Here is an 87,650-nt window from a genome sequence, read left to right on the forward strand (position 1 = left end):
CTCGAAACCAGGCGCTGCTACACGGCGGCGCTGACACCGGCCGAGATCAGGCTGTTCGATCAGGCCTGTTTCAACAGCCAGCTGAAGTCGCTGATCTCGGTCTACAACCTCGTCGACGGCACCACCCTCACGGTCAAGGCCGGTGACAACGGGCCGGCCGTCGTCGATGCGGTCGCCGCCAACGCGGCCGGCCATCGCGAAGTCAACCCGGTCAAGGCGTCGCTGGTGGTGTTCAACGGCGACACCAGGCTCGCCGCCGCAAAGCCGGTGACGCTGGAGCGCGGCAAGGTCTACAGCCTGTTCGTGACGGGCACGACGGCATCGCCGGTGCTGACATGGGTCGTCAACTGAACGCCGTCGCGCGCTGCCTGCGTGCGCCGCTGCTGGTCGCGGCGCTGGTCGCCGCGCTCGGGATCGCGACCCCGCGGCCGGCAGCCGCGGACGACGGCGATGCGCCCAGATACGACATCCAGTTGTGCTGCCAGCTATGTCCGAAGGCGGCCGATCCCGCCGCCTACGACGGCTCGTCCTATCTCGAGGATTTTCGCGTGCTGGAACAGGGACGGGACGACTGGCTGTTCCGCTCCGGCATCGATCTGACGACCGACATCGAGATCAGCGATGCCAGCATTGCGCAGCTGCATCGCCTGGCGGCGGCGCTGCGCGCGCGCGGCAGCGAGCTGGTGATCGTGCTGCAGCCGCCACGCGGCCTGATGGACGTCGACAAGCTGACCGACGCCGAGCGCAAGCACTATGACTTCGCCGCGGCGAAGAAAAGCTACGCACACGCGCTGCAGCGCATCCGCTCGGCCGGCGTCGCGGTTGCGCCGATCGATCGGCTGGTCGACGAGCACAAGGGCTATGAATATTTCTTCCGTCGCGATCACCACTGGACGCCGGACGGCGCCCGTCACACGGCGGCCGTCGTCGCCGACACGGTACGCGCGCTGCCGGCATTCGAGGACGTGCCGCGCAAGACTTTCGTGACGCACACGGCGAGCCTGATCGGCAAGCCCGGTACCCTGCAGAAAGTCGCAACGCAGATCTGCGGCGGTTCGTACTCGATGCAATATGTCAGCGGCGATATCACCGAGCCGGCCGACGGCGGTGACGCCAATGCGCTGCTCGGCGATGCCGGCGCCGCGGCCGGCGACGATGCCAGCGGCGGCGGCCTGCTCGATGTCGCCGATCGACACGACGATGGCGGTGGCCTGCTCGGCGATGCGGGCGATGACGGCGAGGTGCCGCAGATCGTGCTGATCGGCACCAGCAACAGCGACACCAAGGGTGGGTACAACTTCAACGGTTATCTCGAACAGGACCTCGGCGCCGACATACTCGACACGGCCTTGTCCGGCGGATCGTTCGATGGCTCGCTGCTGCATTACCTGCCGAGCGCGCTCTACCAGAAGCACCCGCCGAAGATCATCGTCTGGGAAATTCCCTGGCAGAACTGGCCGGGCGCAAGCAAGAACCCGTACAAGACCTACCGCCAAGCCGTGCCGCTGGTCCACGACGGCTGCGAAGGCCGGCCGGCAGTGCTGTCGAACACCATCGATCTGAAGGCCGGCAGCAACGAACTGCTGTTCAACGGCGGTGGTGCGGCGCAGCCGCTGGTCGGTGCGCGTTACTGGCTGGACCTGCAGTTCGACGATCCGACCGTCAAGGACCTGCACGCCGTCATCTGGTACTTCAGCGGTCAGAAGGAATCGCTGAAGATGCATTTCAACCAGTACGTCGACAACGGCGGCCGCTTCGTCACCGAGTTGCGCAACAACCGCCCGGACTACGCGAAGGCGACCTTCATGGGCGCAACCGTGGAAATGGACCAGCCGCCCGCCAAACCGCTGCACCTGACCGCCAGGATCTGCGAGGCCGAGGGCGCGCCGGGACAACAGACCGCGGCATTGGAGCAGGACGATGGCCATGACTGATGCAATGCGCCGCCTGGCGCTGGGCAGCGCGGTGATCGTCGGTTGCGCGATCGGGCCGGCGCTCGCCGATCGGCTGGTGCCGCCGCCGGGCTACGATGCGCCGGTGTCGCACAGCGGCAAGAGCGAGCCCTGTCCCGCAGCGCCGCCGCCGTTCGCCGGCACGCTGGATTTTCCGAGCAAGTACGAAGGCTCGGACAGTGCGCGCGACACCCTCAACGAAGATGCAGACCGTCGCTACAAGATGCTCACGGCGCCGATCACGACCATGGAAAAAGGCGCGACCAGGCTGGTCGATGCGTACATGGACAGCGGCTCGCCGCAGACCCTGGATTGCGTGCTGGGCTGGTACGGCAGCTGGGCCGACGCCGACGCGCTGCTCGGTCCGGCGGCAAATCACACCGGCAAGTCGATGCGCAAATGGGCATTGGCGAGCCTGTCCGGCGCCTGGCTGCGCCTGCAGTTCTCGAGTTCGCAGCCACTCGCCGCACAGGCGCAGCGTGCCGCGACGATCGAGGCCTGGCTGGGCCGCATCGCGACCCAGGTGCGCAGCGAGTGGAGCGAGGACGATCCGCTGAGCAAGATCAACAACCACTACTACTGGGCGGCATGGGCCGTGATGGCGACCAGCGTCGTCACCGATCGTCGTGACCTGTTCGACTGGGCCAGCGGCATGTACGCGATCTTCGCCCGGCAGGTGGATGCCGACGGCTATCTGCCGAACGAGATCAAGCGCCAGACGCGTGCCGCCGGGTATCAGGTCTACGCGGTGACGCCGGTGGCGATGCTGGCCGCGTTCGGCAAGGCCAATCACGTCGATCTCGCCAGCGAAGGCCACGACGCCTTGCAGCGTGCCGCCGAGCGTGCGGTCGGTGCCTACGACGATCCGCGTGCCTACGAAGCCAGGACCGGCAAGCGTCAGGTGCTCGAAGGTGCGGACGAGCAGCGCTCGAAGCTCGCGTGGCTCGAAGCCTATTGCTGGACGGTGCCGTGCACGGGCGCGCCGGCCGAAAAGCTGGCCAGCCTGCGGCCGCTGAAGAACACGCGGCTCGGAGGCGACCAGACCGCGATCTACCGATAGTCCGCCGTGCGAGGCTGCCAGCGGCCGTCGCCGCGAGGGCGCCATCCAGTCGCGCAATCGGAAAGGCCAGCGGTGCACCGGCCTTGCGCCGCGATTGCCGAGTGCTCTGCGGCGCGGCGTTATCATGCCGCCCGTCGCGATGTGCGGCGTCAGCGAAGGGCAGGGGATGCGCAGTCTGAGTCTGGTCGTCGCGATGGACGAGAACCGCCTGATCGGTCGTGCCAACGGCTTGCCCTGGCGCCTGCCCGACGACATGAAGCAGTTCAAGCGCGTCACGCTCGGGCACACCGTGCTGATGGGGCGCAAGACCTGGGATTCGCTCGGCCGCGCGCTGCCGGAACGTGACAACTGGGTGCTGACGCGCGATCGCGGCTTTGTCGCCGACGGCGCGCGCGTGTTCCACGATCTCGATGCGGCGCTCGCGGCACATGACGAGGGCGAGCTGATGGTGATCGGCGGCGCCGAACTCTACCGGCAGGCGCTGCCGCAGGCGCAGCGCATCCATCTGACCGAGGTGCAGGCACGGATTGCCGACGGCGACGCGTGGTTCCCGGATTTCGACCGTGCGCAGTTTCGCGAAACGTACAGCGAGCCGCATGCCGCGGACGCGCGTCATGCCCATCCGTTTCGCTTCGTCACGCTGGAGCGGCTGGCGGCGCAGCCATAGCCGCCCGGCCGTCGCCGGCGCTATGCTGACTTTCTGACAAGCTCACGGGAGGAGAGAAAACGATGGCAGACCTGAAAGCGGATTTCGCCAAGGCGCAGAAAGACGTCAAGACCCTGACACAGCGTCCGGACAACAACGACATGCTGTTCCTCTACGCGCATTTCAAGCAGGCCAGCGAAGGCGACGTCAGCGGCAAACGGCCGGGCATGCTCGACATGGTCGGCCGTGCCAAGTACGACGCCTGGGCCAAGCTGTCCGGCAGCAAGCCGGATGCGGCGATGAAGGCCTACATCGACAAGGTCGCCGCGCTGCTCAAGTCGCACAAATAGGGCTTTCCGTCGCTGCAGGAAAAAGGGGCCGTGAGGCCCCTTTTTCGTTGCGGTGCGCAGTGCCCGGATCGGGCACCGGCGCGGGCCGCTGCGCCGAGTGTCTAGCCGCGCGCCCAGTGACCCGGCACGTAATGCCAGTGCGGGCCGCGCTGCTCCCAGTGGTCGTTGACCCAGTGGCGGCCGTGGCGCGCCGCGATCCAGCGGCCATCGACCCAGACATGGGCGTGGCCATCCCAGCGCCAGTAGCCCGGCGCGTAGACATAGCCGGGACGCGGCGGCGGTGCGACGATCACGCGCGCCGGCGGCGGGCCGACATCGATGTCGACATCGACGTGCGCCTGTGCGGCGAGCGGTGCCAGCGCCGAACCGGCGAGCAGGGCGACGACGAAAGCGTTTCGAACGGAAAATTTCTTGGACATGGCAGCCTCCTGGAGACCTCGCAAGACATGCACGCTTGCCGTCTTTGCGTGCCGCCATGTTCGGATCGACAGACCGAACGCCAACTGAAAACGCCGTAAAGAAATGTAACCGCCGCCGTCCAGCCGCGGTTCAGGGCAACACGCGGGTGGCCGCGCCTGCGGCATCGCCGCAGGCGCGGCACGGTGCTCGACTACTCGGCGATGGTCACGCCCGAACCGCCCATCTCCGCCGGAACGTCCTTCATCTTCGGCAGGCCGTCACGGATCGGCAAACGGGTTTCCTGGTAGTGCACGTGCACGCCAGGCTGGTACGGGAAGTACGGAATGACGGCGGCATAGACGTCGGTCAGGCCCATGCCGGGATGTTCGGTGAACAGGTGGCCGCCACAGACCTTGCACCACTTGCGATAACTGTTCGGCGTCTTGTTGTAGCTGCCGATCTGGTCGGCGCCGCGCGTGACCTTGACGGCCTCGGGATGCCACAGCGTGAACGCGTTGACCGGCCCGGCCGACCAGCTGCGGCAGGATTCGCAGTGGCAGTAGCCCATGCCGGCCGGTTCGCCGCTGACCGTGAGTTGCACCGCGCCGCAAAAGCAGCTGCCCTGGTAAGTCTTGTTGCCGTCAGCGTTCATGTCGATCCCCTTTTCGTTGGTGTCGCCGGCCGTGTTCGCGAATACCGCGAACGACGGCGAATGCGCGATCAAGCGGCAAATTGCCCGGCATCGCGGCCGGCGCTAGTATCCGCCAGCCCTCGGCGCCCGCCTTGGCCGACGCTCCGCGGTTCTTGCCCGAGACCCCTCATGGACGCACTGTCGGATGTTCTCAATTCGATACGGCTGGAGGGCGCGTTCTATCTCAATGCCGAGTTCACCGCGCCGTGGTGCATCCGCGGCGAGTGCGCTGTTGCCAGCGTGCGGCAACACCTCGCCGGCGCCGAGCACGTGGTGTTTTTCCATTTCCTCGTCGAAGGGCGCTGCAAGGTGCGGCTCGACGATCACGGCGGCATGCTCGAAGCGAAGGCTGGCGACCTGATCCTGATCGCCCGCGACGATCGCCATCTGCTGGGCAGCGATCTGCAGATGATGCCGCTCGATGCCGGCAAGCTGGTCGTCGCCGAGGCCGCGAGCGACGACAACTTCGTGCACCTGCGTCACGGCGGTGGCGGCGAGACCACGCGTTTCGTCTGCGGTTATCTGGCGTGCAGCCGCAGCGTCTGCCGGCCGCTGCTGGACGCGCTGCCGCGCCTGTTGTGCATTTCGATCGGCGAGGGCCCGGCGTCGACGCTGCTGCGCGAGCTGCTGCGTGTGGGGGTACGCGAGTCCTCGGCAGCGCGACCGGGCGCCGAATCGATGCTCGCCAAATTGTCGGAGCTGCTGTTCGTCGAGGCGATGCGTCACCACGTCGCGAATGTGCCGCCGGACGCGCAGGGCTGGCTCGCCGGTGTGCGCGATCCGCACGTCGGTCGTGCGCTGGCCTTGCTGCATGCGGCGCCTGCCAGGGCCTGGACAGTCGACGAACTCGCCCGCGAAGTGGCGCTGTCGCGCTCGGCACTGGCCGAACGTTTCACGACGCTGATCGGCGAGCCCCCCATGCAATATCTGACGCGCTGGCGGCTGGCGCTCGCCGCCCAGGCGCTGCGATCCGGGCGCGACAGCGTCGCGCGGGTCGCCGAGCGCAGCGGCTACGAATCGGAGGCCGCGTTCTGTCGCGCGTTCAAGCGCGAGTTCGGCACGCCGCCGGCCGCCTGGCGTCGCGCAGGGCAGCACGCGGGCGCCGTGGCCAGCTGAGTCACGGGCCGGCCTGCGCCGTTGGTCGCGCGGGTCGCGGTGCGGTTCCGCACAGACCGCACAAGCCGTGATGGTTCATCGTCTGTCCGCAGGGCTTGGGCCGGGCCTGTGACCGGCATCGAAGCGGAGTGGGCAATGAACATCGTCGTCTGGATCTTGGTGGGCGGGATTTGCGGCTGGCTTGTCAGCTTGCTGGTGGCCACCGATGCCCGACAGGGGTGGATGGAGAATGTCGCGATCGGCATCGTCGGTGCCTTTGTCGGCGGATACCTGGTCGGTCCGTTGGCGAGTGGCGGTGCCATCGATCAGTTGAAGCTGAGCCCTTCGTCGCTGACCGTGGCCTTGATCGGTGCGGTCACGGTGCTGTCGATCGCCAGACTGCTGCGACATGTCACCGCGCAGGATTGAAATCCTGTCGTGCCGCCCGGTGTGGCGATCGGCACGATCGAACGTCAGCGTCACAGCACGCGGTGCTGTCGGAGAGTCCGGAACGAAGCATCAAGACCCAGAAAGCCGAGGACACAGACCGACAACAGGATCAGGATCAGCAGCGGCAGCAGGGAGACCTGTGGCAGGGGCGGGGGGCCAGCCATGGTCCCGTCGGAGCCGCCGAGGCTGATCGAGAGGGCGTTATCCGCCTGCGTCGCCCGATAGCCGTCAAGGGAATCCGGCCTGTGAAAGCGCGCCGCTTCGCTGCTGCTGGCGCTGATGGCAAATTGATGCATGCGGGCTTCCCCTCGTCTCCGGTCGGTCCGGACGCTTTTCGCTATCGCTGCGTGAGTACCTGGCAGCAATTTCAGGATAGGCCTCGCCGCCGCTCGTGACTGTGCGGAACCGTACCAACAGGACGACTGCAGCGCTGCCGGCCGGCGACGCTGACTGCAAGTGCATCGATTCCCGGCGTCTGTGCGCTGGCAGACGGACGTGGCCGCGGCATCGGCGCATAGAGTGGATCGCCGCAGACGGAACGCGGCACGGCGCGGCATTTCTGCCGGTCGTCCAGAGACAGGACATCACGATGGACATCGACATCAACCACACGGCCGCAGCCGCCGACGCCGTGCCCGCGGTACGCCCGCTGCCGACGAAGCTGACCAAGAGTCAGACCCGCGCTGCGGTCCTGGCCGATGCGCTTGCGATCAAACGCAAGTGGAAGACGCTGATCGCGCTTGCCGGCGCCACGTGGAACAAATTGCATACCGAGGAACTGGTCCGCGTCGATGGCAACTTCCACAGACTCGCGGGTCTCGTGCAGCTGCGCTACGCGGTCAGTCGCGAGGAAGCGGATCGTCAGACGAAGGCATTCTTCGCGCTGCACGACCTCGCGCTGTGATCGCCGGGTAGCCGACGGAGGGCGCCCAGGCGCTTCCGATTTCTCTAGTGCATCAGCTCGCCGTAGGCCAGACGATCGCTGGCGTAGCAGCTGCAGGCGCTTGCTTCCAGTCCCTTGCGATCGAGCACGGTGAGTTCGCCGCGCCGATAGCTGATCAACCTGCCGTGTTGCAGGGCGCCGGCCGCGACGGTGATGCCGACCCGGCGCACGCCGAGCATGCGGGCCAGCAATTCGTGCGTGACGTGAAAGCGCTGCGCATGCGCACGATCCTGGATCATCAGCAGCCAACGCGCGAGCCGCGCCTGGATGAGATGAAAGTGCACGCAGACCGCCGATGTCGCCAGCTGTGCGTTCGACAGGTACAGGTAGCGTTTCAGGATGCGTTGCAGGGGCGCGCTGCTGGCCAGTTCGCGACGGAACACGGGGATGTGGATTCGCGATGCCGCACCCGCACGCAGCACCCTTGCGTCGAGGGGAGCGCTCGCGACACCCAGCACCAGCTCGGCGCCCAGCATGCCTTCGCAACCGACCATCGCGAGTTCCAGTGTGGCCCTGCCGTCGACCGCCTTGCCGAGCGAAACAATGCTGTCGACCGGAAAATAGACGTGCCGGATGGCCATGCCCCTCTCGCACAGCACGTCCTGGAGTGACAGCCGCACCGGCTCGCAGATCGCAAGGACGCGCAGACGCTGCCTGCGCGGCAGCAAGGCGATCAGGTGATTCTCGGCGATGGCCATGCTGACGCTCTCCGGGTTCTTGCTTCACGCCTGCAGGTGCAGGACTCGGTTCCAGGGGGCGCAGCTGCCGAATCAGCTGTATGTCGAACATGACGGCATCGCTGACATGCGTCTGTCTGCCAGCCCGCATAGGGTCCCGCCGCGCAGCTCAGCGCGCGGGCGTGCTCGGCAGCAGCCGCCGATATTCCTCGCGCACGACCTCGTAGCATTCGCAGCTGCGTTGTTCCAGACCCTCCCGGTCGAGAATCTTGATGTGGCCGCGCGCGTAACGGATCAGCCCGGCTCTCTGCAGGTTCAACGCACTTTCGGTGACACCCTCGCGGCGCACGCCGAGCATGTTGGCGATCAACTCCTGCGTCATGTTCAGCTCGTCGCCCTGCAGGCGGTCGAGACTGAGCAGCAGCCAGCGGCAGAGTTGCTGGTCGAGCGAGTGATGGCGATTGCAGACTGCGGTCTGCGACATCTGCGTGATCAGCGCCTGCGTGTAGCGCAGCAGCAGATGCAGCACCGGGCCGGCGCGGTCGAACTCGTCCTTCATCACTTTCGCCTTCAGACGAAAGCCCTGGCCGGCGCTCTGCACGACCGTGCGACTCGTCGTCGATTCGCCGCCCATGAACAGTGAAATCCCGACGATGCCTTCGTTGCCGACCACGGCGATTTCCGCCGAGGCCCCGTTTTCCATCACGTACAGCAGCGAGACGATCGCGGTGGTCGGGAAGTAGACATGGCTCAGGGTGCGTCCGGATTCACAGAGCACCTGGCCCAGCGGCATGTCGACGGCCTCGATCTGCGACTGCCAGCGCAACCACTCGGCGTCCGGCAGCGCTGCGAGCAGCAGGTTCGTTCGTGGATCGTGGCTTTCGTCGATCATCGGAAAAGCTCCGCTGAGAGGCTGAGTCGGAATGGACCGCGGCGGCGGTTGCGCGGCGTCCGTCGACGAGCGTCAGGCCACCAGCGTAGCCGATACGTGCGTCAGCGCACAGACGCGGCAGCTTTGCGCGTGCAGCCTCAATGTCGCGCGGGTGCGCCTGCGCTTCTTACTGCGTCTTCGGACACCCTGCCAGGAATTGCATGGAATGGTTCTCGCTGGAACACGGCAGAACGGCCTACCGCGCCGACTTCGTACTGTACGCAGGGCTCGTCATCACGCTGGTCATCGTGCTGATCGTCAACGGGCCCCGCCTGCGGCTGCCGGAATTCGGCGCGCTGGCACTGACGGGACTGGTCGGCTGGAGCCTGATCGAATATCTGCTGCATCGCTTCGTGCTGCATGGCCTGCCGCCGTTTCGCGGCTGGCATGCCGAGCACCATCGGCGGCCTCAGGCTCTGCTCGGCGTGCCGACCGTGCTCAGCGCACCGCTGATCGCCGCATTTGTCTACCTGCCTGCGCTGTTGCTGAGCGATGCCTGGTCCGCCGGCGCGCTGTCGCTGGGCGTACTGGCCGGCTATCTGGCCTATTCGGTCACGCATCATGCGACGCATCACTGGCACGGCGGCAACGCCTGGCTGAAACGGCGCAAACGCTGGCATGCCTTGCATCATCATGCCGGCTCGGCCGGCCGATATGGGGTGAGCACGGTGTTCTGGGATCACGTGTTCCACAGCGACGAGTCGAAGCCCCCGCCGGTGCCGGATGCTGGCGCTTAGCCGCAGGCGGCGCCGCGCCGCCGCGCCCGATCAGCAGACGGCGTCGGCAGCGCGCACTCTCGTGACCGCTGCCGACGTGGCGCCCGCTCTGCGGCTGCCGGATCAGCGTTTGATTCTGGAAACCTTGCTGCCTTCGATGCTGACGCCGGCCATCAGGCCCTGCTGATTGAAGATGAACGCATAGGCGTCATCCTTGAGCGTCGAACTCGAAAGATTCTTCGCGACGCCCTCGTCGACGACCACGACCGTCGGTCCGACGCCGATTTCCCAGCCTTCCGAACGATGGAGGTAGTCGACCGCTTTCTGGTTCATCAGGAACACGACATAGCCGTAGGACTGTGCGCCGGCCTGCAGACCCCAGGAGCCGGTCACCGAGTTGTAGTAGCTGTCCACCTTGCCGTCCTGCTTCAGCACACCTTCGCCGTAAGCGCCGCCGAAGACCAGTCCCGCCTTGATGATGTTGGGGAAGACCAGTACGGCCCGCGCCTTGTGCGAGATCGCTTCGGCGGCGGGATCGGTCTTGTACAGCTTCTGCAGCGCCTGGTCGGCGTCGCGATCGAGATCCTCGGCGGTGGCGGCGTATGCAACGCCGAAGGTGGCCAGCGACACGACGCTGGAGATGGCGACCACGGTCGCCAGGAAAATGCTGCGAATGTTCATGGGTACCTCTTCGTTCTGGTGGTACAGCTCGTCGCACGGTAGGCAGGACAGCGTGTACAGGCCATGAACGACGACGGCGCCGTCATCTTCATGGCGGCTGTCGGGGCCGGTCTCAATGTCCGGTGCGGGCGACCGGCCGCACCGGCAGCGGCACGTTGCAGACATCGATGTGCCCCGCGGGCGCGACGTACCAGGCATCGCGACGATTGCGCCGTGATGCGACCAGAGCCGCGAAGCTCGGCGTGTCGGTGCGCAGCACTTCCAGATGTTCGCGCTCGCGATCCGGCAGGTCGGCGGCAATGCGGATGCGCGTGATCGGCGGCTTGCTCTCCGCGTCCGTGTAGAAGCCCATGGCCGCGCTGCCACGCGGCAGCGACGCCAGCAGTTCCATGCCCTGCACGACACGGCCGACCAGCGCGATATTGCGATCGAGCTGGCGCGGTGCCTGGCCGATCACGACATACAGCTCCTTGCCGGACCCGGACTGCGGGTCATTGTCGCGGCCGGCGCCGACCATGCCGTAGCAGTGCGTCAGCCAGGCCTCGCCGAGCCGGCTGTCGCGCGCGGCCGGCAGGCTGTCGACGAAGCCGGTCTGGGCCGCGTACGCATCGCGATCCGGCAGCGCGGTGAACGCCAGCCCGGAACTGCGGCGCGTGAACTCGGGCGGCAGCGTGGGGCTTGCGTCGCCGAGGCTGCGCGCGTCGGCTTCGCCCGCGTGCGGATCGCCCCATTGCGTCACGAAATTGTCCTGCACGCGCGTGATCGCCAGCCCGTCGAAATAGTGCGCGCGCACCAGTGTCTTGATGTTGGCGACATGCGCCGGCGCGAACTGCGGCGCCAGTTCGATGACGACGCGCCCGCCCGGCAGGTCCATCAACAGCGTGTTGTCGTCATCGAGCGCACGCCAGTCGGAGGCCCGGGTGGCCGCCAGGATCTCCTGCATGGTCGCGGCATGTGGCGTCGCCGCGAGCGCGAAGCCGGACATCATCGACAGGCCGGCGAGCAGCGCGACACCACTACGCATGGCGCCCCGCCCAGTCGCGTGCGAACTGGCGTGCGACGCGGCCCGATCGCGAGGCACGATTCAGTGCCCAGCGCAGCGAGAGCTTTTCGGTTTCCTCGTCCCAGTGTTCGTGACCGAGCTTGCGCAGGTGCAGGCGGACCGCGTCCAGATACTGGTCCTGCGTGAACGGCAGGAAGCTCAGCCACAACCCGAAACGCTCGGACAGCGAGATCTTTTCCTCGGTCGATTCACCCGGATGCAGCTCGTCGTCGAGCCAGTGATATTCGCCGTTGTCCTTCTTCATCTCCGGCATCAGATGACGACGGTTGGACGTGGCGTAGACCAGCACGTTCTCCGGTGGCTCCTCGATGCCGCCATCGAGTGCGGTCTTCAGCGCGGTCAGCGCCGGATCGTTGGCCGACACCGAGAAGTCGTCGACATAGAGAATGAAGCGTTCCGGCTGCGCGCGCAGCGGTGCGACGACGTCCGGCAGGTCGATCAGGTCGTGCGCCGCGAGTTCGACCAGACGCAGACCCTGCGCCGCGAACGGTCCGAGCAGAGCCTTGACGATCGACGACTTGCCGGTGCCGCGCGAGCCGGTCAGCAGTACGTGATTGGCCGGTTTGCCGGCGACGAACTGGCGCGTGTTCTGGATCAGTGCGGCTTTCTGGCGGTCGATGCCGAGCAGATCGTCGAGCTGCACGGTCTGCACGAATTCGATCGGCCGCAGCTTCTGCTGGTGCCAGCGATAGGCGAGGTGGGTACTCATGTCGGGGCCGGAAAGGATCGCGGCGCACATCGTAAGCCGGCCGCTGCGTTCCGTCCTGCTCGAAGCCGACAAGGGCTTGCGGGTTTCGGACAGCGCGCGCGGCATCTTGCGGTCGCCCGCCCGGCCGGCACGCAGACGATGGCCATGCGTGCGCTGCCGGCGACCGCGCATCGGGCAGACGATCGCCGTTTCGACTTGCGTTGGTTCACGTTTGCCCGACGCTGCGGCATCCTGCGTGGCGTTGCCGGGGCTATGCTTCTGCTGTCGGCCGCAAGCCGATCGCCTGGGCAGGGAAGTGATCGTCGTGGTGCGCGACCGAGCGCGAGCGACGGAGGCGCAATACGTTCGGGGGAACAACATGGACCGTAAGGGGATTTGCGTTCTGGCGGCAGCGCTGCTGCTCGGGGCCTGCAGCTCGCAGCCGGTCAGGAACGAGCCACCGCCCGCGCCACCGCCGCCGTCGCCGGACATCGGCGTCAGCGACACCGACAGCGACGGCGTGGCCGATCGCGACGATCATTGTCCGGACAGCGAGGCCGGCGTGGCGGTCGACGCCGAGGGCTGCCCGATGGCGTCAACCACGGCGACGCCGCCCACCGGCAGCGGCGAAACGGCGGCGCGTCCGTCGCACCAGCATCACGGTCAGGGAAGCGGCAGCGCACATGCCGCCGGTGGTGACCAGGTGTCGGCGCGACCGCCGACGGCAGGCCGGCCGGCGCCTGCATCGCTGAATTTCGCCTGGTTGTTCTCGGCAAAAGACGCCAGGCCGGCCGATGCCGTGCGGCAGCTGATTTCGGCTGGTGAGGTCGCCCATCTCTGGGTAGCGGCATCGCTGTCGCGATCGATCGACGATCTGAAGGCACTGCTCGACGCCCAGTACCGACAGTCGATCGGCCCGGCTTCGCCGGCGCAGACGGCGGCCGGCGGCCAGTTGCTCGACATCGAAGGCGCGGGGCCGTTTCTCGCGGCCGATGTCGATTGTCAGGAACTCGATTGCAAGCAAACTCCGGGCGCCGCCGCGGCGCCTGCGCTCAGGACCATCGATCTGCGCCAGCGTCCGGTCGCGTACTGGGATTGGCCCGTGAAGGCGCCGACCAAGAGCACGCGTCCGGGTGGCAGCGTCGGTGTCGATCTCTATGACGCGCCCGATGCCGTCAGCGCGCCCGCAAAATTCCGCAACGCGATGACGCTGAGTGTCGGCTTCCCGTTCGCGGCAGCAGCGCAGGACGCGCACGAGCAGGCCGACCCAGCGACACCGACACCGGTGCACGGCTGTCACCTGTTCAGCGGCGGCAATTTCGTCGACAACGCAGTGACCTGCATCGACGCAACGGGCCCCATCACCCGCTTGCTGCTGGCGCTCGGCGGCCTGTTCACCGTCGTCACCGCCACCGCGAGCAAGGGTCAGGCGATGATCGATACCGTGCGCAAGCTGTTCGGCTCGGTGCGGCCTTCGGCCTGAAGGCCGCACCGACACTCCATAGGCGACTCAGGCCAGCTTCTTGTGCCGCGAACGGCGGTTGACACCCGGCTCGCTGCCGGTGCGGCGACGGAAGTCGTCTTCGTACTCGCGGTAGTTGCCTTCGTGCCAGACCACTTCGCCCGAGTCCTCGAACGCGAGGATGTGGGTGGCGACGCGATCGAGGAACCAGCGGTCATGCGAGATGACCATGGCGTTGCCCGGGAAGTCGAGAATCGCCTCCTCGAGCGCGCGCAGGGTTTCGACGTCGAGGTCGTTGGTCGGTTCGTCGAGCAGCAGCACGTTGCCGCCCTGCAGCAGCATCTTCGCCAGATGCACGCGATTGCGTTCGCCGCCGGACAGTTCCTTGAGGCGTTTCTGCTGCGATTCACCCTTGAAGTTGAAGCGGCCGATGTAGGCGCGTGACGGCATCTCGAAGTTGCCGACCTTGAGCATGTCCTTGCCTTCGGCGACTTCCTGGAACACGGTCTTGTCCCCGTCGAGCGCATCGCGGCTCTGGTCGACGTACGCGAACTTCACGGTCTCGCCGACCTTGATGTCGCCGCTGTAGTCCTTGTCCTGGCCGGTCAGCATCTTGAACAGCGTGGTCTTGCCCATGCCGTTGGCGCCGATGATGCCGACGATGGCGCCGCGCGGCACCGAGAAGCTGACGCCCTGATACAGCGTGCGGTCACCGAACTTCTTGGCGAGGTTGTTGACCTCGATCACCACGTCGCCGAGACGCTGACCCGGCGGGATGTACAGTTCCTTGGTCTCGCTGCGCTTCTGGTATTCCTGCGAGGCGAGTTCCTCGAAGGCCTTGATGCGCGCCTTGCTCTTGGCCTGACGGCCCTTGGGATTCTTGCGCACCCATTCCAGCTCTTCCTTCATCGCCTTGGCGCGCGCGTCTTCCTGCTTCTGCTCGGTCTCGTGGCGCTTGTCCTTCTGCTCCAGCCAGCTCGAGTAGTTGCCCTGCCAGGGAATGCCGTGGCCGCGGTCGAGTTCGAGAATCCAGCCGGCGACGTTGTCTAGGAAGTAGCGGTCATGCGTGACGGCGATGATGGTACCCGGGAAGTCCTTGAGGAACTTCTCCAGCCAGGCCACCGACTCGGCGTCGAGATGGTTGGTCGGCTCGTCGAGCAGGATCATGTCCGGCTTGCTCAGCAGCAGGCGGCACAGCGCCACGCGACGGCGTTCGCCGCCGGACAGCCTGGTGACGTCGGCATCCCAGGGCGGCAGGTTCAGGGCTTCGGCGGCCTTGTCGAGAATGACGTCGATGTTCTCGGCGTCGGCTGCGGCAATCTTCGCTTCGAGGTCGGCCTGTTTGGCGGCGAGCTTGTCGAAGTCGGCGTTCTCGTCGGCGTAGGCCGCGTAGACCGCGTCAAGTTCTTCCTTGAGCTTGAGGATGTCGCCGAGCGCTTCCTCGACATTGCCGCGCACGGTCTTTTCCGGATCGAGCTTCGGTTCCTGCGGCAGGTAGCCGACCTTCAGGCCCGGCATCGGCCGCGCCTCGCCGACGATGTCCTTGTCGATGCCGGCCATGATCTTCAGCAGCGTCGACTTGCCGGCGCCGTTGTAGCCGAGCACGCCGATCTTGGCGCCCGGGAAAAACGACAGCGAGATGTCGCGGAGGATTTCTTTCTTCGGCGGCACGATCTTGCCGACGCGATTCATCGTGTAAACGTACTGGGACATGGGGCTTTCGGGAGTTGACGACGGTCGCCGCAGCGCAAAGGGCGCGGCAGGGGGCCGAATTATCCGGTCCGGCGCCGCCTTTGTCATGTGCCGCCGGTCACGCACCGGACGTATCGATGCGCGGGATAATCGGCCGGTCGAGGTCTGCCCGGAGGAATCCTCATGAGCGAAACCCTGATCGGCGCCGAGGCGCTACTGTCGCATCTGCATGATCCGCGCTGGCGGCTGATGGACTGCCGCTTCACTCTTGCCGAGCCGGCGCAGGGCCGCACCCTGTATGCGCGCGGCCACCTGCCGGAGGCGCTCTACGCGCATCTCGATGACGATCTGTCCGGACCGGTGACCGCCGCCAGTGGCCGCCATCCGCTGCCGGACCCGGCCGCGTTCGCGCAGCGGCTCGCGGCCTGGGCGATCGGCGACGACACGCAGGTCGTCGCCTACGATCAGGGCAACGGCCTGTACGCGTCGCGCCTGTGGTGGCTGTTGCGTGCCGTCGGACATCGGCGTGTTGCCGTGCTCGACGGCGGCTTTGCCGCCTGGACCGCGCGCGGCTTGCCGCTGAGCGAGGTGCCGACGGCAGTGCCGGCGCTGCGCGACGTGCCGGTGCGGCCGTTCGCGGGCTGGCTGGCGTCCGACGAGGTCGAGCAGGCCCTGGCCAGCGACGCGATCCTGCTGGTCGATGCCCGTGCCGCCGATCGCTTTGCCGGCCGCAACGAAACCATGGACCCGGTCGCCGGCCACGTACCGGGTGCAATCAATCATCCGCTGGCCGACAACCTCGACGGCGACGGCCGCTTCCTGCCGGCCGACGAACTGCGTCGCCGCTGGCAGCCGCAGCTCGGCGAACGTTCGCCGCGGGAACTGGTATCGATGTGCGGCTCCGGTGTCACCGCCTGCCACAACCTGCTGGCGCTGGAGATCGCCGGTCTGCCCGGCGGACGCCTGTATCCGGGTTCCTGGAGCGAATGGATACGCGATCCGGCGCGGCCGGTCGCGCGGTGACGGCCATGCGCATCCCGAGATCAGTAAACGCCCTCAGGCGCGATGGTCGCCAGCGGCCGATAATCCGCCGCATGTCGAATGTCGCTGCCGCCAGTTGTCTGCCCGTCGTCGTCGCGGCCACGGTGCTGTGGTCGACCGCCGCCAACGCGGAGATCTACCACTGCGTGGTCGATGGTGTCCCGAAATTCAGCGACAAGCCCTGCCATGCCGGCGATGCGCCGGTTTCGGTTCCCGACGTTACCGTGGTGCCGGCGCAGAAGAGCGAGCCGCTCGCCCGGCAGCATGACGCGCGCGTGCAGGCGTATCAGAAGGCACGTGCCGAGGAAGACGCCGCCTGGGGTGACGAATATGCCGCTCGGGTGGCCGACGAAGCCAGGATTCGCAATGCCCGCGTTCGGGGCGAGGTCGTCACCGGCATGAGCGATGACGACGTGCGCAAACTGCTTGGCGATCCGCAGCGGGTCGCGACGCGCACCAATGCCCGGGGCCGGATCCAGAGCTGGAGCTACAACGACAGCGAACACGGGCGCGTCACCGTGACCTTGCAGGACGACATCGTCGTCGACGTGCGCAGCAGCAAAACCCGGAGTCATTGATGAACGCTGCAGAGTTGCCGGTATCGTTTCCCGATGTCCGCCGTGCCGCGCAGGTCATCGACGGGCAGGTCGTGCGTACGCCCTGCACGCGATCGCGTGTGCTGTCGAAGATCACCGGCGCGGAGGTATGGCTGAAGTTCGAGAACTTCCAGTTCACCGCCTCGTTCAAGGAGCGCGGCGCGCTCAACAAGCTGATGAGCCTGAGCGACGCCGAACGTGCTGCCGGGGTCGCCGCCATGTCGGCCGGCAATCACGCGCAGGGCGTTGCCTACCACGCGACGCGGCTGGGCATCAAAAGCATCATCGTCATGCCCGCGAACACGCCGTTCACCAAGGTCCGCAACACGCGCGAACTGGGCGGCGAGGTCATCCTGCACGGCGAGACCCTGGCCGATGCGCAGACCTTCCTCGAAAGCGAGCTGATCGAAAAGCGCGGCATGACGCTGGTGCATCCCTACGACGATCCGTACATCATCGCCGGGCAGGGCACGGTCGGCCTCGAGATGCTCGAGCAGGCGCCCGACCTCGATACCCTGATCGTGCCGGTCGGCGGCGGCGGCCTGATCGCCGGCATCGCCATCGCCGCGCACGCCATCAACCCGCAGATCCAGGTCGTCGGCGTCGAGTCGGCCGCATTTCCGTCGGCCTATGCCGCTTTGCAGAACGATCCTTCGCTGGTCAAGGGCGGACAGACGATTGCCGAAGGCATCGCCGTCAAGAACATCGGCCGGCTGACGATCGCGATCATCCGCGAACACGTCGCCGAACTGATGCGCGTCGACGAAGCGTCGATCGAACGCGCCGTCGGCCTGCTCGCGTCGATCGAGAAAGTGATCGTCGAGGGTGCCGGCGCGGTCGGCCTCGCCGCACTGCTCAGCGATTCGGCGCGCTTCGCCGGTCGCAAGGTCGGTCTCGTCGTCTCCGGCGGCAATGTCGACACGCGCCTGCTGGCCTCGGTGCTGCTGCGCCAGCTCGTCAACGAATCGCGGCTGATCTCGCTGTCGATTGACATCGAAGACCGCCCGGGCTTTCTCGCCCGTGTCGCCGGCCGCATCGGCGAATCCGGCGGCAACATCATCCAGGTCCACCACGAGCGCCTGCATCGCGGCCACGCCAAGAACGCCACGCTCGAAGTGATGGTCGAGGCCCAGGACGAAGCCCACGCGCGCCAGATCTTCGACGACCTCGCCGCCGTCGGCTACAGCGTCCGCAAGGGCAGTGGCGGCATGGAATTCGATTGAGTCCGGACATCGCCGGATTCTTCGCCGATTTTGCTGCCTGCCTTTGCAGGCGGAAAGCCCGCCACAATCACGCCGTAAAGCTCATAGCCGATGGTCCCGAAGGCTGGGGCGTTGCGGCGGAAACAATCGGAGCTCTCCCCGCATGCATAAGCCCATGTCCTCGCAGAGCATGAAGTGGGTAAATGGCGGCATCTTCGTCGCCTGTGTGGCTACGTACTTCGCTTTCGGACCGATAGCGTTCTACCGGGCGGTGGGAATCTCGGTTGTTATCGACGGAGCGGCCGCAGCTTGGCTAAAAGAAATTCCGATGGGTATTCGCGGGCGCCCGCCTGCTTTCTATCTGCGAGGTTCAACCGCGGTCGCGGTCGGCTTACTACTAGCTGCGCTGGGCATGCTGTTAGCTTGGTGGGCGCCGGAGATCGCATGTCACCTCTCAGAGGGAAAGCTATGTCAGTAAAGCGCCGAGCCTTTAATAGCGCCGGAACTACGACGACCGTGTCGTGATGAATCACATCTACTTCACGACCCAGCAGAAGGGCGCCGGCCTGGCCGCGGAGATCGCGAAGGGCGAGGGACGGTCGCGCGTCTATGTCGTCGCGCCGACCGGCACCTTCGAGGATGATCCGAATGTCACGAACAGGAAATTCCCGGGCAATCCCACGCGCTCGTACCGAAGCGCACGGCCTTTGAGAATCGTCGGCGAGCTTGAAAGCTGGGAATCCCTCGATCCCGCGTTCATCGAAGAGCTGAGACGTCGGGTCGACGCGGGCATGGGCGAAATCATCAACTAGCGACCAGTTCGATCCGCGTGCTCAGCAGCTGCGAACGATCGGCATTCGGTCCGACCAGAATCTCCAAGTCTCCCGTCTCGAACACCAGTGACAGATCGGCGCCGAGGAAGCGCAGGTCGGAGGCTGCCATCGACATCGTCACGGTGCCGGTCTCGCCGGGTCGCAGCGTGATCTTGCCGTAGCCGCGCAGTTCGAGCAGCGGCCGCGTGACGCTGGCGACCGGATCGCGGGTGAACAGGAACGCGGTTTCCTCCGCGGTATGCGGACCGACATTGGTCACGTCGACGCTGACGTCGATGCGCGCGTGCTCGTCGGCGCGCTGAGGACTTGCACGCAGGTTCGTGTAGGTGAACGCGCCGTAGCCGAGGCCGTGGCCGAACGGATAGAGCGGCTCGTTCGGCACGTCGTGATACTTGCTTGTGAAGTAGTCGTCCGGATTCGCCGGCCGGCCGGTCGGGCGCTGGCCGAAGAAGAGCGGGGCCTGGCCGACGGTGCGTGGCCAGCTCATTGGCGTACGGCCGCTCGGCGAGACCTTGCCGACCAGCACATCGAAAAGGGCGTTGCCGGCTTCGGTGCCGAGGAACCACGCGGCGAGAATCGCATCGGCCTTTTCGGCGAGCCACGGGATCGTCAGCGGCCGGCCGGAGAACAGGATGGCGATCACCGGAATGCCGTTTGCGCACGCACGTTCGATCGCGGCTTCCGCCAGCGTACGTTGGCGGCCGGGCAGGTCGGGATAAGCGCGGCTGGCCGCTTCGCCGCTCATCGTCGAACGTTCGCCGAGGCACAGGATCACGGCATCGACGTTCTCGCACAGGGCCACGGCGGCGGCGATGCCGCTGTCGTCCGGGTCGTCGATCATCGTGCCGGCGGCGTGGCGGATTTCCGTGTTCGGCAGATTGCTGCGCAAAGCGGAGAGAACATCAACGTGCGGTCCGAATTCGCCGGCGCCCCACCAGGGGCCGCGCATTTCGATGGCGGCATCGGCGAGCGGGCCGATGACCGCAAGCCGCGGGATTGTCGTCGCCAGCGGCAGCGTGTTCTTTTCATTGCGCAGCATGACGATGGAGCGGGCGCTGACATCGCGCGCCAGCCGGCGGCGTTCGGCGAGCGTCGCGGCGCTTTCGCTCGTGCTGCCGCGGCGGTAGGGGTCGTCGAACAGGCCGAGCTGTTCTTTCAGCCGCAGCACGCGACGCACGGAAGTCTCGATTTCGGCCATCGTCACGCGGCCCTGCTTCAGGGCGATCGGCAGGCCCTTGCGATAGGCGTCCGCCATCATGTCGATGTCGACGCCGGCCTTCAGCGCCAGCACGGCGGCATCGACCGCGTCGGCGGCGACGCCATGCTTGATCAGCTCGCCGATCGCGTTGTAGTCGCTGACCAGCACGCCGTCGAAGCCGAGCTCGCCGCGCAGGTAATCCTGCAGCAGCGGCTTGTGCGCGCTCATCGGAATGCCGTTGAGGTCGGTGAACGCCGGCATGATGGTCGCGACACCGGCCTTCACCGCCGCGACGAAAGCCGGCAGATGCACCTCGCGCAGCGTGCGCTCGGAAATGTCGACCGACGCGTATTCGCGGCCGGCGTTGACCGGGCCGTAGGCGCAGAAATGCTTGGCGCAGGCGGCGAGCGCCGCGGGGTCCGCGAGATCGTCGCCCTGGAAGCCGCGAACCTTGGCTTTTGCCACCTGCGAGGCCAGCCACGGATCTTCGCCGGCGCCTTCGGCGGTGCGGCCCCAGCGCAGGTCGCGGGACACGTCGAGCATCGGCGCGAAGGTCATCGCCAGGCCATCGGCGGCGGCTTCGCGCGCCGCTTCGCGCGCGGTCGCTTCCCAGGCCTGCGGATCGAAGCAGGCGGTTTCGCCGAGCGGAATCGGGAACAGCGTGCGATGGCCGTGAATGATGTCGAGGCCGATCAGCAGTGGGATGCCGAGCCGTGATTCCTCGACGGCGATGCGCTGCATCTCGTGCGTCGGTCCGGCGCCGACCATGTTGAGCAGATTGCCGATCGTGCCGTCGCGAATCGAGTCGGTGGAGTCGCCGGCGATGATCGGTCCGGTCACCGCGTAGCTCGAAGCGGTCATCGTCATCTGGCCGATCTTCTCGGCAAGCGTCATCTCGCGCAGCAGGTTTTCGATGCGGCTCACGGCGGCGGCGTCTCCCGGCAATGTCCGGTTCATGATAGTCAGATCAAGCTGAACTGCTACCGCGGTGCCCGTGATGCCGGCGTCGCCGCGCTGCCCGTTCGACATGCCGGGCGGCGCGAAGCAGGGCACACTGCACACACACACGCAGATCGCCGTTCGAGGAGACGAACCGGTGCACGACAAACCACTCGCCGCAATGCCGGAAAGGGTCCGCCGATGACGCCCGCAGCGCTGGCGAAACTCGACGACGAGGCGCTGATCGACGCCGTGCAGCGGCAGACCTTCCGTTTCTTCTGGGACGGCGCGCACCCGCGCAGCGGCCTGGCGCCGGACCGGCGGACGACGCGCGACGAGCCGGTCGACGATCTGGTCGCGATCGGCGGCTCCGGCTTCGGCGTGATGGCGCTGATCGTCGCCGCCGAACGCGGCTGGCAGCCGCGCGACGCCGTCGTCGCACGCTTGAACAGCATGCTCGACGTGCTGTGTCGCGCGACCTGCTACCACGGCGCCTATCCGCACTTCATGAACGGCGAGACCGGCGCGACGATTCCGTTCGGCCGCAAGGACGACGGCGGCGATCTGGTTGAAACCGCGCTGCTGTTCCAGGGCCTGCTGTGTGCCCGGCAATACTTCGATCGCGACACGCCGGCCGAGGCATCGATCCGTGATCGCATCACCTGGCTGTGGCGCGATGTCGAATGGGACTGGTACACGCGGGGTGGCCGCAAGCTGCTGTACTGGCACTGGAGCCCGAACAACGGCTGGGCGCTCGATCACGAGATCCACGGCTGGAACGAGTGCCTGATCACCTATGTGCTCGCGGCCGGTTCGCCGACCTGTGCCATCGATCCGCTGGTCTATCACCGCGGCTATGCGGCCGGCCGCGATTTCCTCAACGGCAAGTCCTATCACGGTATCGAACTGCCGCTCGGCATGCCGTACGGTGGCCCGCTGTTCTTCGCGCACTACTCGTTCTGCGGCCTCGATCCGCACGGTCTCAAGGACCGCTACGCCGACTACTGGGAGCTGAACTGCCGGCACGTGAGGATCAACCGCGCGCACTGCATCGCCAATCCCGGCGGCTACAAGGGCTACGGCGAAGCCTGCTGGGGCCTGACGGCGAGCGATGACTACGCCGGTTACAGCGCGCACGCGCCGGACAACGACAACGGCACGATCTCGCCGACCGCGGCTCTGGCCAGCCTGCCGTATGCGCCGGCCGAGGTGATGTCGGTGCTGCGGCATTTCCTCACCGCGCACGGCGAGCGGATATGGGGCCGCTACGGTTTCGTCGATGCGTTCTGCGAACAGCGGGACTGGGCCGCCGACACCTTCCTGGCGATCGACCAGGGGCCGATCATCGTGATGATGGAGAATCATCGCAGCGGCCTGCTGTGGAAGCTGTTCATGAGCGTGCCGGAGGTGCAGGACGGCCTGCGCCGGCTCGGCTTCTCCAGTCCGCATCTGGACATCAAGGCCGGTCATTGAGCGCCGAACTGCAAGGCTGGATCGACGCCGAATATCGCTATGCGGCGACGGCGATGCTGCGCAGCGTGTCGGCGACCGGCCTCGTCAAGCAGCGGGCCGGCTTCGCGCAGACGGTCAGGCCGGTGCGTGGTTCGATCATCGCCTCGCCGGTGCCCGGCGCCTACGATCCGGACCCGGACTATTTCTTTCACTGGTATCGCGATTCTGCCGTGGTGCTCGAAGCGCTGCGCCTGCTGTTCGAGGATCACACGCTCGGCGACGAAGCCCACACGCATTTCGCCGACTTCGTGCGCTTCAATCGCGCGCTGCAGCAGCTCGATGGTCGCGTGCTGACGGCGAACCCGGACCGGCGTGCCGGCATGGCCGCCGACTTCCTGAAGTTTGTCCGTGACGACGACGAACTGTCGCAGGTGCACGGCGCAGCCGTCGTCGCCGAGACCCGCGTCAATCCGGATGGCAGTCTCGACATCTCGAAGTGGGCACGCCCGCAGCACGACGGTCCGCCCTTGCGGGCGCTGGCGCTGCTGCGCTGGCTGGCGCGCATCGCGCCGCCGGCCGCGATCGCCGACGAGGCGGCGGCGCTGATTCGCGACGATCTCGCGTTCACCGCCGCGCACTGGCAGCAGCCGTCCTACGACATCTGGGAAGAAGAGCAGGGCCTGCACTACTACACGCTGCGCGTCAGCGCAGCGGCGCTCGACGAGGGTGCGGACTGGTTGCGGGCCGGCGGCGAGCGCGATCTGGCGCAAGGCTTTCGTCGCGATGCGGCTGCCATCCTGCAAGCTCTGGACGGTTTCTGGGATGACGCGCTCGGCCACTACCGTTCGCGCCAGCTGGCCGGCGGCGCGCGTTCGGCCAAGGCGCTCGATATCGCGGTCGTGCTCGCCGCGATCCACGCCGCGCCCGAGGCGCGCGCGGGCCAGGCACACAGCGCCGCCGACGCGAAGATGCAGGCAAGCTTCGCGCGACTCGAAGCGCTGTTCGATGCCGCGTATGCGATCAATCGCCAACGACCGGCCGGCCGCGGTGTGGCATTCGGCCGCTATCCGGGCGATGTCTACTACTCCGGCGGCGCGTACTACTTCTCGACGCTCGGTGCCGCCGAGTTCTGCTTTCGCGCTGCCGCGCTCGGCAGCGAGCCGCAGGTCTGGCGGGCACGCGGCGACAGCCTGCTGGAGATGGTGCGCGCGTACACACCGGCCAGCGGCGAGTTGTCCGAGCAGTTCGACCAGAACGACGGTCATCAGAGTTCGGCGCGGCATCTGGCCTGGAGTTACGCCGCGTTCATCTCCTGCGTGACGGCGCGCCGGCAGCTGCCGGCGTCGGCGGGATGAGTCTGCAATCCGAGGCGCGTGCCACGGCTGCCGCGTTCGCGGTGCGACCGGGCTTCGTGCGCCAGCTCCGCCTGATGGTCGCGGCGTGGCGCGCATCCGGTTCCGGCAAGGCGCTGATTCGCCGGATGCTGACCGTCGTCGTCGTCATTGCGGCAACGGTCTACGGGCAGATCCGTCTCAACCAGTGGAACAAGCCGTTCTTCGACGCGCTGTCACGCCGCGACATCAACGACTTCCTCGTCCAGCTCGGCGTGTTCGCCGTCATCATCGGCACGCTGCTGGTGCTCAATGTCACCCAGCGCTGGACGGTGGAGAACCTGAAGATCGAGCTGCGGCGTGGATTGGTGCGCGATCTGGTCGGGCACTGGATGATGCCGCGGCGCGCGTACTGGCTGTCGCATTCCGGGCCGATGGGCGTCAATCCCGATCAGCGCATGCACGAGGACGCACTGAAGTTCTGCGATCTGACCGCCGATCTCGGCGTCGGTCTGTTCCAGGCGACGATCCTGTTCGGCAGCTTCGCCGGCATCCTGTGGTCGCTCTCCAGCGATTTCAGCGTGCGTTTCGCCGGCGCGGACTACGTCGTGCCCGGCTACATGCTGTGGGCGGCGCTGCTCTACGCCGGTCTCGGTTCGTTGCTCAGCTATGGCGTCGGCCGCAACCTCATCCATCGCAACGCCGAGCGCTACGCCAGTGAAGCGGTGCTGCGTTTTTCGCTGGTGCGCGTCAACGAACACCTGGATGCGATCTCGCTCGCCGAAGGCGAGGACGACGAGCGCCTGCGCATCGAGCGCTATCTGGCCGACGTGCTGGCAGCCGTGCGCCGGCTGGCGCTGGGTCTCACCAATCTGGAGTGGGTCAAGGCCGGCTTCGGCTGGATCACCACGGTGGCGCCGATCCTTGCCGCCGCGCCGCTGTATTTCAGCGGCAAGGTCTCGTTCGGCGGCCTGATGATGGCGGCGGCGGCGTTCACGCAGGTGGAATCGGCGCTGCGCTGGTTCGTCGACAACTTCAGCATCATCGCCGACTGGCGCGCCGCGCTGCTGCGCGTCGCGAGCTTCCGGCAGGCGGTGATCGCGCACGACGAGCGGCCTGCGTTCGACAGCCACATCGAATACGCCGACGGCGACGCCGGCATGCTGGTGATCGACGGCCTCGAGATCGGGTCGCCGGCCGGCCACGACGGCCTCGAACCGGGGCGGCTGGTGGTGAAGGCCGGCGATCACCTGCAGATCGAGGCCGCGCAGGGCACCAGCAAGACGCGGCTGTTCCGTGCGCTGACCGGCCTGTGGCCGTGGGGCAAGGGCCGCATCACGCTGCCGGGCGGCGAGCGCATCGTCTACGTGCCGCGCGGCACGCCGTATCTGCCGCGCGGCAGCCTGCGGGAAATCCTGGCCTATCCGGGCGCGCTCGAAGGCCACGGCGATGCGGCGTTCACGCACGCGCTCGAGCGGGTCGGCCTCGGCCGGCTGGTCGCGCTGCTCGACGCGACCGAACGCTGGGAGCACGAGCTCAGCCAGGACGAACAGCTGAGCATCGTGTTTGCCCGTATCCTCCTGCAGGCGCCGCCGTGGGTGCTGATCGACGATGCGTTCACGGCACTCGATGCCGACATGCAGGAGCGGGTCGCCGACATTTTCGGCAACGCCCTGCCGCAGACCGCGGTGATCCACATCGGCCGCGCCGGGCCGGTGCTCGATGCCCTGTTCACGCATGTCGCCCGGCTGGTCAAGGTTTCGGGAATGGCGACGGTCGACGATGATGCGCCCGCGCCGGGCTCGACGCCGGCATCGCCCTCCGACTCGCCATGAAAATGTCGCCGATCAAATGGCTGTGCCTGTGCGTGCTGATGCTCCTGGCGATGCCGGCGTCGGCGCAGGATCGCCAGGTGTTCGGCTTCAAGGCGCCGGCCGGCATCGATGCGCCGGAGGTGCCGGCGGTGATGCGCGATCTCGCCGAACGCGTGCTGCCGGTCTACCAGGACCCGGACCCCGATCGCTATCTCGCCACTCTGTCCGCATTGCAGTGGGCCGACAGCAACTACAAGGCGGCCGAAGAGACGCGCGAGACCCTGCGCGAGCGCGAATCCGCCACCGACGCGACCGGGCCCGGCGCCGGTCAGGCGTTGCTGTTCGACGTCTATGCGCGCGCCAAGACCATCGAGGCGACTGGCAGCGCGGGTTTCGCGCAGGCCTTCACGCAGTCGTTCCACGATGTCGTCGGCAAGCTCGACGACCTGGCGGCGTCGGCGGTCACCAATGCGCTGCAGGCGTCGCCGCCGCCGTTTCGCGAGGCCTGGCAGCAGGCTCTCGATCGCGCACGCGGCAAGGACAGCATCGAACTGCCGGAAGCGACCGCGCTGATTCGCGCGTACTTCGCCTACGAGGCGAATCGCGAACTGGCGCCGCTGGCCGCCGCGCTCGGCGCCGACGAAGACCGTCGGCGCTATGCCGTCGACGACGACGTGCTGATCGCGACACCGGCCGGCGTGCCGATTCACGCGCGCGTGGTGCGGCCGAAGCGCGGCGCCGCGAAGCTGCCGACGCTGCTCGAATTCACCCTGCAACTGTCGCCGGCCGACGCGCGCACCAGTGCTGCGCATGGTTATGTCGGTGTCGTCGCCTACACGCGCGGCAAGCTCGGTGGCCCGAAAGCGTCGCTGGTGCCGTTCCGCTATGACGGCGTCGATGCGCGCGCGGTGATCCGCTGGATCGCCCGGCAGCCGTGGAGCGATGGTCGTGTCGGCATGTACGGCAGCGACTACGCCGGCTTCGCAGCCTGGGCGGCGACCAAGAATGTGCCGCGCGAGCTGAAGACCATCGTCACCGCCGATGCGATCGCCCCGGGCATCAGTTTCCCGATGGAAGGGCACATTTTCCGCAACGAGGCCCTGCGCTGGGCGACGGATCACGCGGTGCCGGGTGCCGTGATCGATGACGATCGCGACGACGCGCGCTGGCAGGCGCTCGATCGCCGCTGGTATGCGAGCGGCAAGCCGTATCGCGATCTTGCGGTGCTCGCCGATCTGCCGCGCAGCGTGTTCCGCGACTGGCTGCATCACCCCAGCTACGATCACTACTGGGAACGCACCAGTCCGTTCCGGAAGCAGTTCGCGCACATCGGCATTCCGGTGCTGTCGATCGGCGGCTACTACGCGCAGGGCGCGGTCGGCACGCTGTACTACTATCGCCAGCATCTGCAATACCGGCCGGACGCCGATCACGTTCTGCTGCTCGGCCCCTATGACGACCGCGCGCTGCGCGACGGTCCGGCGCCGAGTCTGCGTGGCACGGCGGTGTCGCCCGCAGCGCAGATCGATCTGCTGGCGCTGCGCTACCAGTGGTTCGATCACATCTTCAAGGGCGCGGCCAGGCCGGCGCTGCTGCCGCAGCGCGTCAACTATCAGCTGATGGGCACCGACGAATGGCGCCACGTGCCGTCGCTGCAGGCGATGGCCAACGGCGTGCTGAAGATCTATCCCGCCGGCGCCGCGGCTTCGTCGACCGCCGGTGCCCCGGTTCATACGCAGACCGTCGATTTCGCCGATCGCAGCGACACCGCGATACCGGTGCCGCCGCCGCTCATGCCGATCTCGCTGCCGGCCGATCCGGGTCTTCTTTTCGAAAGCGAAGCCCTCAAGCAGACCACCGATGTCAGCGGCATCGTCAGCGGCGAGCTCGATTTCGTCATCAATAAATACGACTTCGATCTGCGTCTGACGCTGTACGCGCAGAGCGTTGACGGGCACTACCTGCAGCTGGCCGACCCCTACGAGTTCCGTGCCAGCTATGCGCGCGACGACGTCGATCGCCACCTGCTGAAAGCCGGCATCCGCCAGAAGCTCAAATTCACGAGCGGGCAGATCGGCGCCATGAGACTGCCGGCCGGCAGCCGCGTGATCGGCGTGCTCGCGGTCAGCAAGCGACCGGACCGGCAGCTCAACTACGGTGCGGCCGACGACGTCAGCGTCGAATCGATCGCCGCCGCCAGGGTGCCGATGGAGATTCGCTGGTATGGTGACAGCCACCTCGACGTGCCGGTCCGGCGCTGAGCGTCGGGTCTGTCACGCTGGCTGCATCACAAACGGAACGACGACGATGGCGAAGCGTGATCTCAACCTGTTCGAGTCGGCCACCAGCCGCGCACGAGTGATCCGCCAGGGCGAGATCGTGCAGGTGGTGATCGACGGCGGCGGTGCGTTCGTGACCTTCATGCAGGAGTTCAATCAGGCCAAGAAGTGGGCGACGCCGAAGACCGCGAGCGGCAACATGATTACCGACCGCGGCCGCTTCTTCGAACAGATCGGCACGCTGGTGTCGCGACCGGGCAGCATGGTCGGCACGCGCGGCAGCGGCAAATACGTCGAGAACCTGGTGCGCGCGATGAACCAGGCCGGCTACGACATCGGCGAATGGATGTTGCCGCCCGAACTCAAGGATCTCGCGACTGCACACCTGAAGACCATGCCGAAGCGCGGCGCGCTGGCCGCCGCCGAAGCGGCCGCGGCCGAAGTACGCGACCGGGCGCAGGCCGACGATCCGGACGCAGCCGGCGACGACGGAAAGCGCTGAACGATCAGCGCCGCGTCGCGGCGATCGCCGCCGCGTGATGGCGAAACGCGCGCTGCCCGAGCAGGACCGACGAGACGCCGGCGAAGGCGATCAGCGCGACGACGCCGGACCAGCCGAAGTGCGTCCATAGCGGTGCCGGCAATACACCGCCGACCGTGCCGCCGATGTAATAGCAGGTGACGTAGAGTCCGACCGCCGCGCCGCGCGCATGCGGCACGGCCTCGCCGACGAAGGTGGTCGCCGCGGTCTGCGCGCAGAACAGGCCTGCCGAAAACAGCGTCAGACCGACGATCACGCTCGGCAGCGACGGCACGATCGTGATCAGCAGGCCGGCGATCGCGACGCTCCAGGCAAACGCCAGCACCTGCGAATGGCCGTGACGGTTGAGCAGGCGACCGGACAGCGGCGTCGTCACCACGCTGACCAGATAGACGACGAAGATTGCCGACAGTCCGCCGGGGCCGAGATTGAACGGCGCTTCGGCGAGGCGTAGCGAGACGTAGGTGAAGCCGGCGACCAGTGCGAACAGCAGCGCGAAGCCGGCTGCATAGACCGCGCGCAGCGCCGGATTGCCGAGCAGCGCCGCGAACTTCACGCGCGGACCCTGCGCGGTGCGCGGCAGCGGCTGGTCCGGCGTCAGCCAGGCGCGGATCAGGACGGCCAGCACGATCTGCAGCAGTGCCAGCGCCGCGAAGCTCCAGCGCCAGCCGCAGAACTCGGCGACGACGCCGGACAGCAGGCGGCCGCAGAAGCCGCCGGCGATGGTGCCGGCCATGTACAGCGCGGTGACGGCGCGTGCTTCGCCGGGCGGCCACTGGTCTGCGGTATAGGCGACGGTGACCGCGAAAATGCCGGGCAGTGCCAGGCCTTCAAGCAGCCGGGCGATCACCAGCAGCGCGGGGGTCGGTGCGAGCGCCGACAGCAGGCTCGGAATGGCGGCGATGAACGCGGCCAGCACGATCACACGGCGACGGCCGAGGCGGTCGGCGAGTCGGCCGACCAGCGGCGCGGCGACGGCAACACCGGCGGTGCCGGCAGAGACCACGGCGCCGGCCATCGCGGCGCTCTGGCCGACGAATTCGCGCAGCAGCGGCAGCAGTGACTGCGGCGCGTACAGCGGCACGAAGGCGGCAGCACCGCAGAGGCAGACAGCGACGCGACGGCGATCCATCGGGGTTCCGGTTCGAAGGCGCGCGCACGGTACGCCTCGCGCCTGACGCTGTCCAACGGCACCAGGGCCTGTTAACGCGATGGACGATCGCTGCGTTGCTGCCAGCAATCACGCCAGGCAAGGCACGAGCCGCAGGGCTTGGTGACGCCAGGCGCAAGGCTCGTAACGCCGCATGGCGAGATTTCTGGCGCAACCCGAATGGGGCGGGGCCGTTTTGGCGCAGGGCGGCGTTGCCAGCCGCTTGCCTGGCGCCACCAGGCGGCGCGGCTGGCGCCTTGCCCTGCGCCAAAACGACCTCCGCCGCAGCGATTGCCATCGCGTTAACAGGCCCTAGGCGGATGTCTTCAGTACGGTCTGCGCAAACGGGACGGTGAGACGGCGCTTTTCGCGCAGCGACGCCGCATCGAGTGCGGCCAATGCCTCGACCAGCGCGCCCGGCGTACGGGACTGGGTTTTCAGCAGCCAGCGCGTGACATCGTCCGGCAGCGCGATGCCGCGGGCCTGCGCGCGATCCCGTAGTAGTGCCGCGCGGTCGTCGTCGTCGAGCGGGTCGAGGCCGAGCACGACGCAGGCGGCGAGCCGCGTGCGCAGATCGGGCAGGGCGGCCGCCAGATGGTCCGGTGGCGCAAGTGCCGCAAGCACGAACGCTTGCCCGGCGGCTCGCCGCCGATCGATCAGACGCAGCAGGGCCAGCGCCCAGTCGCGGATGTCGATCACCGCGTCGAGGTCGTCGAGCGCGAGCAGGGCCTGCGCGTCGAAACCGTCCAGCGCGTCCGGACCATAGCCGGCCAGCTCGCGCAGCGGCAGATAGGCGCCGCCGCGTTCGCGGCACACGGCCTGCAGCAGATGCGTGCGGCCGGACTGTGGCGGACCGTAGAGCAGCGTCGGGTGATCGAGCGCGCGCAGCGCGGCGACGACATCGGCGTTGCGGCCGGGCCAATAGCTGGCGAAGCTCGCCGTGTCGCGCAGTTGCACGGCGAGCGCAAGCTGCCGACCCTTCATGTCGCGGTCGGCGGCTCTTCGCCGTTCGGCGCGGCCGGTTCTTCGTGCGGCGCGGCGCCGCCACGATACAGCGCGCTGCGCAGCCACTGATCCTTGGCGTGGCGCAGCGCCACGGCGATCACGGCCGACACCGGCAGCGCGACCAGCACGCCGATGAAGCCGAACAGCTGGCCGCCGGCCATGACCGCGAAGATCACCGCAACCGGATGCATGCCGATCTTGTCGCCGACCAGGATCGGCGTCAGCACCGCGCTTTCCATGATCTGGCCGATGCCGAACACCAGGCAGATCCACAGCAGCGGCAGCCATTCGTGCGTCTGCACCAGCATCGCGATCAGCGCCGAACCGAAGCCGACGACGAAGCCGAGATACGGCACGAAGCTGAGCAGCCCGGCGATCACGCCGATGATCAGGCCGAGCTTGAGGCCGGTCAGCGTCAGGCCGATCGAATAGATCGCCGCGAGCGCCGCCATCACCAGCAGCTGACCGCGGATGAACGATCCCAGGACCTCGTCGGCCTCGCGCGCAAAGCGCTGCGAGCGCGGCAGCGCGCGCGGCGGAATCAGGCTCGCGATCCATGCGACCAGACGATCCCAGTCGCGCATCAGGTAGAAGCTGACGATCGGGATCATCAGCAGATTGGCGACCATCGTTGCGAAGGCCTTGCCGGATTCCGAGACCTGCAGCCACAGCGTCTTGACCACGCCACCGGCCTGCGACCAGTGCTCGCTGACGATCTGTTGCAGGCCTTCGGCATCGAGGTGCGTGCCGGCTGGCAGGTGGATGCCGAGCTTCGGCAGGCCGTTGTCGAGAATCCAGTTGACCCAGGCCGGGATGTTGTGGATCAGCGCCACGCTCTGCTCATACAGCATCGGCGCGAGCAGGATCAGCAACAGCAGCATGACGATGACGATGCCGCTGAACACGATCGCGACCGACGCCGTGCGTGACAGGCCGACCCGTTCGAGACGGTCTGCGGTCGGGTCCCCGAGATAGGCGATGCCGGCGCCGATCACGAACGGGGCCAGGATCGGCGTCAGGAACCACAGCAGGATCAGGGCCGCCAGTGCGCCGGCGTACCAGGGCCAGTGCTGTTTGACGGAGGTGCCGACGTCGTCGATTTCGTTCATCGCACGAGGCGCAGGCCCAGCGTGCCCGGGGCCGCGTTCGGGTCGCGCACGAACTGCGGGCCGTTGCCGAGTGCGCCGACCAGACGCGCGGCGCCGCCTTCGGCGTCGACCGCCAGCGACAGGTGATCGGCGTCGGCGCCGAGCACGGCAACCCGGCGCACCCCGGGCACCGCGCGCAGCGCGCTCAGGGTGCGCGCGTAGTCGGCACTGCCGCGCAGACCGCTGACGACGAGATCGGTGTTCTGCGCCGGTGCCGAGCTGATGCCCCAGACCGGCAGGCCGGCGGCGCGCAGCTGGCGATCGACCGCGGTCTTGTCGAAGCTGGCGACCAGCTGCAGGCCGCCATTGCCGTTGTCGTAAGCGTAGCGCTGCACCAGCTGCGGCGCGCCGGCAATGATAGCGGCGGCATTGGCGCTGCTGCCGGGGCCGCTGACGCGTTCGATGACCTCGGCCAGCGCGTTGCGCAGGCCGCTGTCGCGCGCCACGTCGCTCTGGTCGGCGACCGGTGCGCGGCCTTCGTAGGGGCTGGCGGCCAGGTCCGTCTGTGCCGCGGCGGGCAGGGCGGTCAGGACCAGGCTGGCGAAAAGTACGGCAATCGGGAGGCGCATGGACAAATTATCGGGTGCGTCCCGCTAAAATGACAGGCAATCCGTCGGTCCGCGATCCGGTGCCGGCATTTCCACGATTTTTCGAATATCCAGGGCAGACGAATGAAGAAGAGCACCGGGCTGAGCTATCGCGACGCCGGCGTCGATATCGACGCGGGCGATGCGCTGGTCGACGACATCAAGAAGATCGTCAAGTCGACGCGCCGCCCAGAAGTACTGGCCGGTGTCGGCGGTTTCGGCGCGCTGGTGGGTCTGCCGAAGAAGTACAAGAAGCCGGTGCTGGTGTCGGGCACCGACGGGGTCGGTACCAAGCTGCGACTTGGCATCGACACCGGTCGGGTGCAGGGCCTGGGCCAGGATCTGGTCGCGATGTGCGTCAACGATGTCCTCGTGTCCGGCGCCGAACCGCTGTTCTTTCTCGACTACTACGCCACCGGCAAGCTCGATCAGAAGATCGCTGCGCAGGTCATCAAGGGTGTCGCGCAGGGGTGCAAGCTGGCCGGCTGTGCGCTGGTTGGTGGCGAGACCGCGGAAATGCCGGGCATGTACCAGCCGGGCGATTTCGATCTGGCCGGCTTTTGCGTTGCCGTTGCCGAGCAGTCGAAGATCATCGATGGCAGCAAGATCAAGGTCGGCGACGTGCTGATCGGCCTGCCGTCGTCCGGCCCGCATTCGAACGGCTATTCGCTGGTGCGCAAGATTCTCGAAGTCGCCAGGGCCGATCTGAAGACGCCGATCGGCAAGGGCACGCTCGCCGATGCGCTGATGGCGCCGACCACGATCTACGTCAAGCCGGTGTTGAAGCTGCTCGAGCAGGGCATCAAGGTGCGCGGCATGTCGCACATCACCGGCGGCGGCATCACCGGCAATCTGCCGCGCGCATTCGCCAGGGGCATCGCCGCGGTCGTCGATACCCAGGGCTGGAAGCGCCCGGAGATCTTCGATTGGCTGCAGGATCGGGGCGGTGTCGCGCAGGACGAGATGTGGCGCGTCTTCAACTGCGGCGTCGGCTTCGTGCTGATCGTGCCGCGCCTGCAGGCCGACGCGGCGATGGCGAGCCTCAGGAAGTCCGGCAGCAAGCCGTTTCTGATGGGCGAGATCGTGCGCGGCAAGCAGGATGTCCGCTACGCGTGAATCATCGTTCAGGCTACTACGCTTGGTATCTCGCGCGTCGGCGGTGCTCGCAATGCTCACGTACTGAAGTACGCTGCGCTTGCTGTGCTCCGGCGTCGCGCGACCTGCCGTCGCTCGCGACGCCTGCATGACGATTCACTCAGTGGATTGCTGATTTGATGAGTGCTCGTATCGCGGTTCTCATTTCCGGTGAAGGCCGCAATCTGCAGGCCTTGATCGACGCCTGCGCGGATCGGCGCATCGACGGCGAGATCGTCTGCGTGCTGAGCAATCGCGCCGATGCCGGCGGTCTGCTGCGGGCGCAGCGGGCCGGTATCGCAAGCGAGGTCTTGTCGCACCGCGACTACGTGAGTCGCGAGGCATTCGACGCGACGATGATCGCGCGTCTGCGCGCGCATGCGCCGGACATCGTCGTGCTGGCCGGATTCATGCGAATCCTGACGCCGTCATTCATTGCCGCCTTTGCCGGCCGCATGCTCAACATCCATCCGTCGCTGCTGCCGCGGCATGCGGGCCTGCATACGCACGAGGCCGCACTGGCGGCCGGTGACGCCCGCCACGGTGCCACCGTGCATTTCGTCAACGAGCAGCTCGACGGCGGGCCGCTGGTCATTCAGGGCGAATTAAGCGTGCGGCCCGACGATGGTCCGGAATCACTCGCGGCCCGCGTGATGGGGGAGATCGAACTGAAGATCTATCCGCAGGCGGTGGCCTGGATGGCCCGCGGCGAGCTGGCGCTGACCGGATCGCAGGTCCGGTTGCGGGGAAGGATCCTCAACGCACCACTGGGGCTGGACGCACTCGAGGAGAGTTTTCGATGAGGCAGTTGTACAAGACCGCTGCGTGGGCGGGCATCGTCGTCGCCGTGCTGACGGCAAGGGCGCTGCCGGCACGGGCTGCGGCCGGCAGCAGCGCCGGCGCGACGGCGGCGGCTTCCACGGCGGCGGCGAACGCGAATGCCGACGTTGCCGAGCCGGCAAAGCTGGACGCCGATTTCTGGGCGCCGAGGGCCGACCGCTACAGCGTCGAATGGGGCAGTGTCTCGCTTGGCGAGGGCACGATCTCGCTGAAGCCGACCGACGACGACTGCTTCGAATACCACTCGGAAACCGATCCGATCGCGATCGTGCGCTGGACCTACGGTTCGCCCAGCGAATTCAGCACGTTCTGCGTGCACGACGGCCAGGTCTTTCCGACGCACTTCCAGTACAGCAACGACCATCGCACGGACGACAACTTCACGCTCGACTTCGATCCGAAGGCGCAGCGTGTGAAGATGATCCAGGGTGGTGACATCACCGAGATTCACGTACCCGATCCGGTCTATGACCGCTTCTCGATCCAGGAAGCGGTGCGCCTGTGGGCGGCCCGCAATGCCGGGCGCATCGGCCTCGAGCGCGACTTTGCGTTTCTGGACGAGGACAAGCTGAGGACCTACCGCTTCCGCATCCAGCCGCACGAGACCGTGAAGACGCCGGCCGGAAGTTTCGACACGGTGCTGGTCGAACGCATCGACAACCCGAAGAAGTCGTATCGCTACTGGCTGGCGCCGTCGCGCGAATACATCCCGGTCAGGATCGAGCACATCAACAAGGGCAAGACCGAACTGCGCATGGCGCTGCTGAAGTAGCCGCCGCTCCGCTGCCGGTCTATCGGCCGGTTTCGAGCACGCCTTCGGCGCGCAGCTTGTCGAGGTGGCTTTCGATGTTGAGGCGCGCGAGCGGGAGCAGGCGCGGATCGACATCGCTGTAGATCGTCTTCAGCATGGTGTCGAGATCCTGACCCTCGTGCCACAGCGCCAGCACCTGCTGCTCGCGCTGGCGGCGATGCTTCAGGGTTTCCTCCAGCCGGTAGACGGTGCCGAGCGCGATGCCGTGCGACGGGATGATCACGCGCGGCGCCAGTGCGATCAGTCGTTCCAGCGTCGCGAAGTACTTGCGCATGTCGCCTTCCGGCTTGGCGATGACGACGGTGCCGATGCCCTGGATCAGATCGCCGACGATGCACCAGCTGCGGTCTTCCGGCATCAATGCCAGATGGCCTTCGTCGTGGCCCGGGACTTCGTGGACGTGCACCGCGCGGCCCAGCCAGCGGCAGATCACGTCGCCTTCGCGGTAGTGATGCACGGCAAGCTCGTGAAAGTAGTCCATGCCCTTCTTCGCCAGCAGGCGTTGCTGGGTGTCTTCGGACATGCCGATCGGCACGCCGAGACGCCGCGCGATATCCGGCGCGCGTTCGTGATGGTCCGGATGATGGTGGGTGAGGAAGACCTCGTGGATACCGTAGCGGTCGACCAGTCCGCACAGTTTGTCCATTTCCTCGTCGCTGGCCGGCGACGGGTCGACCAGAATGCGATGTGACTGCGAGTCGCCGAGCAGAAAGCAGTTGGTGTGTTCGGCGGGCGGCAAGGTATGCGAACGCACGAGGATGTTGCGGACGCCGTAGGGCACTTCGATGACCGGCAGTTCGAAGTCGACGCGCCTGCGGAAATCCAGACCCGGTACGTCGTCGAGCGTGATGTCGCCGGCCAGCGCCTCGATGACCGCCAGCGTCGGCGGCGCGGCCAGCAGCTGGCCGTCGCGGTAGCGCGCCAGCCAGGCGGACGGTGTCGCCCACTCCGCCGAATGAATCTCGTGCAGGTCGACCGTCACGGCCGGCTTGTCTGCGAGTTCGATGATGAAGAAATGAGTGTTGAAGCGGCGCGCCTGATTCGGCGGCGTCAGCGCGATGCCGATCGGCCGGACGCGAATGCCGGCAGCGGGCACCGTCGTCAGGTCGACCGACAGTTCCTCGCGGATCTCGCGCAGCAGGCTGCGCAGCAGACGTCCCTCGAAGCCGTCGCAGAACGATGGCAACGCATCGCCGTCGCTGTCTTCCGGATCGATCTTGCCACCGGGAAACGCGTGATAGCCGGGAAACGCCTTCAGGAATGGCTGGCGCCGCACCATCAGCATTTCATTGCCGCTGACGATGACGGCGGTGACGGCGTCGACGATCTTGCTCATTTCAGTTCCGGGCCGGACGAGCGGCCATTATCGCGCGCGGGGCCGGATCGCGTCGCGACGGTCGCGGCGGGCAGGTCGTAGAATGCGGCGCGCTCCCACTGTCGGGACGCCGCAATGGCCAAGGACAGACACGACATGACGGCACAGCCGATCGAACAGGCAGCGCTCGACGCTGCGCTGGAAACGCCGGAGGTGGCAAAGCCGGCGGCGCGCCGCCGCCTCAGCGCCTTGCGCAGTCTGGGCCCTTATCTGCGCCGCTACCGGCTGCGGCTGTTGCTGGCGCTGCTGATGCTGTGCACCAGTTCGGCGGCATTTCTGGCCGTGCCGCTGGCGTTCCGCGGACTGATCGATCACGGCTTTGTCGCCGGCGGCCAGATGCAGGGGCATTTCCTCGGCCTGTTCGGGATCGCCGTGCTCTGGGGTTGCGCCAGCGCCGCGCGCTTCTATCAGGTCAGCTGGATCGGCGAACGCATCACCGCCGATCTGCGCAGCGCGGTCTATCACCGCATGCTCGATCAGTCGCCCGAGTACTTCGAAACCACGCGTACCGGCGAGGTGCTGTCGCGTCTGACCGGCGATACGACCCTGGTGCAGACCGTGGTCGGCTCGTCGATGTCGATGGGCCTGCGCAGTTTCTTCCAGTTCACCGGCGGCCTGCTGATGCTGGCCGTGACCAGCCCCAAACTGTTCTTCGTGACCCTGCTGCTGCTGCTGTTCGTGGTTGTGCCGCTGGTGATGACCGGCCGCCGTCTGCGCAAGCTGTCGCGCGAATCGCAGGATCGCATTGCCGACAGTTCGGCCGTTGCCGGCGAGGTCCTCAACGCCATTCCCACGGTACAGGCCTTCACCAACGAGGCCTACGAAACCGGCCGTTTCGACGATGCGGTGGAGCGCAGCTTCACGACCGCGATCCGCCGCACGCTGATGCGCGCGCTGCTGACCGGCGGCATGATCGTCGGCGTGTTCGGTGCGATCGTGTTCGTGCTCTGGCTCGGCGCGCAGTCGGTCGCCAGCGGTGCGATGACGGCCGGCGAGCTGACCTCGTTCATCATGTACGCAGCGATCACCGCCGGCGGCGTCGGCGTGCTCGCCGAGGTCTGGGGCGACGTGATGCGTGCTGCCGGCGCCACCGAGCGCCTGATGGAGCTGATGCGCGCGGAGCCGACGATCGCGGCGCCGGCGCAGCCGCGCCGGCTGCCGGAAACGCGTCAGGCACGGCTGCAGTTCGATCGCGTCAGCTTCCGCTATCCGTCGCGGCCGCTGACCGCGGCACTGGACGGCCTCGACCTCGACATTCGCGAAGGCGAGACGGTCGCGCTGGTCGGCCCGAGCGGCGCCGGCAAGACCACCGTCTTCCAGCTGCTGCAGCGCTTCTACGATGTCGGCGCCGGCGCGATCCGCCTCAATGGCGTGGACATCCGCGAGCTGCATCCGAACAGCTTGCGTGCGCACATCGGCCTGGTGCCGCAGGAGCCGGTGGTGTTCTCGACCGATGCGCTCGAGAACATCCGCTATGGCCGGCGCGACGCCAGCGATGCCGAGGTCATTGCCGCGGCGCGCACGGCGCTCGCCGACGAGTTCATCGTGCGGCTGCCGGACGGTTACCAGACCTTTCTCGGCGAGCGCGGCACGCGCCTGTCGGGCGGACAGAGACAGCGCATCGCGATCGCGCGCGCCATTCTCAAGAATCCGCCGCTGCTGTTGCTCGACGAGGCGACCAGTGCGCTCGACGCCGAAAGCGAGGCGCTGGTGCAGCGCGGCCTGGAAGCGGCGATGGCGGGGCGTACGACGCTGATCATCGCGCACCGTCTGGCGACCGTGCAGCAGGCCGATCGCATCGTCGTGCTCGAAAACGGCCGCGTGATCGAGGTCGGCACGCCGGCGGAGCTGGCGCGCAGCGGTGGTCTCTACGCGCGGCTGGCGAGCCTGCAGCTGGTGTCCTAGATCGTGGGACGAACGGCCGCCCGCAGCGCCGCCACGGGATGCAGCGGTGCCTGGTTCACGACAGCTTCAGATGTTCCGATAATGATGTCGCTGCCCGCGGTTCCGACCGCCTCTGTCCGCCGTGAGACTTCATGAACCGTTTGCAAGCCGTGCATGCGCTGGGCCAGTCCATCTGGGTCGATTTCATCAGCCGCGAGTTGCTGGCGTCCGGCGGCCTGCGACGGCTGATCGAGGACGACGCCGTCACCGGCCTGACCTCGAACCCGGCGATCTTCGAAAAGGCGATCGGTGCCGGCGGTGACTACGACGCCGCACTGCGCACGCTGGTCGCGGCTGGCACCCGCGAACCGGCCACCTTGTTCGAGCATCTTGCGATCGACGATATCCGCGCCGCGGCCGATGAATTCCGCAAGGTCTATGACCAGACCCGCGCCGCCGACGGTTACGTCAGTCTCGAAGTCTCGCCGCGGCTGGCCAACGACGCGGCCGGCACGATCGCGCAGGCGCGCCGCCTGTGGGCGGAAGTGCGACGCGACAATCTGATGATCAAGGTGCCCGGCACCGCCGCCGGCGTCGAGGCGGTGCGCACGCTGATCGGCGAGGGTATCAACGTCAATGTCACCCTGCTGTTTTCGCGCGAGGCCTACCGCGCCGTTGCCGAAGCCTACGTCGATGGCGTCGAAACCTGGACGCAGCGCAACGGCAGTGCCGCGAACATCGCCAGCGTCGCCAGCTTCTTCGTCAGCCGCATCGATGCAGCGATGGATGCCGAGCTGCAAGGTCGCATCGACGCCGGCGATCCGGCTTCGGCGCGCTTGCAGAAGTTGCTGGGCAGCGTCGCAATCGCCAATGCGCGGCTTGCCTATCAGGACAGCAAGGCCATCTTCACGACACCGCGTTGGCAGCAGCTGGCGCAGCAGTCGCGCGCGCGTCCGCAGCGTCTGCTGTGGGCGAGCACCGGCACCAAGAATCCGGCATTCCGTGACACGCTGTACGTCGAGGAACTGATCGGTCCCGACACCGTCAACACGGTGCCGCCGGCGACGCTCGATGCGTTTCGCGATCACGGCGAAGCCCGTTCGCGGCTGCAGCAGGCGATCGGCGAGGCGCAGGCGGTATTCGACGAGATCGACGCACTGCAGCTGCCGTTCGCGTCGATCGTCGAGCGTCTGGTCGTCGATGGCGTGCAGCTGTTCGTCGATGCCGACGACAAGCTGCTCGCAGCAGTGACCCGCAAGCGGGACGCCGCCGGCGTCTAAGGCCTGTCGACGCTCATGGCGCCATCCCGAGACGGGGCTGGCACGCTTCGCCACATCGCTGCGTCTCCCGTCGCGCATGTACCCCACACGTACACTTCACTCCTCGTTCCTGCGCTGCGGCAGAACGAACTCGGTCACGGCGATGTCATCAGCGTTGACAGGCCCCGGCGCACCGGCGCTGTCGCTGAGCCGGCGATGAACTTCGAAGTCAGCTTCAATTCAGAGCGATAAGGCAGCATGGTGGCCGTCCGGAAATGATCCGGTACCCACCCGGTCCGCAACAGGATGTCGCGGATCGCAGTGACAAGGAGAGTCGAAATGAAGATGAAAGCCCTGCTTGTAGCAACGATGCTCACCGTGGGCGCAGCTCCGCTGCTGGCGCAGGCCGACACCGCGCCGGCCCACAAGACCGAGGCTGGCCAGTACGTCGCAGATTCGGCGATCACCGCCAAGGTGAAGGCCGCGTTGCTGGCCGAGAAGGGTCTGAAGTCGACCGACATCAGCGTCGAGACCCAGAATGGCAGCGTGCAGCTGTCCGGCTACGTGGTGTCCTCGGCGCAGATCGACCAGGCGGTCGATGTGACCAAGCACGTGAATGGCGTGAAGGACGTGAACAACGACCTTCGCCTGAAGACCGCCACCGAGTAGCGGTGCAGGTCTTCGACCCCGTCACGACTCCGGTCGTGGCGGGATTTTTTTGCACGCTGTTCCGCGCTCGCGCCGAACCTCAACACCTAGAGACTGCGCTTGAACCGATCGAGGTCGCGGCGTTCCTTTTTGCTCGGCCGGTGATCGCTGATGGTCTGCCCGGCGGCACGCAGTTGCAGACGCAGCTGCTCTCGCCGCTGGGCGCCTTCCGCCGTTTCCTCGTAGAGCTGCCGGGCGTCCGGCGCGCCGCCGCGCTTGATCGACAGCCCGGTGACGACGATCTCGAACGCATCGTTGCCGCGCCGAACGTCCAGTTTCATGCCGAGGCGCACGTCCTTGGCGACCTTGCAGCGCTCGCCCTGACATCGGACATGGCCGGCTTCGATCGCCTCCCTGGCCAGCGTGCGCGTACGGAAGAAGCGCGCCGCCCACAGCCATTGATCGAGCCGGACGGCTTCGCTCACGTCTGCCGCAACCTCAGCGATGCAGACCGCACTCGGTCTTCGGCTTGCCGATCCAGCGCCCGCTGCGGCCTTCGCCGGGGACCGTGCAATGCACGCAGCCGATCGAATGAAAGCCCTTGGCCACCAGCGGGTGGAACGGCAGGTCGTGCTCGCGGATATAGGCATCGCGCTGCGCGTGCGTGACATCGAGCATGGGATTGAATTTCAGGATGCCGCCGCGCGCTTCGAAGATGTCGAGTTGCGCACGGTGCTCGGTGTCGGCCCGCATCAGGCTCGACACCCAGACATCGTAGTTCGGCTTGATCGCGTCCAGCGGTTCGACCTTGTTGATCGCGCAGCAGAAGTCCGGGTCGCGTTCGTAGGTCTTGTCGTCGACGCTGAACTGATGCTTCCAGCCCTCGGCGTGCACACTGAATACGTCCAGACCGAAACGCTCGATCAGGTAGTCGCGATAGGCCAGGGTTTCGGGAAAGTGGTAGCCGGTGTCGATGAACGCGAATTTCTGCCGCGGTTCGAGTTTCGAGATCAGGTGCAGGAAATAGGCGGACGTGGCGGCGAACGACGAGGTCACGAGCACCTTGTCGACATCGAATTCGCGATACATCTGCTCGATGCGATGGTCGAAGTCCATCGGTGCATAGCGCGCATTGAGCTCCGCAATCTGGTCCGCGTTGCGGACGGGGCTGCGGGTATCCGGTACTGCAGTGGCCACGTCCACGGATTCGTCCTGCTGGGGGCAACGGGATGCGGATTTTAAGGGATTGTGCGCCTGCTCGTGGCCGTCGTCGCAAAAAAGGAATATGCAAAGAGCATCGAGGCCTGCAGTAAAATTGCGCAATGCGTGGATCGACGGCCCCGGGATGGATGCTGGCAGCGGCGCTGGCGCTGGCGCTCGTGTCGGTGGCGCCGGCACGTGCCGATCCACCGGCAGTCGGCGATATCCCGCCCGATCGACTGGGCGTCGGCGCCGACGGTCGGCCGCTGCGGGTCAGCGACTACCGCGGACGGGTGCTGATCACCACGTTCTGGGCCTCATGGTGCGGACCCTGCGTGCGCGAACTGTCGCTGCTGGAACGCCTGCAGCGTGCGGCGGGTCGCGAGCGCGTTGCCGTGGTCGGCGTCGACTGGAACGAAAGCGCGGCGCAGTACCAGCGCATTGCCCGCAATCTGCAAAGCCTGCAGCTGAGCCTCAGCCTCGATGCCGACGGCCGGGTCGGCGAGGCCTACGCGGTGCGGGCGATACCGCGCATGTTCATCGTCGACCAGGACGGCCGCCTCGCGTATTCGCACACCGGCTACGACCCGGAGTCGTCGATCGCGACGATCGTCAACGAGGTCGACGAATTGCTGCAGCATCCGCCGGCGTCGCTGATGCCCGGCTCGTGACGACGGAGCACCGATGACAGCAAGTTTCTATGAGCGTCTGGGTAGCGATGAAACGGTGATCCGCGGCATCGTCGACGCGTTCTACGACCGGATGGACCGTGAACCGGCGGTGGCCGGGCTGCGCGCGCTGCATCCGGCCGATCTGTCCGGTTCGCGCGACAAGCTGTTCTGGTTTCTCTGTGGCTGGACCGGCGGCGAGACGCACTACGTGAGCCGCTTCGGACATCCTCGCCTGCGCGCCCGGCACCTGCCGTTCGCGATCGCCAGCAGCGAGCGCGACCAGTGGCTTGCGTGCATGGCCCATGCCCTGTGCGAGCGCGGCATCGAGGATGGTCTGCGCGACGAGCTGCTCGCCGCGCTGGTGCCGGTTGCCGACTGGATGCGCAACCGCGAGGGCTGAGCGCGCCGGCGGTGCCAAACGCCGGCGCAGGCTCTAGACTGGCACGATCGAGGACAGGGAGGTCGCGGCGCTTGCCGAAGCCGATTCATGCAGGCCAGCAAGTTCATCGTCTGTGAGCACTGTGATGTCGTCTATCAGCGCGCCGATCTGGCCCGCAAGCAGACGGCCTTGTGCGTGCGCTGCGGAGCCGAGTTGTACCGCGGCCCGACGATGCAGCTGCAGACCATGCTCGCGCTGGTGGTGACCAGTCTGGTGGTGTTCGTGATCGCCAATGTCTATCCGCTGGTGGCGATGGACATGCACGGCGTCGAGAACCACAGCACCCTGCTCGGTGCGATCGGCGCGGCATGGAATACCGGTGTCGGTTCGATCGCCGTGCTGGCCGCGCTGACCGTATTCCTGTTTCCGCTGACGCAGATTCTCCTGCTCGGCTATCTGCTCGGCTCGCTGCTGATCCTGCATCGCAAGCCGTTCGGCTTCATCGACATCATGCATGCCCTGCGCCTGATGCGGCCGTGGAGCATGGTCGAGGTGTTCCTGATCGGCGCGCTGGTTGCGGTCGTCAAGATCGCCGGCATGGCCGAGGTTCACGCCGAACCCGGCCTGTACGCGCTCGGCGTTCTGACCTTTCTGCTGACCGTGGTCAATGCCTTCGACCTGCGCCTGCTGTGGGACGCCCGCGAGCGCCTGCCCGAATGACGTTCCGCACTGCCAGCGACATGGGCCTGCTGCCCTGCGAAGCCTGCGGCCTGGTGTGCCGCGACGAAGCGTCGGTGAGCGCGCCCTGTTGTCCGCGCTGCGAGGCGCCGCTGCATCGTCGCAAGCACGACAGCGTGCGCCGCAGCTGGGCGTTCCTGATCGCGGCGGCGCTGCTGTACATCCCGGCCAACGCCCTGCCGATCATGCACACGCAGACCCTGCTCTATAACCAGCAGAACACCATCCTCGGCGGCATTCGCGTGCTCTGGCAGGAGGGCTCCTGGGACCTGGCGTTGATCGTGTTCATCGCCAGCATCTGCGTGCCGATCCTGAAGATCGTTGCCCTGACCGTGCTGCTGATCAGTTCGCGCCGCCAGTCGCGGTGGGCCCGGCGCGGCCGTGCGCGCCTGTATCGCCTGCTCGAATTCGTCGGCCAGTGGTCGATGCTGGACATCTTCGTCGTCGCCCTGCTGGTGTCGCTGGTCGATTTCCACACGGTGGCGGAAGTGCACGCCGGCCCCGGCGCGGTGGCATTCGGTGCCGTCGTCGTGCTGACGATGCTGGCCTCCATGAGTTTTGATCCCCGCCTGATCTGGGACGAATCTCCGACAGTGAGTACGTCATGAGCGATCGCGAACCGATGTCCGAACCGGGCACGCCCCTGCCGAAGCCCGCGGTGCATACCGGCCGGCGCTGGAGCCTGTCGCTGATCTGGCTGGTACCGGCGGTCGCGGCGCTCGCGGGCTTTGTGCTCGTGCTGCGCGCCTGGCTGGCATCCGGACCGGCGATCACCATTCACTTCGACAGCGCCGAAGGCCTGGAAGCCGGGACCACGGAGGTGCGCTACAAGGATGTCGTGGTCGGCAAGGTCAAGCGCATCCGTCTCAGCAAGGATCACGAGCAGGTGCTGGTCAAGGTCGAACTGAGCCACGATGCCGCCGATCTGGCGGTCGAGGACACCAAGTTCTGGATCGTCCGGCCGCGGATCGGTCTCGGCGGCGTGTCCGGCCTCAACACCCTGCTGTCCGGTGCCTACATCGGCGTCGATCTCGGCCGCTCCAAGGAGGATCGCTCCGACTTCGATGGCCTGGAAGTCCCGCCGGCGGTGACCACCGACCAGAAAGGACGCCGCTACATGCTCGAGGCGGCGGACCTCGGTTCGCTGGACATCGGTTCGCCGCTGTATTTCCGCCGCGAACCGGTCGGTCGGGTGGTTGCGCACAAGCTGCGCGACGACGGTCGCGGCGTGACCCTGGAGATATTCGTCAACAGCCCCTACGACCGTTTCGTCACGAACAACGCACGTTTCTGGAACGCCAGCGGCGTCGACGTCAGCGCCAGTGCGTCCGGCTTCAAGCTCAACACCGAATCGCTGGCGGCAGTGGTTGCCGGCGGGGTCGCGTTCCAGGCGCCGTCGCCGGACAGCGCCGGCGAGGTGGCGGCGGAGAACGCGCATTTCACGCTGTTCGACAATCGCGACGCAGCGATGGCGCCGCCCGACGGCGTGGCGATGAACGTGCGCATGCGCTTCAACCAGTCGATGCGTGGCCTGGTGGTCGGCGCGCCGGTCGATTTTCGCGGCGTCGTGCTCGGCAACGTCACGGCCACGGCGCTCGACTACGACACCGACGCGCGCAAGCTGTTTGCGGTCGTCGACGCACGCATCTATCCCGAACGTCTCGGCGAGCTGTTCGAGCGTCAGATCAGGAAATCGGGTGACGAGAAACGGGCGACGGTCGATTTCTTCACGCGCATGATCGGCTATGGCCTGCGCGCGCAAATGCGCCCCGGCAATCTGCTGACCGGTCAGCTGTATGTGTCGCTGGACTTCGATCGCAAGGCCGGCAAGGTGAGCGTCGATCGCAAGGCGCAGCCGTTCGAACTGCCGACGGTCACCGGCGGACTCGAGGAAATCCAGCAGCAGATCGCCGACATCGTCAACAAGATCGACCAGATTCCGTTCGACGAGATCGGCAACAACCTGAACGGCACGCTGAAGAGCGCCGACAGCCTGCTCAAGCAGCTCGACGGACAGGTGGCGCCGGAAGCGCGCCAGCTGATCCACGAGGCGCGCGATGCCGTCGATGCCGCCAACCAGAACATGCTGTCGTCCGGGTCGCCGCTGCAGCGCAATACGCAGGACACGCTGGCATCGGTCGATCGCATGGCGCGCTCGCTGCGCGAGCTGGCCGACTACCTCAAGCGGCACCCCGAGTCGCTGGTGTTCGGCAAGCAGGACGGCAAGGAACCGAGCGCCGACGGCAAACCGGAGAAACAGCCATGAGTCCTCATCCGAAACGCGGGCGTCGTCTGTGGCCGGCCGTGACCGCGCTGCTGATGGTGGCCGCCTGCAGCGACGATCACACGCATTTCTACACACTGTTGAAACCGGACACGGCCGCCCCGGCGGTCGCAGGCGAGGCCGCGTTCGTGATCGATGTGCAGCCGGTGCATGTGCCGGCGCAGGTCGATCAACCGGAGCTGGTCGTTCGCCAGGGCAGCGGCGAACTGGCGCTGGTCGAGACCCGACAGTGGATCGCGCCGCTCAAGGACGAGGTTCGCGGTGCGCTGTCCGCGGCGCTGTCGCAGCGCCTGCACACGCAGGATGTCGCCGGTGTCGCGGCACCGGCCGGCCTGCCGGTCTATCAGGTGATGCTCGACGTGCAGCGGTTCGACGGCTGGCTTGGGCACAGTGTCGACATCGGCGCGGTGTGGACGGTGCGCGCGAGCGGCGGCGGCATCGCGCCCGGTGCGGCGAACTCGTGGACCTGCGCGAGCCGCACGAACACCAAGGTTGGCGGCGGTTACGAGCCGCTGGTGATCGGTGCGCAGCAGGCGATGGCGCAGATCGCCGACCGGATCGCCACGCTGATTGTCGCTACCCGGCAGAACGCCGATCCCGCCGGCATACGCTGTCCGTCGGCGAGTTGATTCGCCGATTTGCGGACCGGAACGCGGAGTACGTCGTCGCGCGTTCGCGTCTGCCGATTCCGCTGGCGGCGCCGGCTCAGGGCTGCGCCTGGTAGTAGCCGCGCTTCCAGTCGCGGTGCCGGCGATTGGCGCGGCGCAGCAGCGGCAGGAAGCGGGCGATACCGAGAAACGCGCGATTCAGCAGATGCCAGGGCTGGCGCAGCGGTCGCGCGAAATCGATGAACAGCACCACGCGCCAGCCGTCGGTGTCGTTCCAGACCTCGTGATTGAAGCTGTCGTCGAAGATCAGGGTACGGCCTTCCTGCCAGTGACAGATGTGATTGCCGACGCGAATCGCGACGTGCTGCGCCGGTTCCGGCACGATCATCGCCAGATGACAGCGCAGGATGCCGTTGTAGGCCCCGCGGTGCGGGGGAATCTTCTTGCCGGGCGCGAGAATCGAGAAGAACGCGGTCGAGGCGCCCGGTATCGCGCGCAGCAGCCGCGTCGTTTCCGGGCAGCGCGCCTGGTTCTCCCGGCAATCCATGCCGGCGCTCAGCAGCCAGTAGGTCTTCCACTGATCGTCGGTCGTGATCGTGCGCACTTCGTCCAGGATCTGCTGGAAGGCCGGCAGGCGCTCGCGTGCCAGCATCACCTGATCGAGTTCGGCGCGGATCAGGCGCCACTGCGATTCGAGATACTGTGTCCACGGGAACATCGCACTGTCGTAGACCGGCGTGTCCGGCAGCTGCGAAACGCGCGCGACCAGCCGTTCGAGCATGGTCTGCAGATGGATGCCGATTCGCGCCGCCAGCGATCGCGAGCTGCCCAGCGTGTGGGTCCGATGGTCGAGATCCGCCGCTTGCCGATCGAAAGCCACTTGCGCGCTGTCGTTCATCGCCTGCCTTGTCCGCTTGTGTTGTGCCAGTCGGGGCCGGCAGCGCGTGCGACGTCGCAGGCCGGATTTCCGACAAGACGCTAGCGGCAGCGAGTGAACCGGTCCTGAACTTTGCGCAGGGCGCTCAGACGCCGCGACCCGCCATTCGGGCGAACGACGGACGCCGCGCCGTGGCGAGGCGTGGCGCCAGCAGGTAGTGCCAGCCGGCCAACGCCAGGCTGATGCAGGCAACGGCGCGCGTCGCATCCTGCGCATCGACGTAGGCGGGTGTTCGCACGAGATCGGCGAACGCGCAGGCGGCAAGGATCGCGGCCTGCACGTAGTGCGCTGCCGGGTGCAGCCCCCAGCGACAGCGCCGCATCAGGCAGATGCCGAGCCAGACCGACAGCAGGCCGACGGCAGCGCCGGCCAGCACGTCGGCCGGCCAGTGCGCGCCGACGGCGATGCGGCTGAAGCCGACGCTGGCCGCCAGCGCCAATATCAGCAGGCGCGCGCTGCGGCTGCAGCGGCCGCAGCCGAGCACGGCACCGGCCGCGACGAACGCGGTGACCGTGTGACCCGATGGAAAACTGTCGCGATGCCAGAGCGGGCCGACCTGACGGAAGCTCCGGACATCGAGCACCGCCGGCGGCCGCAGCTGATCGGCGATCGCCTTCATGCCGTGCGAGAGCAGGGTCGCAATCAGGGCCGACAGGATCGCCAGCCAGATCGCCTGCGGGTAGCGCCAGGCCAGCAGCAGGAACAGGCTGAGCATGGTCAGCGAATCGCCGCTCTGCGTGAGCATCGCCAGCTGCCGATCGTCGAACGCCCGACCCCAGCCATTGATCGTCGCGAAGCCGGCGTGATAGCCGCCGGCCACGATCAGCAGGGCGCAGGCCAGCGCCAGGAAGCCGGCGACGACGAGCAGCCAGCGTTGTTCGTCTGCGTGCGGAAGTGCGTGCCGGAGCCGGCGCGCGAGGATGGGGTGCATGAGCGGCTGTCGTCAGGATCGGCGAAGCAGCAAGACTATTCCGCCCATCTTAAATTCTGTTGACAGTTCGGCTGCAGGCAGCGCGTGCTGCAGTTCGTCCAGACGATCGGCACGCACGAACACGAGTTCGCCCGGCTGCGGCGTGCCCTGCGGCGTCGGCGCGCCGCGATAGACGCTGAAACTCGGCAGGTAGGTGTGAAACATCACGGTCGGCAGGCCGAGCGCCCGCGCGCGCAAGGCGGCGTCGCGCGTCGGCACCTGGTAGGCGCCGGCGAAGGCCGGCGCCGCAAAGCCCCAGAGCATGGCCGCCTGCGTTCCGGCGAGCAGCAACAGCGCCAGCGGCCAGCGCCGCGGCGCGATCAGCATCGCCGCCAGGCTCAATGCCAGCGCGGCCGCCGCGGCGACGAAGTAGAGCGCATGGAACTGGGCCATCGCGAGTTCGACGATGCCGTGCTCGTAGGCGCGGTGGGTATGCAGCGCGACGACCGGCAGCAGCCATGGCAGGGCCGCGAGTGCCAGGAGCAGCAGCACGCCCGGCAGCAGCGCGAGGCGCCGCCAGCGCACGGCCTGGTGGTGACGGCCGATCATCAGGAACAGCGGCGTGCAGCCATACAGCAGATAATGCGGAAGCTGCGTGGCCGACAGTGAAAACAGCAGCAGCACGAGCGCGAACCAGATCAGGCAGTAGCGATCGAGCGCGTCGCCGCCGACCAGCGCGCGGCCGAACGCCGCGCGCAACACGCCCGTGAACGGCAGCACGATCAGCGGCAGGGCCGCCAGATAGAACCACCAGTGGCCGCCGTGGTGTTCCATGGTTCTGGAATAGCGGCCGACGTTCTGGTCGAGCAGGAAATGACCGAGGAAAATGCCGCCGTCCTGGCGAATCGACGCATAGACCCAGGGTGCGACGACGATCGTCAGCAGCAGCCAGCCGAGTGGATCGAGCACCGCCCGCCACCACAGCCGCAGACGGCCCTGGGTCGCGAAGAACAGCAGCGATACGGCGCCGGGAATGGCGAGCGCGACCGGTCCCTTGGCCAGCAGGCCGAGTCCGATCGCGAGGTAGACGCGCAGCAGCGTGCTGCGACGCGGCTGTTCGTACCAGCGGAAGATGTCGAGCCCGGCCGATGCCAGCAGCAGATTGAGCAGGCCGTCGGCCGTCGCCGCGTGGCCGATGACGCTGCTCATCAGCCCCAGGCTCAGGGCCGCGGCGGCGACCAGCGCCTCGCCCGGCGTTCGCTCGCGCGCACGCGCGAAGGCATGGACCAGCCACATCCACAGCGTCGCGCAGAGTATCGACGGCAGGCGGAACGCAAGCTCGCTGCGCCCCAGCGCGCGTACCGCGGCGGCCTGCAGCCAGTAGGTCAGCATCGGCTTGTCGTAGCGCGGTTCGCCGTTCAGCGTGGTGCTGACGTAGTTGCCGCTGTCCAGCATTTCGATCGTCGCCTCGCTGAACGCACCTTCGTCGAGATCGAACAGCGGCACGCTGCGTGCGCCGAGCACGAAGCCGAGCACGGCAAACAGCAGCAGCCAGCCACGCTCAGACATCGGCCTGGTGCCAGGGCCGCTCATCGGCGCGCTCCGGGAGTGTCACGGCCACGCCGGACTGACGCAGACGGACGAGCATTTCGGCAAGGATGCCGGTGGTGATGAACTGCGCGGCGAACATCAGCAGCAGCAGGGCGATCAGCAGCAGCGGCCGATGGCCGATGTCTTCACCGAGCGCGAACTTGACGAAGGCCAGATGCGCCATCGCCACGCTGCCGAGTGCGCCGACGACCAGACCGATCGAGCCGAAGAAGTGCCCGGGGCGTGCCTGGAAGCGCAGGAAGAAGAAGGCGGTCAGCAGGTCGAGCAGCACCCGGAAGGTTCGCGAAAGGCCGTACTTGGATTCGCCATGCAGGCGCGGGTGGTGCCGGACCGGTGTTTCCGCGATTCGCGTCGGCGAGGTGACGGTGGCGACCCACAGCGGGATCAGGCGATGCATTTCGCCGTACAGGCGCACGTCGCGTATGACCTGGCGACGCATCAGCTTGAGACTGCAGCCGTAGTCGTGCAATCGCACGCCGCTGACGCGCGCGATCAATCCATTCGCGATCTTCGACGGCAGCTTGCGCGACAGCCAGTGATCCTTGCGATCCAGGCGCAGACCGCAGAGCAGGTCGAGATCCCGGTCCAGCAGCTCGTCGACCATGCGCGGGATATCGCCGGGATCGTTCTGCAGGTCGCCGTCGAGCGTTGCGATCAGTTCGCCTCTTGCCATGTCGATGCCGGCCTGCATCGCGGCAGTCTGTCCGCTGTTGCGGGCAAGGCGGACGTGTTGCACATGGGCGCCGTGCCGCGCGATCGCCTCGTCGATGCGTGCGCCGCTGCGATCGCGACTGCCGTCGTCGACCAGCAGCAACTCCCATGGTCCGCGATAGCCGCTCAGGCTGTCATGAACGCGCGTTGCCAGCGGCAGGATGTTGTCCTGCTCGTTGTACAGCGGCACGACCAGCGACAGCGTCGGCGCGCGTCGCGGTCCGGTATCAGCAAGGGGCTGGCTCATCGTCGGGCTTGTGGCGGACAGGCAGTTCCGGGAACGACAGCAGGGCGCCGATCAGCGCGGTGCCGAGCAGCAGCAGATGCAGGGTCACGGCGGCGCCGAGGCCGGCCACGCCGTGGCCGAGGCCCAGCAGCACGCCGGCCTCGAAGCTGCCGGCGCCGGCCGGCGCGTGCAGCGGCAGCAGCGTGCTGGCGTCGCCGCCGATCGCGCCGAGCAGGGCCGATGCCGGTGATACGGCGGCGAGGGTCTGCAGGACCAGCGCGAAGGCGGCGAGCTTCGCCAGCCATGCCAGCCAGGTCAGCAACAGTTCCCGGCCCAGTCTTGTCGCGTCGTCCGGAATCGCACGCAGCATGTCGGCGACGCGCGGTCGTGCCGCCAGCGGCGCAAACTGCAGCAGCCGGCGATGCGCGACGCACAGCACGATCGGGAGCAGGGCGAGAACGCTCGCGAAGAGCGTTGCCGCGATGGCCCAGCTGCGGTCGAGATGCAGGCCGATCGCCAGGGTGGCGAGCGCGGCGACACAATGCAGGTCGAGCAGGCGCAGCCACAACAGCAGACCGCCGCCGCGAGGCCAGGAGATGCCGAAGCGGCGCTGCAGCAGCCAGGGCAGCGTGAACTCGCCGAGGCGGGCCGGCAGCAGCAGATTCGCGGCATTGTGCAGCCACAGCAGGCGCAGGGTCGCGATGTAGTGCGCCCGCGGAATCTCGTCGGCACTGCGACAAAGACGCCAGGCGCGCAGCGCATAGCTCAGCAGCATCGCCGCGACAAAACCCGGAATCAGCCAGGCCGGAAGTTGTGTCCAGACCGCAAGCAACTCCCGCCAGCCACACAGCCATTGCACCAGCGCTGCGTAAAGCAGCGCCGCGACCAGCACCAGGATCGTCGGGCGCAACGGGCGGAAAGCGGATCGGGTCACGGCGCTGCAATCTAGTTCGGACCGGTGACATTTTAGCGACGAACTCCCCGGAGCCCGGCGCGGCTCTGGGGGCAATCCTTCTTGTGCGGCCCTCATGCACATGAAAATATCCCCGCTGTCACCAAACCGCCACGGTTCGAAGGCGGCCGCTTTCCCGCTACGGAGATTCCATGAACGCCCCGATCACACTGGCGCTTGCCGCTGGCATGCTGCTCAGCGCCGGCAGTGCCCTTGCCGCCGACCCGACCCCCGACATGCGCGATAACCCGTTTGCCACCGCGAGCACGCTGCCGTACCAGCTGCCGCCCTTCGACAAGATTCACGACAGCGACTTCGCGCCGGCCTTTGCGGCCGGCATGGCCGCGCAGCGGGCCGAGATCGACGCAATCGCCAACAATCCGGAGCGGCCCAGCTTCGACAACACGATCGTGGCGATGGAGAAATCGGGCGCGATGCTGGCCCGCGTGTCGTCGGTGTTCTTCAACCTGACCTCGTCGAACACCAACGAGACCCTCGAAAAGCTGCAGGCCGATGTCGCGCCCAGGCTCGCCGCGCACAGCGACGCGATCTATCTCGATGCGCGCCTCTACGCACGCGTGCGTGCCCTGTACAACACGCGGCGCCTGCTGGATCTCGATCCGCAGTCGGAACGCCTGCTGGAGCGCTACCACACGCGCTTTGTCCGCGCCGGCGCGGACCTCGACGATGCGCAGAAGGAAAAGCTGCGCCACTTCAACGAGCAGCTTTCGCAGCTGAGCACGCAGTTCGAGCAGAACCTGCTGAAGGGTACTGCCGCTGCGGCGGTCGTCGTCGATACGCGCGCCGAGCTGGATGGCATGTCGGACGCCGAAATCAGCACCGCAGCCGAAGCGGCGAAGTCGCGCGGCCTTGACGGCAAATACGTCATCACCCTGCAGAACACTACCGGCCAGCCGGCGCTGGCGCATCTCAAGAGCCGCGCCCTGCGCGAGAAGATCTATCAGGCCTCGGTGACGCGCTGCAGTCATGGCAGCGCCTTCGACAATACCGGCGTGATCAAACAGATCGTGCTGCTGTCGGCGCAGCGCGCGGCGCTGCTCGGATATCCGAGCCATGCGGCTTACGTGCTCGAAGACGAAACCGCGAAGACGCCGGAGGCGGTCAACAAGATGCTCGCGCAGCTGGTGCCGGCGGCCGTTGCCAACGTCCACCGCGACCTGGCCGAGATGCAGAAGCTGGCGGACGCCGAACACGCCGGCTACAAGCTGGCAGCCTGGGACTGGGCCTATTACGCCGAGAAGCTGCGCAAGGCCAAGTACGACTTCGACGAGTCGCAGATGAAGCCGTATCTGGAACTCGACGACGTGCTGCAGAACGGTCTGTTCTACGAGGCGCACGAGCTGTACGGTCTGACGTTCAAGGAGCGCACCGATCTGCCGGTCTACCATCCGGACGTGCGCGTGTTCGAGGTCTTCGACAAGGACGGTTCCAGACTCGCCCTGTTCCTGACCGACTATTACAAGCGCGACTCGAAGAACGGCGGCGCCTGGATGAACGAGTACGTGTCGCAGTCCGATCTGCTCGGCACCCGACCGGTGGTCGTCAACAACCTCAACATCCCGAAGCCGGCCGCCGGTCAGCCGACCCTGCTGACGTTCGACGAGGTGACGACGATGTTCCACGAGTTCGGCCATGCGCTGCATGGCATGTTCTCTGACGTCAAATATCCGTACTTCGCGGGCACCGCCGTGCCGCGCGATTTCGTCGAGTATCCGTCGCAGTTCAACGAAATGTGGGCCACCGATCCCGACGTGCTGAAGCACTACGCGAAGCACTACAAGACCGGCGCGCCGATGCCCAGGGCGCTGCTCGACAAGGTGATGGCGACCCAGAAGTACGGTCAGGGCTTCACCACCACCGAGTACCTGGAAGCGTCGATCATCGACCAGAGCTGGTACCAGCTGCCGGTCGCCGATGCACAGGTCGCCGACGTCAGTGCCTTCGAAAGCAAGGTGCTGCACGATGCCGGCATCGATGTGCCGGAAGTGCCGCCGCGCTACCACAGCCCGTACTTCGCGCACGCATTTTCGCTGGGCTACGACGCCGGCTACTACGCCTACATCTGGAGCGCGGTGCTCGATACCGACACGGCACAGTGGTTCCGCCAGCACGGCGGCCTGAAGCGCGAGAGCGGCGAACGTTTCCGCGCCATGCTGCTGTCGAAGGGCGGCAGCGTCGATGCGTCGACCCTGTTCCACGACTTCATCGGCCACGATCCGGACATCCAGCCGCTGCTCGATCAGCGCGGCCTGGTGCTGCCGAAAGCGGCCGCGAAGCCGAACTGATAGCCCGCGGGCAAGAAGGCCGCCCCCGGGGCGGCCTTTTTCTTGCCCGCGGGCTTTTGCTGCACAATCGCGCCCGGAAAATTTTCAGGAAGTGCCGAGATGCAGTTTTCAGAACTCATGGCGTCGGTCAGCGGCGCCGGCAGCGAGTGGCGGGTTGCGGTCACGCCCGACTGGCAACAGGGGCGCACCTTGTTCGGCGGCCTGCAGGCGGCGCTCGCAGTGCAGGCGATGCGTGGCCTGATCGGCAACGCTGCCCCCTTGCGTACCCTGCAGACCACGTTCATCGCGCCGATTCCCGCCGGCGACATCCGGATCGCGACGCGCGTGCTGCGCAGCGGCAGATCGGCGACGCAGGTCGAGGCGCAACTGTTCGACGGCGAACAGCTTGCCTGCGCGGTGCTCGGCATCTTCGGCCTGTCACGCGAATCGGTGCTGGCGATCGCGCCCCCGTGGCCGGGCCTGACGGTGGAGCCGCCGGAGGCGCGCGAGCTGCGCTATGTCGAGGGCGTCACGCCGGCGTTCACGCAGTATCTGAATTTCCGCTGGGCCAGCGGCGGTTTCCCGTTCCGCGGTGCGGCGGAACCGAAGACGCAGATCTACGTACGGCTGCGCGAAGACCGGCCAGTCGGTGAATTGCAACTGATCGCGCTCGCCGATTCGATTCCCAGCCCGGGCCTGTCGGTGTTGAACACCCGCGCGCAGGCGAGCTCGATGACCTGGATGCTCGAGTTGCTGCGGCCGGATTACGACCCGGCCGGCGACGCGTGGTGGTTGATGGACGCCGAGGTCAACGCAGCGCAGAGCGGCTATCTGAGTCAGGCGGCGACGCTCTGGAGTCCGGACCGCAAGGCCGTCGCGCTCAGCCGTCAGAGCGTGGTCGCGTTCGCCTGAGGCGAACGCGACGCCGGGCGATGACCCGCGCGGCGTTGCCGCTCTCAGGCCGCCGGCGACGTGGCGACGCGCGGCACGACCGGCGCACGGAGCAGGTTCAGCGCCTCGCCCAGCGGCACGCCACGAGAGAAGTGATAGCCCTGTCCGTAGTGCACGCCGTAGCGCGCGCAGGCCGCGCTTTGCGCTTCGGTCTCGATGCCTTCGGCGACCGTGTACATGCCGAGGTCGGCGGCCAGTCCGGTGATGGCACGCACGATCGCGGCGGCGCCACGGCTCTCGCCGAGATCGTCGATGAAGCTGCGGTCGAGCTTGATCGCATCGATCGGCAGGCGGTGCAGGTACGACAGCGAGCTGTAGCCGGTACCGAAATCGTCGACCAGCAGCGCACAGCCCAGCGCCCGGCACTGATCGAGCAGCCGGCGCACGGCATCGGGGTCGCCGAAGGCGGCCGACTCGGTGATTTCCAGGCGCAGGCGCCGCGGATCGAGCGCGTGTCGCAACAAGGCGTCGCGAATGCTCGGGAACAGCTGCGGATCATCGAACTGCCACGGTGAAAGATTGATTGAACAGAACGGCGGTGCGTCGCTGCGCACCTTGCCCATCTGCGCCAGGGCTGCGGTCGCGGTATCGATGATCCAGTGGCCGATCTCGACGATCAGTCCCGAATCCTCGGCGATGCTGATGAACGAGCTCGGCGGAATCGGCCGGCCAGCCGGGTCGTACCAGCGGATCAGGGCTTCGAAACCGGCGATCGTGCCGCTCGCCAGATCGACGATCGGCTGATAGTGCAATTGCAGGCCATCGTCGCGCAGCGCCTCGCGCAGTGCCTGCTCGGTGCGCAGGCGCTGCACGGCCAGCTCGCGATCGACATGCTCACTGCCCGAGTAGCGCGCGCTGGGCGTGGCGTCCACGGTGCTGGACTGCTGCAGCCGGTGCAGGAGATCGCGGCTGCGGGCGAGCGTCACGCGCAGCAGGTGGCGCAACACGGGTGTTGCGCGCGCCATCTGCTCGTTCAGCAGTTCGTGAGTCACGACCAGCAGCTCGGTGTCGGCCACGGCCCGTGCACAGGCGGTGCGCGTGTGATTGCCGGCCAGCGCCATTTCGCCGAACAGGTCGCCGGACTGCAGCGTCGCGATCGATTCGGCGCCGTCTTCGTGCTCGAGATAGATCTCGACGGAACCCGACTCGATCAGGAAGGCGATATCACCGGATTCCCCGGTGCGGAACAGCACCTCGTCCGCAGACAATCGACGACGATCGTGCACAGGCGACTCCTCGGACGGGGTATCGCGCATCCTGACAAGCGCCGCGCCGGCGCGGCACGACCGGATGCCGGTCGGCAGAGAACGGCCGACCGGCGGAAGCGGGTTTCAGAGCCCCTTGGACGCCGGCTGCAGCTGGCTGAAATCGTTGACCGCGTCCTTGCAGCCACGCACGAAGTCCGGCCCGTAGGCCTTGTTGTCGCATGGCGACGGATCGACCAGCGCCGCGTCCATCGCCCACTGGTAACCCTCGCTATGCGTCGTGCAGGAATCCTTGCACGGCGCCGGGTGCACGACGCCATCGGTGGCGCAGGCGCTCAGCAGGATCAAAGTGAAAGCGGACAGGAAAACGCGCAGACGATTCATGGAGGCGTTGGCGACGGCGGCAATGGACATGCCCAAGAGTATCGCCAATCGACCCCGGCGATGCGAGTTCAGTACGAATTCATCGCGCCCGGGCACGGTGGAACGGCGCGGGTTGTTCATCGGACACCGCCGAACAAGGAGGTTCACCATGCTCTACTACACGATCGTGTTTTTCGTCATCGCCCTGATCGCCGCGTTCTTCGGCTTTTCGGGTATTGCCGCCGGCGCGGTTTCGATCGCCAAGATCCTGTTCTTCGTGTTTCTCGTCATGGCGGTGATTTCGCTGCTGCTGGGACGGCGTGCGCCGACACCCTGAGGCCGACGCGAGATTCGCGGAAGCCGGCGCAAGCCGGCTTTTCTATGGCTGCTTGCCGAACGGCATCTGCAGCGAGACGCCGGCGAGGTAGGAACCGCTGCGCTGCTGGTCGAGATCCTCGCGCGGAAAGCTGTAGCCGAGCACCCATTCGCCGTACAGCTTGCCGCCGAAAATCGGGTGGCGGAACGTGGTCTGCAAGCCGTATTCGTGCAGCGGCACGTCGTCACCGGTTTCGCCACGCACGAACAGCTCGTAGGCCAGGCCGCAGCGGATGCTCAGCAGGGCCTGGTAGACCGTCAGCGTCGAACGCCAGTCCAGACCCTGCGTGCTCTGCGACCAGGTCCCGACATTGCCGAAGCGGATCAGCATGGTCTGGTCGAGGACGTGGCTGTAGTCGGCGCCGAGCGTGACGCCCAGGCGGTCGGCCGTCGTGTAGAACGGCGTTGCCCGCAGGTTCACCAGGTCGTTGTCGTCGGCATAGGCGTTGTAGCGCAGACGGCTCTGCACGAAGGCCTCGGGGCGTGCGAGTCCGCGCACACCGGCGCGGAAACTGGTCGAGAAGCGGTCGCTGCCCGGCAATTCGTAGCCGAGGCCGGCGAACAGCTTTTCGTGATCGTCGACTTTCGGGAAGTTGTTGCGCAGTGTCGAGTTGTCGAAGCGATCGTGAACGAAGTCTTCCTCGTTGTCGCGGCCGATGAACGCCGAGAGGTGGCGGTTGAGATTGGGCAGCGGTACCTGAGCGTCGAAGCGCAGGCGGATGGTGTTGCCGTAGAACTGCGAATAGTTGTCGCTGAGTTCGACCGTACCGTTCACCTTGCGCGATTCGCTGATGTAGTAGCGATCGCCGAACAGGCCGTCGAACCACATCGAGGCCGTGCAGACCATTTCCTCGACGCGCCGCTTGGTCTGCGCGATCGTCTGCTCGTCGCCCGGCGCCAGCTGGGTGCAAAGATGGACCGGGTCCAGCGGCTCGTCGTCCGCGCTTTTCGTGCCGATGACGACGGCTTCGCCCGGCACGGTTTCGCCGCGCACGTCGGTTTCGAAGACCTGCGGCGGCGTGGCGTCGGTATCGCTGGCGGTCGGCGGGGTCGGAACGTGCGCGGCTTCCGGCGCCGGTGTGGCCGGATGGTCGGCCGGAGTCGCCGCGTCGGTGGCGGCAGCAGTCCGGGTCACCGGCGGCTCGTGGCCGCTGGCCGCCACTGGCGCCCGTGCCTTCGCGGCGTCGCGGTCGGCAAGCATCGATGAGGACAGCGAGGACAGATGCGACGTCAGCCGCAGATGCAGCGGCCGTGGCGCGGCGCTTGCGGTCTCCGTGTCGGCGGCGGGGCGGCTCGGGCTGCTGCTGCAGGCCGACAACGCGCAGGCGGCCGCCATGATCGGCAGCAGGCACGCCGCGGGTGTTCGGCTGCACGCCTCCGGATTTCGCTCCCTGCGATCTTGCATTGCGGCTTCCGCTGAGTCCCTGAAGTGACAATGGCGCAAAGCGATTTACTCGGCCTGAATCGACGGATGCGCGGACCCGGTGGGCAGATGCGCGGACGCACGGCATCATAAGCCGGACATGCCGCAGCACGCTCCGCGCAAGATCATTCACGTCGACATGGACGCGTTCTACGCGTCGGTCGAGCAGCGCGATGACCCGGCCCTGCGCGGCCGGCCGGTGGTCGTCGCCTGGCGCGGCACACGCTCGGTGGTCTGCGCAGCTTCCTACGAGGCGCGCGTGTTCGGCGTGCGTTCAGCGATGCCGGCCGTGCGTGCCGAACGCCTGTGCCCCGAAGCGGTGTTCGTGCCGCCGGACTTCACGCGTTATCGCGCCGTGTCGCGCGCGGTGCGCGAAATCTTCCTCTCGCATACCGATCTGGTCGAACCGCTGTCGCTGGACGAAGCCTATCTCGACGTCAGCGAGAACAAGCAGGCGCTGGCCTCGGCGACCGAAGTGGCGCAGCGCATCCGCAGCCAGATACGCGAGCAACTGCAGTTGACCGCATCGGCCGGCGTCGCACCCAACAAGTTTCTCGCCAAGATCGCATCGGACTGGAACAAGCCCGACGGCCTGTTCGTGATCCGCCCCAGAGACGTGCTCGCGTTTCTGGCGCCGCTGCCGGTCGGGCGGCTGCCGGGGGTCGGCAAGGTGATGGGCGAGCGTCTCGCCGGGCTCGGCATCGACACGGTCGGCCAATTGCGGGCATTTTCGGTGCTGGAGCTGGAGACGCGCTTCGGCCGCTACGGGCGCCGTCTCGCCGAACTGGCGCAGGGTATCGACGAGCATCGCGTGCAGGCGGATCGGCCGACGCAATCGGTGTCGGCCGAGGACACGTTCGCCGACGATCTGCCGTTGTCGGCGCTGGCCCCTCACATCGAGCGGCTGGCCGCCAAGACCTGGGCCGCGTCGCGCCGGACGGAACGCGTGCCGCGCACCGTCGTGCTGAAGTTGAAGACGCGCGACTTCCGCATCCTGACGCGCAGCCTGACGCCGGCACAGCCGCCGGCCTCCGAGGCGGAACTGGCCGCGATGGCGATCTCGCTGTGCGCGCGCGTGGAGGATGAGCACGAGGCCGGCGCACCGCCGACGCTGTATCGCCTGGTCGGCGTCGGACTCGCGAATTTCCACGAGGCCGATGATCCGCGTCTGCAGCCGGATCTGTTCGCGGGCCTGACGGCATGACTCGTGCGGGTCTGTTCGGGCGCCAGCAAGCTGCGCCTGCTATTTTTCCTGCCGCATGAAACCTGAACACAAACCGCCGGTCGTCGGCCTGGCCCTGGGCAGCGGCTCGGCGCGCGGCTGGTCGCACATCGGCATCATTCTCGAACTCGAAGCACTCGGCGTGCGACCGCAGGTGATCGCCGGCACCTCGGTCGGTGCTCTGGTCGGCGGTGTCTATGTCGCCGGCCAGCTGCGGGAATTCGCCGACTGGGTCTGCAAGCTGACCGTGCGCGACGTCTTCGGCCTCATGGATCTCACCCTGACCGGCGGCTTCGTCAAGGGCGAGCGCCTGTTCGGGTTCTTCAACGAGCACCATCGCAACCCCAACATCGAGGAGCTTGAACAGCGCTTCGTGTCGGTGGCCACCGAAATGCAGAGCGGCCGCGAAATCTGGATCACGAGCGGCCCGGTCTGGGCGGCGGCGCGCGCCTCCTGCGCGATGCCCGGCCTGTTCACGCCGGTCAAGCACGAGGACCGCTGGATGCTCGACGGCGGACTCGTCAATCCGGTGCCGGTGTCGGCCTGTCGCGCGCTCGGTGCCGATGTCGTGATCGCCGTCAATCTCAATGCGCAGCTGGTCGGCAGCCACATGTCGAGCGCCAGCCGCGCCGAGGCGCAACGTGAAGCCGACGCCGAGGAAAAGCAGGGTGGCGACGGCAAGAACCGCAGCTTCTGGAACAAGGTCGTCAACTACCTGCAGAGCAGCAACAGCGACACGCCGAGCTTCTTCGATTCGGTGGCGTCAAGCGTCAACATCATGCAGGACCGTCTGACGCGCTCGCGCATGGCCGGCGATCCCCCGGAGATCACGCTGATTCCGCGGCTCGACGATTTCGCGCTGATGGACTTCCATCGCGCCGGCGAGGCGATCGAGGAAGGACGGCGGCTGGTGCGCGCGCACGAAAGCGAGATTCGCGCCTGGACCGGCGTGCCGGCCGGAACCGATGCGCGGACCGTGCAGGAGCGGCAACTCGAAGTGCTCGCCGCGGAAGGCGACGAGCCGGACGCCTGAGCGGGGCGATCAGCGCGCCTCGCCCATCAACGACAGCATGTCGAACAGCGAGATGATGCGATAGCCCGGCGGATCGTCGAAATTCGCGACCGGTAACGCGGCATGCGAGATCGACTGCAGCTGTCCGCTGCCGGCGTAGGCCTGTCCGCCGTAGCTGCCGGCGTAGCGGATCGGCAGGCCGGGCACTTCAGCCACGCGCAGCCAGGGCCCGCCGGTGTCGCGCAACAGGCCGAGTGCGGTCTGCAGCGTGCGCGTGTCGCCGGGCGCCAGTTTCAGATCGCCGTACGCGGCCGCACAGACTTCGCGACGGTCGCCGGTATCCGATTGCTGCCGGTAGATCGTGCACGGATAACCGGCGACCTGGTCATGCCGATCGGTCGCCGCGTAGGGAATCACCTCGTCGCGTTGCGACTGGCGCAGCAGCGATTCGGCCTGCGTGCGTTGCGCGTCCGGCAGGTTTTCGAGCGCGAGCTGCAGCAGCGGCTGGCTCGCCGGATCGGCGGCCTGCGTGATGCTGCGCACCAGGGTCTGCACCTGTTCGATGCTGCTGCTGCTCGTCGCGCGCGCGGCCGGATCGATCTGTGTCAGCGTCCGCGTGCGCAGGTCGAGCACGACGTAGGAACCGCCGACCGCGCCAGCGGCATCGACGCGCAGGCGATCGCCGGCCACGCTGATCCGTGACTGCCAGGCACCGCTGGCCGGGTCGACGAAGTTCAGGCTCGCATCCGCCTGCACAGCGCCGCTGAGCGCCGCGAGCACCAGCGCCGTCAGGGTTTTCTTGATCATCGGCGCAGTCTGCGGCTGCGGCCCGCACCGCCGCTGAACGAGCGTGCTCAACCCTGCGCTTTGGCCCCGCTGCGGTACAGCAGCCAGGCGACGACGGCGAGCACGATCAGGCCGACGAACTGGCCGAACTGGAAGGTGTCGGGCAGGGCGAGCACGTCGGCACGTCCGGAGACGACGATCGGAATCGCGATGATGATACCGGTCAGCGCCTCGCCGGTGATCAGGCCGGCCGAGAACAGCGTGCCCGGCTGGTGGATGCGGTCGCGAGCCTCTTCGCTCACTGCATCCGGATGCTTGCGCGCGACCAGATGATTGAGCAGGCCGCCGAGGAAGATCGGCACCATCAGTTCCAGCGGCAGGTAGATGCCGATCGCCGCGCCGAGCACCGGCACGCGAAAACTCGATCCGCGTTTCTTCAGCCACTCGTCGAGCGCGATCGTCAGCGCGCCGATCACCGCGCCGAGTTCGATCATCGTCCACGGCAGATGGCCGCCGAACATGCCCTTGGCGACCGAGGCCATCAGATTGGCCTGCGGTGCGGCCAGCGCATTCGGATGTTCCGGCGTCGGTGCGCCGATGCCGTAGGCGGCGGCCAGCAGGTTGAGCACCGGCGCCATCACCAGCGCGCAGGAAAATGCGCCGATGCACAGCATCAGCTGCTGCTTCCACGGCGTGGCGCCGACCAGATAACCGGCCTTGAGATCCTGCAGGTTGTCGCCGCCGACCGCCGCCGCGCAGCAGACCACGGCGCCGATCATGATCGCGGCGACCGCACCGATCGGCGAATCGCGACCGAGCAGCACGATTAGCACCATCGACGCGAACAGGATGGTCGCGATCGTGATGCCGGACACCGGATTGTTCGACGAGCCGACCAGGCCGGCCAGGTAGCCGGACACCGACACGAACAGGAAGCCGGCGACGATCATGATCAGCGTCATCGGAATGCTGACCAGCCAGTTGGCGACGATCGCCTGGTACAGCAGGGCGAGCGGGATCGTGAACACCACCAGCGCGATCAGCATCCACTTCATCGGCAGGTCGCGATCGACTTCCGCGATCGCGGCAGCGCCGACGTTCTTGCGTGCGGCGGCGAGACCGCTCTTGATGCCGGACGCCAGCGACTTGCGCAGCGAGAACAGCGTCCAGATGCCGCCGATCAGCATTGCGCCGACGCCGAGATAGCGGATCTTGGCGTTCCAGATCGCATAGCCGATGTCGGCAGCGCCGGCGCCGGCGATCTTCGCCGCCAGTTCCGGATCGGAATTCAGGAAGTACGCGTGGTAGATCGGGATCGCGATGTTCCACGACAGGATGCTGCCGGCGACAACGACGATGCCGACGTTGAGGCCGACGATGTAACCGACGCCGAGCAGGGCCGGCGACAGGTTGGTGCCCATGAACGCGAAGTAGCGGCCGAAGAAGGTCGAGCCGATCGCCGCGTCCGGGATCAGCTTCAGGCCGCTGGCCGCTGCCAGCTTGATCAGCGAGCCGACCACGCCGGCGAACGCGAGGGTCTTGACGCCGCCTCCGGGATTTTCGCCGGCCTTGAGCACTTCGGCGGCGGCCTTGCCTTCCGGAAATGCCAGCGGGTCCTCGACGATCATCGTGCGCCGCAACGGCACCGAGAACAGCACGCCGAGCAGGCCGCCGAGGCCGGCGATCGCGAGCACCCAGGAATACTTGAAGTCGTGCCAGTAGCCGAGAATGATCAGTGCCGGGATCGTGAAGATCACGCCGGCGGCGATCGACGAGCCGGCCGAGGCACCGGTCTGCACGATGTTGTTCTCGAGGATGGACCCGCCGCCGAGCACGCGCAGCACCGCCATCGACACGACCGCCGCCGGAATCGCGGTGGCGATCGTCAGGCCCGCAAACAGGCCGAGATAGGCATTGGCGGCGGCGAGGATCATCGCCAGCAGCATCGACAGAATGATGGCGCGCAGCGACAGCTGCGGGACGGCCGGCGCGGATGCGCTCATGGTGGGGGCTCCCTGTTTTTTTGCGGCCTTGCGGGCCGTGGACCGGCAGATTGTGGCACGGCCGATCGCGACATTGAGTCGTGCTGGGGGATTTCCCGCCCCGCCGCGCGGGCCGCCGGAGCGATGCGCGCGCAGGTCGCGGTGCCTAGGGTTTTGCCTCGAGATCGCAGGCACGCACGTCGGTGCCCTGGTCGAAGATGATTTTCCAGACGCCAGGTGCGTCGCGCCGCCAGATCGAACTGAAGCCGGACACCAGCTTGCCGGACGGGTCGTACACCGGGCCGCGGCTGATCGCCAGCGTGCCGGCGTCGTTGACCTCGACCAGCGACGGCGCCCACGAAAACGGCGCCTGCGGCGTGGCGTACAGCTTCTGCCAGGCCGCGGCGATCGCCGCCTTGCCGCGCAGCGCACCGGCTCCGTTGATGAAGATCGCGTCGTCGGCCACGAAGCGCGCGAAAGCCGCGTGATCGCGATCGGCCATGGTCTGCGCGAATGCCCGCTCGGTGGCCACGACTTCGGCCCGCAGGTCGGGACTCGCTGTCGCGTCGGCGCGCGCCAGCGGTGCGGCGAGCAGCAGCATTGCCGGGAGGGCCAGATGGCGCAGCAGCGATGTGCGGCAAATCAGGGTCTTGAACATGGGATCTCGCAAGCTTGGAAAATGGCCGCCTGCCTTCGTTCGATCGGCATGTCGGGTTCGAGTCTGGCGCCCGAAATGGGTGACGGCCTTCAGAGTGGTACTTGATGCCGGTGGGCGGCGTGACACTTCAATGCACCACTTCCCAGCCGGACGGGTTCCAACGGAGCAGCAAATCGGACAAACGATTCGGTGCGCGGGCCATGATGTTCGTTACGAGCGTACGTAGCGCATCGATGGCAGCCGGTGAGTCTTCCCCGATATAAAAAACAGCGTCTGTCGTCGGCGCCGCAACAATCAGCTTTCCACCTTGTCTCTCGGCGAGCGGTGCCCACATGTCAACGAAGGCAAACCGGCTCCGTCGAGTTGGATGCACTGTGTTGTTCGGTGTCACCCGCGATGCGGACCGCTGTGCCAATCAGCGCACTGCTCTCAGCAACGGGTTGGGCGCTTCTTGCTGAACTTCAGCTAGTTGCCGTCATTGCCATCATCAAGCTGCCGAATCTGATTCGCGACGGCGTCGGTGGCTGGCTGCACCCAAGTTCCTTCGCCAGCGCTCTGTACAAGATCGGCCCCTTGCTGGGTAAGCGAGCGATTGTCATCCGAACTGCCGCCGCTGCCCGAACTGCCGTTGCCTGCGGAGTCATCAGCGAAGGTCGGCATAGCGAAGCCAGCCAAAACAACGGAGACCAGCAGCAGGTTCTTTCCGACGATTGCCATTTCGATTTCCTCATTTCTTGCAACGGGTGGAGTGCCGACGCTACTTATTGGTTCTTCGGAAATTTGATGACGAAATAGTGAACCGTTTTTAAGAAAGATGCCATTCGAGCGGCGACGAAGCCGAATGTAAGTCGGACCTGCAGTCTGGAGTTGGAGACCCCCGATTCGGCTCAGCCGGCCGCGATGTCGCGGCGTCTGCTGCTCCACCAGATGCCGAGCAGCAGCAGCGGCTGCAGCATCAGGCGCACGGTGATGAAGGTCGGATGGAACTGCGGGAACAGGTCCCGGTGCAGCCACATGTTCAGGTTGGCGGGGGTGACGCAGATCGTCAGCACGATCAGGCCGATGCCCGCGGCTTGCCGCGTCCTGGCGAACAGCAGGCCGATCGCGCCGAGCATTTCGAAGGTGCCGCTGATCGCGACCGCGGCTCGCGGAAACGGAATGTACGGCGGCACCAGCCCGGCGAAGAAGCTCGCATCGACGAAGTGGCCGATGCTGCCGAAGAAGAACCAGCCGAACACCAGTGCGAGAACGATACGGCGAACCACGGACATCGCTTACTCCGACGAAGTGGCGTCCAGATACTGTACGCCGGTCTGCAACTGCGACCACTGCCAGAGCTGCGCGCCGATTGCCGGATCGTGGGTGACATCGCTGGCGCTGACCGGCCGCGGTGGTCCGCCGAGCTCCTTGAAGCCGGACGGGCCGATGTAGTCGCCACCGCGAATCCCCGGTGCGGTCGCCGCGTACAGCGCCGGCAGGGCGCCGATCGCCGGCTTCTGCGCGAACAGTCGCGTCGCCAGGCGCATGAAGACATTGCCGATGTCGTCGTTGGTCGCGGTATAGCCCGGATGGGCGGCGACCGACAGGATCGGCAGGTCGGCGCGGCGCAGGCGACGGTCGAGCTCGAAGGTGAAACTCAGTGCCGCGATCTTGCTCGCGCCGTAGGCGTCCATTTCCTTGTAGGGCCGCCGGGTGTAGTGGCTGTCGTCGAGATCGAGCCCGCTGCTCATGCGGTGCGCGAGGCTGCCGGTGCTGACCACGCGGGCCTGCGGTGCGGCGCGCAGCACATCGAGCAGCAGGCCGGTCAGTGCGAACGGCCCGAGATGATTGGTGCCGATGTGCATCTCGAAGCCGTCGCGCGTCAGAGCCTGCGGCACCATGATCGCCGCCGCGTTGTGAACGAGGATGTCGAGCCGTGCGTGCGCGCTCTTGAAACGGTCGGCGAACGCGCGGATCGATGCCAGATCGGCGAGATCGACGGTCATCGCCGTGAGGTCCGCCTGCGGCGCGACGCGGCGGATGTCGGCGACCGTCGCGTCCATGCGTTCCGCGTTGCGGCCGGCCGCGACCACGCGCGCGCCGGCACCGGCCATCGCCGTCGCGATCTCGCGGCCGAGACCACGATTGGCGCCGGTGACGAGCGCGGTTTTGCCGGCCAGCGACGGCATGTCGGCAAGCGACCAGGACTTTGACATGGGCACCATCCTCGGCAGCGCGGCTTGCGCTGCCCGCATCCTGCGCGGCCGGCGGCGCGGCTGCCTACTGCGAACGGGTGGCGGACAAAGTTCAGGACCGATTCAGTGCCAGGCCGGCACCGTCGTTGCGCGACATGCACGGATGCATGCGTGAAAGCGAGAGTCCAAGGAGGACGTCATGTACAAGTGGAAACTCATGTGGCCGCTGATCGCCGTCGGCGGCGTGATGGTCGTGCCGATGCCGGCATTCGCCCAGCAGACGCCGCATCAGGAACCCGGGGTGTTCATCGGCGGCGGCGCGATCTACACGCGGCTCGACAACAATTTCAGCGGCCAGAATTTCAATGCCGACGACTTCGACGACGACCGCGTGTCGTGGAAGGCGTTCGCGGGCTTCCGCCTGAATCCGGTCATTTCGCTGGAGGGTCAGTACATCGATTTCGGCAAGGCCGAGAACAGCACTGCGCGCGTCGAGGCCGATGGCTGGACCGCGGCACTGGTGGCCGACATTCCGCTGCCTTACATCCAGCCGTACGCGAAGGCGGGCGCCCTGTTCTGGAATACCGACGCGCATCTGCGTGGCGCGCTGTCCAACACCAGCCGTGTCAGCAGTGACGGCACCGACTTCTTCTGGGGTGTCGGTGCGCGTGCCGACCTCAGCGACAACGTCGATCTGCGTCTCGAGTACGAACGCTTCCGGCTCAACGGCGATGCCGGAAACGGCGACGACTACAGCGTCGACACCCACATCGACGCCGTGTCGGTCAATCTGCAGTACACCTTCTGACAACCCCTGCAGGCGGCCGGCTCGCGTCGGCTGCCTGCAGCGCGGATGGATCTCAGCGATGGTTCTGCCGCTGCGGCACGATGTTGAGCTTGCCCGGGTCGTAGCCCATTCGCGCGATGCGCATCCTGGCGGCTTCGAGGTCGGCGTCCGATACGCTCGGCGTGCGTGACAGGTACCAGACGTAGTCGCGCTTGTTGCGCGCAACGATCACCTGCGAGTAGTCGTCGGCCAGCCAGGCGATCAGATACTCGGCCTTGAACGGCCAGATGAACTGCACGCCCCATTCGGCGTTGCTCTGCCGGTCGACGACATAGGCCGTCGAATGCAGCGTCCTGAGCGGCGCGTCCGGACGCTTCTCGTGATAGGTGAACGTGGTCGGAATCTCCGGCGTCTCGCCGCCGGTCTTCAGATCGTAATGCTCGATCGAATCGACGGCGCCTTTCTCGATCCACGGCGGAATGTTGGCGATCACGTACCAGTCGCCGACGTAGCGCTGCAGATCGACGTGCGCCACCGTGGCGATCGGCGGCTGTGTCGTCGTCGCGCAGCCGGCAAGCGCGACCGATATCAGCAACAGCAGAGAACGCACATGCATGAACGGATCATCCGGTCAGGGCCTGCTGGTCACTACGGCCGTGCCGGACGCATGGATGCCGGCTGCACTTCAGGCAGGCTGCGCTGCGTCGATATCCTCGTAGGCCGACCAGACGAAGCGCGGCGTGCACATGGCGAGAAACAGCAGGTCCTCGTCGCCGTCGTCGCGGATGCGCTGGCGCAGCCCCGGCGGAATCACCACGACATCGCCCGGAACCACGCTCGTCGGCGCAAGCTCGCCGACCTCGACGGTGCCGCGCCCGGCGACGATCAGGTAGCGCTCGGCGATTCCGTGCAGGCGATGCCAGCGCGTGGTCTCACCGGGGCTTACGCGTGCCCGGGCGATCGACAGCGCAGGGTCATTCGCATGATTCGCCAGTTCGGTGATGAAGCAGCGCTCCTCGCTGCGATACTCGACGGCCGCCGCAGCGCGATGGATGACGGGCTCGAACGACGCGAGGGTCGTCGTGTCGTCGTTCATTCGTCTTTCGCGACATGCCGCGCCGCCCACATGTTGTCGACCAGGTTCGGGTAACGGCGGCCGGCCGCGGCGGCGCGTTCACGCGCGGCGGCCTTCTGCGCGGCACCGAGGGCCGACGATCTGCCGGCCGGTTTCGGACGTTTCCACGGTGCGTCGGATCGCGTTTTCTGCATGTGTGCTCGTGCTCAGGGTGAGGGCAGGCGCCAGACCATCAATACATTGCCGGGGCCGGCCTGATAGCGATTGCTGTCGCCGAAGCTGTCATAGCCGGAGTTCAGCAGCAGGGTGTCGCCGGCGGTGATCGCGCCGACCGAATCGATCGTGCCTCCATGTCCTGCGGTGCCGTCGACGCCGGTGATCGCGACCTTGCTGTCGTACGACCAGCGCTCGGCACCATCGCTGGTGCGGAAGGCCTTGAGCTCGCCGTCGAGCGCGCCGGCAAACAGCAGATCGTTGCTGACCGTCAGTGCCGCCGAATAGATCGACGGCGTCGCCACGCCGTCGTAGACATGCGTCGGGTGGATGGCCCACTGCAGCGCACCGCTCGCGGCGTCCAGCGCATAGATGCCGGGTTGCGCACCGTCGACCGTTGCGATCTCGTTGGAGCCGAGCAGCTTGCCGGCCGTCAGGCCCGAGACCTTGTTGACGGTGACGTCGCTGACGGCCGCGTAGATGCGCGTGCCGTCGTTGGCCATGCCCCAGTGGATGCCGCCGAGCGAGCCGCCCTGGCCGAGGCGGCGCGACCAGTTCAGGGCGCCGCTGTCCGGGTTCAGCGAATAGACGACGCCGTTCTTTGCGCCGGCGATCACGGCATCGCCGCCGCCCGCCAGATGCACGAGCATCGGCGGTGCGCCGAAGTCGGCGTCGGGGCCGGCCGGCCGCACGCAGTCCAGCGTCGCCAGCAGCGCCACGCCGCAGGACACGTTGTAGGCGTCGCCGGCGGTGGCCTGGAAGGTCCACAACACGGCGCCGCTGTCGAGATCGAGCGCCTGTATCGCGTCCGAGTTGTCGGTGGTCGGCGGCGTCAGGTTCTGGCCGGTGCCGATGTAGATGCGCCGCCGCTGCGGGTCGATGGCCGGCGTGCCCCAGAGCGTGGCGCCGTTCGGCGCCTGCTTGCCGGTGCGCAACTGCAGACGCGCGGCGGCTGTCGTGTCGTAGGTCCACAGCGTGGCGCCGCTGTACGGATCGAGCACCTGCAGCAGGCCGTGGCTGGAGCAGCAGGGCCGTGTCTCGAACAGGGTCGACAGCACTTCCTTGCTCGACACCGGCACGATCAGCTTGCCGTCGTAGACCTGCGGCGCGCCGGTGATCATGTGATGTTCGGCTTCGCTGCCGATGAAGCGCGACCAGCGCAGCGTACCGCTGGCCGCGTCGAGCGCGTAGAAGTTGCCGTAGAAATCGCCGGCGTAGACCAAGGCAGGGTGCGAGCCTTGCGGCGGCAGGAAATAGATCGCCGACAAGCGCACGGCGTTGCTGCCGACCAGCGGCGTGGTCTTCGCCGGAATGCTGTAGCTCCAGTAACGGCAGCCGCTGCGGCGGTTCGCGGCGATGATCTGCCGTCCGGCCGAGAAGAACACCGCCTGCTGTGTGACGGCTGCGGCGCCGCGCCTTTCGGTGACGCCGTCGGCGACGTCGGCCCAGGCCGCCTGCAGCATAGCGACATTGGCGGCCGTGATCTGCGAGCTGTAGTGCCGGCTGTTGCCGAGATCGGCGGCGAAGCCGTCGGCCAGCACGGCGGCGTTGACATCGATCGTGTCGCTGCAGCTCGCCGCGCGGCAGAGTTGCGGCACCAGCAGCACGGCAATCAGACAGAACAGGGCGATCTTGCGCATGACGTTCTCCTCGCCGGTAGACCCTTCACGACACCTTAAGCACGGATGCAGTCGCCGGCAGCACCATTCGTCGGCGCGCGGGCCGGCGGCTCGCCGGACGGCAGCCCGGAGGGGCCGACCTGCTCTACCGCATCGTGGCGTCTTTCGTCGCTGATGCCCGTCCGGTACATGGCACTGCTCATTCCTTGCGCGGCGGCAAAGCAGATTCGGCCACCGCGATGCAATTCGCGTCGACGGGCCCTATAGCCGGAACGGCCCGCCGCGCTGCAGGGCCCGCTGATAGGCGGGGCGTGCGTGGATCTTCTCGATGAACGCGGCGATGTGCGTGCGCGACACCGGTCCGCCGCGCGAGGCCGCGGCTTCGCAGTCGAAGCTCATCTGGATGTCGGCGGCGCTGAAGGTTTCGCCCACGAACCAGGCGTGCTTGCCGAGTTCGGCGTCGACGTAATCCAGGTGCGTTTTCAGGTTCGGTCCGAGGAAGCCCTTGTCGATGCCGCCGACGATCGCGCGGGCCAGCGGTCGCAGCAGCGCCGGCGTACCGGGCGCGACGCGGCTGAGCACCAGCTTCATCACCAGCAGCGGCATCAGCGAGCCTTCCGCGTAATGCATCCAGTAGTTGTAGCGCAGCCGTTCGGGCGTGCCGGGCTGCGGCTGCAGGCGGCCGTTGCCGTAGCGTTCGAGAATGTATTCGAAGATCGCGCCGGATTCGGCGACCGTGACGGCGCCGTCGGTGATCACCGGCGACTTGCCGAGCGGATGCACCGCGAGCAGTTCCGGCGGCGCCAGCATGGTTTTCGGGTTGCGCTCGTAGCGCTTGACCTCGTAGGGAATCTCCAGCTCCTCGAGCAGCCACAGCACGCGCTGCGAGCGGGAGTTGTTGAGGTGGTGAACGATGATCATGCGGACGGAATCCAGTTCCAGAAATCGGGTTGCGTGTTCAGCCAGTCGTGGGCGGCCTTCTTGGCGGCGTGATCGGTTTCGGCGATCGAGAAGATCGGCCCCCAGTCGCGCTCGTCCGACTCGACACTGAACCCGGCCTTCCGCCCTTCCGTGCGCAGAAAGGCGAGGTAGCCGCCGATCTGGGCGTCGTAGGCCTGGCTGGCCTCGGCACTGTCGTGCTCGATCTTCAGCGTCGTGCGGCGGTGGCTTGGCAGGTGGACGGTGATGATGGTCTGCGGCATCGGCATTCCTTTGCGAAAGCTCGCGTGAACATGGAGGTCCAGTGTTCAGGCAATGGCCGACGATCGCAAGCGCCGGTCCGATTCCGGCGACTCGGAGTGCGGATGCGCTCAGTCGCCGAAATGCAGATGGGCGTTGATGATCTCGGGCGGCGGCATCTGCAGGAAATAACCACTCGCCTGCAATTGCTCGATGACCTTGCCGACATCGACGCGTGCAAGCTTGCGTTCGGGCGTCAGCGTCAGTTTCATCACTTCGGTGAGCCGGCCGGTGCGCGCGATCAGCGCTTCCGGCAGCTGGTCGTGGCCCAGGCCGGCGCGAACGTACAGGTACATTTCCGGCTGTCGTGCGCAGCGATACACCAGGCATTCGACGCTCATCTCGGGCTTCCGCTCAGGCAAACGGCAAGAGCACGCACTTGCCGGTGAATTCGCCGGCATCGATGCGCGTGTGGATCTTCGCCGCATCCGCCAGTGGCCAGCGGCCGGCAATCAGCGGCGACAGCGAGCCGTCTTTCAGCAGGCCGAACAACTCGCCGAGATCGTCCGCGAAATCCCGCGGCCTTTTCTCGCGGCGGGTCTGGATGTTGTAGAACGTCGTCCGGCGTCCGTCCGGGCGCAGCTTCCACCAGACGAACAGCTTGAAGAAGCCGAGCAGCACGTCCGGCAGCGAATCGTCGTCACGCGCGATGTTGTGGGCGCCATAGCCGATCAGACGGCCGCCGCGCCGCAGGCAGCGCATCGAGCGCGTCCAGTGCGCACCGCCGATCGCATCGAGCACGATATCGACACCGCCGACGGCCTGCGCGTGCGCGACGAAATCATCATTTCGATAATCGATCGGAATGCAGCCGTAGCGTTCCAGCACCGCGAACTTCGCAGCCTGGCTGGTGCCGAGCATCTGCAGGTCCAGCATCTGTCCGAGTTCCAGCAGCGCGGTACCGACCGCACCGGACGCGCCGTGGATCAGCACGCGCTCGCCGCCGCGTACGCGCGCCACACGCTTGAGCATCTGCCAGGCGGTGAGATAGGAGAGCGGCATGCAGACCGCGAGCGCGGGATCGAGATCGTCCGGCACCGGCACCAGCCGATCGGCGGCACGCACCAGATACTGCGTGTAGCCGCCGATCACCGGCATGTCGGCGACCATCTGGCCGATGCGCAGGTTTTCCACGCCGTCGCCGATTGCATCGACCACGCCGACATAGTCGTAACCCGGCGTGAATGGCGGCTTCTTGCGCACGCCCGGGTAATTGCCGCGACGGATGATGGTATCGGTGAATCCGGCACCGGCCGCCAGCACGCGCACGCGGGCTTCGCCGCGGCCGGGCTGCGGCAGGGTCGCTTCCTCGACGAGCTGCAGTTGTTCGGGGCCGCCGGTCGCGCGCAACTGGATGTGCTGGTAGGACATGAGCGGGACGGGTTCGGCGTCGGGCGTCGGGATCGGCGCGACAGGATAACGGGGTGCGCGTCGCGGCGCTTCAGCCGGCCAGCGTCGCGTCGAGCGCGCGCAGCAGCTTTTCGACCTCGGTCGGACTGTTGTAGTGGACCAGCGAGACGCGCGCGACGCCGCGCGCCGGATCGATGCCGAGCGCCTCGCAGAGCCGCACCGAATAGAAGTGGCCGCTGCCGATCATCACACCCTGCGCGGCCAGGGCTTCGACCAGCTCCAGCGGCGTGCGCGAGGCCGGCACGAAGGCGATCGTCGCCGCGCGTGCAGACGCACGGCGCGGGCCAAGCAGGCGCAGGTCGCGCCGCGCCGCAAGGAAGTCGAGCAGGGTCTGCACGCAATCCGCTTCGCCACCCTGCAGCAGCGCGCGAACGCGCGCCGCACGGCCCTCGTCGTCACCGCCGCCGTGATGGCGGTCGAGCGCGTCGAAGTATTCGGCGACGCCGCACAGCGCCGCGACCTGGGCGTGGTCGGGTCCGGCCGGCACGAAACGTCGGTGCGGCATCGGCGCGTGAAAGTAGTGCGCCTCGTTGCCGAGCGCGTCGAGCAGCGGACGCCGGATCACCATCACGCCCTGATGCGGGCCGAAGGTCTTGTAGGCCGAAAACAGATAGACATCGGCGCCGAGCGCCGCGACGTCCGGCAGACCGTGCGGCGCGAACGACACGCCGTCGACGATGCTGGTCGCGCCGGCCTTGCGAATTTTTGCGCAGATCGTCGCCACCGGATTGATTTCGCCGAGCAGGTTCGAGCAATGCGTGAACGCCACCAGCTTGGTGCGCTCGCTGAGCAGCGGGTCGAGCGCCTGCGGATCGAGGCTGCCGCTGCCGCGATCCACGCACCACTCGCGAACGACGACGCCGTCGGCCGCCAGACGCCGCCAGACGCCGCCGTTGGCCTCGTGGTCCTGATCGGTGACGATGATTTCGTCGCCGGGCTTCAACTGCCGGCGGAACGCCTGCGCCAGCACGTAAGTGTTCTGCGAAGTCGATGGGCCGAACTGCACTTCGTCGGCCGCCACCCCGAGATAGCCGGCGAGCCGCAGGTAACTCGCATCCATCCAGGCGCCGGCCTCCTGTGCTGCCGGATAGGCGTGGTAGGGCTGCACTTTCAGCCGCCGGTAATACTCGCCGAGCCGATCGATCACCTGTCGGCAGGCGTAGGACCCCCCGGCGTTCTCGAAGAAGGCCTGCTCTCGCAGACTGGGCTCGGCAAACGCGGGGAACTGGCGGCGGATGAAGTCGTGATCAAGGGCGATTTTCACTGGGCATGCCCAAAATGTCGCGCGAGATCATAGAAGGCCTGACGCTTTGCCGATTTGAACGCGAAATCCAGTGGCGATTTTGGCTAACGAAAACAGCATTAGCACCAAGGCCATGCTCGCGCTGAGACTACCGCCGCCGCTGCCACCTCCGTTGAGGCCGCCGCCGGCATTGCTCGCCTTGACGCCACGAAGACGAACGGCCCCCTCGTAGCTTCCACCGTTTTCATCATCAAAGGGACCGCCGACCAATATGCGACCCGTCGGGTCAAGTGCGACAGATTCGGCGACTGCCCCTTTTGGTAGCGTGACAAATTTTTCCTGCTGGCCGTTACTGTCGAGGCTTCCGTCAGCACGAAATCGTCCGATAAAAAAATCAATATCCGGGTTGTTGAACAGATCAACTCCGACGCCCGTAACGCTGCCGTCGGCATTTTCCAGGAGTCCAGCCAGCTTGTCGGTGTCTCCGCCCAAATCCACAATGACAAGCGCGCCATCGTGAAATGAACTGTCAATCGTGTTATCCGCTGCAAATTTGATCAGGCCAATATCGCTATCGCTGTAATCGGTGTCGTACGCGGTGCCCCCAACGAAATACGAGCCGTCGGCAGACAGAGTGATCGTCGTGAACGCGAGATTGTGATGAACGACATTTTCCGGAATCTCGACCATCGTCAACGGTGCCGATTGAGCCGTGTCGAGATTGCCGAAAGCGTTCAGTTGCGCGACAAAACCACGCTGCCCTTCGTTCGGCGAATTGCTGGCCGGGAAGGAATCAGCGCCGAACAGAAGAGCACTGCCGTTCGATCGGAAGACACATCCATAGGCGAATGCAGCATTGCCCGGCGTATCGATGGAGGAGATTCCATTGTCCCCCCAACTCGATACCGGGGTGCCGGTGCTCGTCAGCCGTACCGTTTGAACGACTTCGCCGCTCTGAGTACTGGCGTAGCCGAGAAGCACGACATCGTGAGTTGCATCATCGACGCAGACGCGATCAAAGGTGGCGTTCGGAGCCAGGGAGGTGGTGATAATGCCGCCGTTGCCGAAATTTGGATCAAGCTGACCGTTGGTCGCGAGACGCTTGGTGATGAAGTTCGTGCCGTTGAAATTGCTGCTTACGGTGTACACATTTGAATCACTGTCGGTGGCAAGTCGATAGCTTTCGATAAATCCAATTTGCTGTTGGGGGATCGTCGAGACGCCGTTCGATCCGAACGATGAGTCGATATCAAAAGGCGATGCGGCCAGGGCCGAGCTGCTGGTGAAAGTGAACGGACCAAACGCGCAAAGGCAAGCGAAAAGGCGCTGTCGCATGAAATACATGACTGGTTTTCCCTGATTCTCGCTGTGTGGCGTGCGTAGCGTTCGCGAATACTATCGGGAAATCGCAAGATTTCCAGTTCAAACATTGCGAGAACAGCGACAGGCAAGTTCGGCCGGCTCAGCGTTCCAGTTCGTCCAGCGTCTTCGGCCAGTTGGCCTTGAGCAGGCGCGACAGTGCGCGGTCGGCGAGCAGGCGGCCGCCGGTCTGGCAGCGCGCGCAGTAGTTCGCCTCGTTGTCGGCGTAGACGATCCGCTGCACGGGTGCGCCGCAGTCGGGGCACGGCAGCTTGTAGCGGCCATGCACGGCCATTTCAGGTCGGAACGCCGTCACTTTTTCCGGCCAGCCGTCGCCGGTTTCGGCGCGCAGGCGCTGTGTCCACTCGCCCAGGACCGCGCAGGTCGCGTCGAAAAGACGTGCGATCTCGTCCTCGGCCAGCGCTTGCGTCTGCCGAAAGGGCGAGAGCCGTGCACGGTGCAGGATTTCGTCGGAGTACGCGTTGCCGATCCCGGCCACGACGCGTGGATCGGTGAGTGCGCGTTTGAGCGTGTGATTTTCGCGTCGCAGTGCCGCGCCGAACCGTGCCGGGTCTGCGCTCAGAACCTCCAGACCGCCGCGATCGAAATCCGACAGTGCGGAGTCGCCCGCGACCAGGTGCAGGGATGCGCGTCGCTTGCTGCCATGTTCGATCAGCATCAGGCTGCCGTGATCGAAGTCGAAGGCGAGCAGACCGGACGACTTCGGTATGGCCGCACCGGGCTTCGTCCAGCGCAGGCGGCCGAGGATCATCAAGTGCATGACGGCATGCAACCCGCCGTCGAACGACAGCACCAGGCGCTTGCCGATCCTCCGTGTTGCCAGCAGTCGCCGGCCGGCAAAGGCGGTGGGCGCCGGCGCGACGCTGCGCAGGACAAACGCATTGGCGATGCGGAGCTGTTTCAGCGTACGCCCTGCGGCGAGCGATTCGATGCGCTCGAGGTAGACAGTCAGATCAGGCAATTCCGGCATCGGTCATCGGCACTGCAGCGGAAAGGCATGACGATAGCGTCAAACGCCGGCACTGGGGATTTCCACACCTTGACGGCTTTGCGATGAATGCGGAGGCTGGCGAGCGACGATGAAGTTCCGCCGATGAGCATCCTGCAGATCCCCCACGCGCATCCGCGCGTCATCCTGTTCGACTGGCATGCCACGCTCGCCGACACCATGGATGCGATGTACTACGCGCTCGACGACGTGATGCCGCGGCTGGCACCGCTGGGGCTGATCGAGCGCCTCGTGCCGCCGGGAAAGTCCAAGACCATCGATGATGCGAGGCTGGTCAAATACGTGCGCGAGAACGCGCAACTGCATCCGAAGATCAAGGCCGAGCGCAAGATCTCGCGCACCGACATCTTCGAGCTGCTGTTCGGCGACGATCAGGATGCCAAGGCGATCGCCCATCGCGAGTTCGACAAGAGCTACGAACGGCATTTCGGCGTGGTCAAGCCGATGGAGGCCGATGCGCGCCGGCAGCTGCTGGCATTGAAGGCGCTCGGCATTCGCATCGGCGTGCTGTCGAACCGCGCGCGCCGTTTCATGGCGCACGAGATCTACACGATCGATGGCGACGGCTGGCACGAGCTGTTCGACACCATGGTCTGCGGCGACGACGTCGAGCGCCGCAAGCCGCATCCCGATCTGGTGCTGCGGGCGCTCGACGACCTGCAGATGCCGGTCGACCTGACGTGCTGGTATGTCGGCGACAGCACGACCGACATCGTCGCCGCGCGCGAGGCCGGCGTCAGCGCGGTGTTCTACAACGGCGCCGGCTGGGACCGTCACTGGATCGACAAGATCTTCCCCGGCACCGTCCGTCATCCACATGTGCCGGATGCCGTGGTGGCCGATCTCGCCGCGCTGGTGGCGCTGGCGCGCAGGCTGATCGCCGCGGTTGCCACGCACTGACGCGCGGGCTCAGCGAGGCGGGTCGCGGCGGCAGGCCGGGCCCGGCATGGTCGGCAGACGCAGCGCCGCGCGCACGGCGCGCAGGGCGGTGGCGCGGCGGTCCGGCGCGCAGCGATAGCGCGCGAGCCATTCGAGCAGCGCAGCGAGTTCGAGCGTCTGCGTGCGCGCCATCTCGCAGGCCCGCTGCAGCGCCGTTTCGTCGGCCTCCTCGTCGAGCCAGGCCGACAGCAGCGTCAGCAGTTCGTCGGGCTGCATGCCGGGGCCGCGGATCGTTCACAATGCATCATGAAAATTCCCAAGGGGCTGCAGCCGCTGATCGACGACGGCATCGTCGATGCGGTGATCCGGCCGCTCAAGAGCGGCAAGGAAGCGGCGGTCTATCTGGTGGCCTGCGGGTCCGAGATCCGCTGCGCGAAAGTCTACAAGGACGCCGAGCAGCGCGGCTTTCACAAGCTCGCCGAATACCAGGAAGGCCGCAAGGCGCGCGGCAGCCGCGATGCGCGGGCGATGGGCCGGCGCAGCCGGCACGGCCGGCGCGAGCAGGAAATCGCCTGGAAGAACGCCGAGGTCGACGCGCTCTATCGCCTCACCGCCGCCGGCGTTCGCGTGCCGCGCCCCTTCGGATACTACGAAGGCGTGCTGGTGATGGAGCGCATCCTCGATGCCGACGGCGAGGTCGCGCAGCGGCTCAATGATGTCGAACCGACACCGGACGAGGCGCGCCAATGGCATGCCTTCCTGATCGGCCAGATCGTGCGCATGCTGTGCGCCGGCCTCATCCACGGGGACTTGTCCGAATTCAACGTGCTGCTCGGCGCCGTCGGGCCGGTGATCATCGATCTGCCGCAGGCGGTCGATGCGGCCGGCAACAACAACGCGTTCCGCATGCTGGCGCGCGACGTCGCCAACATCACCGCGTACTGCGGGCGTTTCGCGCCGGAGCTGCTGGCGACCGAATACGCCCATGAAATATGGAAGCTCTATCAGGCCAGCGAACTGCGTCCGGACAGCGTGCTGACCGGACATTTCGTCCACGATGCGCGCAGCGCCGATGTCGACGGTGTGCTGCTGCAGATCGAGGAGGCACGCCGCGAAGCCGAGCGCCGCCAGATGGGCCGCGATGCGGCCGAGGCCGAACAGGCCGCCGAATGATGCTGTCGATGTTCCACGCTGTGCAGCCCCACGAGAGGACGACATGAGCAAAGGCATGGATGCGAAGAAGAGCGAGAAGAAGAAGCCGGCGCTGACGATGAAGGAAAAGAAGGCGAAGAAGGCCGAGAAGAAAAAGGCCCGCTAGGGTCAGACCCGAGCAGCCGGCGCGCGGCCATGCGAACTGCCGTTTGCCTGCGGCTGCCGACCGCCGTGCCGCCTGGCGATGATGGACCGGATCGGCTCCGGTCCGGGATTTTCGGCACAGGACGCGTTTCCTCGGGGTTCAGGCGTGCCGTGGGATGCTGGCATGCATGGACGGTGCACGGTCAGACAACAAGCCATCGGCGCGACGGCTGCCGACACGCGCTCGCGCGAGCTGGGACGACGCCGTGTTTGTGTGCAGCAAGTGCATGAAGCGCCAGAAGGACGAGTGGCGCGGGCCGCCGCTGCGCAAGCAGCTCAAGCAAGCCCTCAAGGCGCGCGGACTGGGCAAGCGGCTGCGCGTGGTGCCCTGCGGCTGCCTGGATCTGTGCCCGAAGCACGGCGTGACCATGGCGCGCGGCAGCGAGCTTCGGGACGCCGGCAAACTGCGGGTGCTGCGCAACGGCGATGATCCACGGACGGCGATCGACTGGCTGTCCGACCTCGGCTGAGCGAGCAGGGGCGAGGTCTCGCGATCTCGATGCGCCGCGTGCTTCGGGTGCGGCTCGCACCGCTCCTACAGGGCGCGATGCTCGATGATCGTCGTCGTGTACTGCGTGCCGTCGAGATCCAGATACAGCTCGCGCTCGGTGACCGATACGGCGAGCCTGGCGCGACGTTCGATCTTCGGCGCGACACTGCCGATGAACGCCCGCCCCAGTTCGTAAACCGGAATCTCCGCCGCGCGATGAATCTTGCGGCCGGCGTACTGCGCCAGTACGGTCGTGGCATCGCGATGCGTGTACAGCGCAGCGCGGCCCGCGAGCTTGCTGCCGCGATGCAGACGGTCGGCGTCCGGCGCGCCGATCTCGATCCAGGCCGTGATGCGGCCGGTCAGGTCGCGCACGACAACCGCGGGCTCGTCGACGGCCGCGACGCCTTCGGTCAGAACGATACCGTCCTGGTATTCGAGGCAGTAGGCGAGCACGCGGGTCAGCATGTACTCCGCCGTTTCGGAAGGCTGACGCGCGACGCGCAGTTCGAAGTCCGCATAGACGCCGCGGTCCATGTCGGCGAGCTGGATCGTCAGGGTGTACAGCGTCGCGGTGAGCGCCATGTGCGGCAGGCCGGTGGATGCGGCCGGCGAGCTTACGCGAGTTCGACGTGCTTGCGCGCCAGTGTCAGCGCACAGCTCTGACCGACATCGAGCGCGCGCATGGTGCGGCCGGTGCCGAGCCAGAGTGCGCAGCAGATCGCCAGGTCGACGATCTCGGCGTCGTTGAAGCCGGCGCGCAGGCGGCGCCAGAAATCGGCATCTTCACGCATGCCGACGTGATCGAGCGCAATGCCTTCGGCGTACTCCGCAGCGAGCTTCTCGCGCGTGCTGTAACCGGGCCATTGGCGCCAGTCGGCAACGTGTGCGTAGAAATCCGCATCGAGCCCATCGGCTTCAGCGCCGTCACGCGCATAGCGCGCGTTGCGGCAGACCTCGCACTCGTTGGCGAGCGCGATGCGCATGCGCGCCAGCTCGTGCACGCGCTGCGGCAGACGGCTCTTGCCATAGACCACATCGCTGAGCGCGATCAGACCTTCGGCCATCTGCGGCTGCAGACCCATCCAGCTGCCGAGATCGTCGGGTACATCGATACGGGGCATGGCGAGACTCCGGTGGCGGTGAAGCGTTGTGTCACGTCCCGCAAATCGCGCAACACGATTCCCTCTGCCGCTTGCCAGGAAGGGGCAGGGAGGGGGCGTCGGCCAGGCCGACGTTCCGCGCGTCGCGGCCCGCTCCCACGCGTGGGGGCGGCTGACTGAATATCATCAACTCCGGAACCTCACATCAGCGGCGCGGTGGCAGCGGGATCAGCGCCGACACCTTGCGCATGTGGTCGGCGTAGGCTGGTCGGCGCTCGACACTGCGCTCGTCCATGAACGGAATGCTGACGAACACGAACATCACCGTCATGGCCAGCGCGCCAGGCACGATCCACCACCATTGATCGGGCGCCACGGCGAGGCCGAACAGCATCAGCCCCCACCAGAAACCGGTTTCGCCGAAATAGTTCGGATGACGCGACCAGGCCCACAGACCGGTCTTGATGAAGCTTCCAGGCTGTCGCGTGGCGATGAAGGCGTGCAGCTGCAGATCGGCAACCATCTCGATCGTGACCGCGCCGAAGGTGACGATCGCCGCCAGTGCGTCGAGCCAGCCCAGCGGCGCCTGACCGCGTGTCATCACCGCGTAGATCGGCAGGCAGCCGAGGAAGACCTGAATCGTCGGAAACAGATGAATGCCGGCGAAGTCCGCCGCCACTGCGTAGCGACCGGCACGCTGGCGGACGATGGGATAGCGCCAGTCTTCGTGATGCAGGCCGCTCCAGAACGTTGCCCAGTTCGCCGTCAGGCGGATTGCCCAATACCAGACCAGCGCGATCACCAGCAGTGCGCGCGTGGTGTTGATGTCCGCTGCGCCGGTCTTGAACCACCAGAGCGCCAGCAGCGGCGGAATCACGCTCCAGTAAGCATCGTAGAAACTGGAATTCCGGTAGGCACGGCTGAACGCGAAGATCACGACGGTCGCCGCGACATCGGCGACAAACGCATTCCAGGGCGCCGCGATCTGCATGCCGTACAGCACCGCCGCCGCTGCGGCGACGCACAGGACATAGGCCACTGCGATCAAGCCCAAAGCCGACGCTTTTCCCGCCATCATGATCTCCCCGCATTCCGGGCCGGTCGGCCGCGGTTCCGGCAGGCTAAGTGCGCCTGCCGTATCGGGCCTCGTCCCTCAGGACGAGCTGCCGCCCGGCGCGCCCGGGTCGGCAATCGGCTTGCGGGCCGGCCGCCTCCGCCTTGCGCAAGGCGCACATCCGGATCGCATGGCCGCTTCGCGCCCCCGCGATCACGAGCCGCCCGGAAATTCCGCGGCGCGTGCCGAACGGCAAATGGCCCCGAAGCGCGCGACGCCCGATGCTACAGCGTGATGTTGTCCTTCGCGAAGCGGGCCTGGATGCGCCGCCCGATCTCCGGCCCCATCGACTGGCCCCACCGCTGACCGACGGCCATGCTCTGCTGCATGACCGTCGGCATGGTGCTGATGACCTTTTGCCCCAGCGGCGTCGAATAGAACTGGTTGAGGCCTTTTATGTCATCCAGGCTGTAGTTGTCGGCATAGATGACCACCATCATCTCCTTGAACGTATCCAGATGCGCAGCCACGACCGCGTTCACCTCTTCCGGCAACACGTCGAGCGCTTTCTGCGGGATGTCCGGATGCGAGGCGCGCAACACATTGGTCATCTGCGCCACCATCGCCGCCGACATCTGCTGGCCGAGCTTGAGCGCGCCGGTCAGGTCCAGCAGCTTTTCGATTTCCGCCCGTTTCTCCGGCGCCACGTCGGCTGCCGCGCCCGGCGTTGCATCCTGAGCCAGTGCCGGCATCGAAAAAAAGCAGGCGACAAACAGCCACAACCGCAAACCGCTGCGTAACGCTTTCATGTTCATGTGCATCCCCGTCCCCGATGTCCTGCAAGCATGAACCGATGGGCGCAGCCGAGGGAAGTGCGAGCCTCGCAGGTCACCGCGCCGTCGGCTTCACGCCAGATGCCCCTTGCCCGGCACGAAGTTCGCCTCGATGCGAATGCCGTCCGGGTCCTCGAACAGCACCGAGTAGTAACCGGGCGCCCAGTGATCCTCGCGTGGCGCCCGGACAATCTTCGCCTCGAGTGCCAGCGCCGTCTCGTAAATGGCGTCCACGTCCTCGCGGCTCCTGGCGCGAAAGCACAGGTGATGCAGGCCGACGCGGCGCTGATCGAACGCCACATCCTTCAACACCGGATCGACCGGTGAAATCGCGACGCCCGTGCGGCCGCCGATGCAATAGAAGAATTCCGGACTCTTGACCAGCGTGAACATCTCCAGCGAGTGGAGCAGGCGCTCGTAGAACGGCACCGAGCGCGCCATGTCCGTGACCGAAAGCTGTATGTGCGCAATTCCGTTGATGCTCGCCATGTTCTGTCATGCGCCTCCGTGTCGAACGCCGGTCCGGACGTGAATCGCCGCCGCAAGCGACGGTGCCACGAACGCCGGGCGTCTTCCACCGCCGCGGCGATCCGGCCCGAGCGGTGCCCGGCTACGCCGGCGCCTTGCGCGCGATCAGTTCGACCGGTGCCACCTTGTTCTGCGATACGTTGACGATCATGTTCTGCACCTTGGTCGGCGCGTCGGGCCCCATCAGCAGATGCAGGCCGAGCGGGGGAGGGCCGCCCGCCGCCGCCGCCGCGGTCTTCAGGCGTTCGAAGAATTCCAGCGCGAATTCCCGGCGATTGCGCTCGCCGACGATCTCGAAGCCGGCCCCAGTCAGTGCGTGCCGGTAGGCCTCCGGCGGCGCCAGCGAACTCGCTGCAGCGACCGTGGCCCACGGCACCGGGAAGACCAGCTGTTCGGCATTGACCTCCATGATGTCGTAGATGCCGAAGACGCCGCCCGGTTTCAGGACGCGCCAGACTTCCGCGGCCAGCGCCGCCTTGTCCGGAATGTTCATGCCGACATGCAGCATGAACGCCTTGTCGACACTCGCGTCCGGCAGATTCATGGCGAGCACGCTGCCCTGCAACAGCTCGACTTTCGCGTCCAGCCCCAGCCAGGCACAAAGCACCTTGCCGGTTTCGACATACTCGTCGGTCAGGTCTACGCCGATGACCTGGCATCCGTAGGTCTGCGCGGCAAAGCGGCTCGCGCCGCCGATGCCGCAGCCGATGTCGAGCACGCGATCGTTTGCGCCGATCGCCAGTTGATCGAGGAACGCACGCGTCGCCATCCGTCCGCCGATGTGAAATTCGTCGACCGGTGCGAGGTCGTCGAGGGTGAGGGTTTCCGGCGTCTTGCCGAGCTTCGCGACGCCGCTGCGGAGGGCGGCGAGCAGATCGCCGCGCGTGTAATGACGGGAAACCACGTCCGGATCGATCATCGGAATCCTCCTGATCGGATGGCTGCGCCGGCGTTTGAACCCGGCGGTCGGGTTGACGCCGCAAGGCAGCGGCGGAACGCTGATCCGGTCTCCTGGCGGCTGTTCTCACGGCTGCACCGGAGCCAAGGTGTGGGCGTCGCGAGTCAGCTGCCAACGGCCGTCGACCTGTCTACGGTACACCCTAAGACGGTGCCCCGCGAGCTTCGACCGCAATCAGACCGGAGCACGAATCTTCCGACGGCGGCGCAGCCCGGTGAATATGCGCAATCCGCGTTGGCGTTGGGCGACGGCAGAACATCGCCGACTCGCGTGCCTAGACCGCGGCAGGCGCATGGACGGATCACAGCACTGCGGTATCCAACCCGCGTATATCAGCGTGAGCAACCGTCGAGCGTGCTGGCTGCGCCGCCTTCAGAAGATTCGGAAAACCAGATGAACTGAAAACCGCAAAAACTTCATCTCTCGTTCTTGACGGCGGTAGTCATATCAACGCCCGGCATCAGCCGCGCATTTGCCACAGCGAAGCGGCGGCAAATACGTCGGCTGGATGTACTGGTTGGGCGAAACTCTCGTCATGCCATCCACGTCTTCCGACGCGCGAAAACGAGGCCTAAAATTCCAATACCGACGACCGCTGAAAGTGAAGACGCAGACAAGGGAGCGGGAGCTTCTCCAAGGTTCAACACGACAACACCAGACGGTACGTTGCTTGACAGCGCCTTTAGCTTCTCTTTTATGACCAAATCATCTTCGACACCGAAACGCACTAAGCCCCTCAAAGAGGGAGGCGAAAGCAAACCGTCGCTTTCTCGGAGCAAAGCATCCTTGGAACTGCGTGTCGTCGCTTCTGCGAGTTCTCGGTACAACCGCACGTAGCGGGGATCACTTGTCTCTACGAGCACATGAATTTCCGAATTGTGATTGCCAACCGAACGGTATGGAATAAACAGCGACAGGATAGTTTCAGGCTGCCCGGGAGGATATTTGTAGAAACCATCGGCGAGATCGAGCTCGCCTCCGACCACGTCTATCCACTTTGCTTTTAATGGGCCATTACCGATATCCGCGATATCCACCGTAGTAGGTGCTTTGTTTGTGAGGGCAACATAAGCCTTTTCTCCCGAAACCCAGAGCAGGCCAAAACCAAAGAACGACAATACAACCCAGCCAAGTCGTTGCATTACAGTGGGTGAATTCACTGAGTAGTCCTTATATCTATGCACAGTTTATCGACGCCCAACGCTCAGGTTAACGCGCGGACCTGCCGCAGCGAAGCGGGGCAGGGACGTCGCGTTGAACCGCTGGTTGGGCGGCATCATGACAGGGCTTCCGGTGCCACCGCTTCAATGGCTCGACGTAAGCTCCGTGCCTCAATGGGAACGCTCTCAAGATTCAAAAAGACTGCGTGCCACTGCGATGGGTCAAGCCACTCGTACAAGTGACCATCGTCCTCTACATCAATGGACGCCGCGAGACTCTGAAGGCGAGCTTGCCAAGCAGTAAAGGCAGCCCTTGCCTCCAAAGTTTCCTTTCTGGCGCGCCACATGAGCGACAGCCCCAGCGCCATTATTACCGTGAAGATGGCAATGAATGGTGGGCTCCACGGTGCAGGCCTAAGGACAAGAAAAAGCAACAATCCACTGGCCCACACAAGATAGTGCGCGAATTGCGAGTGGAGGAAGGCTTTCATGACGCCCAACGCCTGCCTTCAGCCGCCCAATACCCAGAGCGAAGCGGCGGGTATTGGGTCGGACTGCAAGGCCTTGTTATGCGTACTAACCACCCGCTACGTACGAGCTTAGAACTGAGCCTAACCATCCTGTGAACTTGGTGAAGATGAATATGAACAATGCAACAAGAAGGCCACCAATAAGTGTCTGTACCAGCCAGTGCCAGGATTCCTTTCCTGAGCGAGCGAAGCGAACGTTGGGGAATGAATAAGCCAAAAGACGTTGAGCTTGGGCGTGAATGAATCCCCATGCATTGGAGAAAATCAGGAAGGCAAAAATGAACGTAATTACGAACGCGTTTTCTATTTCGATTTGTGGGGCAATCTTAATGGCAGCCACGAGGCTCATAATGAACCCAAGGGCTACGCCAACAATTTGGACGAGAAGTTGTGTCCAAGTGTTTCTGGCAATGCCGTTTCGATTTGCCGCTTTTTTAAGAATATCAATGAGGCCATTAAACACGGCATCGACAACGTCACTGTCCTCGGAAGAAGCCTGAACGTAGCAATTGTCCGCATTCTTTGAGTCTAGGCGGACCTCAAAATAAGTGCCGTGTTTGTGATTCGTATTTTCGCTACGAGCGGAATCAAGTGTGAATATCACCCGTTCGATGTCGGACGCCCGCTGGTAATGCCTCAGCGCCTCGTTTGCATCATTTAGCCGATAGCCTCTGTCATCGAACCGCACGATATAGGAGAGCGAGAGTCTGTGCTCTTGTTTCTCAGCTTCTGACATGCCGGTTCCATCTAGGGCTAGGTTTGTGTCGATCGCCCTTTGCTTGAGCAAGTGATCAATTTGCTCCAACAGGGATTCTGTGATCGTTACATTCAAAATTTTTGAGTCTCGTAAATACTGAGCCACTAGCTGCTCCTAGAGGTACGTATAACGCTAACTTAAGCCGCGTGCGTCAGCACGTCGGCTTGAAGTGACAGTTAGAACACTTGAAGCCAAGCGTAACGCTAGGGCGCCGCCTACTAGGCCAGAGAGACCGAGGCTGCCGAGATACAGAACAACCGAAAAACTGGAACTCAGAGTCTGACCAACGCCGACCACTGATATGGCCACTACGGCAGCCACGCCCGCGCCCAGCAGTGCTCCTACAGTGCCTGCAATTGCGAGCATCAGCGCTTGCCGTGGTTTCCGGAACAGACAAAGCACTGCGAATGCTGCCGCCATATGGATGGCAGCCCCGATAGCAACTACAACGACAGAGAACAGTGGCCCCATGAGTTCTAACGCCTCAGCTCAGCCGCGGCTCCGCCGAAGGCGGAGACGTCGCGCTGGAGCGCGTAGTTGGGCGCACTAACCGCCAGCTTCTTCACGGCGAACCTCCTGAGCCAGTTCGTATCCGCGACCGAGTAAGTATTGCAAGCGGTCATTGACAGCTGAAATTTCAGACTCTGCTACGCGATGCTTGTTTAGCGGATGAATAACCAGATCAGTGATGCTGCCCATGCCACCAAAGGCACTATAGAAGTGCTGCACACCATAAAAATCACTGGCGCGAATCCACCGCGCATCCTTCTCAAGCCAGCCGGCCCAATGATCCTCTCCGACTGAGCGCATCAGCGCTGCAGCTTCTTCTATCACGTGCAGAAGTTGATCTGGCTTTGATTCCATTTTTACGCCCAACGACCAAGCTCAGGCGCCGGCCCGCGAAGCGGGCCGGTCGACTGGAGCACCTTGTTGGGCGCTACTACGGCATGCGCATTAGGCATGTTTTAAGTCTCTGGATGCCTGCGGATGAGCGCAAGCATTCAATTGGAGTTGTGCGGTCAAGCGCGGCGATGGAACTCTGAAGCCATGCTGAGTAATTGGCCCCAACCTTAGCCGCGATTGGTCGAGCTAGTTCAACACTGCCTCCAACTGCCGCCAGAAGATTGGCTCTCTCGGGAAAGCCAGCCCACTGCGCCTCGAAGCACGCCGAGAACGTAGTAAAAGCAGCATCTCCCGGATAGTAATTTTCAAGTGGCATGGCTTTTACGCCCAACGACCTAACTCAGGCGCGGCCCCGCGAAGCGGGGACGTCGACTGGAGTGATGGAATGGACTCCTCCCGCTGTTTTGAGCGGCATCGAAGTGCCAAGCTGGAGATGCGAATCATCAGCTGTCCAACAGGAGGAGTCCGGACATGGAATCTACGCTCATCGCGGTGGATACCGCAAAGCTGGTTTTCGAGGTAGCCGAGGCGGATGGGGCGGGCAAGGTGCGGCGGCGTCTACGGCTGAACCGGCCACAGTTCTCGGAGTATCTGGCGACGCGCGAGCGCGCCTCGTTCGTGCTGGAGGCCTGCGGCGGCGCGCATCACTGGGCACGGATGATGGAACGGCTCGGCCATTCCGTGCGGCTGCTGCCGGTACCGTACGTCTGCGCGTATCGACGCCGCAACAAGACCGATCGGGCCGACTGTCTGGCGATGCTCGAAGCCGCGAAGAACCCGGAGATTCTGCCGGTGCCGGTCAAGACCACCGAGCACCAGGCGATCCAGGGGTTGCACCGCTGCCGCAGCGCCTGGATGGAAACACGCACGGCGCGGATCAACACGCTGCGCGGCCTGC

Annotated in this window: 93 protein-coding genes and 1 pseudogene (1 of these 94 cut by a window edge); 41 read left to right on the plus strand and 53 right to left on the minus strand. The window is 66.2% G+C overall.

Features of this window, described 5'->3' with window-relative positions; translation table 11 throughout:
• From G7Y85_RS07690 to G7Y85_RS07710, 5 genes are all read left to right on the plus strand, one after another.
• Positions 1 to 351, plus strand: partial view of an alginate O-acetyltransferase AlgF gene (locus G7Y85_RS07690; RefSeq protein WP_166254358.1) — the 3' portion only. The gene continues 279 nt to the left of window position 1, outside the view; the window shows 351 of its 630 coding nt (coding positions 280–630); its start codon lies beyond the left edge, outside the window; the stop codon is at positions 349 to 351.
• Positions 336 to 1,934, plus strand: coding sequence for an alginate O-acetyltransferase AlgX-related protein (locus tag G7Y85_RS07695; RefSeq protein WP_166254360.1), 1,599 nt, complete (start codon positions 336 to 338; stop codon positions 1,932 to 1,934). The genes G7Y85_RS07690 and G7Y85_RS07695 overlap by 16 nt, the downstream gene beginning before the upstream one ends.
• Positions 1,921 to 3,012, plus strand: a complete 1,092-nt coding sequence (locus tag G7Y85_RS07700; RefSeq protein ID WP_241696056.1) for a mannuronate-specific alginate lyase — start codon at positions 1,921 to 1,923, stop codon at positions 3,010 to 3,012. Before G7Y85_RS07695 ends, G7Y85_RS07700 begins: the two co-directional genes overlap by 14 nt.
• A 124-nt stretch (positions 3,013 to 3,136) precedes the next feature.
• On the plus strand, positions 3,137 to 3,679 hold the full coding sequence (locus tag G7Y85_RS07705) for a dihydrofolate reductase (protein ID WP_241696057.1): 543 nt from the start codon (positions 3,137 to 3,139) through the stop codon (positions 3,677 to 3,679).
• Positions 3,680 to 3,741: 62 nt separating this feature from the next.
• Positions 3,742 to 4,008 (plus strand): acyl-CoA-binding protein, encoded by a 267-nt coding sequence (locus G7Y85_RS07710; RefSeq protein ID WP_166254362.1) that lies wholly within the window; start codon positions 3,742 to 3,744, stop codon positions 4,006 to 4,008.
• A 101-nt stretch (positions 4,009 to 4,109) separates the two neighbouring features.
• Here G7Y85_RS07710 and G7Y85_RS07715 read toward each other — a convergent pair whose 3' ends face one another.
• Positions 4,110 to 4,427, minus strand: coding sequence for a YXWGXW repeat-containing protein (locus G7Y85_RS07715; RefSeq protein WP_166254364.1), 318 nt, complete (start codon positions 4,425 to 4,427; stop codon positions 4,110 to 4,112).
• Between the two features lie 191 nt (positions 4,428 to 4,618).
• Entirely contained in the window at positions 4,619 to 5,059 is a 441-nt protein-coding gene (locus G7Y85_RS07720) for a GFA family protein (protein ID WP_166254366.1), read from the minus strand.
• Between the two features lie 168 nt (positions 5,060 to 5,227).
• On the opposite strand from G7Y85_RS07720, the gene G7Y85_RS07725 reads away from it, so the two are divergent.
• Together G7Y85_RS07725 and G7Y85_RS07730 are read left to right on the plus strand one after the other, a co-directional pair.
• Positions 5,228 to 6,214 carry an AraC family transcriptional regulator gene (locus tag G7Y85_RS07725; protein WP_166254367.1) on the plus strand — a complete coding sequence of 329 codons (987 nt, stop codon included), beginning with the start codon at positions 5,228 to 5,230 and terminating at the stop codon, positions 6,212 to 6,214.
• Between the two features lie 135 nt (positions 6,215 to 6,349).
• Positions 6,350 to 6,622: a GlsB/YeaQ/YmgE family stress response membrane protein gene (locus G7Y85_RS07730; protein ID WP_166254369.1), complete on the plus strand. Its 273-nt coding sequence runs from the start codon at positions 6,350 to 6,352 to the stop codon at positions 6,620 to 6,622.
• A gap of 50 nt (positions 6,623 to 6,672) precedes the next feature.
• Here the strand turns inward: G7Y85_RS07730 and G7Y85_RS07735 are convergent, their stop codons facing one another.
• Entirely contained in the window at positions 6,673 to 6,939 is a 267-nt protein-coding gene (locus tag G7Y85_RS07735) for a hypothetical protein (protein ID WP_166254371.1), read from the minus strand.
• A gap of 293 nt (positions 6,940 to 7,232) precedes the next feature.
• Here G7Y85_RS07735 and G7Y85_RS07740 point away from each other — a divergent pair, with 293 nt between their 5' ends.
• Entirely contained in the window at positions 7,233 to 7,547 is a 315-nt protein-coding gene (locus G7Y85_RS07740) for a CsbD family protein (RefSeq protein ID WP_166254374.1), read from the plus strand.
• 44 nt (positions 7,548 to 7,591) lie between these two features.
• On the opposite strand, the gene G7Y85_RS07745 is transcribed toward G7Y85_RS07740, so the two are convergent.
• Positions 7,592 to 8,284: a Crp/Fnr family transcriptional regulator gene (locus tag G7Y85_RS07745; RefSeq protein WP_166254377.1), complete on the minus strand. Its 693-nt coding sequence runs from the start codon at positions 8,282 to 8,284 to the stop codon at positions 7,592 to 7,594.
• A 148-nt stretch (positions 8,285 to 8,432) separates the two neighbouring features.
• The gene (locus G7Y85_RS07750) at positions 8,433 to 9,155 is read right to left on the minus strand and encodes a Crp/Fnr family transcriptional regulator (protein ID WP_166254380.1); all 723 of its coding nucleotides are present in this window, start codon (positions 9,153 to 9,155) and stop codon (positions 8,433 to 8,435) included.
• A gap of 200 nt (positions 9,156 to 9,355) precedes the next feature.
• Between G7Y85_RS07750 and G7Y85_RS07755 the strand changes: the two genes are divergently transcribed.
• Positions 9,356 to 9,931 carry a sterol desaturase family protein gene (locus tag G7Y85_RS07755; protein WP_166254383.1) on the plus strand — a complete coding sequence of 192 codons (576 nt, stop codon included), beginning with the start codon at positions 9,356 to 9,358 and terminating at the stop codon, positions 9,929 to 9,931.
• A gap of 102 nt (positions 9,932 to 10,033) precedes the next feature.
• On the opposite strand, the gene G7Y85_RS07760 is transcribed toward G7Y85_RS07755, so the two are convergent.
• The 3 genes from G7Y85_RS07760 to G7Y85_RS07770 form a co-directional block, all read right to left on the minus strand.
• Positions 10,034 to 10,591: a lipid-binding SYLF domain-containing protein gene (locus G7Y85_RS07760; RefSeq protein ID WP_166254386.1), complete on the minus strand. Its 558-nt coding sequence runs from the start codon at positions 10,589 to 10,591 to the stop codon at positions 10,034 to 10,036.
• Between the two features lie 112 nt (positions 10,592 to 10,703).
• Positions 10,704 to 11,615, minus strand: a complete 912-nt coding sequence (locus tag G7Y85_RS07765) for a peptidylprolyl isomerase (RefSeq protein WP_166254390.1) — start codon at positions 11,613 to 11,615, stop codon at positions 10,704 to 10,706.
• Entirely contained in the window at positions 11,608 to 12,363 is a 756-nt protein-coding gene (locus tag G7Y85_RS07770) for an ATP-binding protein (RefSeq protein ID WP_174839748.1), read from the minus strand. Before G7Y85_RS07770 ends, G7Y85_RS07765 begins: the two co-directional genes overlap by 8 nt.
• Positions 12,364 to 12,721: 358 nt before the next feature.
• Between G7Y85_RS07770 and G7Y85_RS07775 the strand changes: the two genes are divergently transcribed.
• Entirely contained in the window at positions 12,722 to 13,825 is a 1,104-nt protein-coding gene (locus tag G7Y85_RS07775; RefSeq protein WP_166254393.1) for a hypothetical protein, read from the plus strand.
• Between the two features lie 27 nt (positions 13,826 to 13,852).
• Here the strand turns inward: G7Y85_RS07775 and ettA are convergent, their stop codons facing one another.
• Positions 13,853 to 15,517 (minus strand): energy-dependent translational throttle protein EttA, encoded by a 1,665-nt coding sequence (gene ettA / locus G7Y85_RS07780; protein WP_166254396.1) that lies wholly within the window; start codon positions 15,515 to 15,517, stop codon positions 13,853 to 13,855.
• Between the two features lie 162 nt (positions 15,518 to 15,679).
• On the opposite strand from ettA, the gene G7Y85_RS07785 reads away from it, so the two are divergent.
• The 4 genes and pseudogenes from G7Y85_RS07785 to G7Y85_RS20250 form a co-directional block, all read left to right on the plus strand.
• Complete coding sequence (locus tag G7Y85_RS07785; RefSeq protein ID WP_166254399.1) at positions 15,680 to 16,519, plus strand: sulfurtransferase; 840 nt, start codon at positions 15,680 to 15,682, stop codon at positions 16,517 to 16,519.
• A gap of 71 nt (positions 16,520 to 16,590) precedes the next feature.
• Complete coding sequence (locus G7Y85_RS07790; protein ID WP_166254402.1) at positions 16,591 to 17,115, plus strand: hypothetical protein; 525 nt, start codon at positions 16,591 to 16,593, stop codon at positions 17,113 to 17,115.
• Positions 17,115 to 18,356, plus strand: coding sequence for a threonine ammonia-lyase (locus G7Y85_RS07795; RefSeq protein WP_166254405.1), 1,242 nt, complete (start codon positions 17,115 to 17,117; stop codon positions 18,354 to 18,356). The genes G7Y85_RS07790 and G7Y85_RS07795 overlap by 1 nt, the downstream gene beginning before the upstream one ends.
• Positions 18,357 to 18,832: 476 nt before the next feature.
• Positions 18,833 to 19,147, plus strand: a pseudogene (locus tag G7Y85_RS20250) (NAD(+)--rifampin ADP-ribosyltransferase); the annotation flags it as partial.
• On the opposite strand, the gene G7Y85_RS07805 reads toward G7Y85_RS20250, so the two are convergent.
• The gene (locus tag G7Y85_RS07805; RefSeq protein WP_166254411.1) at positions 19,140 to 21,290 is read right to left on the minus strand and encodes a glycoside hydrolase family 3 N-terminal domain-containing protein; all 2,151 of its coding nucleotides are present in this window, start codon (positions 21,288 to 21,290) and stop codon (positions 19,140 to 19,142) included. The pseudogene G7Y85_RS20250 and the gene G7Y85_RS07805 sit on opposite strands and share 8 nt — an antisense overlap.
• Before the next feature lie 216 nt (positions 21,291 to 21,506).
• On the opposite strand from G7Y85_RS07805, the gene G7Y85_RS07810 reads away from it, so the two are divergent.
• Genes G7Y85_RS07810 through G7Y85_RS07830 form a run of 5 tightly spaced genes read left to right on the plus strand, consistent with a single transcriptional unit; the run spans position 21,507 to position 28,683 of the window.
• Positions 21,507 to 22,778: a glucoamylase family protein gene (locus G7Y85_RS07810; RefSeq protein ID WP_166254414.1), complete on the plus strand. Its 1,272-nt coding sequence runs from the start codon at positions 21,507 to 21,509 to the stop codon at positions 22,776 to 22,778.
• Positions 22,775 to 24,112: a glycoside hydrolase family 15 protein gene (locus G7Y85_RS07815; RefSeq protein WP_241696058.1), complete on the plus strand. Its 1,338-nt coding sequence runs from the start codon at positions 22,775 to 22,777 to the stop codon at positions 24,110 to 24,112. The genes G7Y85_RS07810 and G7Y85_RS07815 overlap by 4 nt, the downstream gene beginning before the upstream one ends.
• On the plus strand, positions 24,109 to 25,923 hold the full coding sequence (locus tag G7Y85_RS07820) for an ABC transporter ATP-binding protein/permease (RefSeq protein ID WP_166254417.1): 1,815 nt from the start codon (positions 24,109 to 24,111) through the stop codon (positions 25,921 to 25,923). The genes G7Y85_RS07815 and G7Y85_RS07820 overlap by 4 nt, the downstream gene beginning before the upstream one ends.
• Entirely contained in the window at positions 25,920 to 28,163 is a 2,244-nt protein-coding gene (locus tag G7Y85_RS07825) for a CocE/NonD family hydrolase (protein WP_166254419.1), read from the plus strand. The genes G7Y85_RS07820 and G7Y85_RS07825 overlap by 4 nt, the downstream gene beginning before the upstream one ends.
• Before the next feature lie 46 nt (positions 28,164 to 28,209).
• Positions 28,210 to 28,683 carry a hypothetical protein gene (locus tag G7Y85_RS07830; RefSeq protein WP_166254422.1) on the plus strand — a complete coding sequence of 158 codons (474 nt, stop codon included), beginning with the start codon at positions 28,210 to 28,212 and terminating at the stop codon, positions 28,681 to 28,683.
• A gap of 4 nt (positions 28,684 to 28,687) precedes the next feature.
• On the opposite strand, the gene G7Y85_RS07835 is transcribed toward G7Y85_RS07830, so the two are convergent.
• The 4 genes from G7Y85_RS07835 to G7Y85_RS07850 all read right to left on the minus strand — a co-directional run bounded on the left by G7Y85_RS07835 (position 28,688) and on the right by G7Y85_RS07850 (position 32,594).
• On the minus strand, positions 28,688 to 29,854 hold the full coding sequence (locus G7Y85_RS07835; RefSeq protein ID WP_166254425.1) for an MFS transporter: 1,167 nt from the start codon (positions 29,852 to 29,854) through the stop codon (positions 28,688 to 28,690).
• Positions 29,855 to 30,184: 330 nt separating this feature from the next.
• On the minus strand, positions 30,185 to 30,856 hold the full coding sequence (gene hda / locus G7Y85_RS07840) for a DnaA regulatory inactivator Hda (RefSeq protein WP_166254428.1): 672 nt from the start codon (positions 30,854 to 30,856) through the stop codon (positions 30,185 to 30,187).
• Positions 30,853 to 31,986, minus strand: coding sequence for an AI-2E family transporter (locus G7Y85_RS07845; RefSeq protein WP_166254431.1), 1,134 nt, complete (start codon positions 31,984 to 31,986; stop codon positions 30,853 to 30,855). Before G7Y85_RS07845 ends, hda begins: the two co-directional genes overlap by 4 nt.
• A complete protein-coding gene (locus tag G7Y85_RS07850; RefSeq protein WP_166254434.1) occupies positions 31,983 to 32,594 on the minus strand; it encodes a DUF8605 domain-containing protein in 612 nt (203 codons plus the stop codon). The genes G7Y85_RS07845 and G7Y85_RS07850 overlap by 4 nt, the downstream gene beginning before the upstream one ends.
• 102 nt (positions 32,595 to 32,696) lie before the next feature.
• Here G7Y85_RS07850 and purM point away from each other — a divergent pair, with 102 nt between their 5' ends.
• From purM to G7Y85_RS07865, 3 genes are all read left to right on the plus strand, one after another.
• On the plus strand, positions 32,697 to 33,728 hold the full coding sequence (gene purM / locus G7Y85_RS07855; RefSeq protein WP_166254438.1) for a phosphoribosylformylglycinamidine cyclo-ligase: 1,032 nt from the start codon (positions 32,697 to 32,699) through the stop codon (positions 33,726 to 33,728).
• Positions 33,729 to 33,886: 158 nt separating this feature from the next.
• Positions 33,887 to 34,549: a phosphoribosylglycinamide formyltransferase gene (gene purN / locus G7Y85_RS07860; protein ID WP_166254442.1), complete on the plus strand. Its 663-nt coding sequence runs from the start codon at positions 33,887 to 33,889 to the stop codon at positions 34,547 to 34,549.
• On the plus strand, positions 34,546 to 35,358 hold the full coding sequence (locus tag G7Y85_RS07865; protein WP_166254445.1) for a DUF3108 domain-containing protein: 813 nt from the start codon (positions 34,546 to 34,548) through the stop codon (positions 35,356 to 35,358). Before purN ends, G7Y85_RS07865 begins: the two co-directional genes overlap by 4 nt.
• Before the next feature lie 19 nt (positions 35,359 to 35,377).
• Here G7Y85_RS07865 and G7Y85_RS07870 read toward each other — a convergent pair whose 3' ends face one another.
• Positions 35,378 to 36,733, minus strand: a complete 1,356-nt coding sequence (locus tag G7Y85_RS07870) for an MBL fold metallo-hydrolase (protein ID WP_166254448.1) — start codon at positions 36,731 to 36,733, stop codon at positions 35,378 to 35,380.
• A gap of 135 nt (positions 36,734 to 36,868) precedes the next feature.
• Here G7Y85_RS07870 and G7Y85_RS07875 point away from each other — a divergent pair, with 135 nt between their 5' ends.
• The 3 genes from G7Y85_RS07875 (at position 36,869) to G7Y85_RS07885 (ending at position 40,584) form a co-directional block, all read left to right on the plus strand.
• Positions 36,869 to 38,677: an ABC transporter transmembrane domain-containing protein gene (locus G7Y85_RS07875; protein WP_166254708.1), complete on the plus strand. Its 1,809-nt coding sequence runs from the start codon at positions 36,869 to 36,871 to the stop codon at positions 38,675 to 38,677.
• Between the two features lie 131 nt (positions 38,678 to 38,808).
• Complete coding sequence (gene tal, locus G7Y85_RS07880) at positions 38,809 to 39,936, plus strand: transaldolase (RefSeq protein WP_166254451.1); 1,128 nt, start codon at positions 38,809 to 38,811, stop codon at positions 39,934 to 39,936.
• Between the two features lie 318 nt (positions 39,937 to 40,254).
• Positions 40,255 to 40,584 (plus strand): BON domain-containing protein, encoded by a 330-nt coding sequence (locus tag G7Y85_RS07885; RefSeq protein WP_166254454.1) that lies wholly within the window; start codon positions 40,255 to 40,257, stop codon positions 40,582 to 40,584.
• Positions 40,585 to 40,670: 86 nt separating this feature from the next.
• Here the strand turns inward: G7Y85_RS07885 and G7Y85_RS07890 are convergent, their stop codons facing one another.
• Both G7Y85_RS07890 and G7Y85_RS07895 read right to left on the minus strand, forming a co-directional pair.
• Complete coding sequence (locus tag G7Y85_RS07890; RefSeq protein WP_166254457.1) at positions 40,671 to 41,048, minus strand: RNA-binding S4 domain-containing protein; 378 nt, start codon at positions 41,046 to 41,048, stop codon at positions 40,671 to 40,673.
• 13 nt (positions 41,049 to 41,061) lie between these two features.
• A complete protein-coding gene (locus G7Y85_RS07895; RefSeq protein ID WP_366514929.1) occupies positions 41,062 to 41,760 on the minus strand; it encodes a phosphoadenylyl-sulfate reductase in 699 nt (232 codons plus the stop codon).
• A 125-nt stretch (positions 41,761 to 41,885) separates the two neighbouring features.
• Between G7Y85_RS07895 and G7Y85_RS07900 the strand changes: the two genes are divergently transcribed.
• From G7Y85_RS07900 to G7Y85_RS07925, 6 genes are all read left to right on the plus strand, one after another.
• Positions 41,886 to 42,434: a TlpA family protein disulfide reductase gene (locus tag G7Y85_RS07900; protein ID WP_166254463.1), complete on the plus strand. Its 549-nt coding sequence runs from the start codon at positions 41,886 to 41,888 to the stop codon at positions 42,432 to 42,434.
• A gap of 13 nt (positions 42,435 to 42,447) precedes the next feature.
• Positions 42,448 to 42,834 carry a group II truncated hemoglobin gene (locus G7Y85_RS07905; protein ID WP_166254466.1) on the plus strand — a complete coding sequence of 129 codons (387 nt, stop codon included), beginning with the start codon at positions 42,448 to 42,450 and terminating at the stop codon, positions 42,832 to 42,834.
• A gap of 87 nt (positions 42,835 to 42,921) precedes the next feature.
• Complete coding sequence (locus tag G7Y85_RS07910) at positions 42,922 to 43,533, plus strand: paraquat-inducible protein A (protein ID WP_166254469.1); 612 nt, start codon at positions 42,922 to 42,924, stop codon at positions 43,531 to 43,533.
• Positions 43,530 to 44,159, plus strand: coding sequence for a paraquat-inducible protein A (locus G7Y85_RS07915; protein ID WP_166254472.1), 630 nt, complete (start codon positions 43,530 to 43,532; stop codon positions 44,157 to 44,159). Before G7Y85_RS07910 ends, G7Y85_RS07915 begins: the two co-directional genes overlap by 4 nt.
• Positions 44,156 to 45,817, plus strand: a complete 1,662-nt coding sequence (locus G7Y85_RS07920) for a PqiB family protein (RefSeq protein ID WP_166254475.1) — start codon at positions 44,156 to 44,158, stop codon at positions 45,815 to 45,817. Before G7Y85_RS07915 ends, G7Y85_RS07920 begins: the two co-directional genes overlap by 4 nt.
• Complete coding sequence (locus G7Y85_RS07925; RefSeq protein WP_166254478.1) at positions 45,814 to 46,464, plus strand: PqiC family protein; 651 nt, start codon at positions 45,814 to 45,816, stop codon at positions 46,462 to 46,464. Before G7Y85_RS07920 ends, G7Y85_RS07925 begins: the two co-directional genes overlap by 4 nt.
• A 76-nt stretch (positions 46,465 to 46,540) precedes the next feature.
• On the opposite strand, the gene G7Y85_RS07930 is transcribed toward G7Y85_RS07925, so the two are convergent.
• The 5 genes from G7Y85_RS07930 to G7Y85_RS20100 form a co-directional block, all read right to left on the minus strand.
• Complete coding sequence (locus G7Y85_RS07930) at positions 46,541 to 47,341, minus strand: aspartyl/asparaginyl beta-hydroxylase domain-containing protein (protein ID WP_166254481.1); 801 nt, start codon at positions 47,339 to 47,341, stop codon at positions 46,541 to 46,543.
• 124 nt (positions 47,342 to 47,465) lie between these two features.
• Positions 47,466 to 48,311 carry a phosphatase PAP2 family protein gene (locus G7Y85_RS07935; protein ID WP_166254484.1) on the minus strand — a complete coding sequence of 282 codons (846 nt, stop codon included), beginning with the start codon at positions 48,309 to 48,311 and terminating at the stop codon, positions 47,466 to 47,468.
• Between the two features lie 12 nt (positions 48,312 to 48,323).
• Positions 48,324 to 49,883, minus strand: a complete 1,560-nt coding sequence (locus tag G7Y85_RS07940; protein WP_166254487.1) for an ArnT family glycosyltransferase — start codon at positions 49,881 to 49,883, stop codon at positions 48,324 to 48,326.
• Complete coding sequence (locus tag G7Y85_RS07945) at positions 49,852 to 50,859, minus strand: glycosyltransferase family 2 protein (protein WP_166254490.1); 1,008 nt, start codon at positions 50,857 to 50,859, stop codon at positions 49,852 to 49,854. Before G7Y85_RS07945 ends, G7Y85_RS07940 begins: the two co-directional genes overlap by 32 nt.
• Positions 50,840 to 51,772, minus strand: a complete 933-nt coding sequence (locus tag G7Y85_RS20100; protein WP_194241133.1) for a lysylphosphatidylglycerol synthase domain-containing protein — start codon at positions 51,770 to 51,772, stop codon at positions 50,840 to 50,842. Before G7Y85_RS20100 ends, G7Y85_RS07945 begins: the two co-directional genes overlap by 20 nt.
• Positions 51,773 to 51,942: 170 nt before the next feature.
• Here G7Y85_RS20100 and G7Y85_RS07960 point away from each other — a divergent pair, with 170 nt between their 5' ends.
• Both G7Y85_RS07960 and G7Y85_RS07965 read left to right on the plus strand, forming a co-directional pair.
• Positions 51,943 to 54,096 (plus strand): M3 family metallopeptidase, encoded by a 2,154-nt coding sequence (locus G7Y85_RS07960; RefSeq protein ID WP_166254498.1) that lies wholly within the window; start codon positions 51,943 to 51,945, stop codon positions 54,094 to 54,096.
• A gap of 99 nt (positions 54,097 to 54,195) precedes the next feature.
• Positions 54,196 to 54,987 carry an acyl-CoA thioesterase gene (locus G7Y85_RS07965; protein ID WP_166254501.1) on the plus strand — a complete coding sequence of 264 codons (792 nt, stop codon included), beginning with the start codon at positions 54,196 to 54,198 and terminating at the stop codon, positions 54,985 to 54,987.
• A gap of 44 nt (positions 54,988 to 55,031) precedes the next feature.
• Here the strand turns inward: G7Y85_RS07965 and G7Y85_RS07970 are convergent, their stop codons facing one another.
• Positions 55,032 to 56,252 carry an EAL domain-containing protein gene (locus tag G7Y85_RS07970; RefSeq protein ID WP_166254504.1) on the minus strand — a complete coding sequence of 407 codons (1,221 nt, stop codon included), beginning with the start codon at positions 56,250 to 56,252 and terminating at the stop codon, positions 55,032 to 55,034.
• Positions 56,253 to 56,357: 105 nt separating this feature from the next.
• Entirely contained in the window at positions 56,358 to 56,645 is a 288-nt protein-coding gene (locus G7Y85_RS07975) for a hypothetical protein (protein ID WP_166254507.1), read from the minus strand.
• A gap of 118 nt (positions 56,646 to 56,763) precedes the next feature.
• On the opposite strand from G7Y85_RS07975, the gene G7Y85_RS07980 reads away from it, so the two are divergent.
• Complete coding sequence (locus G7Y85_RS07980; RefSeq protein ID WP_166254510.1) at positions 56,764 to 56,931, plus strand: DUF1328 domain-containing protein; 168 nt, start codon at positions 56,764 to 56,766, stop codon at positions 56,929 to 56,931.
• 42 nt (positions 56,932 to 56,973) lie between these two features.
• Here the strand turns inward: G7Y85_RS07980 and G7Y85_RS07985 are convergent, their stop codons facing one another.
• Positions 56,974 to 58,374 (minus strand): hypothetical protein, encoded by a 1,401-nt coding sequence (locus G7Y85_RS07985; protein WP_166254513.1) that lies wholly within the window; start codon positions 58,372 to 58,374, stop codon positions 56,974 to 56,976.
• A gap of 118 nt (positions 58,375 to 58,492) precedes the next feature.
• Between G7Y85_RS07985 and dinB the strand changes: the two genes are divergently transcribed.
• Together dinB and G7Y85_RS07995 are read left to right on the plus strand one after the other, a co-directional pair.
• Entirely contained in the window at positions 58,493 to 59,596 is a 1,104-nt protein-coding gene (gene dinB, locus G7Y85_RS07990; protein WP_166254516.1) for a DNA polymerase IV, read from the plus strand.
• A 55-nt stretch (positions 59,597 to 59,651) separates the two neighbouring features.
• Entirely contained in the window at positions 59,652 to 60,647 is a 996-nt protein-coding gene (locus tag G7Y85_RS07995) for a patatin-like phospholipase family protein (protein ID WP_166254519.1), read from the plus strand.
• A 9-nt stretch (positions 60,648 to 60,656) separates the two neighbouring features.
• On the opposite strand, the gene G7Y85_RS08000 is transcribed toward G7Y85_RS07995, so the two are convergent.
• The 6 genes from G7Y85_RS08000 to G7Y85_RS08025 form a co-directional block, all read right to left on the minus strand.
• Positions 60,657 to 61,433 (minus strand): hypothetical protein, encoded by a 777-nt coding sequence (locus tag G7Y85_RS08000; RefSeq protein WP_166254522.1) that lies wholly within the window; start codon positions 61,431 to 61,433, stop codon positions 60,657 to 60,659.
• A gap of 47 nt (positions 61,434 to 61,480) precedes the next feature.
• Positions 61,481 to 63,415 (minus strand): OPT family oligopeptide transporter, encoded by a 1,935-nt coding sequence (locus G7Y85_RS08005; RefSeq protein ID WP_166254525.1) that lies wholly within the window; start codon positions 63,413 to 63,415, stop codon positions 61,481 to 61,483.
• 145 nt (positions 63,416 to 63,560) lie between these two features.
• Positions 63,561 to 64,052: a YybH family protein gene (locus G7Y85_RS08010; protein WP_241696062.1), complete on the minus strand. Its 492-nt coding sequence runs from the start codon at positions 64,050 to 64,052 to the stop codon at positions 63,561 to 63,563.
• 465 nt (positions 64,053 to 64,517) lie between these two features.
• The gene (locus G7Y85_RS08015) at positions 64,518 to 64,769 is read right to left on the minus strand and encodes a hypothetical protein (RefSeq protein ID WP_166254528.1); all 252 of its coding nucleotides are present in this window, start codon (positions 64,767 to 64,769) and stop codon (positions 64,518 to 64,520) included.
• A gap of 170 nt (positions 64,770 to 64,939) precedes the next feature.
• A complete protein-coding gene (locus G7Y85_RS08020) occupies positions 64,940 to 65,323 on the minus strand; it encodes a DoxX family protein (protein ID WP_166254531.1) in 384 nt (127 codons plus the stop codon).
• A gap of 3 nt (positions 65,324 to 65,326) precedes the next feature.
• Positions 65,327 to 66,247 carry an oxidoreductase gene (locus tag G7Y85_RS08025; RefSeq protein ID WP_166254534.1) on the minus strand — a complete coding sequence of 307 codons (921 nt, stop codon included), beginning with the start codon at positions 66,245 to 66,247 and terminating at the stop codon, positions 65,327 to 65,329.
• Between the two features lie 178 nt (positions 66,248 to 66,425).
• Between G7Y85_RS08025 and G7Y85_RS08030 the strand changes: the two genes are divergently transcribed.
• Complete coding sequence (locus tag G7Y85_RS08030) at positions 66,426 to 67,034, plus strand: porin family protein (protein WP_166254537.1); 609 nt, start codon at positions 66,426 to 66,428, stop codon at positions 67,032 to 67,034.
• A gap of 52 nt (positions 67,035 to 67,086) precedes the next feature.
• Here the strand turns inward: G7Y85_RS08030 and G7Y85_RS08035 are convergent, their stop codons facing one another.
• From G7Y85_RS08035 to G7Y85_RS08085, 11 genes are all read right to left on the minus strand, one after another.
• Positions 67,087 to 67,629, minus strand: a complete 543-nt coding sequence (locus G7Y85_RS08035; protein ID WP_166254540.1) for a lipocalin family protein — start codon at positions 67,627 to 67,629, stop codon at positions 67,087 to 67,089.
• A gap of 69 nt (positions 67,630 to 67,698) precedes the next feature.
• On the minus strand, positions 67,699 to 68,109 hold the full coding sequence (locus G7Y85_RS08040) for a cupin domain-containing protein (protein ID WP_166254544.1): 411 nt from the start codon (positions 68,107 to 68,109) through the stop codon (positions 67,699 to 67,701).
• A complete protein-coding gene (locus G7Y85_RS08045; RefSeq protein ID WP_166254547.1) occupies positions 68,106 to 68,282 on the minus strand; it encodes a hypothetical protein in 177 nt (58 codons plus the stop codon). The genes G7Y85_RS08040 and G7Y85_RS08045 overlap by 4 nt, the downstream gene beginning before the upstream one ends.
• Positions 68,283 to 68,294: 12 nt before the next feature.
• Positions 68,295 to 69,941: an outer membrane protein assembly factor BamB family protein gene (locus tag G7Y85_RS08050; protein ID WP_166254550.1), complete on the minus strand. Its 1,647-nt coding sequence runs from the start codon at positions 69,939 to 69,941 to the stop codon at positions 68,295 to 68,297.
• Positions 69,942 to 70,181: 240 nt separating this feature from the next.
• Positions 70,182 to 70,841: a glutathione S-transferase family protein gene (locus G7Y85_RS08055; RefSeq protein WP_166254553.1), complete on the minus strand. Its 660-nt coding sequence runs from the start codon at positions 70,839 to 70,841 to the stop codon at positions 70,182 to 70,184.
• Entirely contained in the window at positions 70,838 to 71,122 is a 285-nt protein-coding gene (locus G7Y85_RS08060) for a hypothetical protein (protein WP_166254557.1), read from the minus strand. Before G7Y85_RS08060 ends, G7Y85_RS08055 begins: the two co-directional genes overlap by 4 nt.
• 108 nt (positions 71,123 to 71,230) lie before the next feature.
• The gene (locus G7Y85_RS08065; RefSeq protein WP_166254560.1) at positions 71,231 to 71,500 is read right to left on the minus strand and encodes a YcgL domain-containing protein; all 270 of its coding nucleotides are present in this window, start codon (positions 71,498 to 71,500) and stop codon (positions 71,231 to 71,233) included.
• Positions 71,501 to 71,513: 13 nt separating this feature from the next.
• Positions 71,514 to 72,530, minus strand: coding sequence for a medium chain dehydrogenase/reductase family protein (locus G7Y85_RS08070; RefSeq protein ID WP_166254563.1), 1,017 nt, complete (start codon positions 72,528 to 72,530; stop codon positions 71,514 to 71,516).
• Positions 72,531 to 72,600: 70 nt separating this feature from the next.
• Entirely contained in the window at positions 72,601 to 73,833 is a 1,233-nt protein-coding gene (locus G7Y85_RS08075) for an aminotransferase class V-fold PLP-dependent enzyme (protein ID WP_206675525.1), read from the minus strand.
• 27 nt (positions 73,834 to 73,860) lie between these two features.
• Positions 73,861 to 75,156 carry an NHL repeat-containing protein gene (locus tag G7Y85_RS08080; protein WP_166254566.1) on the minus strand — a complete coding sequence of 432 codons (1,296 nt, stop codon included), beginning with the start codon at positions 75,154 to 75,156 and terminating at the stop codon, positions 73,861 to 73,863.
• A 118-nt stretch (positions 75,157 to 75,274) separates the two neighbouring features.
• Complete coding sequence (locus G7Y85_RS08085; protein WP_166254569.1) at positions 75,275 to 76,162, minus strand: Fpg/Nei family DNA glycosylase; 888 nt, start codon at positions 76,160 to 76,162, stop codon at positions 75,275 to 75,277.
• 123 nt (positions 76,163 to 76,285) lie between these two features.
• Between G7Y85_RS08085 and G7Y85_RS08090 the strand changes: the two genes are divergently transcribed.
• Complete coding sequence (locus G7Y85_RS08090) at positions 76,286 to 77,101, plus strand: HAD family hydrolase (RefSeq protein WP_166254573.1); 816 nt, start codon at positions 76,286 to 76,288, stop codon at positions 77,099 to 77,101.
• 9 nt (positions 77,102 to 77,110) lie between these two features.
• Here G7Y85_RS08090 and G7Y85_RS08095 read toward each other — a convergent pair whose 3' ends face one another.
• A complete protein-coding gene (locus G7Y85_RS08095; RefSeq protein WP_166254576.1) occupies positions 77,111 to 77,356 on the minus strand; it encodes a hypothetical protein in 246 nt (81 codons plus the stop codon).
• Between the two features lie 30 nt (positions 77,357 to 77,386).
• Between G7Y85_RS08095 and G7Y85_RS08100 the strand changes: the two genes are divergently transcribed.
• Positions 77,387 to 78,253 (plus strand): PA4780 family RIO1-like protein kinase, encoded by an 867-nt coding sequence (locus G7Y85_RS08100; RefSeq protein ID WP_166254579.1) that lies wholly within the window; start codon positions 77,387 to 77,389, stop codon positions 78,251 to 78,253.
• Between the two features lie 410 nt (positions 78,254 to 78,663).
• Positions 78,664 to 78,906 (plus strand): (2Fe-2S) ferredoxin domain-containing protein, encoded by a 243-nt coding sequence (locus tag G7Y85_RS08105; protein WP_206675527.1) that lies wholly within the window; start codon positions 78,664 to 78,666, stop codon positions 78,904 to 78,906.
• Positions 78,907 to 78,971: 65 nt separating this feature from the next.
• On the opposite strand, the gene G7Y85_RS08110 is transcribed toward G7Y85_RS08105, so the two are convergent.
• The 10 genes from G7Y85_RS08110 to G7Y85_RS08155 form a co-directional block, all read right to left on the minus strand.
• Positions 78,972 to 79,511, minus strand: a complete 540-nt coding sequence (locus tag G7Y85_RS08110; RefSeq protein WP_166254585.1) for a YaeQ family protein — start codon at positions 79,509 to 79,511, stop codon at positions 78,972 to 78,974.
• A gap of 32 nt (positions 79,512 to 79,543) precedes the next feature.
• Positions 79,544 to 80,050, minus strand: coding sequence for a carboxymuconolactone decarboxylase family protein (locus tag G7Y85_RS08115; protein ID WP_166254588.1), 507 nt, complete (start codon positions 80,048 to 80,050; stop codon positions 79,544 to 79,546).
• Positions 80,051 to 80,234: 184 nt separating this feature from the next.
• Positions 80,235 to 81,104, minus strand: a complete 870-nt coding sequence (locus G7Y85_RS08120) for a DUF1295 domain-containing protein (protein WP_166254591.1) — start codon at positions 81,102 to 81,104, stop codon at positions 80,235 to 80,237.
• A gap of 263 nt (positions 81,105 to 81,367) precedes the next feature.
• Positions 81,368 to 81,898 carry a DUF2059 domain-containing protein gene (locus G7Y85_RS08125; RefSeq protein ID WP_166254594.1) on the minus strand — a complete coding sequence of 177 codons (531 nt, stop codon included), beginning with the start codon at positions 81,896 to 81,898 and terminating at the stop codon, positions 81,368 to 81,370.
• 90 nt (positions 81,899 to 81,988) lie between these two features.
• On the minus strand, positions 81,989 to 82,405 hold the full coding sequence (locus G7Y85_RS08130) for a VOC family protein (protein ID WP_166254597.1): 417 nt from the start codon (positions 82,403 to 82,405) through the stop codon (positions 81,989 to 81,991).
• Between the two features lie 121 nt (positions 82,406 to 82,526).
• Entirely contained in the window at positions 82,527 to 83,363 is an 837-nt protein-coding gene (locus G7Y85_RS08135; RefSeq protein WP_166254600.1) for a class I SAM-dependent methyltransferase, read from the minus strand.
• A 572-nt stretch (positions 83,364 to 83,935) separates the two neighbouring features.
• Complete coding sequence (locus G7Y85_RS08140) at positions 83,936 to 84,562, minus strand: hypothetical protein (RefSeq protein WP_166254603.1); 627 nt, start codon at positions 84,560 to 84,562, stop codon at positions 83,936 to 83,938.
• Positions 84,563 to 84,678: 116 nt separating this feature from the next.
• A complete protein-coding gene (locus G7Y85_RS08145) occupies positions 84,679 to 85,053 on the minus strand; it encodes a hypothetical protein (RefSeq protein ID WP_166254606.1) in 375 nt (124 codons plus the stop codon).
• A gap of 85 nt (positions 85,054 to 85,138) precedes the next feature.
• Positions 85,139 to 85,954, minus strand: coding sequence for a hypothetical protein (locus tag G7Y85_RS08150; RefSeq protein WP_166254609.1), 816 nt, complete (start codon positions 85,952 to 85,954; stop codon positions 85,139 to 85,141).
• Between the two features lie 441 nt (positions 85,955 to 86,395).
• On the minus strand, positions 86,396 to 86,713 hold the full coding sequence (locus G7Y85_RS08155; RefSeq protein WP_166254612.1) for a DUF6966 domain-containing protein: 318 nt from the start codon (positions 86,711 to 86,713) through the stop codon (positions 86,396 to 86,398).
• A gap of 510 nt (positions 86,714 to 87,223) precedes the next feature.
• Between G7Y85_RS08155 and G7Y85_RS08165 the strand changes: the two genes are divergently transcribed.
• The coding region (locus G7Y85_RS08165) for an IS110 family transposase (protein WP_166254618.1) at positions 87,224 to 87,650 on the plus strand (427 nt) is incomplete at its 3' end.

Source organism: Solimonas terrae (assembly GCF_011067135.1).
Taxonomy (GTDB): Bacteria; Pseudomonadota; Gammaproteobacteria; order Nevskiales; family Nevskiaceae; genus Solimonas; species Solimonas terrae.

Coding starts and splice junctions, on each gene's coding strand:
- G7Y85_RS07695 (WP_166254360.1), top strand. CDS start 336: ATGGGTCGTCAACTGAACGCCGTCGCGCGCTGCCTGCGTGCGCCGCTG.
- G7Y85_RS07700 (WP_241696056.1), top strand. CDS start 1,921: ATGGCCATGACTGATGCAATGCGCCGCCTGGCGCTGGGCAGCGCGGTG.
- G7Y85_RS07705 (WP_241696057.1), top strand. CDS start 3,137: ATGCCGCCCGTCGCGATGTGCGGCGTCAGCGAAGGGCAGGGGATGCGC.
- G7Y85_RS07710 (WP_166254362.1), top strand. CDS start 3,742: ATGGCAGACCTGAAAGCGGATTTCGCCAAGGCGCAGAAAGACGTCAAG.
- G7Y85_RS07715 (WP_166254364.1), bottom strand. CDS start 4,427: ATGTCCAAGAAATTTTCCGTTCGAAACGCTTTCGTCGTCGCCCTGCTC.
- G7Y85_RS07720 (WP_166254366.1), bottom strand. CDS start 5,059: ATGAACGCTGACGGCAACAAGACTTACCAGGGCAGCTGCTTTTGCGGC.
- G7Y85_RS07725 (WP_166254367.1), top strand. CDS start 5,228: ATGGACGCACTGTCGGATGTTCTCAATTCGATACGGCTGGAGGGCGCG.
- G7Y85_RS07730 (WP_166254369.1), top strand. CDS start 6,350: ATGAACATCGTCGTCTGGATCTTGGTGGGCGGGATTTGCGGCTGGCTT.
- G7Y85_RS07735 (WP_166254371.1), bottom strand. CDS start 6,939: ATGCATCAATTTGCCATCAGCGCCAGCAGCAGCGAAGCGGCGCGCTTT.
- G7Y85_RS07740 (WP_166254374.1), top strand. CDS start 7,233: ATGGACATCGACATCAACCACACGGCCGCAGCCGCCGACGCCGTGCCC.
- G7Y85_RS07745 (WP_166254377.1), bottom strand. CDS start 8,284: ATGGCCATCGCCGAGAATCACCTGATCGCCTTGCTGCCGCGCAGGCAG.
- G7Y85_RS07750 (WP_166254380.1), bottom strand. CDS start 9,155: ATGATCGACGAAAGCCACGATCCACGAACGAACCTGCTGCTCGCAGCG.
- G7Y85_RS07755 (WP_166254383.1), top strand. CDS start 9,356: ATGGAATGGTTCTCGCTGGAACACGGCAGAACGGCCTACCGCGCCGAC.
- G7Y85_RS07760 (WP_166254386.1), bottom strand. CDS start 10,591: ATGAACATTCGCAGCATTTTCCTGGCGACCGTGGTCGCCATCTCCAGC.
- G7Y85_RS07765 (WP_166254390.1), bottom strand. CDS start 11,615: ATGCGTAGTGGTGTCGCGCTGCTCGCCGGCCTGTCGATGATGTCCGGC.
- G7Y85_RS07770 (WP_174839748.1), bottom strand. CDS start 12,363: ATGAGTACCCACCTCGCCTATCGCTGGCACCAGCAGAAGCTGCGGCCG.
- G7Y85_RS07775 (WP_166254393.1), top strand. CDS start 12,722: ATGGACCGTAAGGGGATTTGCGTTCTGGCGGCAGCGCTGCTGCTCGGG.
- ettA (WP_166254396.1), bottom strand. CDS start 15,517: ATGTCCCAGTACGTTTACACGATGAATCGCGTCGGCAAGATCGTGCCG.
- G7Y85_RS07785 (WP_166254399.1), top strand. CDS start 15,680: ATGAGCGAAACCCTGATCGGCGCCGAGGCGCTACTGTCGCATCTGCAT.
- G7Y85_RS07790 (WP_166254402.1), top strand. CDS start 16,591: ATGTCGAATGTCGCTGCCGCCAGTTGTCTGCCCGTCGTCGTCGCGGCC.
- G7Y85_RS07795 (WP_166254405.1), top strand. CDS start 17,115: ATGAACGCTGCAGAGTTGCCGGTATCGTTTCCCGATGTCCGCCGTGCC.
- G7Y85_RS07810 (WP_166254414.1), top strand. CDS start 21,507: ATGACGCCCGCAGCGCTGGCGAAACTCGACGACGAGGCGCTGATCGAC.
- G7Y85_RS07820 (WP_166254417.1), top strand. CDS start 24,109: ATGAGTCTGCAATCCGAGGCGCGTGCCACGGCTGCCGCGTTCGCGGTG.
- G7Y85_RS07825 (WP_166254419.1), top strand. CDS start 25,920: ATGAAAATGTCGCCGATCAAATGGCTGTGCCTGTGCGTGCTGATGCTC.
- G7Y85_RS07830 (WP_166254422.1), top strand. CDS start 28,210: ATGGCGAAGCGTGATCTCAACCTGTTCGAGTCGGCCACCAGCCGCGCA.
- G7Y85_RS07835 (WP_166254425.1), bottom strand. CDS start 29,854: ATGGATCGCCGTCGCGTCGCTGTCTGCCTCTGCGGTGCTGCCGCCTTC.
- hda (WP_166254428.1), bottom strand. CDS start 30,856: ATGAAGGGTCGGCAGCTTGCGCTCGCCGTGCAACTGCGCGACACGGCG.
- G7Y85_RS07845 (WP_166254431.1), bottom strand. CDS start 31,986: ATGAACGAAATCGACGACGTCGGCACCTCCGTCAAACAGCACTGGCCC.
- G7Y85_RS07850 (WP_166254434.1), bottom strand. CDS start 32,594: ATGCGCCTCCCGATTGCCGTACTTTTCGCCAGCCTGGTCCTGACCGCC.
- purM (WP_166254438.1), top strand. CDS start 32,697: ATGAAGAAGAGCACCGGGCTGAGCTATCGCGACGCCGGCGTCGATATC.
- purN (WP_166254442.1), top strand. CDS start 33,887: ATGAGTGCTCGTATCGCGGTTCTCATTTCCGGTGAAGGCCGCAATCTG.
- G7Y85_RS07865 (WP_166254445.1), top strand. CDS start 34,546: ATGAGGCAGTTGTACAAGACCGCTGCGTGGGCGGGCATCGTCGTCGCC.
- G7Y85_RS07870 (WP_166254448.1), bottom strand. CDS start 36,733: ATGAGCAAGATCGTCGACGCCGTCACCGCCGTCATCGTCAGCGGCAAT.
- G7Y85_RS07875 (WP_166254708.1), top strand. CDS start 36,869: ATGACGGCACAGCCGATCGAACAGGCAGCGCTCGACGCTGCGCTGGAA.
- tal (WP_166254451.1), top strand. CDS start 38,809: ATGAACCGTTTGCAAGCCGTGCATGCGCTGGGCCAGTCCATCTGGGTC.
- G7Y85_RS07885 (WP_166254454.1), top strand. CDS start 40,255: ATGAAGATGAAAGCCCTGCTTGTAGCAACGATGCTCACCGTGGGCGCA.
- G7Y85_RS07900 (WP_166254463.1), top strand. CDS start 41,886: ATGCGTGGATCGACGGCCCCGGGATGGATGCTGGCAGCGGCGCTGGCG.
- G7Y85_RS07905 (WP_166254466.1), top strand. CDS start 42,448: ATGACAGCAAGTTTCTATGAGCGTCTGGGTAGCGATGAAACGGTGATC.
- G7Y85_RS07910 (WP_166254469.1), top strand. CDS start 42,922: ATGCAGGCCAGCAAGTTCATCGTCTGTGAGCACTGTGATGTCGTCTAT.
- G7Y85_RS07915 (WP_166254472.1), top strand. CDS start 43,530: ATGACGTTCCGCACTGCCAGCGACATGGGCCTGCTGCCCTGCGAAGCC.
- G7Y85_RS07920 (WP_166254475.1), top strand. CDS start 44,156: ATGAGCGATCGCGAACCGATGTCCGAACCGGGCACGCCCCTGCCGAAG.
- G7Y85_RS07925 (WP_166254478.1), top strand. CDS start 45,814: ATGAGTCCTCATCCGAAACGCGGGCGTCGTCTGTGGCCGGCCGTGACC.
- G7Y85_RS07930 (WP_166254481.1), bottom strand. CDS start 47,341: ATGAACGACAGCGCGCAAGTGGCTTTCGATCGGCAAGCGGCGGATCTC.
- G7Y85_RS07935 (WP_166254484.1), bottom strand. CDS start 48,311: ATGCACCCCATCCTCGCGCGCCGGCTCCGGCACGCACTTCCGCACGCA.
- G7Y85_RS07940 (WP_166254487.1), bottom strand. CDS start 49,883: ATGAGCGGCCCTGGCACCAGGCCGATGTCTGAGCGTGGCTGGCTGCTG.
- G7Y85_RS07945 (WP_166254490.1), bottom strand. CDS start 50,859: ATGAGCCAGCCCCTTGCTGATACCGGACCGCGACGCGCGCCGACGCTG.
- G7Y85_RS07960 (WP_166254498.1), top strand. CDS start 51,943: ATGAACGCCCCGATCACACTGGCGCTTGCCGCTGGCATGCTGCTCAGC.
- G7Y85_RS07965 (WP_166254501.1), top strand. CDS start 54,196: ATGCAGTTTTCAGAACTCATGGCGTCGGTCAGCGGCGCCGGCAGCGAG.
- G7Y85_RS07975 (WP_166254507.1), bottom strand. CDS start 56,645: ATGTCCATTGCCGCCGTCGCCAACGCCTCCATGAATCGTCTGCGCGTT.
- G7Y85_RS07980 (WP_166254510.1), top strand. CDS start 56,764: ATGCTCTACTACACGATCGTGTTTTTCGTCATCGCCCTGATCGCCGCG.
- G7Y85_RS07985 (WP_166254513.1), bottom strand. CDS start 58,374: ATGCAAGATCGCAGGGAGCGAAATCCGGAGGCGTGCAGCCGAACACCC.
- dinB (WP_166254516.1), top strand. CDS start 58,493: ATGCCGCAGCACGCTCCGCGCAAGATCATTCACGTCGACATGGACGCG.
- G7Y85_RS07995 (WP_166254519.1), top strand. CDS start 59,652: ATGAAACCTGAACACAAACCGCCGGTCGTCGGCCTGGCCCTGGGCAGC.
- G7Y85_RS08000 (WP_166254522.1), bottom strand. CDS start 61,433: ATGATCAAGAAAACCCTGACGGCGCTGGTGCTCGCGGCGCTCAGCGGC.
- G7Y85_RS08005 (WP_166254525.1), bottom strand. CDS start 63,415: ATGAGCGCATCCGCGCCGGCCGTCCCGCAGCTGTCGCTGCGCGCCATC.
- G7Y85_RS08010 (WP_241696062.1), bottom strand. CDS start 64,052: ATGTTCAAGACCCTGATTTGCCGCACATCGCTGCTGCGCCATCTGGCC.
- G7Y85_RS08015 (WP_166254528.1), bottom strand. CDS start 64,769: ATGGCAATCGTCGGAAAGAACCTGCTGCTGGTCTCCGTTGTTTTGGCT.
- G7Y85_RS08020 (WP_166254531.1), bottom strand. CDS start 65,323: ATGTCCGTGGTTCGCCGTATCGTTCTCGCACTGGTGTTCGGCTGGTTC.
- G7Y85_RS08025 (WP_166254534.1), bottom strand. CDS start 66,247: ATGTCAAAGTCCTGGTCGCTTGCCGACATGCCGTCGCTGGCCGGCAAA.
- G7Y85_RS08030 (WP_166254537.1), top strand. CDS start 66,426: ATGTACAAGTGGAAACTCATGTGGCCGCTGATCGCCGTCGGCGGCGTG.
- G7Y85_RS08035 (WP_166254540.1), bottom strand. CDS start 67,629: ATGCATGTGCGTTCTCTGCTGTTGCTGATATCGGTCGCGCTTGCCGGC.
- G7Y85_RS08040 (WP_166254544.1), bottom strand. CDS start 68,109: ATGAACGACGACACGACGACCCTCGCGTCGTTCGAGCCCGTCATCCAT.
- G7Y85_RS08045 (WP_166254547.1), bottom strand. CDS start 68,282: ATGCAGAAAACGCGATCCGACGCACCGTGGAAACGTCCGAAACCGGCC.
- G7Y85_RS08050 (WP_166254550.1), bottom strand. CDS start 69,941: ATGCGCAAGATCGCCCTGTTCTGTCTGATTGCCGTGCTGCTGGTGCCG.
- G7Y85_RS08055 (WP_166254553.1), bottom strand. CDS start 70,841: ATGATCATCGTTCACCACCTCAACAACTCCCGCTCGCAGCGCGTGCTG.
- G7Y85_RS08060 (WP_166254557.1), bottom strand. CDS start 71,122: ATGCCGCAGACCATCATCACCGTCCACCTGCCAAGCCACCGCCGCACG.
- G7Y85_RS08065 (WP_166254560.1), bottom strand. CDS start 71,500: ATGAGCGTCGAATGCCTGGTGTATCGCTGCGCACGACAGCCGGAAATG.
- G7Y85_RS08070 (WP_166254563.1), bottom strand. CDS start 72,530: ATGTCCTACCAGCACATCCAGTTGCGCGCGACCGGCGGCCCCGAACAA.
- G7Y85_RS08080 (WP_166254566.1), bottom strand. CDS start 75,156: ATGTATTTCATGCGACAGCGCCTTTTCGCTTGCCTTTGCGCGTTTGGT.
- G7Y85_RS08085 (WP_166254569.1), bottom strand. CDS start 76,162: ATGCCGGAATTGCCTGATCTGACTGTCTACCTCGAGCGCATCGAATCG.
- G7Y85_RS08090 (WP_166254573.1), top strand. CDS start 76,286: ATGAGCATCCTGCAGATCCCCCACGCGCATCCGCGCGTCATCCTGTTC.
- G7Y85_RS08095 (WP_166254576.1), bottom strand. CDS start 77,356: ATGCAGCCCGACGAACTGCTGACGCTGCTGTCGGCCTGGCTCGACGAG.
- G7Y85_RS08100 (WP_166254579.1), top strand. CDS start 77,387: ATGAAAATTCCCAAGGGGCTGCAGCCGCTGATCGACGACGGCATCGTC.
- G7Y85_RS08105 (WP_206675527.1), top strand. CDS start 78,664: ATGAAGCGCCAGAAGGACGAGTGGCGCGGGCCGCCGCTGCGCAAGCAG.
- G7Y85_RS08110 (WP_166254585.1), bottom strand. CDS start 79,511: ATGGCGCTCACCGCGACGCTGTACACCCTGACGATCCAGCTCGCCGAC.
- G7Y85_RS08115 (WP_166254588.1), bottom strand. CDS start 80,050: ATGCCCCGTATCGATGTACCCGACGATCTCGGCAGCTGGATGGGTCTG.
- G7Y85_RS08120 (WP_166254591.1), bottom strand. CDS start 81,104: ATGGCGGGAAAAGCGTCGGCTTTGGGCTTGATCGCAGTGGCCTATGTC.
- G7Y85_RS08125 (WP_166254594.1), bottom strand. CDS start 81,898: ATGAACATGAAAGCGTTACGCAGCGGTTTGCGGTTGTGGCTGTTTGTC.
- G7Y85_RS08130 (WP_166254597.1), bottom strand. CDS start 82,405: ATGGCGAGCATCAACGGAATTGCGCACATACAGCTTTCGGTCACGGAC.
- G7Y85_RS08135 (WP_166254600.1), bottom strand. CDS start 83,363: ATGATCGATCCGGACGTGGTTTCCCGTCATTACACGCGCGGCGATCTG.
- G7Y85_RS08145 (WP_166254606.1), bottom strand. CDS start 85,053: ATGAAAGCCTTCCTCCACTCGCAATTCGCGCACTATCTTGTGTGGGCC.
- G7Y85_RS08155 (WP_166254612.1), bottom strand. CDS start 86,713: ATGGAATCAAAGCCAGATCAACTTCTGCACGTGATAGAAGAAGCTGCA.